A 115,343-nucleotide genomic window follows, 5' to 3' on the forward strand; every position below is an offset into this window, starting at 1 on the left:
TACCTACGTTCGTTACTCAGAGCAGCTGTTACGTGCAAACCAATACGGTGCGCGCTATAACATCGGCTTCCGCTACTCGTTCTAGCATTTTGTTGTCAAAAAAGCCGCTCAACAGCGGCTTTTTTTTTCGCAATTATGCTAGTTTGTCTATATAGCATTTTAGGTAGCCTTGAACATGCAACAGAATGAAGTAAAAAAAGTCGTCATTTTAGGTGGGGGTACTGCGGGTTGGTTATCTGCAGGCTTAATTGCTGCCCAACCCCACTTAACTCACAACGCACACATTACACTAATTGAATCGCCAGATATTGCCACTATAGGTGTTGGTGAAGGTACTTGGCCAACCATGCGACAAACCTTAAAAACCATCGGCATTAGCGAAAGTGAATTTATTCAACGCTGTGATGCGTCTTTTAAACAGGGTTCACGCTTTGATAGCTGGTGCGACGATGAAGGCGACGCACATTATTATCACCCATTCAGCTTACCGGTGGCTTATCAGCAATTAAATATTGCACCTTACTGGTTTGCCAACAAAGATGCCGTGAGTTTTAGTCACGCAGTGGCAAGCCAAACCTACTTGTGCGATCACCATAAAGCGCCGAAAAACCACTTACATAGCGCCTATCAAGGTGAAGCAAACTATGGCTATCATTTAGATGCTGGTAAGTTTGCCATACTGCTGCAACAGCACTGCACTACAAAACTAAAAGTTGAGCATATCGTCAGCCATGTTGAAAGCATCAATAGTGATGAGGATGGCTATATTAGTTCATTACAAACACACGATCATGGCGCTATCACGGGTGATATATTTATTGATTGCTCTGGCACCCACGCAAAGCTGTTACATCAGCATTACGGTATCGAACTAATCGAGCAACAAGATGTGCTATTTAACGACCGAGCAGTTGCCGTTCAGGTACCTTATTTAAACCCGCAACAAGAGATTCTTTCTTATACCAAAGCCACTGCTCAAGATGCGGGTTGGATTTGGGATATTGGCCTACAAAGCCGCCGTGGTCTTGGTATGGTGTACTCAAGCCGCTTTGCCAGTAGCGAAGATGCGAAACATGCACTTAGCCAATACATTGCAAAAACCCAGCCTGGCACAGAACAAAGTGAATTGACATTTCGTGAAATCAGTTTTAACCCCGGCTATAGACGCCGTTTTTGGTATAAAAACTGTTTAGCTATTGGTATGTCTGCAGGCTTTATTGAACCACTTGAAGCCTCAGCGTTAGTCATGGTGGAACTTGGTCTTAATAATTTACTTGCCAATTTCCCCACTCATCGTGCTGCAATGCCGACACTGGCAAAGCGTTTTGATGAGCAATGCCATTATCGCTGGCAACGTATCATTGAGTTTTTAAAGCTGCATTATGTGCTGTCAAAGCGCACTAGCCCCTATTGGCAAGCTCATAAAGAGGCAAACTCAATCCCTGTGCAGCTGCAAGAAAACTTAGCTCTTTGGCAATATCAAAGCCCGTGGCTAAACGACTTTGACCGCACTCAAGAGGTCTTCTCTGCGGCCAGTTACCAGTATGTACTTTATGGTATGAAACAACTACCACAATTCCCTGTACTTGCAATGCCAACGGCTATTATTGAGCACTTTAGTGCTAACCAACAACAAGCCAAACGCGGATTACAACAACTACCAACTAACCGCGAGCTGTTAAATCATATTCAGCAATTTGGCATACAACCTATTTAATCTCAGCATTAGGAGGCCCAATGGCCAATCATGTATTACTTGATAACATCAGCCATAAAGACCTAAAAGTCATCACCACACGCGGTGCTAACTGGGGCGATAATATTAGCTGCGCTACCGTATTTCCAAGTGAATTTGCTAAAGTCCAAGCAAATCAACCTATCGTATTTCGTAAGCACCCTCAAACAGGTCAATTCGAAGCCTTAGCTTTATTTGGTTTTGAAAATGGCGAGAACTTACTGCTTAACGAACAAGGTGAATTACAGCTGAGTTACTTACCACTGAGTATGCAGCGCCAGCCATTTTTAATTGGTCAACAAACTCAGTATAACAATGGCATTCCTGAGCAATCACTGGTGGTACATATTGATTTAGATAGCCCACGCATAAGCACACGCGATGGCGAAGCAATTTTTCTTGAACATGGTGGTAATAGCGATTATTTAAACCATATTGCTCAAGTACTTAACGCGTTACATCAAGAACATCAAACAATTAACCACTTTTTTGAGCGTTTGCTTAGCGTTAATTTACTCGAATCTTTCAGTATTGAATATGCGGATAAAAATGGCGAAAAAGTCACAGTGAACGGCTTTTATACCATTAACCAACAGGTACTACACGATTTAACCGCTGAGCAACTTAAGCAGTTACAACAGCAAGGTGACTTGCAGGCTATTTATATGGTGTTGGCATCAATGGAAAAAATCCCTCATTTGCTTAATAGAAAATGGGCTCAGCAGTAATGTTTGCGGCTGCGCCAATAAAAGAATGCCAGGCTTCAAGCATTCCTGATCTTAAACCTTTTTTAGCTGAGCTTACTGAACCACTGGTAATAAGAGATCTCTGTGCTGATTGGCCCCAAGTGATTGCAGCTAAACAAGGCTCTAAAAGCGCTTTAGACTATCTTTTAGGTCTTGCCAATAATGCTCCGGTGCGAAGCTTTAGTAGCGAGGCAATTCATCATGGTCGGTATTTTTATAACGCTGATTTATCGGGGCTTAATTTTTCACAGCACGCCGATAGTCTTCAGGCTGTATTGCAAAAACTAGCATTAAAACTGTCGCAAACCGATAATGATTCGTTGTATATGGGTTCCACTGCAGTAGAGTATTGCGCTCCGGGCTTTAGCCTTGAGAACCCATTAATAGTGACCGATTATAATTGCCTTACAAGCCTCTGGGTGGGGAATCATAGCCAGATTGCGGCTCACTATGACAATGCCGATAACCTAGCTTGTGTTGCAGCTGGTGAACGCACTTTTACTCTAATGCCAACCGATCAGGTCAATAACCTTTACGTTGGCCCGCTGGAGTTTACACCTGCTGGACAAGCAATTAGCTTAGTTGATTTTAGTAACCCAGATTTGAGCCGTTTTCCACGTTTTAAAGAGGCTCTTTCAAAGGCTCAATCAGCTACCCTTACCCCTGGCGATGCTATCTATATACCTGCTCTATGGTGGCATCAGGTTAGCGCGACCAGTCCATTTAATGTATTAGTAAACTATTGGTGGCGACAAGCCCCAGAGTATTTGGCAAACCCATTTGATGCCATGCTGCACAGTATGTTGGCGATTAAAGACTTACCAAACGAGCACAAGCAGAAATGGCAGCAACTATTTAATCATTATGTCTTTGCTGATGATGTGGATTTAGCAAGCCATGTAGCTGAGCCTGTACAAGGGATATTAGCAGATATCGACGAAATAACAGCGAGAAGATTAAGACAGCTATTACTACAAAAGCTCAACCGATAGAATGAACCAAAAGCCAGCTGATACAACGAGTTCGGCGATGTATCTGCAGGCTTTTGGCTCATAATTTACTTACCCTTTATTTGTACTGCAGATGGCTGTGTAGTTGCACAACCAATGCCTGTTTCAATATTTTTACTACATTGAAAAACACGTACATAATCGACCAGCATTTGCTTAGGGTAACCCGCAAAATCAACGCCTTTGTCATTCACATTTGCAGGCCAGTTTCCGCCTACAGCAAAGTTAAGGAGTAAGTGAAAACGCTGATCAAATGGAGCAAACCCCTTATTTTCTATAAACGAGCCGTCTTGTTGTTGTGATGTTGAATACCAATGGTCGTGGTGAAATGTCGCATAATGAACATCATCAACATACCAACGAATTTCATCTTGTTGCCATTCAAGGGCATAAACATGAAAATTATCAGCCGGGTTATCTACTTCGCTGAAACGATAAGGCGTACCACTGTAGACATTTTCTGGCGCAGGACCACCGTAATGCAAAGTGCCGTGTACGCGTGTCTCAAGGCTACCTGCTGGCGCTGTTTTGTCATCAGTAAGGGTCTTTAGATTCACCGCTTCCATGATGTCTATTTCGCCTGAAGATGCCCAGCGGCCATAATGCCAATCAGTAGGTAACATCCAAATCGCAGGCCACGCCCCTTGTCCTGCAGGCAATTTAGCGCGAATTTCAAAACGGCCATATCGCCAATCAGCTAAGTTTTTAGTACGTAAACGTGCAGAAGTAAAAGGCTGTGTTGCCACCTTTTCTCGCTCAGCATCGCTGCTTACTTCATCGCGATTATGTAAAGGCCCAGTGTATTGCTCTTGCCGAGCAACAATATGCAATAAGCCATTTTTGACAAAACTGTTTTCACTTCGTGCGGTGTAGCATTGCTGCTCATCATTACCGCCACCTCGACAATTGACTTCATGTTGCCACTTAGCCAAATCAAGAGTATTTTGTGAAAATTCATCTTGCCAAACTAACTGCCATCCATCACCTAAGCTAGCTTTGACAGGCTCAGCAGTTTGCTGACAGGCGCTAAATACACCTGTTAGCAAAATAACGACATATGGTTTTACTGACATGAGACTGAAGAGTCCTGCGTGTGTGAGCTACTTAATGATAATTTAGCAATTGATACTTGCCATGCACCTTCAGTAGCTAACTGCCACGGTGAGAACACTTGCCCAAGCTGCACACCTTGTTCAGCAAAGCAGCTCAAATCAACGGTTAGCGTCTGCCAATCACTTGTACCTTTAACTTGTTTGCTAATATCAAATTGACCGTCACAGTTTTCACCACACTGCATACCTAGCATTAACGGCGCATCAGCAGCTTGATCTACTTTAATTTGCATTTCTAACTGACCAGCTTTTTCAACGTATGAGCGCAGATCCGACGGGAACGCCGCCATTAAACGAACAGCAGCTGCTTCCTTACCATTAAAGCTGATTGCGCGCGCATCTTCTTGCACGTCTTTATCAAAGGTTTTTACGCTAACAGCATTTAATGCTGCACGGCTGCTGGTCATAGCTTGCAGCTCAGAACCACTTTGCAACTGTAGTGACCATGGTGCTTTTACGGCACGTTCAAATAATACTAAGTCTTCTAATTTAGCAGAAACTTGTGATTTTTCGCTCAGGTCATCCGCTAATGTATTTTTATCTTGATAAGTTAAACCAAAGCCATAAGGCAGTAGTGGCGCATAATCTTTATCACCACGATTTTGGTTACCTACAGGATTATTTGGCCATGAAAAAGATAACTTACCTTTAAAGTCATGATTGATAGAGCCATCTTGCTTTTTAAAGATAACATCGCTAATCGCATCACCTTCGCTACCAGGTAACCAAGTTGCAACAAACGCATCACTAGCATTAAGCTCAGCATTCACCCACATTGGGCGACCACTAATAAATAGTGACACCACAGGAATACCCGCATCTTTTAACTTTTTAAGAAGTGCTAAATCAGTTTTATTACCGCGTTGATATTCAAGGTTATCTAAATCACCATTGCCTTCTGCATACGGCTGCTCACCAAATACTACAATCGCAACATCAGGCTTAGTCTCAAAGGCACCATTTTCATCGTATTGAACTTGCCCACCGGCTTGCTCAACGGTTGCTTTAATGCCATCAAAAATAGAGCTACCACCCGGGAAGTCACTATTTTCATTGCCTGTGCCTTGCCATGTAATCGTCCAGCCACCAGACTGCATGCCAATGTTATCAGCACCCTGACCTGCAACTAATACATTTGTATTTGGTGATAGAGGTAATAACGCTTGCTTATTTTTCAAAAGCACCAATGATTCACGTACCGCTTGTTTTGCAATTGCACGATGCTCAGCACTGCCAATAATCTCTGTTTTACCAGAAAGCGGACGCTTAGCTGGGCTTGGTTTATCAAACAAACCAGCGCGCATTTTTACACGTAAGATACGCGTTACCGCATCATCAATTCGGCTTTGCGCAATTTCACCACTTTTCACTTGCTTGATGAGATTTTCGTATAGTGGTTTCCATGCATCTGTCGGAACCATATACACATCAAGGCCCGCATTTGCGGCTTGTGCACAATTGCCATTAGTACACCCCGGAATTTGACCGTGGCCGTTCCAGTCACCGACAACAAAACCGTCAAAGCCCATTTTGCCTTTTAACACGTCGGTAAGTAGATATTTGCTGCCGTGAATTTTTTCACCATTCCAGCTGTTAAATGACGCCATCACGGTTTGTGCACCCGCACCTAAGCCACCAACATAACCTTGCGCATGAATATCAAATAACTCTTGCTCTGATGCTGTGTTATTACCTTGGTCATCACCACCTTCTGTACCGCCATCGCCTAAAAAGTGTTTAACAGTGCTAATTACGCGCTTATCAGATAAGAAATCGTTATCAACCGCGCCTTGCAAACCTCTAACGATAGCTGCTGAGTAAGATTTAACAATTTCAGGGTCTTCAGAGTAGCCCTCGTAAGTTCGACCCCAGCGGTCATCACGCACAACAGCCACAGTTGGCGCGAACACCCAGTCGATACCAGTTACCATCACTTCTTGCGCTGTAGCAGCTGCAATTTTTTCGATTAGCTCAGGGTTATTTGTCGCACCCAAGCCAATGTTATGTGGGAATAATGTCGCACCAATAACGTTGTTATGACCATGTACTGCATCGGTGCCCCACATGGTAGGTATAGAGCTACCATCGAGCGAGTCATCTATAGAGGCTTGATACATTTTCTCAGCAAGGTCAATCCAGTCAGCGGCGCTGGCATGTTTGTCATTATTAGGGAATGCTCCACCACCATTAAGATAAGAACCAAAGCCATATTTACGCATATCTTCAACGGTAATATCGCGAATTTCTGGCTGGATCATTTGAGCAATTTTTTGCTCTAGGGTCATATTTGTGAGTATTTTCGCAATTTTTGCTTCCATCTCTGGATTTGCTGCAATACCTGTTTCGATGTTTGGCCAAATTTCTTGCTCAGCGTTCACGTTTGTAACCTTGTCTTGCCCACTACAACCTAGCATGCTGACGCTTGCCATCATTAACGAACAGAGAGTGAATGTTTTTTTCAATTTCATTTTTTTCACCTATGATGATTGCTGAGTCTGAGTCGATACTTTTGAGCCAACCAGCGCAAAGTAAGTAATGTATAAGTAACATGCAATTGGTAAAAATAGCGCCATTTGCACACCAATAGAATCCGCTAAAATACCTTGTAATAGAGGAATAATTGCACCACCCACAATCGCTAAACATAAAATGCCTGAGCCTTTAGAGGTGTATTTACCAAGACCATGTAGCGCTAGGCTGAAAATCGTTGGGAACATAATCGAATTACATAGACCCACGAGTAAAATTGCCCACATAGCAAGGCTTCCCTCACCCGTCATGGCAATCACAACAAGCATTACGGCAAGTAAGCCATGACATGCTAATACCTTACCTGCATTAAATTTTTGCATTACAGCCGCACCAATAAAGCGACCAACCATGGCTCCTGCGAAATAATAACTAATATAATGAGCGGCCTCTTTTTCTGCTAAACCCGCAATATTATCAAGGGTCAAAAAGCCCACTAAGAAGCTACCAATTGCCACTTCTGCGCCCACATACACAAAGATACCTACGGCGCCTAAAATTAAATGGCGATAACGCCAAACACTGCCTAAATCAACAAAGTCTTCTAAATCTTGATGAGCCGCTTCACTGTCACTTTCTTTACCTAGTTTTGGTAGCTTTAAAAATGCGAAGATAACGGCAAGTATTAATAAGCTTAACGACAACATTAAATAAGGTAGCTTCACTTCTTCTGCCGTGGCTTGGCTAATTTCAGATAGAATCAACCAACCACCAAAAATTGGCGCAACCGTCGTTCCTAATGAGTTAAATGCTTGTGTCATAGTCAAACGTGAAGAGGCTGTCTTTTGCGGACCAAGTACGCTTACGTAAGGATTTGCAGATACTTGTAAAATAGTGATACCTGATGCCAGTACAAACAAGGCCAGTAAAAATAGCTCATAAACATGGGCAACAGCGGCAGGGTAAAATAGTGCACAACCAACGGATGCAACCACCAAACCCACAACAATACCAAGCTGATAGCCAATTCGACTGACCAACTTACCTGCCGGAATTGACATCACAAAATACGCACCAAAGAAGCAAAATTGGATGAGCATAGCCTGCGTATAGTTAAGTGAAAACATACCTTTTAAGTAAGGGATTAATATGTCATTTAGACAAGTTATAAATCCCCACATAAAAAATAATGTGGTCAATGATGCCAGTGCGAAGTGTTGCTTTGGCATATCTGCTTGGCTTGAAGCAGCCGAAACAGGAGTTGATACATGAGCCATAATTTTCTTCTCTAGTTAATTATATTTATCAGTTTGTTACAGCAAAATTTGGTACTTAATCACTAACAACAAATAGCGAAATATGTTGCAACATTAAATGTAAGCGCTTACATTTATAACATATTAATCATATTTAGCAATTTATTTGCAGAAAAATTGTAAGCGCTTACAGCCGAGTCTAAACTCTAATCAGCTAAGTCTTACACTAACCCGAAGGACGCGTATCAACTGTGCATAAATCAATTTCACTGTTACCTGATTCACCTTTACTCAAACCCGAGTTCACTTTCGGTGTTGCAACGGCCTCATTTCAGATTGAAGGTGCACGCGAGCAACGCCTCGATTGTATCTGGGATACATTTTGTGAAAAGCCTGGAACCATCGCAGACCAAAGTCATGGTAATGTAGCTTGTGACCATGTTGCTCGTTGGCAGCAAGATGTCGAGATGATTGTAGACTTGAGCGTAGATGCTTACCGCTTATCTATTTCGTGGCCTAGAGTCATGCTTCAAGATGGCTCGGTAAACGAGCAGGGAATGGCGTTTTATGTTCAGTTATTAACAGCTTTAAAAGCACGTAATATTAAAACCTATGTTACTTTATATCACTGGGATTTACCCCAATACCTTGAAGATAATGGTGGCTGGTTAAATCGTGAAACGGCCTATAAATTCAAAGAATATGCCGAACTTGTGACTCGCCATTTGGGTCACCTGGTTGATTCATTTGCAACCTTGAACGAGCCTTTTTGCAGTGCCTATTTGGGTTATGAGGTGGGTGTACATGCACCTGGTATTAAATCACAACAGGCGGGTCGTCAAGCAGCTCATCACTTATTGCTTGCTCATGGCCTTGCCATGCAAGTATTACGTAAAAACTGCCCAGAAACAGAAGCGGGTATCGTATTAAACTTCAGCCCGACCTACCCTTTAACAGCCGATGATATAAAAGCCGCAGAACTTGCTGATCAGTACCATAATCAATGGTATATCAAAGCTGTTTTAGAAGGCGCTTACCCATCTTTATTTAATGATTTAGCTGATGAAGTTAAGCCCACTATTGTTGCTGGCGATATGGCGATAATTAGCCAAGCCGTCGACTTTATTGGCGTTAACTACTATACCCGCATACACTACAAAAATACCGCTGATGGCTGGTTTGAAGAAGCAAGCCTTGCGGGTGTACGTGTTACAGATATGGGCTGGGAAGTTTACCCACAAGGTTTAACTGAGCTTTTGGTATCACTGCATCAGCAATATGATTTGCCAAAAATGTATATCACTGAGAATGGCGCAGCCATGGCCGACACGTTAGAAAACGGTGAAGTGAACGACATTGAACGTGTAGATTATTATCATACCCACTTAAATGCGGTTTGTGATGCAATTCGCCAAGGCGTCGATATTCAAGGCTACTTTGCGTGGAGCTTAATGGACAACTTTGAATGGGCGTATGGCTACGAAAAGCGCTTTGGATTAGTTTATATTGATTATCAAAACCAACAACGCATTTTAAAAGAAAGCGCAAAACAATATCGCACACTACTTAAACAGCGATAAAAATAACAACAATCGAGAACACACATGCTGACTAAAAGAGAAAAAATAGCCTACGGATTAGGCGACACAGCAAGTAATATCATCTTTCAAACGGTGATGTTATTTTTAACTTTTTTCTATACTGATATCTTTGGTATTTCACCCGCTATTGTTGGCACCTTGTTTTTAGTGGTGAGAGTCGTTGATGCAATTACTGACCCATTGATGGGGGCTTTAACTGATTCAACCCGTACTAAGTGGGGAAGTTATCGTCCCTACTTACTCTGGCTTGCCCTACCATTCGGGGTGATCAGTATGATCACCTTCACCACGCCAAACCTACCTGAGTCAGGTAAAGTCATATACGCTTTTGTTACTTACACTTTACTGATGCTGGTTTATACCGCTATTAATATTCCTTACTCAGCGTTAGGGGGAGTATTAAGTGGCGACCCTAAAGAGCGAGTATCTATTCAGTCTTATCGATTTGTATTTGGCATGCTCGGCGGCTTAATTGTCAGCGCCTGTACTTTGCCTTTAGTCAACTGGCTTGGAAAAGGTGACAACGCCACAGGCTATCAACTCACTATGGCCTTGATGAGTGGCTTAGGCGTCATTCTATTTTTAATTTGTTTTCGCTTTACCAAAGAACGCGTTGCGGCTCATAACAGCTCATCATTAAGCTGGAAAAACCGCATGAGCACGCTTTGGCAAAATGGCCCGTTTAAGGTGTTGTGCTTTGCTGCATTTATGCTGTTAACCAGTATGGTATTACGTACAACCCTTGCCATTTACTATGTAAAATATGTACTTGGTGAAGCCGAGCTAGTCACTTATTTTGTTACCATCGGTATGATAGGTAACATTCTTGGTTGTGCTTGTGCGAACCCACTGAGTAAACGAGTTGATAAGAAAACCGCCTATATTCGTTTGCAATATATCTCTGCAGCAATTAGTTGCGTGGCATTTTGGTTGCCTGGCGAGCAGCTGATACTTGCCTTTGTGGTGTACTTTTTATGGTGTTTTTTCACGCAAATGGCGACCCCTTTATTGTGGGCAAAAATGGCTGACACCATAGATTATGGGCAATGGAAAACTGGTGAAAGACTGACAGGCCTTGTTTACGCGAGCGTAGTATTTTTTATTAAGCTTGGTCTTGCCCTTGGTGGTGCAATTGCAGGTTGGTTACTCGCATTTTATGGCTATGAAGCAAATACCGAACTGAGTGAGCAGACACTTTCGGGTATCTTAATTTCATTTACCCTTTACCCTGCAATAGGTAGTATGCTTGTCGCTTTTATCATGAAAAGGTATATTCTTGATAATCAAACAGTTGAGCAGATCAGTGCCGACTTATCGTTAAAGCAGCATCCATAACTTTGTTTAGTAAGGAATAACATGGCCACCATTTATGAGGTGTCGAAACTTGCAGGTGTTTCCCTTGCAACCGTTTCAAGAGTAATGAACAACAATGCAAATGTCAGTGATGCCACCCGTAAAAAGGTCACTGCTGCAATGGATAAACTTGGCTATAGACCTAATTCAATTGCTCAGTCATTGGCATCAAATTGCTCTAACAGTGTTGGCTTATTGGTCTCTGAATTACAAGGTCCATTCTACGGGCCTATGATGAGTGGCATTGAAGATACCTTTCGTAATCAAGGCAAACACCTGATTATTGCTGCAGGTCACAGTGATGAAGAACGCGAAAAACAAGGCATTGAATTTCTGATTAGTCGTAATTGCGATGGTCTTATTTTGCATGTTGAAGCAGTTAGCGACGAGTATCTTATTAAACTCAGTAAAGGTCGAACTCCCTTTGTATTGATCAACCGCTATATCAGTGAACTCAGTGACCGCTGTATTCTGCTTAACAATATCAAAGGTGGTTATTTAGCTGCTAAACATGTTTTAGAGCATGGTCATAAAAAAATTGCCTACATCAGCGGGCCTCTTTGGAAACAAGATGCCAAAGACCGCCTAGAAGGACATAAGCAAGCACTACATGAGTTTAACCTTGAGTTTGATGAAAACTTATTATTCCAAGGTGATTTTATGGAAGAGAGCGGCTATGAAGGATTAAAAGCCCTTCATCAACAAACGCATCCTTTCACTGCTTTGATATGTGCCAATGATGAAATGGCGGTTGGTGCCATGGCAAGTGCTAGAGATTTAGGTTTAACTTTACCTAAGCAATTATCGATTATGGGTTATGATAACGTGTTTTTCACCCGCCATGTTTACCCACAATTGACCACGGTTAACTACCCAATAGATGAAATGGGTCGTATGGCAGCGGACTGGGTGTTAAATCATGTTTATCAAAAACAAACCCCACCGCTACAAACATTATTTGAACCTGAGCTAGTAGTTAGGCATTCAATTAGCTGTCAATAAGCTCTGATAACAAGCCAAGATTAATCGGCTTTAAGAGGACTTGCTCAATCTCAAGAGGTTCGATTTTTTTAGGCTCTGGCTCTGCGCCACTAACAATAACTAACTTTAAGTTAGGGTGGCGCTGTTTAATTTCGCTTGCTAAATCAAGGCCTTCACCATCTGGCAAGTGCATGTCGAGTAAGACTTTATCAAAGTTTTGATCGTCTTTGAGTGTCGCAAGACACGCAACACAGTTTGGTGCTATTACCGTTTCAACACCTAAACTTTCAAGCAATAACTGAGTGATTTGCGCCGCATCACTGTCATCTTCCACCAATAAATAGCGAGTGCTCTGTATGGTCATTTCAGGGCTGTCATCTTGCTCAACCACAGGTTCAGTTTTACCTTCGCAAATATAATGATTTAGCACTTGGTAAAGCAACCCAGCATCAACAGGTTTTGCAATCATATCGTTAAAGCCAAGCGCACTTAATTCTGTTTTCACCCCTTTCATAGTGGCGGCGGTGAGGGCAATAATGGGCCCTTGATAACCCATTTTGCGAAGCTCAATAGTGGCTTCTTTGCCACCCATAACGGGCATATGCAAATCAATAAATACTATATCAAAAGGCTTACCTGCTTGCTCTGCATTAGCTACTTTTTCAATCGCTTGTTTACCGTTTTCTGCATATTCTACTTCTGCGCCAGTACTGGTGATCATATGACCAACCAGATTGCGTAAATCTTTTAGGTCGTCTACCACTAATACCCGCCCACTTGTTTTAAGCGTGGTTAGTTTTTGCTGAAAATCTGGGTTTGAATCAAAGCGAAGTACTTGGCGTTCAATATCTCGAATGTTGCCAGGGTAAATAGAAAGAGTAAACTCTGAGCCCACGCCTTGGGTTGACTCTAGTTCAATACTGCCTTGCATACGGCTCAGTAGTTCTGAACAAATTGCAAGGCCAAGCCCTGCTCCCCCCACATCTCGGGATTCAACATCAGCAATTTGTTCAAATGGCTTAAATATCAATGCTTGTTTTTCTGCTGGAATACCTAAGCCTGTATCTTTAATGCTAAAAAACAGCATTTCACGCTCCTGGACCCAAGCAGTCCAAGCGCGAACGGTAATTTCACCTTGGTTAGTAAACTTAATAGCATTATTAATGATGTTAATTAGAATTTGGCGCAGCCGAGTAGCATCGGTATTGATCACTAGAGGTAGTGCCTGTTGTGACTCAAATTTAAGAGTTAAGCCTTTATCAAGCGCTGAGACACGCATTAGGGTATAAACATCAGTCATTAAACTATCTAAATTGACATCACTGCAGTTTAGTTCAAGTTTATCAGCAGCTATTTTTGATAGGTCGAGGACATCATTAAGTAAGCTCAATAAGTGCTTACCATTTCTATAAATTACGCTCAACTCATTTTGGGCATGTAGATTTTTATCGCTGTGCATGAGTAACTCAGTGTAACCCAAGATGGATGACAATGGTGTACGTAACTCATGACTTAAATGTGCCAAGAAGCGGTCTTTAGAGCGGTTTTCTGCTTCGGCTTTTAAGCGCTCTACACGTTCATCTTCAACATCTCGGCGAGCTAAAGCATAACGAATAGCACGGGCAAAGCGGCTAGAGTTCATCTCACTCTTGACAAGATAATCAACCGCACCAGCATCAAGCGCTGCAGAATCGAGAGCTTCATCAGATTGCCCTGTCAGCATAATAATCGGACCGCGAAAACCGTTATCAACGGCCCGTTTCAGCACTTCTAAGCCATCAGAGGCGCCTAAGCGATAATCTAACAAACAAATATCATGCTTGTTTTCGCTAAGCACACTAATGGCTTGTTCTGGGCAGCTTAACCACTCAACATCGAATGTATGGGAACCTAATTGTTCTAGGTAGTCGCAGGTGAGAATATAGTCATCTTCATCGTCTTCTACTAAGAGTAATCGGGTTACCTTATCTAACATTCTGGCTCCTTATGCCAATTAGCTTAATTAAGTATTGTCGCTAATCGGAATTAATCGTTTCGTGATGTTGGCAGCTCTACAAACTCTACCCAGTATTTTCCTAGTGTTTGCATCAATTCGACTAAACCTTCAAAAGTAACCGGTTTCGTGATGTATGATGCAGCGCCTAAGTCATAGCCTCTAACCATATCTTCTTCTTGTTTTGATGTGGTTAAAATAACAACCGGAATGCCCTTCAAGTTAGGGTTCGCTTTGATTGCTTGGAGCGCTTCTCGACCGTCCATGCGCGGCATATTTAAATCAAGTAAAATCAAGCCCGGACGTGGCGATTTTTCTTTTTCACTAAATTTGCCTTTACGCTCAAGATATTCAAGCAGCTCTACACCATCTTCAACAAAAAATAGCTCGTTCAATACACGGCTTTCGGCCAATGCATCTTGGGTTAATAAACGATCATCTTCGTCGTCGTCAGCCATTAAAATAGTAATTGGTTTAACTTTATTAAGTGGCATTACGCCTCTCCTTGTAGTGTGAAAAGCGATGTTTCCACAGGTAATTTAATTGTAAAGCTTGCACCTTCATTAACGCGACTATTCGCCGTGATTTCTCCACCATGGCGTTCAACGATTCGGCGACAAACTGATAGGCCTATGCCTGTGCCCTTATATTGAGAGCGACCATGCAAACGCTGGAATGGTACAAATATTTTTTCTAGGTACTCTTCAGAAAAGCCAATTCCGTTGTCTGAAATAGTAATTATTTCCCACTCTACCTCTGCGTTATGAACTTGACTAAACTCTTTGGTTCGCTGGTAACTAATGTTGATTACAGGCGGCACATTTTCACGCCTAAACTTCACTGCATTAGACAGAATGTTTAAGAACAATTGCAGCATTTGGCTTGGATCAGCTTGAATGTGCGGTAACGTATCGAGATTAACAGTGGTTTCAGATTCATTAACCGCGATTTCAAGATCATCAAGTACTTCTGCAACAACCTCATTTAAGTCAGTATCAGTAAAGTCTTTGCCCCGAGTCGTTACTCGTGAAAATTCAAGCAAGTCATTGATTAAGTTAGACATTCGCTGAGCTGCGTTTTTCATGCGATTAATATAATCAATGCCTTTTTCACCAAGATCATCTTTAAACATTTTTTCAAGGCGGTCACTAAAAGCTTGAATCTTTCGCAGTGGCTCTTGTAAGTCATGACTTGCAACAAAAGCAAATTCTTCAAGCTCTCGATTTGAGCGGCTTAATTCATCTGAATAGATGGTCAGCTCTTGGGTGCGCTCTGCTACTTTTGCCGCAAGGTTCTCATTTTGATTTTCAAGTTCAGCTCGGTACTTGGCTTGGTTACGCAAATTGATACGTGTTAACAAGAACATACCAATAATTAATAAAGTGCTAGTAACAGCTGTAATTGCAAATGTTAACTTAGCATCGTCTTTTATTTGCGAGAGTTTAGTGAACTGATCTATCTTGAAATTAAGCTCACGCATTTGAATTTCATCAACTGCTAGGCGAATTTCTTTATATAAGTCGCGACCTTGGTTAGTTAATAACAAACTACGAGCCTTAACGTCTTTATTGGCTAAAGCCAGATCGGTCGTTTTAGTCATTACCGCAATTTTGTCATTTACTAAGTAAAGAAAACGAGCAATGCGATCTGCCTGACCCGGTATTTCTGAATGCAAACTTTTCACAAGCATTATCTGTGCTTGCATCGAGGCAATTGCATCATTGTAAGGCATTAAGTAATCTTCACGATCAGTGAGTAAATAACCACGTTGACCCGATTCAGCTTGCACCAAAGATAAGTGTAATCGCTCAATTGCTGTATTGAGCGAGTTCGTGTTATCTAGGCTGTTTTGTGTTTCAGTGAGCGAGCGAATACTATCAATAGCTAAAAAAGCGTTAGCCACCACGATACAGAGCACCACGGCAATAAAGCCAGCCCAATTGATCGCTATTTTTCCTTTTTGTTTGTGCATTTACTTCCTAATCTATGAGTGCTTAGTCAGCCCCGTGAGTGTCACTTATTTCTTGTAAGTGCTCACTACACTGCTGGCAATTAGCTATTATTTTATTTAATGCCTCAAGTGCTTTTTGCTTTGGCATATCATTTTCTAATACGAGCTTAACTAACTCTGCATTCATTGAAATACGGTTTAGCGGCGCACGAGCGTCGTGCACCATTTTTCGTAAAGACTCGTTATTATTCATAGCCATCCTTTGTTATTTATATTCGCCAATGCCTCCATAAGCATTTAAACGGTTATAAAGAGTTTTAGTACTGATCCCCAGCATTTGTGCTGCAATCGTCTTATTACCTTGTACTTTATCTAAAGTAGCGTGGATCAACTCTTTTTCAACTTCTTCAATAGTTTGCCCTGCAACAACTTGATTTGCTTGGCTCTCTTTATTCACTTTAGAGAACGGAGACTCTAATGATTCAGGCAAGGTAATAGCTGTGCCTTTAGGGTCACTCATAATAAAAGCCCGATGAATAGCGTGGCGAAGCTCACGCACGTTACCAGGCCAATCATGCCCTTCTAGCTCTTTGATTTGCGCTGCTTGCCATTTAAAGTCGGTGCCGTTTTCTTCATTGAGTTGCTCTAAAAAGGCATTGGCGAGCAGTGGAATATCTTCTTTTCGCTCACGTAGCGGTGGAATATCAATGGGGAATACCGCTAAACGAAAATAAATATCTTCACGAATAACATTGTTTTGCGCAAGGTCGGTTAAGGTGCGGTTGGTAGCAGAAATAACACGGCAATTCACTGCTTGCTCTTTGGTGCCACCCACTCGGGTTACTTTTTTGCTTTCAAGAACGCGTAGTAAGTTTGGTTGCATATCAATCGGCATTTCGGTGACTTCATCTAAAAACAAAGTACCACCAGCAGCTTGTTCAAATACACCCTCTTTGCGCGCAATAGCCCCTGTAAACGCGCCCTTTTCATGACCGAACAATTCGCTACCAATCAGCTCTTTTGAAAATGCACCACAGTTGGTTGCCACTAACGGACCATCACACTCAGTCGCATTATGAATTGCCTGCGCCACCACTTCTTTACCTGCACCACTTTCACCCATCAACATCACATTGGCAGAAGTGGCTGCAACACGCTCAATCATAGTATAAAGCTTCTGCATCACCTCAGATTCACCAATCAGGGTGCCAAAATGACGTTTTATTGCTGGTGTTGCTTTTTTCTTAGGGGCTGATTTTTTCGGGTTGAGTACACGCTCGATATCTTCGCGTTGTAAAGGTTTAACAAGATGCCCTACATTAGGTTCACACATCTCTGCTAGCTTACCTTTTACTGAAGGGTGCCCTGAAATTAATGTGACTCGAGGAGATTGACCTATTGCTTTTAAATGCTCAAGTAAATGAAGGCCGCTGCCATCTGGCAACATGAAGTCTAAAAAGACATGATCAAACGTGTTGTTTTCAAACCATTGCTCAGCTTCTGCCAAATTTGCTGCGGTATTTATATTATGCCCAAGAAACTCCACTATATGACAAACTACATCGCTAAATTCACTGTCATCATCGACCAAAAGTACGTTCAACATATTCATTTCCTAAGCTTTTTTCATCATTCTACGCAAATTTTTTTCGAAAAGAAAACCAAATACGCTAGATACCTAAATAGTTCTTAATTCCAGTTATATTACCTTATTAGTTTCAATTTGGGGTAAGTATAATGAATTAAATGCGAAAAAAAGGTTATTATGGCGCATTCAATATTAAGCTGAGCTGTACTTGCGTTAATTTAAAGTTGTAATCCCATGAAGCTATTAAGAAAAGTAATTCACCCAAGTTTAAGTAATGACTATGGCACGATATTTATTCGTAACACTGCGCGCGCTATCGTATTAAAGGGTGAACAAATACTACTTTTATATACCGCCCGTTATGATGACTACAGCCTACCAGGTGGTGGAGTTGATGAAGGCGAAAGCATTGAGCAAGGGCTTCACCGAGAATTACATGAAGAAACAGGCGCACAACACATCCAAGTAAACCGACCACTGGGGTTATACGAAGAAATCAGGCCTTGGTACAAAGACGACTTCGACTGTGTTCATATCAAGTCTTATTGCTACTTCTGTGAAATAAGCGATGAATTTGCAGACCCAAAAATGGAACATTACGAAGTGCAAAATGGCATGCACCCTAAATGGGTAAATATTTTTGATGCCATAGCACATAATGAAACCACTATGGCAATGAGTGATAAACAGGGCTTATCAATTCAGCGCGAGACCTTTTTATTAAAGCGAATTGCTGACTCGCTTTAGTTTTATTTAAATGGAAAGCATGCTGTAACACTTTGAATATGCATCTATTGACATGTTTTCATCGCTTTTGGAGCGATATAAAAACGCCAAAGTCCTAGTAAATTACTCAATAAAAACACTGCTTCCATTACCACTGCTACTGGCGAGAAAATCAGAACATTATGTGTTAACCAACATAGTGTACCTAAGAGCATAAAAAGCCTTAGTAACAAATCTTTACTCTGAAACGAAGCATAAGTCTGAATTAAGGTCGCTGTTAGGGCAATAAAACTCACCCAAGTGTGCCAAGTAAATAGCACTGCGCTTATGCTCAAAAGCATAAATGCAATCATCACCCAAGTTTTGCGCGCAAAAATAAAGTAACCATAACGTAGTGCTGCGATCAGCATTAAACATGCTGCACTTAAGTTATCGAGCAGCATAAAGTGCACAGATGTGAGTAAAACAGAGCTAAACAAACAAGCTAAAATTGCTTGTCTTTGTTTAAACTGAAATGAAGCCAAATCGAGTAATGTGGCAATGGCCACTAAGCATTGAGATAAAATAAACATAACGACTCCTGAAAAATCAGCAGTGTAATGTTCACTGTTTTGCTGCGCCTTAACTTAAGTTAAGACGCCGCCTAATTCGTGATAAAGAAATAGCTGAGATCCCTAAATACATAGCAACTTCGTTTAAACTCAGTTGTTCAAGCCAGTGCGGTTTTTGATCCCGTAAATATTGATAACGCTGCTCTGGCGTATTCAGTAATAAAAATGCTTCTTTTGCTTCTTTAAATAGTAGCTGCTGACTAATCAGGTTATGTTTGATTGCTTGCCAGTCGGCTCTCTCGAGTAAAACTAAAGGCACCTTAATAAGCTCAGCATCACGTATTACTTTAAGTTGGTAAAGCGCAGGGGTTTTAGTTAACCAATTACCATAAAGCAGTGCAAATTCATCTTGAAAGTAAAACTCTTTACACTTTTGCACGCCTTGTGATGATACATGTAATGCGCCAAGCACCCCAGACACAATTAAGTAACCAGCATCTTGTCCGTCGCCTTGTTGTAATAAAACATCACCTTTAGCGCAACGTTTTATAGAGCATTGCCCAGCAAGCTTGTTACGAAATTCACTGGCAAGCTGATGATAACTATCACCTAGCGGAAGTAACTGGGGATCAGTCAAGATTGCCAACCTTGCATTAATAACGCAGTAATTTGCTCTGCGTTAATACCTTCTCGAACAATAAAGCGCTCACCACACCAAAGCGGTGAAAAACCACTATTGCCTTTGGCTTCGGCTTTTGAGCGTAATGCGGTCATCGCAATCGACGCATAAGGAAAAGGCGGTGCCTGCTCTGGCATTGCACCTAACTCTTGCATGACTCGGTTGCGAACTCCTCGTGCTGGGCGACCTGAAAATAAGGTCGTCAATTCTGTAGAATCTGGCTCGGCCGTTTTTAATACTTCACGATGTAAAGCACTTGTCGTAGCTTCTTCACAAAGTAAGTAAGCACTGCCTACCTGCACTGCAATCACGCCCAAGGCTTGGTACTGTGCTACATCTTCAGAAGTACAGATCCCCCCTGCTGCAATAACGGGTATATCAAGCTCTACACACTCTCGTACTAATTGCAAAGTAGTGGGTTGCAACGATAAATCCATCGATAAAAAATGCCCACGGTGGCCGCCTGCTTCAATCCCTTGTGCAATAATCGCATCGGCCCCATTTGCTTGTAACCAGCGCGCTTCATCTAACGTTGTGGCTGATGAAAGAACAGTCCCGCCCCACGCTTTGATCTGAGAAACAATATCCCTACTTGGCAGACCAAAATGAAAGCTGACAACAGCGGGCTTATAGGGCGCGATAATATCTATCACTTGTTGATTAATTGGCTGACGAGAAGCATTACGGGTTAATTGTGAGGCATCTACATTTAACTCTTCAAAATAAGGTGCTAGCACCCCATGCCAAGCAGTTTGCTGAGCCAATGTATAGTCAGGTGTCTGATGACAAAAGAAATTAAGATTATATGGCTTATCAGTATTCAGGCTTATGTAATCAAGTTCTGACTTAAGCTGCTCTGTCGAAAGCATAGCACAAGGCAACGATCCAAGCCCCCCGGCTTCACAAACAGCCACAGTCAGCTTAGCATTTTGCACACCCGCCATCGGTGCTTGAATAATTGCAAGTTCAGTATTTAACACAGAATTTGTCATTACGTATTCCTTGTAAGTTTTGCAGCCTGTTGCAGTATTTACATAAAAAGAGAGCGAAGCAAACACAAGATAAAAATAAAGTTATTACAAAACAAAAACATAGAAAAATAAAAAACAGGTATTAGCTTTGCAGACTCTCTCCTACAATTTTGTAAGGAGATAATGATGACTGATACTGTTACTACAATCAATCCAGCCAATGAGCAAACTTTAAATACTTATAATCTACTGTCACTTCAACAAGCACAAAGTGAGGTTGAACAATGCCATCAAGCTTTTTTAAAGTGGCGCACAACATCACATGAACACCGTGCAAAATTACTTAATCAACTAGCAGAAGTGATTGAGTCTAATCAGCAAGAAATAGCACAACTGATGACAGATGAAATGGGCAAGTTATATCAACAAGGTCTTCAAGAAGTTGAGCTGTGTGCTGCAATTTGTCGCTACACCGCAGAACAAGGGCCTCAAGTGCTTGCTGATGAAAAGCGAGATATGCAGGACGGTCATGCAATTATTAGTTACCAACCAATTGGTGTGATTTTAGGTATCCAACCTTGGAACTTTCCGCTTTATCAGGTTATTCGATATGCTTGCGCTAATATCATGGCGGGTAATACCACGGTGCTAAAACACGCTGGTAATGTATTTGGCATGGCCGAAAAGATTGAGCAAATGTTTTCACAAGCAGGCTTTGATGATTATTGCTTTAAAAACTTACTGATTGACGGCAAAACTGCAAGCGAGCTAATTGCGCACTCAGCTATTCGTGGGGTGACATTTACTGGCAGCGATGAAACTGGCAAAAAAGTTGCTGAGCAAGCTGGCAAACAAGTGAAAAAAACCGTCCTAGAACTTGGCAGTAATGATGCTTATATCGTACTTGATGATGCCGATTTAAATACTGCCATTAGCGCATGTACACAAGGTCGTTTGATCAACAATGGGCAAACCTGTGTAGCAGCAAAACGTTTTATTGTTGTTGATGCGTTATATGATGATTTTAAAGCCTTAATTAAAGAACAATTTGAGCAAGTTGTGCTTGGCGATCCAAATGATGAAAAGACAACGCTCGGTCCAATGGCTCGCAAAGATCTGCGTGATAAACTGCATCAACAAGTTACAGACTCAGTCAATGCTGGAGCTAATATTATCACCGGTGGCAAGGTTGCTGAGCACACCGGCTTTTACTACACCGCTACCCTTCTTGAGAATGTTAAACCAGGAATGCCTGCTTACGATGATGAATTATTTGGCCCTGTCGCATCACTTATCAGAGCAAAAGATAATGCTGAGGCAATGCAAATCGCTAATGACTCTCGCTATGGCCTTGGCGGCGGTATTTTCTCAAAAGACGAACAGGCAGCCATTGAGCTTGCAAAGCAGCACTTTGATACTGGTATGGTCAATATTAACGGCTATGGTCTTGCGCAACCAAACTTGCCATTTGGGGGGGTAAAAGACAGTGGTTATGGCCGTGAACACGGCGGATTTGGGTTACGAGAATTCGTTAATATTAAAACCATTATGGTCAACGATTAAAATAAAAAGGGCTCATATGAGCCCTTTTTTACACCACTTCACTTAATTAAGAGATCAATTTTAAGGTAATAGAAGCTCGTTGATAGCAGGCAAAAATTTAGTTATTTAGTTTTTCTAAGTCAGAAATTTTTCATGTAGGTAACGATAGGGTTAATCACTCAAAGTGATTAAGTATTATTGCGGGTTGGTATTACACCTAATATTTATTACTCTTTAAACATTGGCACTTGCTGCTTAGACGCAGCAGGCATTTTCAACTCATCAATCGCTTCCTCTTTGTCTATTTGTTCTAGCTGTTTTTGATTAGCTGAGTCTGGGTTATAAACAAGCTCTGTAAGTAGGGCAAAATGGTCAGAGCCATATTTTTCCAAACGCTCTATTCGCTTGACACTGAACTCATTACTATGAAAAAGATGATCAAGTGGCCAACGCATAAAAAAGTAACTTGCATGAAAGGTGTTAAAAAACCCGCGCCCTTTACGTGGGTCCAATAGACCGCTGATACGCATAAACAAACGTGTGCTGCGTGACCAAGCAACATCATTTAAATCACCAGCAACGATACAAGGTCGCAGTCTGTTTTTAAGTGCTTTCGCTAAGATTATCAACTCAGTATCACGGGGTCGCGAGCTGTCCTCCTCTGTGGGGCTAGGGGGAGCAGGGTGAATAAAGTGCCCTTGTACTTCTACGCCATCGGCATCTTCAAACAAAATATGAATTGAGGGGATATCGCTTTCTATAAGCTCACTGACTTGCTGGCGTTTAATTTTGAACTTGCTGTACAAGTGCATGCCATAACGATTATCTTTTGGGCAGTAAACACGATATGGGTACTCTTGTTCTAAACAGCTCAGTTTATTCTGCCAAGTTTGATCAGACTCTAGAGTAATGAGTAAATCAGGTTGGTGCGTTTTTACTATACCAATGAGTTTGTCATATTCGGTGTTCGACATCAGGACATTTGCCGACATAATACGAATACTGTGCTTATCGCTTTTATTGCTTGAGGCAACTTCTTTGTTAGCCAGTTTTGTGTAGGGGTAAATCCATCCGACTTGCAAAATCAGCACAATGATACTTGCAACTGCGCAACCAATAAAAAGCCATGAATCAGTGGTGCTAATTAAATAACCTGCCGCAATTAAACTCGCACAAGCAAGGTAAACCACTTGCAAGCGTACAAAATCACAACTGCGAATTAGATAATGTTGGGAGTATGAAAATGGCAAGATTGAGACCACTAGCAGCATGGCCAATAGTGAACTCAATCCATAAGTCATGATCGATGCAAACAAAATTAGCGGCTCAAAATAGAAATAATTTCTCGGGTGTCTTCCACTAAACGCACGACAGTACCGTCGACTTGAATTGAAATTAGACCATCTCTATCTCGTGATTTAATCACTTTACCGCGGCGGTAAATATCACGATCTAGGATATCGCCTTTACGTAATTTTTTTTGCCAACCAGGTGGTAAATCACCACCATTATCAAGTTTTTTTTCAAGGCCCGGCGGGAGACTTTTACCTTTATCCTTATCCTTGTCTTTTGCAAGTGCGCCAGCCGTCACTAGGCTTAAACCTATCACTGCAACAGTTAACAATGCTTTCATGCGAGTGTTCCTTCTATTAGTTTCAGTTAAGCGTAGCAAGTTTTTCTGAACTGGATATGAAACAAGCAAAAAAAAAGCCGCTAAGCGGCTTTCGACAGGATTAACGATGGCGAGTGACAATTGATAAAATCTCTCGCGTATCGTGTACTAGATGAATCAGGCGATCGTCGATTTCGATGGCAATAATGCCATTTCGGTCACGACGTTTAATTACTCGACCATGGCGATATATATCACGGTCAAGAATATCACCATGATGATAACGCTTATACCAACCTGGTGGTAAGCCACCACCATGCCCTACTTTTTTGTATAAACCGGGTGGCAAATCACGATAGCTGTAGCGGTCATATCGATCATAGTAGCGATCATGTTTGTCATGATGATAATGCTTGTGGTGTTTCTTATGTTTATGGTGCTTTTTATGCTTTTTACGTTCGTGTTTTTGTTCGTATCTATCATGGTCACGATCATGTTTCGCGTTTGCTTCCATAGGTATCAAACTTAAACCTAAAACGGCAACTGAGATAGTAATTAATTTATTCATAATAGAGACCCTTAACGTTTGCTCTTGGTAAAAAGCCTAACGTTTTAGCCTGAATCATAGATGAAGGGTTACAATTTAAAAACGTAACTATTTACATATCAACACATTAGAAAGCCAATCTTTACATTTCTTTAAACTTCTTTGGCACTATTTATGAAAAACTGGGTCTGAGTTACAGCTCCGTTTGCATCGTTTGTCGTTATATTTACCAACGCAAACAAACGCTTCCTCACTACATAATAAGGATAATTTATGAATGCACTAAAATGGTGTTTGATATTTAGTATTGCTGCACTTACGGGTTGTAGTGCCATGATGAGTCAATATGGCAATCAAAAAACGCAATCAAGTTCTTTGGTTGAGTACCTTTATCCAGATCAGCAAGATAGAGCTGCCCATCAAGCGACCATCCCAACCTTGAACTTACCTGCCACTGTAGGGATTGCCTTTATCCCTAACAAGTACAATGGTGGCTTGCATCATAGTGACGAAGTGACACTGCTAAACAAAGTTAAAAAGCAGTTTATGCAATATGACTACATAGACCGCATTGAAGTGATCCCAAGCACTTATTTAAAAGGCGGCGAAGGGTTTACCGCATTAGAGCAAGTATCTCGTTTATATGATGTGGATATTATGGCGCTTGTTTCGTACGACCAGGTGTCGCAAAGCTTAGAAAATAACGCTGCATTTTTATATCTAACTATTGTTGGTTTATATGTGATTCCGGGCAATGAAAACTCAGTACAAACCTTTGTAGATACCGCCGTATTTGATGTAAAAAGCCGAAAAATGCTGTTTCGCGCTCCAGGTATTCATAAAGCAGAGCAACGCAGCACAGCTATTGGCATAGATGAAATGGCAAAAGAGCAGTCGCTGGCAAGCTTTAATGGTGCCGTTGATGACATGATCACAAATCTCGATGCTGAATTGGCGCAATTTAAAACCCGCGTAAAAGAAGAAAAAGTAGCCAATGTCACGCACAGAAATGGTACTGGCGGCAGTAGCTTGTTTTGGTTAGTTGCAGTACTGGCAGGTTTTGCAGTGCATCGCCGAAGCTCATAACAGACAAAGTTATTAATCGCGAAAGCTTTTACCCATCCTAAAAAGCAGTTACCCTTTGGTTTTTGTTGTACCTAACCAAAGGGTTTTCATGAAGTTGTCGATACTCTCAGTGCTTGTGAGCACCTCATTATTTAATCAACAAGCCTTTGCTAATAATGAACTAGAACATATTACAACTACGGCCTCGCGTAGCGAAGTGTTGTCAGATCCATTGCCTGTTGTGGTCAGCAGTATTTCACAAAAGCAACTGGCGCTTATCGCTCCAACTCACATTGAACAAGCCCTTAAACAGGTTGCTGGTGCTAATCTTCAACACGGTAACGGCCAAGAGTATTTACCCGCTTTACGTTCGCCTGTACTTTCTGGTGCAGGAGCCTGCGGCGGCTTACTTACCGCTGAAGATGGTATTCCACTTCGCGCAGCTGGTTTTTGCAACATCAATGAATTATTCGAAGCCCACACTGAAATGGCAGAACGCATCGAAGTACTGAAAGGCCCTGGCTCTGCTCTTTACGGTTCAAACGCAGTACATGGTGTAGTCAACGTGATCACCCCAGATACAACCTATGACCACAACCAACTTGGTTTTGATTACGGATCGTTTGGCTACACCCGCTACAAACTGGGCACTGGCCGTGATTTTGGCCAGCAAGGTTTAGGCATTAATGCCACGATCACCCGAGATACGGGTTACCGTGATGACGAAAGTGTTGACCAAGAAAAGCTATCACTGCGTCACCGTTTTGATGGCGAAAAACTAAGTGTAAGTACAGGCCTAACCTACACTCACTTAGATCAACAAACTGCAGGCTACATAGAAGGCTTTGAAAGTTATAAAGACGAGCAAATAGCACAGTCTAATTTTGATCCAGATGCGTTTCGTAAAGCGCGTTCTTTACGTATTTGGTCAAAACTAAATTGGACACAAGATGAGGCTAACAACTTTACCCTAACGCCTTATATCCGCGACCAAAACATGACCTTCTTTAAGCATTTTTTACCGGGTACTCCCCTTGAAGAAAATGCTCAGCAAGGTGTTGGCCTTCAATCAAGCTGGCAGCATAAGTTAACTGGTGCAAGCCTCTTAACAGTTGGCTTTGATGGTGAGCTGACAGATGCTGATTTTTTACAATATCAGGATAGCCCGACTCAAGGCTCAGCGTTTTTAGTCGCCACCGTGCCTCAAGGTAAACATTACGATTATCAAGTAACTAGCACCCTATTAGCACCATTTGTTAACCTTGATTGGCAGCTTGATGACTTACTCATCAGTCTTGGTGGTCGATACGAGCGTATGCGCTATGACTACACTAACCATATGTTGGCTGGTCGTACAAAAGAAGATGGCACAGCATGCGCAATGGGCGGGTGCCGTTATTCTCGACCAGAAAGTAGCGTAAATAGCTTTACGAACTTCTCGCCAAAGCTTGGTTTAAGCTATCAATATGCTGATAACCAGTTTATCTACGCCAATGCTTCAGAAGGGTATCGAGCACCGCAAGCGGCAGAGCTTTATCAATTACAACGCGAACAAAATGTTGCAGATCTTAACTCTGAAATAGCTAAAAACCTCGAGCTTGGTTTAAAAGGTCAACAAGCACAACTGCATTATGTATTTAGCATTTATGCAATGAATAAAAAGAACACCATTTTCCGCGACAGTGATTTTTATTATGTCAACGACGGCCAAACCCAGCATCGTGGTGTTGAGCTTGAATTAGCCTATGCCATTACACCAAGCTTATCGATGCAAATAGCCGCAAGTCATGCCAAACACACATATAGTTATAATCAGTTACTCGGTGGGGTTAATATCAATGGCAATCTCATTGATACTGCACCACGTAACATTGCAAACTTACAGCTACTTTGGCAAGCAAACGATATAACACGTGTTGGACTTGAGCTGCATACCACCAGCAGCTACTTTACTGATCCTGAAAACCAGCATAGTTACGAAGGCCACTCATTAGTTAACTTAAGAGCAGCATGGCAGCTAACACCTAACTTTACCCTTACTGCACGAATAAACAATTTAACCGATGAGCACTATGCTGAGCGCGCAGACTACACCACATTTAGTGGCGACCGCTACTTTCCGGGTAGACCGCGCAACGCCATGATATCAGCAAGCTATCAGTTTTAAGTAACCGTTTTATTTGGTGAGCTATCTCATAGTTCACCCACGCTGTTTAGTGTTTTGGTATGATAAAAGTACCTATAGCTATCTTTCCAAACAGCGTGTCATCTTCTCAAAACGTAATTCGTAACCTTCTATTAGTACTGGGCATTTTTCTAATTGCAGCCAGTTTACGTGCTCCTATCACTGGGATCGCACCTGTACTTGAACAAATCATTGAACAATTTCAGTTAAGTGCATCACAAGCCGGTATGTTGACTACTTTACCTTTAATCGCGTTTGCTATTGCCTCCCCCATGGCGGCGAGCCTTGCTAAAAAGTGCGGTCTTGAAGTATCGCTGTTCATTGCCCTTGTGCTTATAGGCGTAGGAGTCGTATCTCGCGTTATTGACTCAGCCACAGTGTTATTTATTGGCACTGCAGTGATTGGCGTCGGTATCGCGATTGGTAATGTGTTATTGCCAAGCCTGATAAAACGGGACTTTCCCCATAAAGTGGCTGTTATGACGTCTAGTTATGTTTTGGCAATGGGGATATTTGGCGGAAGCTATTCAGCAATAATCATTCCGCTGGCAGAATATAAAGAACTTGGCTGGCAATTAGCCCTCGCCAGTTATGCCCTATTAGTTGTACTGGCTACTGTTGTGTGGTTACCACAACTTAAGCAACATACCATGCCAAAAAAATCATCTGTGCCAAGTAGTACACAAAGCAAAATTTGGCACTCAGCACTTGCTTGGCAAATCACTTCACTGCTCGGCTTTAACTCATTTTTCACTTATATCATGCTAGGTTGGCTGCCCAGCATTTTAATAGAGGTTGGTCATAGTGCGCAGCATGCTGGTGCTTTACAAGGCGCCTTTCAAGTTGCCTCCGCCCTGCCAGGGATTGTGCTTATTCCGCTACTTGCCAAATTAAAAGATCAACGTATTTTAACTTTAAGCCTTGCGTTACTTGGGGCGCTTTGTTCACTTGGGTTATTAGTTGCACCTAGTTTCGCGATGTTTTGGTCAATCACTCTAGGTTTTTGTTCAGGCGCATGTTTTATTCTAGGTTTATCATTCGTAAGCCTGCGAACTCAAGACTCAATGCAAGCCGCAGCTTTGTCGGGCATGGCACAATGTATCGGATATTTATTGGCTGCAACCGGCCCTATTATTGCGGGTGCCTTACATAGTTATTTTAATAATTGGGAAGGAGCACTTTGGCTGTGTATTGCATCAAGTCTACTGTGTGCTTTGTTTGGTTATTTAAGTGGCCGAAATCTAACTATCGGCCAACAACAAAAAGGGGCAGCTAATTAGGTGCGGTTTCAAAGATACTCATATCACTTAGTTTATCGAGCCAAGGCTTATGTGAACGATACCAAATATGCGCTTTAGGGATAAGCTCATCAGCTTGCTCTACAGCTCCAATACGTAAGCCATAAATACGCTCACCTGCACCTACAGAAGTCGCGTACAAGGCTGTACCACAGTTACCACAAAAGCCTTGCGCACGCTGATTACCACTTTCGGCTATTTTTATATATTCTTTTGGCTCAGCACCTGTAAAGGTAACCCCATCTGGCACAGACACCACAACAGTGCGAAAAGGCGCACCCGAGATAATTTGGCAATCTGTACAGTGGCAGTTAATCACTTTATTTTCATCAACTTCTGCATTGTAAGTTACCTCACCACAATGACAACGACCTGTTACCTTCATATTAAATTCCTTGTTGAGATGACTGCTCTTTTACTGGGTAGTGATTGGCATGTTTTAAGCTTTGTAAGTCATTAAAACGTACCCCATGCTGGGCCATAATAGGATGTATTTTTTTGCTGATCAATTGCCTAATGTAAAAGGGCTGATTCGGTACAAAATGGTGGATTGTGTGTGTGCGACCAAAATCAAAACAAAATAATTGAAACGGTAAAAACCAGCGACTGGTGATCACATGCGTTTGCTCTAGCAAATTATTTACACCACCATAATAATGCATTGAAGATGTCACCAAGTTAAGAGACGTTGAGCGAATGATATTAGGCACGATAAGTACCACCATTAAGAATTCAGCCCCAGTAAGTAACTCTACTCCCCAAGCGGGTAATGTAAATGGCTGCACAAATTGCAGAGCATAGTAAGCAATTACCCCATAAAGAGTCGCAAAATACGCTGTTGCAACAGGAAAGCCTGCATTAAAAACTCGTAAAAACTTAAAGCCACTAATTTCTTTATTAAATCGCTTGGTATTAATTAATAAACCTAGCAAGCCATCAGTGATAACCAACACCCTCAAAAATGGTGATTTTATGCCATTGCCCACTAAGCGCTCCTCTAAATCTTGAGAGGTGCCGGATACTTTATGGTGATGTAAGTGAATTTTTCTGCGATACCAAGGGTTAACCGTATTTGGCCGCATTAACCACACGGTTAGCATCATCAGGTTATGTGTAAAAGGACGATTACTAAAATACTGCTTATGGATCAGATCATGTTCAAGTTCATGCGATATCGAGGTAATAAAAGCAGCCAAAATGATACACAGCCATGCAGGAATAATAGCTAAATAATAGAGTGTCGCAACGCCGAATAGTGAACATAACGACACGAGTAGAATAGCCATAGCAATTGTATTTTGCTGATTAAGTATAGGATAAAGCGATCTTAGCGACTGCTCTTCAGCCTTAATAGCTGAAACTATCGTCTTTATATTTTGTTTCGCAGTTGATTTTGACATAGTAAGCTTTTACTAGCAGGTTGATATCAAAATCATACCGTAATTACCTACTGCGCTCGAGGAAATTGCGTTAAAAATGGCAGTATATCGCTTGCTGGCAATGGCTTTGAAAAGTAATAGCCTTGGATATAGTCACAGCCAGCTTCTGTTAGTACAGCCAATTGTTCGCGTTCTTCAACCCCTTCAGCAACAACTTTAATACCCAGAACACGACTCATTTGAATAATTGATTTGACCAGCGCTTCGTCACCTGAATCAACATGTACTTCGTCTATAAAAGACTTATCTAGCTTAAGTACATCGACAGGAAAACGGCGTAAGTAGCTAAGAGACGAATAACCCGTACCAAAATCATCTAATGAAATTAAACACCCTGCTTGCTTCAACTGCCTTAACACATCTAGATGATTGGTGTTTTCTGGAGCTAAAACACTTTCGGTTAATTCAAATGAAATTTGGGATGGTTTAACCCCTTGGCTTTTAATAACCTCAAGCCATGTATTACGCTCAGGGTTATACTCAGTAAACTCAAATAAAGAACGGTTTACGTTAAAAACAACGTTTTCATAACCTTTTGCTTCTAACTCTTTTACTTGCTGACAAGTTTTAGTCAACACGAGTTCACCGAGTGGAATAATCACCCGAGACTCTTCAGCCAAAGGAATAAACTCAGCAGGTGATAGCCATTGGCCTTGATTATTCCAGCGTACTAAACTTTCGAATTTAGCAACTGTGTTATTTTCAATATCGATAATAGGTTGAAAATACACTTCAATATCATTGTTTTTCACAGCTTGGGTAAGCTGTTCTACTAACAAATTGTGTTTTTTGACCTTGTTATCCATCTCTTTACAGAAAAACAGGTACTCATCACCTGTTTGCTTGGCATTTAAGGTGGCAAGTTCAGCTTGGCGTATTAAACGACGGGCAACCTTTTCAATTTTATAATTTGAAGTAGCCGTTTCAGTTTGCTCAAATTGACTCATTCCCAGCGTAACTGAAACCTGCTGACTAATTCCACCAATCGAAAAAGGTTCAACAAGTAACGCGGTAATTTGTTTGCAAACATGCTCAAGTTCACTAACGTGCTGATAAGTTTGTAAGATGGCAAAGCTATCACCATCAATACGCGAAAAAGCACACTCTTTAAAACTGCCATTAAGCCGTTTTGACAGCTCGCATAGTACCTTATCGCCAAACGTTAAGCCGTAGACTGTGTTGATGTCTTGAAACTTATCAACATCGAAGTAGATCACTGCTAAGTTAGTATTCGCATCATCTTGGTAAGACAAAGACGATATTAGCTTGCATAAATACTCTTTAAAGTAAAAACGATTGGTTAAACCGGTGAGTTGGTCATGGTTTGCGTGAAAATAGATTTTCTGTTCAGCTTCTTTTTTCTCGGTGATATCCAAAATAAACGCAACATAGCAATCTTCACCATTATTTTGCATTTTGGTAATAGATAAAAATTGCGTATACAGCTTACCTTGTTTGGTTTTATTCGTTATTTCACCAGACCACTTACCCTCTGTATTAATTTGATGCCACATCGCTTTGTAAAAATGTGGATCATACTTGTTTGAGCTTAAAATTTTTGGGTTTTGCCCCAATACTTCACTCAGCGAGTAACCGGTCATTTCAGTAAATGCCGTATTTGCATAAGTAATATGTACATTATGGTCGCAAATAAAAATCGCTTCGTGGCTTTGCTCGATAAGTTGATTTGCAAAATCAAGTTTAGCAATAAAGCGGTCTTTTTCGATTTCTCGCTGAATAAGACCTGTAAATAACGAGAAGAAAGACTCTATTTGCATCGCATCGTTTATTTCATGCTGAAATAGTGCGACAAGAATAGTATCTGTTTTGCCAGATATACTTTGTAAAGGCACACCCACATAGGCTTCTATGCCCATATCAACAAGTAACTGATCGTTAGGGAATAGCTGCTGAACTCCAGAGCTGTAACTTGAGATACTACCACACCTTACATCGTTGCATGGCGTACAGCGGATATCGTAGTTGATGTTTTCTACAATTTCGTCATGCTCAGCCAAAGCGATGGTTGTCGCATGCAAAGTCGACTCATCAACTTGAGCTAAAAAAACATGAGAAGCACCAAGCACTTCCGATAAAGACAGGCATATTGCATTATAAAAGTTTTCACTTTTTAAATTTGAAATACTTTCAACTATACGCTTTAAGTCGTATGTACCCACGCTAAGTTACCTTACCCGATATTGTGCACTAAGTGATTGACCTCACTTATAGTTTAGAAAACAAATTGTATTATAAGACGCATGCAAACACCATCGTACTCTAGTCTTAAACGGTTACTTTCCAAGCAAATAAGCACACATTTTTCATGGTTATTTGTAGATCAAACATAGTTTGAACTTGGTCGGTTATAAATAGAACAAAAGTTGCTTTAATAGTGGTGGAGTTGGTACTTAAATTTGAGTTATAAGCTCTGGGTTCTAGGTACTAGGCGATAGGCGATAGGCGATAGGCGATCACTCGGCTGATAGCTGATAGCTGATAGCTGATAGCTGATAGCTTTCAGGCATAAAAAAACCCTAACCAATTGGCTAGGGTTAAAAAGTGGTACCAGTAGGCGGACTTGAACCGCCACGCCCGAAGGCAACGGATTTTGAATCCGTCATGTCTACCAATTCCATCATACTGGCTTCATTTTTCTTTAACCTTCTAAACACGAGAAGATAAAGAAAAACCACTTTAGAGCAAAAGCTTTTTAAACTGCTTTTGTCTCTATGCCAAGCATTATACAAAGAATAGGTAAGGCAGCAAGCGTTTTATGCGGTGCCACTACTCAACCGCACAATAATTAAACAAGTTGTTAACTTTAGAGTTTTGGCATCATTCGTGAAACAATAGCCTGACAATCGATGTCATGACTAAGACAGCCGTACTGGCTAAAACTCACTTCATTTAGACGACTCTTCACAAACGCGTCTGCAATAAGTGGCTCGCCAAATTGTAATAGCGTTGATGCTTGCCAAAGTAGCGCAAGCCTTTCAATTATGCGTCGAGCATGCATTTCGAGATTCTCGGCATCAGTGAGCATTCGTTGTAGTTCATCTAACTTTGTCGCGTAGTCGAGGCTCAAACTGCGTGCCTTTTCAAGCTCATTCATAAGCACCTTCAGAGATTCAGGCTCACGATTAAATACACGCAAAAGATCAAGGCACTGTACATTACCAGAACCTTCCCAAATTGAGTTAACAGGTGCTTCTTTATAAAGTCGACTGATAATGTTGTCTTGCACATAACCCACGCCACCAATACATTCCATAGCCTCATAGGTCTGCTGCACCGCACGCTTACAGATCCAGTATTTACCTATTGCAGTGGCACTGCGTACTAATGCAACTTCATTGCTATTACCTTGATTATCAAGAGCATGTGCAATGCGCATGGAAATAGCAAGTGCAGCTTCAGCCTCGATAGCTAAATCTGCCAGTACATTAAGCATTAGTGGCTGCTGGTGCAGGTTTTTACCAAATACACTTCGCCCTGAAGTGTGCCATATCGCTTCTTTCACAGCTTGCAACATCAACGAACTTGAACCAAGCATACAATCATAACGAGTCAAAGCGACCATTTGAATAATAGTTGCAATGCCTCGCCCTGGCTCTCCTAGCAACCAGCCATGCGCGCCTCTGAACTCTATTTCAGAGCTCGCATTCGATTGATTACCTAACTTATTTTTTAAACGCTGAATATACATGGCATTTTTCTCACCAGTTTCGAGCCAACGCGGCACTAAGAAGCAGGATAATTGGTTTTCATCAGTGTTAGCGAGTACTAAAAATGCGTCACTCATGGGCGCTGAGCAAAACCATTTGTGCCCAGTTAAAGCATATAATTGCCCTGCGCCACTTTCATTAATAGCTGCGGCTTTAGTGGTATTGGCTCGAACATCAGAGCCGCCTTGTTTTTCGGTCATCGCCATACCTATAGTGACACCCTTTTTTTCAGACCAAGGCTTATTATCAGGGTCGTAATGATTTGCCATTATTTTCGGTAGCCACATAGCTGCGATATTTTCTTGGCTGGCAATAGCTGGCACACTGGCAAAAGTCATGGTTAATGGACAGCCGGAGCCCGGATCTGCATGATTGTGCAGCACTGCCATCACAGCTCTTACAACATGACTCCCGGCTTTTTGTTGCTGCCAAGGCAATGCGCAGTGACCTTGCTCTATGGCATGCTGCATCAGCTCATGATAGCTTGGATGATAGTCAACTTGGTCTATGCGTTCGCCAAACCGACTGTGAGTCGTTAATTCTGGTAAGTGTTTGTTTGCTAAAAAACCAGCTTGCAGTAATACGCCACCCACTTGCTCCCCAAACGCAGCTAAATGCACAGTTCCCCACTGCCCTGCAAAACGGTTTTGCCAATACTGTAATACGGTATCAGCCTCGTAGGCATTGTAGTTTTCAAGTGGTTTGGGTTGATTAAATACCTGATGGGTTTCGCTTTGAGAAACGGCCATAATTGTGTGCTCATTTTTTATTATTTTCTCAACTATAGCAGGTCAGACCTGTTTGTCGACTTGCTAAACGGCCGTTAAGTATTTCTTGTTTGCGAAGGACTTTGCTAAACTACTGCGCAATTTAATTGGATGAGATTGTTTATGTCAGCTGAGTTTCCACGTGCCGGTTTCTGGCGCCGCTTTGCCTCTTTAATCTACGATACCTTGGTTATCATTGCCTTTGCGATGCTGACTACCGTACTGTATTTATTAGCTGTTCAAGGGCTAATTTCTTTAGACTTACTAAGCATTGGTGACGCTGAGGATGTATCTGCTTTCATTCAAAACTCGCCATTACTGTATGGCATTCGAAGTGCATTATTGGTAATAGTGAGTATTAGTTTCTTTAGCTACTTTTGGGCTAAGAGTGGCCAAACAATTGGTATGCGGGCATGGCGTTTAAAGGTGCAAACCCTCGATGGTCAATTAATTAGCTGGCAACAAGGTGCACTTAGAGCCATTACTGCGCTATTAGGTTTAGGTAATTTAGTGGTGTTGGTCGATTTTAAAAATAAGCGCGCATTGCAAGATTACATCGCAAAAACTGAAGTGATCACCCTCACCAAAGAAGAAAATAAACGTATTTATCGCTCACTTGATTAAGTGATTAAGCAACACATCAAGTACAAAAAAAGCGTGGCAACAAACCACGCTTTTTTTGTGCATTTTAAACGAGCATTACACTCGTTTATTCAATAGATAAGTAGCAAACCCTATAAACAGTAAGCTTGGTAACACAGCACCAACCACAGCTGGAATTTGATAAACCATCACCACAGGACCAAAAATTTCATTGGTTAAGTGGAAAGTAATACCTGTTATTACACCCATGATGATACGTGCACCCATGGTTACTGTGCGAAGCGGGCCGAATATAAACGATAAGGCAACTAACAACATAACGGCTATAGATACCGGTTGCATAACCTTACGCCATAAAGCTAACTCATAAGTGCTGGTGTCTTGCTCATTTTGCTGCAAATAACCTAAATATGACCAAAGCCCAGTAAACGAAAGCGCCTCGGGCTTCACTGATACAACTCCTAACTTTTCAGCGGTCAGCTGCGAGTCGTAAAACTCTTCCTTGTGCTGTTCAGTACTGATCTGCTCAGGTGTGATCACCACCTTATTCACATCACGAAGTAACCAACCATCTTTACGATTTAATGCCTCTTCAGCCTTTGTGATCTGAGTAAGTTGCAACGACTTATCAAAGTGATACATATGCACGCCACGTAACGTACCTTGCTGGTCGACATCTTCGATATTAATAAAATTGCTGCCATCTTTTGCCCACACACCTTGCTTGGCATTAAAAACATCACCACCATAAATTGCTTGATTGCGTATTTCTTTTGCCTTGAGCTGTGCTTCAGGGGCGCCCCATTCACCAAGCGCCATCATACAAATCGCCATAAACATAGCGGTTTTCATAACTGAAGTAATAATTTGCAGACGTGACATACCCGCGGCTTGCATTACCACCAACTCACTGTTGGATGCTAAAGCGCCAAGACCGGTCAATCCGCCAATCAGTGCAGCCATAGGAAAGAAAATAACCAAATCACCCGGCATGCTGTATATGGTGTAGATCAGCGCGGTTGCAATATCATAGCTACCACGACCAACCGATTTTAACTGCTCAATAAACTTAATCAGGGTACTAATACCCACCAGTACCATTAAAGCAAAACCGGTTGTTTGAATAATGCTGCGGCCTAAATACCAGTCGAGAGTTTTCATCATATGCTTAGCTCCCGCTTAGTCACAATTGACCTTAACCATGCGCCGAGCGGACGACCTTTAATAATCAAGAAACCACCAATAAACAAAGCTGATAAATGAATCCACCACAAGCCAATTGAAGGTGGGATTTTGCCATCTTCAACTGCAAATTTAGCGGCATTCAGTAAAATGAAATACCCTAAATACAAGCTGATTGCGGGCACCAATTTAGCGAATTTACCTTGGCGCGGATTCACCACACTTAGCGGTACTGCTAATAAGGTTAATAATGGAATTGAAAGCGGGATAGCTAAACGCCACTGCCACTGTGCAATGGCTTCAGAGGTTTTCATTTTGAATAAATCAAGCGTTGAAATAGCTTCTAACTTACGGCGCTGATGTTCAATTTCTTGATCTTGAATTTGCACACTGTAACCATCGAACTCTGTTAAGTTTAACGCAGCAGACTCGCCATCTGTTTCGTAGCGCTTACCATCGTTAAGAACAAGTTGCTGTTCACCGTTTTCTTGCTCAATCACCACACCACGTTCTGCATACACCAAACGTGCTAAGTCACCTTTTTCACGATCGGGTAGCTGAGCAACAAATACTTTGTGTAGCTCTTTTCCGCTATTTTCGATGTTGTGAATAAAAACAACCGCTTTTTCGTTTCCAGTTTGCTGAAAACGCCCTGCACGAAGTGCCGATAAGCCAGCATCCGCTTTTGCTTGCTCTTTTAATTGATATTCTTGTTCACTGGCCCATGGCGCAACATAAAGTGTCAGCGCCCCAGCTAAAACAGCCATCGCAGTACTTGAGATAAGTGTGACACGAACCACATACCACTCACTAACACCGCAGGCTTTGAAAACAGTCATTTCGCTGTCAGCATAAATGCGACTGTACGCCAAAATAATACCCAAGAAGATACTCAAAGGCAGTATAAGAGAAGCTAATTGAGGAAGTTTTAGTGCAATCATCGAAAGCACAAGTTTAGCTGGAAGACCCCCTTCAGAGGCGTCTCCTAAGATAACGACAAACTTTTGAGACACAAAAATAGTCATCAAAGTTAAAAATACGGCGACCTGCGACTTGAAGACTTCAGTGGTCAAATAACGAAAAATTAGCAATGCTCGCCCCTGTTAAACATCGAGTTTCACTGGAATAGTAAGGAATTTTGAGTAAACTAGTTATTTTACTCACTTTATTATATGCCATCAAAGTTAAATATCATACCTAGCAAGAACATATAATCTTGCATAAATGGTGCAGATGGCGTCTATTATGTGATATTGATATTCACATTAAGATAAAGTTCAAAAACACATAAATAGAGTCATAGTTTATGTACTAAGATTAGTGCTATTAAACTAAAAAATGTAAGAAAGGACTCGAAAAAGAATTTCTTACCCTTATAAACTAAGGTTATACGACTCAATATCAGGAGTAACAATGGAATTTAGCGTAAAAAGTGGTAGTCCAGAAAAGCAACGTAGCGCATGTATTGTAGTAGGCGTTTATGAGCCACGTCGTTTATCCCCCATTGGTGAACAATTAGATAAAATCAGTGACGGTTATATCTCAAATTTGCTACGCCGCGGTGACCTTGAAGGTAAACCAGGCCAAGTATTGCTATTACATCATGTACCAAATGTACTGAGTGAGCGTGTGTTGTTAGTCGGTTGTGGTAAAGAGCGTGAGCTTGATGACAAACAATATAAACAAATCATCTCAAAAACGATTAACACGCTAAACGAAACCGGTTCAATGGAAGCAGTATGCTTTTTAACAGAGCAACACGTTAAAAGCCGCGACACCTACTGGAAAGTGCGCCAAGCAGTTGAAACAACTCAAGACTGCTTATACACCTTCAACCAACTGAAAAGCAAAAAGAGCGATCCGCGTCGCCCACTTCGTAAAATTGTTTTCAACGTGCCAACACGCCGCGAGTTAACAATTGGCGAAAGCGCCATTGAGCATGGCTTAGCAATCGCTGCAGGTAGCAAATTATGTAAAGACGTTGCCAACATGCCACCAAATATCTGTAACCCTGCGTATTTAGGAGAACAAGCACAAGAGCTTGCTAATAACTTCGATAATGTAAGCGTTGATATTATTGGTGAAGAAAAAATGGCTGAGCTTGGCATGAATTCATACTTAGCGGTAGGTCGTGGTAGTGCTAATGAATCAGTTATGTCAGTAATCAACTATCAAGGTGGCGACAAAGACCAATCACCTATCGTATTAGTAGGTAAAGGCTTAACCTTTGACTCAGGCGGTATTTCAATCAAGCCTGGCGAAGCCATGGACGAAATGAAATACGATATGGGTGGTGCAGCGGGTGTTATTGGTACTATGCGCGCATTGGTACAAATGCAGTTACCTATCAACGTTGTCGGTGTTTTAGCCGGTTGTGAAAACATGCCAGGGTCAAATGCTTATCGCCCTGGTGATATTTTAACAACGATGTCAGGTCAAACAGTTGAAGTGTTAAACACTGATGCTGAAGGTCGTTTAGTGCTGTGTGATGCCCTAACTTATGTTGAGCGTTTCGAACCAGATACTGTTGTCGACGTAGCAACACTTACGGGTGCGTGTATTATTGCTCTGGGTTCACATGCAACGGGCTTACTATCTAACCATAACCCACTTGCCCATGACCTACTTAAAGCGTCTGAGCAAAGTGGCGACCGCGCATGGCAGCTTCCGCTATGGGATGACTATCAAGAGCAACTTGAAAGCCCATTCGCTGATTTTACCAACTTAGGTGGTCGTGCTGCAGGTACGATTACAGCAGCATGCTTCTTATCTAAATTCACCAAAAAATACAACTGGGCGCATTTAGATATCGCAGGTACAGCATGGCGCAGCGGCGGTAAAAACAAAGGTGCAACTGGTCGTCCGGTTCCTATGTTAACCCAGTATTTGTTAAACCGTGCGGGCATAAGTGAAGCAAGTCACGATTAAGCCTTGTCGAAAGCTTAAAACTAACCCTAAATAAGGCGCCAAATGGCGCCTTATTAATTGAAGCAATTCGCGTTCTATGTCAAAATCCCTGCTTTGATCTGTGTATCTGTGGGGACGAAAGTCACTATGAATATGAACGCACAATTTTACGTTCTAAAACAAGATGATAGTGTCCACCAAACGGCAGACGCTGTTTTCGATCTTGCAGCCAAAATTGCTGCAGATCAGTATCGTCTAGGTCATCGCGTATTTATTTACGCCGATAACACCGACACGGCCCACACAATCGACGACATTATTTGGTCATTTGAACCAGATAGTTTCGTACCTCACAACTTACAAGGTGAAGGCCCTAAAGGTGGCGCTCCGGTTGAGATTGGTATGACTCCACCTGTCGGCAACAGAAAAATATTAATCAACTTAGCTGAACACCTACCGGATTTTATCCGTCGTTTTCAGCAGGTTTATGATTTCGTACCCGTTGAGCCAAATGCTAAACAAGCCGCCCGTGAGCGGTTTAAAAAGCTTCGCCAACTGGGCGCCCATATTGCAACGCAAGAAATTGACATTTAAGCATTTATTTAAGGTTCTGTGTAATGGATAAAACCTATAATCCGCAAGATATTGAACAGTCTTTATACCAAGGCTGGGAAGAAAATGGCTACTTTAAACCGTCTGGCCAAGGTGACGCATACTCAATTATGATCCCGCCACCAAACGTCACGGGTAGCTTACACATGGGCCACGCGTTCCAAGATACCATCATGGATACGCTAACGCGCTTAAAGCGTATGCAAGGCAACAACACATTATGGCAAGTAGGTACTGACCACGCGGGTATCGCAACACAAATGCTTGTTGAGCGTAAACTTGCTGCTGAAGAAGGTAAAACACGTCACGACTTAGGCCGTGATGCATTTATCGATAAAATCTGGGAATGGAAAAACCACTCTGGCGGCACGATCACTAAACAATTACGTCGTTTAGGCGCTTCTGTAGATTGGGACCGTGAGCGTTTCACTATGGATGAAGGCCTTTCTGAAGCCGTAAAGGAAGTATTTGTACGTCTTCACAAAGAAGATTTAATTTACCGTGGTAAGCGCCTAGTTAACTGGGATCCTAAACTACACACAGCGATTTCTGATCTTGAAGTTGAAAACAAAGACAAACAAGGTCACATGTGGAACCTACGTTACCCACTTGCTGATGGCGTAAAAACCAAAGATGGTAAAGACTACATCATTGTTGCGACAACACGTCCTGAAACAATGTTAGGTGATTCAGGTGTTGCTGTTAACCCTGATGATGAGCGTTACCAAGACCTAATCGGAAAAGAAATTTTACTGCCTATCGTAAACCGTCGTATTCCAATTGTTGCCGATGAGCATGCAGACATGGAAAAAGGCACAGGTTGTGTGAAAATCACGCCTGCCCACGACTTTAACGATAACGAAGTGGGTAAACGTCACCAACTACCAATGATCAACATCTTCAATAAAGATGCTGCTGTATTAAGCGAAGGCGAAAGCTACACATTCGACGGTAAAGAGCTTGAGTTAGATGCGCCAATTCCAGAGCGTTTACACGGCCTTGACCGCTTTGATGCTCGCAAAGCAATCGTTGCTGAATTTGAAGAACTTGGCCTACTAGAAAAAATCGAAGATCACAGCCTAACGGTACCTTACGGTGACCGTTCTGGCGTAGTAATTGAGCCACTTCTTACAGACCAATGGTATGTTCGCGTAGCACCTCTAGCAGAGCCTGCGAAAGAAGCAGTTAAAAATGGCGATATTAAATTTGTACCTCAACAATACGAGAACATGTACTTTTCGTGGATGAACGACGTACAAGATTGGTGTATTTCACGTCAGCTTTGGTGGGGTCACCGCATTCCTGCTTGGTACGACAACGAAGGTAACGTATACGTTGGTCGTGACGAAGCTGAAGTACGCCGCGATAACAACCTTGCTGATGATGTTGCACTTAAACAAGACGAAGACGTTTTAGATACTTGGTTCTCATCTGCGCTTTGGACTTTCTCAACGCAAGGCTGGCCGGCAAACACTGATGATTTAAAAACTTTCCACCCGTCTGACGTATTGGTAACAGGTTTCGACATCATCTTCTTCTGGGTTGCTCGTATGATCATGATGACCATGCACTTCATCAAAGATGAAGACGGCAAGCCACAAGTACCATTTAAAACCGTTTACGTAACTGGCCTTATCCGTGATGAAAACGGCGATAAGATGTCTAAGTCGAAAGGTAACGTACTTGATCCTATCGATATGATTGACGGTATCGACCTTGAAAGCCTGGTTGAAAAGCGCACTGGTAACATGATGCAGCCACAACTAGCGAAGAAGATTGAGAAAAATACCCGTAAAACATTCGAAAATGGTATTGAAGCACACGGTACAGACGCACTGCGTTTCACCCTTGCGGCAATGGCTTCAACGGGTCGTGATATCAACTGGGATATGAATCGTCTTGAAGGTTACCGTAACTTCTGTAACAAACTATGGAACGCGAGCCGTTACGTATTAATGAATACAGAAGAGCAAGACTGTGGCTTCGCTACAGATGCTGAAAAACAGTACTCACTAGCTGATCGTTGGATTTTAGGCCAATTTGAAGCAACTGTTAAAACCTATACTGAGCATCTAGAAAACTACCGTTTTGATCTAGCAGCAAACACCATTTATGAGTTCACGTGGAACCAATTCTGTGACTGGTACCTAGAGCTTACTAAACCAGTATTGTTTAAAGGTAACGAAGCACAACAACGTGGTACTCGTCATACCTTAATCACAGTATTAGAAAGCCTACTACGCTTGATGCACCCGTTAATGCCTTACATCACTGAAACGATTTGGCAACGTGTTGCGCCACTTGCAGGTATCGAAACTGCCAACACTAGCATCATGGTTCAAGGTTTCCCTCTTTACAATGAAGCAAATGTTGATAGCCAAGCGATGGCTGACCTAGAGTGGGTTAAGCAATTCATTCTTGCTATTCGTAACATCCGTGGTGAAATGGATATCAGCCCAAGTAAGCCTCTATCTGTATTGCTTGCTAACGCGTCTGATGAAGACAAGCGCCGCTTAACGGAAAACGAAGCATTCTTAGCTTCTCTTGCTAAGCTTGAGGAGTTCACGCTACTTGATAACAAAGACGATGCACCAGCGTGTGCAACTTCGTATGTTGGCAACCTTGAGATCATGATCCCAATGGCTGGCTTAATCGATGTTGAAGCTGAACTTGCTCGTATCGCGAAGCAGCTTGAAAAAGCAGAAAAAGGCTTAGCACAAGTTCAAAACAAGTTAGCTAACGAGAAGTTCGTAAATAACGCACCAGAAGCAGTGCTTGCTAAAGAGCATGCTAAACTGGCTGAATTTACAGATGCGAAAGACAAACTATTAGCGCAAAAAGCGAAAATCGAAAGTCTATAACTTACAAGTAATTAAGCGTGATATAAAATCACGCTTACAAAAAAGCCGCGCTATGACATTGTTATAGCGCGGCTTTTTAATGCTCTGTAGCAGCGACTTTACGTCGCGTCACAATTAAAATTTGTAGTTGTACTGAGCACCAACTAGTACTGCGTGACCTTTTGATTCATATTCCCATGAAACATCTTGGCCTAAAGAAGCCGCTAAGCTGTCTTTTTCTGAGAAGTTCTGTGTTTTACCACGAAGGATACTTACACCTAAATCAACATTTGAGTTTTCACTAAATGCGTAGTTACCACCAAATGAGAACCAAAAACGATCTGTATCAGGGATAGAGATTGAAAGGTGTGATTGGTCTGCTGGCGACTCATCGTAGGCAATACCTGCACGAAGTAAAAGTGCATCGCTGTATTGGTAGTCAGTACCAATAGAGTAACGCATTGAATCAGAGAAGTTCTCTGCTTTAGAGAATACTGGCGTTTCTTGGCTTGGTGTATAAGCTTCTAACTTTTGGAAGCTGTCCCAACCAGTCCATAAGATGCTGTAATGTACACCAAGCTTCTTATCAATTTGGTGTGAACCTGAGAACTCAGCAATTGCTGGTAAAGTTAATTTTAACTCACCAGGTACTACAGTACCCGCTAAGCCGCCAACAGCTGCTGGAAGTTGGTTTGAGTACTCACCTTCAAAGTCGATATCAGTTTCGCTACGGTAGTTAAAACCAAAACGACTGTTTTCGTCTAACTGATACATTGCACCAATATTCCAACCAAAGCCGTAGTCGTCACCTTCAAGGTGAGCGATTTGCGTGCTAGCTGGTAAACCAAACGGGTTAGTACCTGCATTACGAACAACTTTAGCATCTGCATAAACATAGTTTAAGCCAAGGCCTAGACTGAACTGTTCATTAATTTTGTATGAAGCGCTTGCATTCATGTTAATTGTAACGATTTCAGTTTCACCTGCGATAGAACCCGCTGCGTAATCGTCTTTAAATTCAGTTGAAAGACCGAAGTTTGAAAAAGCACCAAAGCCTAAAGACACTTTGTCGTTTAAAGGCATAGTGAAGTATCCTGCAGGTATAAATGCAGATGGAGCGATACTATCATCATCGATAGAGCTTTTATCTAAGCCGTACGCAGCACTTTCACCTTTTAAGCTTACATCTGGAATTACCGCAATACCTGCAACTGAAATTTGCTTGTCTTTGAATAAAGACATAAGTGCAGGGTTACGAGCAACAACAGACGCGTCATCAGCAACAGCTGCTTCACCAGCATATGCACGACCTAAACCTGATACGTTTTGCTCAGCTAATTGGAAAGCTGCAGCAAAGCTGTCAGCAGAAACAACAGCAAGTGATGCTGCAATAAGTGTTTTAGTGAACTTCATAAATCTGTGTCCTCTTGCAAACTTGTGCGAAAGCTAATCCAACAACGAGGGCAACCTATTAGTTAAGCATAAAAGATTAGCGCTGTATGTTGGTATTAGATGTTTTATTCTAATAATTACAAACTTTCGAACATTACCTTAATTAAGATCAAAAAACTGTAATTTTTCGTTAGAATTAGGTAAAAAACCGACATTTTAACAACAAGATAACAACTTATTAAAACTCATCAGAGGTCTGATTACAAAAACACCAAGTGATAGTAGTTATCATTTGCATTGACATCTATTTCACGTCCTATTAGACTAAAAATAAAGGTTTTTCTGTAGAGCTTGAGTATGGAAATCGCATTGATTATTGCAGCACTGATGTTATGCGGTGTCAGCGTTCATTATTTTTGTAAAGCAAACTATTGCGCTTGTACTAAAGCAGGTGATTGCGATAACCCAGTTAATCACTATTGGCTAGGTGCTATGCTGAGTGCTGTTTTATCGCTTCTATTCTGTTGCGTGGCCTTACATGTGGAAAAGGGCTCTTTGCTTTGGTTGGTATTAATGACAAGTTGTTTTAGTGGTGCATTTATATCAGCAAAACGCAGCGCCAAAAAACGCTGTATTAAGTCTAAACAAGCAGATGCTCTTTTAACAAACGAGCCAAATTAAGCTGATAATCTAATGGTTTGATGCTAGCCATAATTTTTAGTTCTTTTTCTACGCTTAGATCGACATCTTTAGCTGTAATATGGTGCTTGTGCTTAGCATTATAGAAAACCTTTATCTTTGGCTTAATAGGATTTTCGTGGTTACCTTCCATAACTAGCGCTAAGCGCTCATTGTTTAACTTAACGATTGTGCCAACTGGATGCACACCCAAGCATTTAATAAAACGTTGTACTAATTCAGAATCAAACAATTGTTTATTAGCAAGTAAATAACGCAGAGCTGAGATTGGCTCTTCACCCATTTGATGAGGTCTATCTGCAGTCATCGCATCATAAACATCAACAATGGCCATCATTCGTGCTGCGCGACTAAGCTTTTCAGCAGCAATACCACGTGGGTAACCTGTACCATCTAAACGCTCATGGTGATTTACTATCATATCGAGCATTAATGGTGTAATGCCCTTTTCACCTTTTACTAAGCCAAGGCTCTGTGCCACATGCTTTTTAACAACTTGCATTTCATTGTCATTCAAAGCGCTTGGTTTAGATAGTACACCTTGTGGCATTTTCGCTTGACCGATATCGTGCATCAATGCACCCATTGCCAGCTCTTTAATTGTCTTTTCTTTGTAGCCTAAATACTTGGCAAACACACTCACCAAAATCGCGGTGTTGATCATGTGCCGCCAGTTATAAATATGCTTATCTTTGAGGCGAGTTAAAATAGTTAATGCATTGTGATTACGAAATACCGAGCTGACTATATCAACGGCGATATCATCAAGCACCGATACATTCATTTTCAAACCCGATGTAATATCAGAGTAGAAACTTTGCAGTTTTCGGCTATGTTGTTCGTAATGCACGCTGGCTTTTAGAAACTCTTGTTGAACCGTGATCCCTTGCGGTGATCCATTAGCTGCAGGCTTTTGTTCAACTTTTGGTTTAGCTGGTTCAGGTTTTGGTTGGTATTTTTTAGGCAGTGCAACATCGCTTTGTGTAAAGTCGATGAGTAGCTCTTCAACCCCCTCAGAGATCAGGCGTTGAATAATTGTTTTATCACGCACTAAACCACGTGTTTTGATCTTAATACTATTTACATGCTCTTGTTGCTTACTGACACTGTCAACAAACATCCCTGGTACAAGTTCGGCAATGGGTAAGGTAATAAGCATATGTGAGCTTAGCGCATAAAAATATCGAGTTTTTTATTATCGCTAATTGATTACAAATGTCTATAGATTGGCTAGCGAATACGAAATAGGTATGAGTTAGAAAGGAGGAAGTTAGAAAGTTTCTAGGGGAAAGTTAGAAAGTAGCAACTCGCTAACTTTATCCCTGAAAGCTGACAGCTCTCTAGCTGTTTATTCCTGAAAGTAAGTACCCCAGCCGTCGTATTCAACACCTGTTTGCTGAGCAAGTGCTTCTAGCTTATCGACATCTTCCATAATAGCTTCTACGTCAAGCTCACACTCAACAACCACGTCAAAGCTCCATACTTTCTCGCCGTCTTCTAGCTCAAGTTCAGCTGGCTCTTCAACATCGTAGCCTAGTTTAAAAGCGGCTAAAGCTGCTTGCTCTAACTTTTCAAAATTTTCGCTAACAAAGTGGTGTTCCACTTCATAAAGTACTTCAGGATCTGAGCCATCTTCAAGTAATGAAGTAACGATGTCTTCAGTAATTTCGCGCCAATTTTCCATTATTTGTTTCTCACTTGAGCATCTAATTCAGTTATTTTAGCAGCCATAATCTGATGAACATGTGAAGCATGGTCACGAGCAGATACGTCTTTATCAAGATAAATCGGCGCTAACATTTCGAGGTAAATTGTACCATTATCCCAGCGATTTAGCTTAATAGTTTTGTGCGTTGTACTCATACAAACTGGCACAACGGGCACATCAGCACTCATTGCTGTGTGAAATGCCCCTGTTTTAAAAGGTAATAAACCACGACCATAGCTTCGTGTGCCCTCAGGAAACATCCAAACAGATAGACCTTTTTGTTTTATTTTCTCAGCTGATTTAGAAATTGTGCCTGCGGCTTTTGAACGATTTGCACGGTCAATCAATATGTTACCCGATAACCAATACAGCTGACCAAAAAACGGGATCCATTTAAGGCTTTTTTTACCAAGGCTTACGCAGTTTTCTGGCACCATAGCCGGTAAAGTGAATAGGTCATAGTTATTTTGATGATTTGCCACATACACAGCAGGGCCTATATTTTTTGGATCATCGTGGTATTTAAGCTCAAGTTTTACACCTAAAATTTTAGCTACCTTGCAAAACCAACCTGAAATAATATGTACATTATTGGTATGAAATGGCTTAACAATACATAAGAGCAAACCAAACACACAGCTTAAAATTATAAATAAAGCCATGAAAATGATGCGAAAAAAAGCTAACAAACGAATTCTCCTCGTACTAAACAGCGCGCATTATAACGTGAAAAGTGCCATAGCCATAGCTTTAAGCGCACATGTGTAAGCCTAAGCAATATATCATCATTTCACTACAAATAATGAGCATAAAAACGACAAACAAACGTGAGAGGCCTCTTTGTATTTACAGATTTTTCTCAAAAAAAATTATGAAGCCTCTTAAAGAGTAATGGCTTTTAAAATGCTAACTTTTTCATACCCCTACCCTATTTATAAACTACAAAAAACGGTAAGTGCTAATGAAAAAAACTCCTATAGTCATAGCGTTACTTGGCTCATTTGCTTTGTGTCACTCCTTTAATGCATCGGCCTTACAGACCAATACATTTAATCAAAACGAGTTTCATAGTGACACAACAGGAAACTTCCCAGCCACGGTCCTTTTTGCACAAAACTCAATTACGCCATCACAAAATGGGGTTGAAGACGACATTCAACCTCACTTGGTAGCCGAACGAAGAACGATGATCATGTTTAAGCCACATGATAAATTGAATAATGATGCAAAAATTATATTAAGCGTACTTGATCACAATAATAGCCTGCTTTACCAAACATATATGCGCTCGCCAGAAAACTTCACTAAACCTTTTGGGTTTGAAGATAGTGACAATCCAATTAGTTATAGTGAAGACACATTTTCAACTATAATCCCCGCATCTGTTGTTAAACCAAATATGCGCCTCTCTTTCCAGTTTGAAGAGAAACAAGGAGAGCTGAAGAACGTTACTGTAGGTGGAAGCTCAAACTTAATCATTAACACAATAGATATTGGTTTACTTACGCCTTATCGTGACAAATTCACATTTCAAAATGATCCAGACTTACATCGACAGTATTTCCAACAAGTCCCGCTCAGTAAATTAACAGTTAATAAGTTCGAGCCGATTCACCTTACTGAAGTAATGTTGCCAAATGGTAACTTACTTACCGACTCAGATCCGAGTAAAGGAGGGGTTTATAGCGGTGATATGCGTCATCAAATCGCAAAAAACTTATTTTCCCACGGTATTAATAACGCTAACTATGGAATTAACGCTTCAGGAATGTCTGGTCCCACTTCACATCCATTCAGTAGTGCACAATTAACCGCTCATAATGCTATCGGTAAATATAGTAATGGTATTTTTGTTCATGGTTTATCCGGAGGGGCTGGAATGGTCACCTTGCGCCGCTCTGAAGGAAATGAGTTTAGCCATGAACTTGGCCATAATTATGGTATGGGACACTACCCTGGTGGTGTAGATGGTGTGTTGCATCGTCCTGCGGATGAACGTAACTCAACTTGGGGTTGGGATGCGGATTTAGATAAATTTATACCTAACTTTTCATCTATAGTAACTTACAAAGACCGTTGCTATAAGGAAACGTGTATTGCGTCTTTTAATGGTCACCAATATGGTAAAGGATCAATGTCTGGTGGTGGACCAATGTATTACGAATTCAATAAATATACGTTACACACTCCATATGAGCTAAATCATATTCAGCGTTTTTTTGAAAGCAAAGCTAATTTTTCTCCAAGTTCAATGACAGGTTTCACAAAATGGAATCCTGTTAGTAAAAAAATGGAACCGTGGAGTAATATTGTAGTAGATACAAATACGAAGAGTAATTTGCAAAGAACACCTTACAAGCAAGATGTTGCCATTACGACTCTGATTGGCTTTTATGATCCCAACAAGCATCTTTCAAGCTTTATCTATCCTGCGCTTCATGGCTCATCTGGTGCGGTGTATAAAGATAACTTTGCAAAGTCTAGCTGCCAATTAATTGTGGTCACTGAAAAAGCAGGTACAAAAACTTTTAATTTGCCTGAGAATCGATTAAATACAGATAAAATGAATAAGTTTCATATCAATATCGAACAGTCTGCCAATCCTGTTTTTGCTTCGATTCACTGTGGTTCAAATATCTTAGCAGCTAAAAATTTAAAACCCGCAAAACAAAATTTAGCAACCTCGATAGTCAGTACATTCGACAAGCCAAAAGCCTGTATTGTTAATATCGAAACAAATGAGGAGTTTTGTCTTGAGGATGGGCAAAAAGTAAGTTCTTTACCTGCATTTGTGCACAAGAAGCCAATTTATGTGAGAGCACCACAAGGTTTGCAAGTCATGTTATCTGATTACACTAATTTGTCTTATAACCGTATAGCTACGTTCAATGGAACTGTTGAACATGAAAAACTTAAAAAAGTACTTGCTAAAAATGGCCATTACCTTGACTTTTCTAAGCCAAGATCAATGCGCGTTTTTAGTTCAAAAGAAGCCTTAGGTTGTATTGTGAGCTTAATAGATCAAAGTGAGTACTGCCTCAGTGCAAATGAACGCTCTGGTTACAAACTACCTTCTTTTATTTATAAACACCCAGTTTATATAAAAGCAGCCCCCGGTGTAGCCGTTGTATTATCAGATTGGCCGAACCTCTCTTATCGACGAACAGCTCAATTTACCGGGCATACAAGTCATCAGGAATTAATGGAAGTAAAAGCTGATAATGGTCATTATCTTAACTTTTCTAAGCCGGCATCAATGAAAGTTATAGCGAATTGATGCAAAAAATAAGGCCCTTTCGGGCCTTATTTTTATTCTGTTACTTCTGAAGTTGGCTCTTCATTATCATCAACTTGTGTAAATTCAATAACAGCTTCATCTACCCGTTGTAGACCACGCGGTAACTTGTTACCTCGCCTACCCCGTTCGCCATGGTAATGCTCAAGATCACTTGGTTTAAGTGTCAGTTTTCGCTTTCCTGCATGTAAGGTTACACTACTGCCTTCTGGTACAACCGCGAGCACTTTTACGAACTCTTCACGAGCTTGTACTTTCGCACTAGGAATAGAAATAATCTTATTTCCTTTACCCTTACTAAGCTTAGGTAGATCGCGCAGTGGGAATAACAACATTCGGCCTTCGTTAGAAATAGCCATACAGTAATCTGTCGCTACATCAGTAACTCTAATTGGCGCGAGTAATTCACCGCCTTTAGGTACGCTAACCAGCGCTTTACCGTTTTTGTTCTTACTCACAAGATCTTTAAAGTCGCTAATAAAGCCGTAACCCGCATCTGAAGCCATTAACAACACTTGGTTATCTTCTGCCATCACCACATGCTCAAAGTTAGCGCCAGAACTTAAATTAAAACGCCCAGTCATAGGCTCACCTTGGCTTCGTGCTGAAGGTAAGCTATGCGCATCAGTCGCAAAAGCACGACCACTTGAGTCAAGGAACACTGCTGGCTGATTACTCTTACCTCGCGCAGAGGCTTTATAGCTGTCGCCTGATTTATAACTTAGTCCTTCAACATCTAAATCATGACCTTTACCGACACGAGCCCAGCCTTTTTCAGATAATACAACGGTGACTGACTCTGAAGGGATAAGATCTTTTTCACTAAGAGCTTTAGCTTCGACACGCTCAACGACTGGCGAGCGACGTTCATCACCGTACATTTCAGCCGCTTCTTGGATTTCTTTTTTCATCAAGGTCGACATACGACGCTCTGAACCAAGAGTTTGCTCTAACTTGTCACGCTCAAGCGCAAGCTCATCTTGCTCACCTTTTATCTTGAACTCTTCAAGTTTTGCTAAATGACGTAGTTTTAACTCTAAAATCGCTTCCGCTTGAATATCAGTTAAACCAAAACGCTTCATTAAAACAGGCTTTGGTTTATCTTCAGTACGGATAATTTCGATGACTTCATCAATGTTTAAAAAAGCCGTTAATAAACCTTCTAAAATATGTAAGCGTGCGAGTACTTTATCTAAACGGTGTTGTAAGCGACGGCGAACTGTTTCGCGGCGGAACGTTAACCACTCTGTTAAGATACTACGTAAATCTTTAACTTGCGGACGACCATCAAGGCCAAGCATGTTTAGGTTTACACGGTAGTTTTTTTCTAAATCTGTGGTTGCAAATAAGTGAGCCATTAATGGCTCAGCTTTAATGCGGTTTGAGCGTGGAACAATTACAATACGGGTTGGATTTTCGTGATCAGATTCGTCACGTAAATCCGCAACCATCGGCAGCTTTTTAGCATTCATTTGAGCTGCTATTTGCTCGAGCACTTTTGCACCTGAACACTGGTGAGGCAGCGCAGTGATCACAATGTCGCCTTGCTCTTCAGTGTAAATTGCACGCATCTTGATAGAGCCACGTCCAGTTTGATAAATCTTACGAATATCGTCTTTCGGTGTGATGATCTCAGCTTCTGTTGGGTAGTCAGGCGCATGCACTAACTCAAGCAACTCTTCGATTTCAGTCTTTGGCTTATCAAGTAATAAACAACAAGCACTGGCAACTTCACGAACATTATGTGGAGGTATATCAGTTGCCATACCCACCGCAATACCGGTTACACCATTAAGTAAGATATGCGGTAAACGCGCAGGCAATACCATTGGCTCATCGAGTGTGCCGTCAAAGTTTGCGGTCCAATCTACGGTGCCTTGACCAAGCTCTTTTAGTAGAACTTCTGAGAACTTAGATAAACGCGCTTCGGTGTAACGCATTGCAGCAAATGACTTAGGATCATCCGCAGCACCCCAGTTACCTTGACCATCCACCAGCGGGTAGCGATAAGAAAACGGCTGTGCCATTAACACCATCGCTTCGTAACAAGCACTATCACCATGCGGGTGGTATTTACCTAGTACATCACCCACGGTACGCGCTGATTTTTTATATTTTGCTTGCGCCGATAACCCCAGTTCGCTCATTGCATAAATGATACGACGCTGTACAGGTTTTAGACCGTCACCTACGTGAGGTAAAGCACGGTCCATAATGACGTACATTGAGTAGTTTAAGTAGGCGTCTTCAGTAAAGCGCCCCATTGTTTGTTGTTCTACGCCTTGCATCAGCAAGGTATCTGTATCACTCATTAACGCTTACCTATTTTTTCTTAGCACTAACACGATAAATCGCGTTAGCAAAGTCGTCTGAGATCAATAAGCTGCCATCTGCAAGCTCTGCAAATGCAACTGGGCGACCAAATGTTTCTTCGTTTTGCATAAAGCCTGTGATGAACGGGGTGTACTTAGTAATACGACCTTGCTCAACATTCGCTAGCATCACTCTATAGCCTGATTTTTTACTGCGGTTCCAAGAGCCATGCTCAGCAACAAACAGCTGTTCTTTGTATTTCGCAGGGAACTGCTTGCCGTTATAAAAATGAATACCCAGTGGTGCAACATGAGCACCTAATGCAAGAGCTGGTGATTTGTAGTCGGCAATACTTTTACCTTTACCAAACTCAGGATCTAAAATTGCACCTGCGTGAACATAAGGGAAACCATAATGGGCGCCCTCTTCACCTTCACCAACACGGTTAATTTCACAAGGTGGCATATCATCACCCATCATGTCACGGCCATTGTCACTGAACCAAAATGCATTAGTTGTAGGGTGATAATCAAAACCAACTGAGTTACGAACTCCTTTGGCGATTGTTTTAATTTCTTTTGTATCCACATCTAACGAAAAGATACGACCGTACTTGTCGTCTTCAGCACAAATGTTACATGGCACACCCACAGGCACAATTAGCTCACCCGTTGGCGCAAAACTAATGAACTTCCAACCATGGTGACGATCAGTCGGAAACTTGTCGTAAACCACATCGAATTTTGGATCTTTTAGGTTTTTATCGATGTCTTTAAAGCGAATGATGCGTGACACTTCCGCCACATATAAGTCACCGTCTTTGATTGCTAAACCTGATGGCATTTCAAGACCTGTGGCAATAACCATTTTTCTATCAGCCACACCATCACTGTTGTGATCAATCAGAGCATAAACATTTCCTGCTTTACGGGAACCTGCGTAAACAATGCCTCTTTTTGAAACCGCTATTTGACGCGCATTTTCAACATCATCAGCAAACAGACTAATAGAAAAACCATCAGTAACTGTTAACTTATCAAGAATATCTTTTGCCATTACAGGCGCTGATAACAAGCTCAGCGATAATATTGAGGTCAATATTTTTTTCATTTTTGTCTTGCCCTTTAATTCTTTGCTAGAAACTAGATTGCCACACACTTTATTAAACTTCAGCGCGGTTACCGTGATCTTCTAACCACTGACGGCGGTCTGACGAACGTTTCTTCGCAAGTAACATATCCATCATTTCCATAGTTTGCTCTTCTTCGTCCAAGGTTAATTGCACTAAACGACGTGTATTAGGATCCATGGTCGTTTCGCGTAATTGTAACGGATTCATTTCACCTAACCCTTTGAAGCGTTGAACATTGACTTTACCGCGTTTTTTCTCGGCTTCAATGCGCGCTAAAATACCGTTCTTTTCATCTTCATCAAGGGCGTAATAAACCTCTTTACCAATGTCGATACGAAATAGCGGAGGCATAGCTACGTAAACGTGGCCTTGTTTTATTAGCGATGGAAAGTGACGAACAAACAGCGCACAAAGCAAGGTGGCAATGTGTAATCCATCCGAGTCAGCATCGGCCAAAATACAAATTTTGTTATAACGCAGACCAGATAAATCACTTGAGTCAGGGTCGATACCAAGGGCCACAGAAATATCATGCACCTCTTGTGATGCTAAAATTTGCCCTGACTCAACTTCCCACGTATTTAATATTTTACCACGCAGCGGCATAATTGCTTGGAATTCACGGTCGCGCGCTTGTTTTGCTGAACCACCTGCAGAGTCACCCTCTACTAAAAACAGTTCAGTGCGGTCATTATCTTGAGCGCTACAATCAGTTAATTTACCGGGTAATGCAGGGCCTGAGGTAATGCGCTTACGCACGACTTTTTTAGCAGCACGTAAACGGCGCTGTGCATTTGAGATACATAGCTCAGCTAATAATTCAGCGGTTTCAGTATGTTCGTTTAACCATAAACTGAATGAGTCTTTCACCACACCCGAGACAAACGCAGCACATGAGCGAGATGATAACTTCTCTTTCGTTTGGCCTGCAAACTGCGGGTCTTGCATTTTAACCGACAATACGTAGCTACAACGCTCCCAGATATCATCTGGGGTAAGCTTTACGCCTCGTGGTAATAAGTTTCTGAATTCACAGAATTCACGCATCGCTTCAAGCAAGCCTTGACGCAAGCCATTGACATGCGTACCGCCTTGAGCGGTAGGAATTAAGTTAACATAACTCTCAGCGATCGATTCACCACCTTCTGGTAGCCACACAACAGCCCAGTCAGCGCCTTCTGTTGAGCTTGAAAACTCACCAATAAAAGGTTCTTTTGGTAATACTTCAAAGCCTTTAACTGCTTCAACTAGATAGTCTTTTAAGCCCGTTTCGTAATACCACTCTTGGCTTTCTTTAGTTTGCTTGTTGGTAAACTTAATGCGCAGGCCTGGGCATAATACCGCTTTGGCTTTTAATAAATGATTAAGCTTAGTAAGAGAGAAGTTAGCTGAGTCAAAATAGCTGGCATCTGGCCAAAAACGCACGGTTGTACCTGTGTTACGTTTGCCCACAGTGCCAATCACGTTTAAGTCTTCAACTTTATCGCCGTTTTCAAAGGCCATGCGAAATTGCTGTGCATCACGACGGACGGTAACTTCAACACGAGTCGATAGCGCATTCACAACCGAAATACCTACACCGTGTAAACCACCTGAAAACTGATAGTTTTTATTAGAGAACTTACCACCAGCGTGCAGCTTGGTAAAAATAAGTTCCACACCCGGAATACCCTCTTCTGGGTGTATATCAATTGGCATACCACGGCCATCATCGATAACCTCAAGCGAGTTATCTTCATGAAGGATGACATCTATTTTTGTTGCATGACCTGCCATTGCTTCATCGACACTGTTATCGATAACCTCTTGACCTAAGTGGTTAGGACGAACCGTATCGGTATACATACCTGGGCGGCGTTTTACGGGCTCTAACCCGTTTAAGACTTCAATTGCTTCGGCGTTATAATTTTGCTGACTCATAGTTTTTATATCTTTTATGCGCTTAGCTATGTTTTACGTGATTTTAAGAAAATCTACAATACTTGCAAAGGTTTGTTCGAAGCCGATAAAACTATGATCGCCTCCAAATTCAACGTGTTGCTTACACTGAGAATAATATTTAACCGCCTGCTGAAAAGGCAGTACTTCATCGCCCGTTTGCTGTAACAAATAAATCAATGAAGGGGTGTCTAATTGCGGCAAATATAAACTGCGCAATGCATCCATGTGACGAGTACCAAGTTCATAGTGACTATCTTGATACGGGTTATAATTTTCCCCTAAATAGTTATCGAGTAACTCAAATGGGCGAACCGCAGGATTAATTACCACCGCGGGTATCGAATAACGTTGCGACAAATAGGTCGCATAAAAACCGCCTAATGAACTACCTAGTAATACAGTATCATCATTTAACAGTTGTTCTAATTGTAAAATTGCATGTAACGGCTCATGAGTTAGTCGCGGCACCTGATAATCTACATCGAATTGCGCCATATGCTTACCAAAACGAACTGCTTTATAAGATTGCTCAGAGCTATTAAAACCGTGTATATAAATTACTCGTTTAGCCATACTACATCCGTGCTTAACAGTAAATTTTGTTGCCCATCAATGTTTAAGTTGATGAGTCGAAATGCAGGGCCTAAGTCCTCTTGCTGCCATGCCATGGTGTGCTTAGTAAATTGTATCGAACTGGCTGGTGTCGCAAACACGCTGAGATCACGGTAGTTTTGAGTGTACTCATGATGAACATGGCCATGGAACACGCCAATACACTGCTGACTGTTGACACAGGTATTTAAAAACTGCGGACCATTTTCTAACATATGCTTATCTAAGTAAGCCTGAATAGGTAGCGGATTATGATGACAAAACACTACGCTCGGGACTTGTCCTATCGCCTCGCTTAATTCATTTAAATGTGTTTGTGTTACCCAGCCTGCAGGGGTCGAACCTTTTGAGTTTACCAAAAGTAGTTGCCCACCTAAAAAGGTAATACGTTTACTACTTAGAATTTGTGAACTTGTAAGCGCTTCATATTCAAAAAGTTCATCATGATTACCCGGCAGCCAAAATACCGGACAATTGAGCGCTGCGTCTGCTATTAACTTAGCAAAAAGCTGATAAGACTCACTGCTGTGATCTTGTGTTAAATCACCACCAAACACCACACAATCCGCATTTTGCTCAGCAATAGCCTGTAAACAACGCGCAAAATATGCTGCCGTATTCACGCTAAAGTATTCACCACTAGTATCTTTTGATAGATGGCAGTCAGTGATATGAGCGACTTTTAGCGCTGTTTTATCAAAATGGTAGGCATTACTAAACCAAGCCATTGTTTACATCCCAATTTAAAACTGCTCGGCCATTTTCAACACAAGCAATCAGCCAGTCATACAAAAAGGCATTAAGCTGATATTTTTCATCTTTTTGATGCATGTTCGGGTTTGGATAAGCGTAAGAAGGCTTAATACGCTGATGAAAATCATGATGCACAATTTCGGCTACTTTCGCATCATGGTACATACGCACAGTTAAATACAAAGGCTTAACTGAGGCTAAATTACCCGCCTCTTGGCTAATAGAAATATCTGTGGTGTATTTTGCTGTATCGTCAACTTTAACAGCAAAGGTACTATGGCCTAATTGCACCTTTCGCTCCTGACCTACACGACGCTCATGTGGTAATAGTTTAAGCGCACGCACATAGTTATGCTCACACAAAGTTAAATACTTAGGTAAGCTTTGAATATAACGCTGCTGGGCACTGACATACGACAAAATAATCCCCTATGAGTTTTTCCAATCAGACAGTATACGTTGCTTATTCAGTGCTAACCACTGTAATGAGATAACTGTGGCAGCATTGTCTATTTCACCTTGCTCTAAACGTAACATAGCCTCATCGTATGACATTACATGAGTTTTGATATCTTCATCTTCATTATCTAAACCAAAAATTCCACCTTGATACCCAGCTAAGTCAGTGCGTGCTAAATATAAATACAAACGCTCAGTTGTACCACCTGGGCTTGAAAGGTAAGACATCATAAATTCTAGCTCATTAAGCTCAATGCCCGCTTCTTCAAATGCTTCTCGCTTAGCAACATCTTCGTAATCAGTACTGCCATCAGCCATGCCTGCAATACACTCAAGCAACCAAGGTGACTGCTTGGATGCTAACGCACCTATTCGGATTTGCTCGATTAATAAAACTTGGTCGGTCGTAGGGTCATAAGGAAGTACTGCAACAGCATGACCACGTTCTAATATTTCGCGTTTAACTTCTACCGATTTACCACCAGCAAACAATGCATGATGAAAGCGATAAGTATTAATTTTAAAGAAACCATCATAAACACGCTCAATCGGCTTTAACTCTATGTCATCATGGTTAAATTGTGAGATTGCTGATATTTTCATTCACTATTTCCTTTACGTTTTAAGTAAATGTTACGGCCAATTATATTCTGTTACACTTGGACATGCAGATTTACGTAATTTTTTTTTGGTTATTCATTAAAAAAGAGTACCATGGTGACAGTACAAAATTGTCTAAGGACTGAACGAACAATGAAAAAAACACTACTCGCTGCGCTGATCGGGTTTTCAAGCGCACTGACTGCAACAGCTAGTTATGCTGAAGACTTACTGCAAGTATACGAGATTGCTACGGCAAACGATCCTACCGTACTTAAAGCAAAAGCCCAAGCAGATGCGCAAGCCTATGAGAGCGATCGCGCGTTAAGTGCACTATTACCACAAATTGGTTTAAGCCTTGGTTACCAATCAACCAAATCAGATCTTTATGACGGTAATGATGCAACGGGTTATACCGGTTATGACTATGATCCTGATGAGTTTAGCCGTAGTATCAGCTTAAACCAAACACTGTTTGATTTAGGCGCATGGAATTCACTTGGTATTGCAGATAAACAAGCACTACAAGCAAATGCTCAGTACGACTTTGCTCGCCAAGATTTAATCGTTCGTGTTGCTGAGGGTTACTTCAACGTACTAAGTGCAATCGATAACCTTGAGTTCGTACAAGCAGAAAAGCGCGCTATCGAGCGCCAATTGCAACAAACAAAAGAACGTTATGCGGTTGGTTTAACAGCGATTACTGATGTTCACGAAGCACAAGCTCAGTACGATAACTCTGTTGCGCAAGAAATTGTTGCTAAGAATAGTGTTGAAACAGCTCGTGAGCAGCTTCGCGAAATCACAGGTAAATACCACGCTAAATTAGATATGTTGAATACCGAAACGTTTTCAACGGTTGCACCTAAAAAACAGTCAACTGACTACATCGAAATTGCAAAAGACAACAACTTAAATCTGCAAGTTTCAAAAGTCACGGTTGATATTGCTAAAGATCAAATCGATTTAGCAAAAGCGGGGCATTATCCGAAGCTAACATTAAATGCTTCATATGGTGACAGCCTAACTGACTTAAACAGTAACTCACATAAGCCACGTGAAGATAGTGCTAAAATTGGCGTAAACTTTAGCCTGCCTATCTACTCAGGTGGTGCAACTACCGCTGCAACTGAGCAAGCTCGTGCTTACTATGTCGCGGCAAGTGAAGACTTAGAAGCAAGCTTACGTGCAGTAACCCGCTCAGTTATCACATCATACAACCAAGTGGTATCTGACATCGCAACTTATAAAGCTCTACAACAAGCTGTTGTTTCTGCTGAAAGTGCGCTTAAAGCAACTGAAGCAGGCTTTGAAGTTGGTACACGTACTATCGTAGACGTACTGATCAGCACGCAAAACCTTTATAATGCAAAAAGTAATTTAGCAAACGTTCGTTACCGCTATGTTGTTTCAACACTTCGTTTGAAGCAAGCTGCTGGTACACTAACAAGCGAAGACCTTGCGGCAATTAACCAAGGTTTAAAAGAAATCTAGTAATTTCTTCTAATGAGTCCTTATTTAAAAGCCAGCCTCGTGCTGGCTTTTTTGTATTTTTAAAGACATACAGTTAAACTAGCTTTTTTATTTTCAGAGATTTTTTTGTGGTTAGTTCATCTCCTTTTAAGGCGTCTTTTTTAGGCCCTCGTTACTGGTTAACTTGGGTTGGCGTGTTCTTTTTATATCTTATCTCTTGGTTACCACATAAATTACAACTAGCGCTTGGAAAACTACTTGGTCGTTTAGTACACCGTTTTATGAAGCGCCGCCGTCATATTGCTGAAGTGAATATTCGTTTATGTTTTCCTGATATGCCAGAACATGAACAACGTGAATTAGTACTTAAAAATATGGAAAATACCGGTATTGCAATGATGGAAACCGGCATGGCTTGGTGGTGGCCCCAGTGGCGTATCAATAAAGTGTTTGGTTCAGTTAAAGGTCTTGAGCACTTTGAAAAGGCTCAGCAAGCAGGTAAAGGTGTTCTGTTACTTGTGCCACACTTTTTACACTTAGAAATGGCGAGCCGTATTATGGGTGTAAAACACCAAGGTATTGGCTTTTATCGCCCACACAATAACCCTTTGATGGAATATTTCACGACTAACGGTCGTCTTCGTTCAAACGAATACTTAATTGGCAAAAAAGATGTCAAAGGCTTATTAAAAGCACTTAAAAATAAAAAAGTTTGCTACTACTTGCCAGATCAAGATTACGGCCGTAAACGCTGTGAATTTGCCCCCTTTTATGCGGTAAAAGAAGCTGCAACAACAACGGGGACGCTGCTATTTTCAAGTAGCCGCAACTGCGAAACGGTGAGTTTAACTAGTCGTCGTGATGAAAATGGTCGCTACCACCTAGAAGTGTTACCTGCTCTTGAAAACTTCCCAAGTGGTGATGATCTTGTTGATGTTACTCATGTAAATCAACGTATGGAGCAAGCCATCGATTTAGCGCCAGAACAGTACATGTGGCTACATCGCCGCTTTAAAACCCGTCCAGACAAGAATGCCCCTTCTTATTACAAGTAGAGTGACATTTTGCTGTTTGTATGGTTTTATAAAGCTAATCAACAACAAGAGTATTAGAAATGTGGTTCTGGGTTAAGCATTTATCACTAGCATTTATTTTAATTGCTGCTGCTATTTACTTTTTATTCGGTAGTGGTCCAGTAATGGACATGAAAGATACTAAGAATGCTGCGGCACAAGGCTTATCGCGCTTTTATGCAGCACTACGTAACCAAGTAAATGACAAAAATAACGAACGAGATAAGTACGTTCTTAAATTGCCTACGCCAGAAACCAGCCTTGATGTAGCACTTTTTGAACGTGAAAAAGTAGTCGATCCTTCATCGCCAAACTGGACTGGAGAGATTCAACCACGTCGTTTTGAAAGTGGTAATACTCTAAAAGATGTACTCGCGGATTATGCCCGCCACGAAGATATTGTGCTGTACTGGTATTTAAGTAAAGACTATGTGGTAAAAGACCATTTTCGCGTTGATAGTAATTTTGTCTCAACACTTTACCAAGTTGGCCGCGCCATCAACGATGATTTCGAAAATGAGGTTTACACTTACTTCTGCTTTAAGCAAAGAGCAGCGGTAATAACCGAGCTGCCCTCAGCTTATGTGCGCGAAAACTGCCGTCGCTTAAAAAGCTAAAACACCTGCTGCCACGCCTGACTTACTAAGTCGATGTGCTGAGTTAACTCAGCACGTGGCGCACAACGCCCTTGCTGATTCAAACTCATCACATGATAGCGTGAACGATACGCAATATACGCAGCGATTAACTCTTGCTGCATTTGTTCACTGATACAATCCAAACGAGCTGCATCAGCTAAAATACGCACATTATCAGACCAAGTAGTTAGCTCAGGGTGCTGCATAGCATTATTCAACACCAAGTACTGAGTGATAAACTCAATATCTGTAATACCGCCCCTATCTTGTTTTAAGTCAAATAGCTCATCATTCCCTTTAGCAAGGTGAGCGCGCATTTTTTCACGCATCTCAACGACATCTGTTTTCAGCTTTTCATTATCGCGGGCTTGGCATAAAACGTCTTTGCGAATTTGTGCAAAACGCTCGCTCAATGAGGTTTGCCCATAAATCATTCGTGAGCGGACTAGTGCTTGATGCTCCCAAGTCCATGCTTGAGTTTGTTGATAGTGATAAAAGCTTTCTAGATTAATAGCCAGTAACCCAGACGCTCCTTCAGGCCTTAAGCGAGTATCAAGCTCATACAAAATGCCAGAAGCGGTGCGAGTATTGAATAAGTGCATTAAGCGCTGCGCCAGCTTTAAGTAGAACTGCCTAGAATCAATCGACTTATCACCATCAGTGTAACTGCTACCATCGTGGTTATGCACAAACACAAGATCAAGATCTGAATCGTAACCGACTTCAAAACCGCCCGTTTTGCCATACGCTATCACTGCAAAGCCTTTTTCTTGCTCTGAAGTATTCGCTGGCTGACCAAAGCGCTCAACACAGGCATGCCATGCTATATTTACAGCTTGCTCTACAATAGCCTCAGCAAGCGCTGTAAGGTGATCACTTACTTTCATTACACTAAGAACACCTGTTGCATCTGCTGCGGCAATACGTAATTGATGTGTTTGTTTAAACTGACGAAGTGCTTCCATTTGCAATTCTAAGTCACCATGCTCAATGCGTAAGAAATACTGTCTAATTTCATTTTTGTAAGCAGACAGAGGCGTCGGTTTATAGAGCACCTGAGGATCGATCAGCTCATCAAGTAAAATTGGGTAGCGAGAAATATGCTCACCTATCCATTTACTATGACAACAAAGTGAAACCAGCTGATTTAACGCACCGGGATTTTCGTATAACAGCTCCAAGTAGGCGGTTCGTGAAATGATCTTATTCAGTACTTGGCAAATCATGGTAAAGGCATCACAGCTCGCTTTAGTTACAGTGAGTTGTTTAAGTAAAAGCGGCATTAATTTATCGAGGATATCACGACCTCGACTGCCAATTTTCGCCTTAGTTAATCGCGCTTTAAAATCTTCAAGCGCCGGTTGCCAATCAAGGTTCGGCTCACACATCAGGCTAACATCAGTCATTTCCCAAGCGCTAATATACTCACTTTCACAAGGATCCGCCGTTTCACTTTCAAAGCCAATCACTTGTTCGAATTCACTATGTACTTGGGACATGGTCTGCTCAATGCTAATTAAACACTGATTAAAATCTTCTTTGTTGAGCAAATAACATAAACGTTGTTGGTTTAGCTCGTCATCAGGCAAGGTTTGCGTTTGTTTATCATCGAAAATCTGTAGGTACTGCTCAATTTGACGTAAATCTAAATAGTTCTGTGTTAATAACTCAGCTTCTTTATTCGACATAACTTGGTTGTTTACGAGCTCTTTTAAAGCAACCAATAATGACTGAGTTTGTAAATTAGCTTCACGCCCTCCTCGCACCATTTGCAGAGCTTGCACTATAAACTCCACTTCTCGAATGCCGCCTGCACCCAATTTAATATTGTTTGTAAGGCGCTTTCGGCGTACCTCTTGAGCAATCATTTGCTTCATTTTACGTAACGATTCAATCACCGAGAAATCAATATAGCGACGATAAACGAACGGGCGAAGCAATTCATAAAACTCGTCCCAATAACGATTTTCTGAGCCAATTAAACGCCCTTTTAGCATGGCATAACGTTCCCACTCACGCCCTTGCTCTTGGTAATAGTCTTCCATTGCATTAAAACTCATCACCAAAGGCCCACTTTCACCAAATGGGCGCAGACGCATATCGACCCGAAATACTTGGCCATTTACCGTAGTTTGGTTAAGCGCCATAATTAGTTTTTGCGCCACTTTAGTATAAAACACCTGGGCTTCAATGGAGCGGCGACCACCTTGTGTTGCAACATCGCGTGGATAAGAGAAAATTAAATCAATGTCAGATGAGTAGTTAAGTTCTCCTCCGCCAAGTTTCCCCATGCCTAAAACTAACATTGGCATTGCATTACCGTCATCATCAAGCGCCATGCCGCTGACTTTAGCTACTTGTGCAAATGCCCATTGATTAGCACTATCGATAAGCTGGTTCGCAAGCGCTGAGATATAAGCAATACTGTCAGCAATTGGGTTAGCACAACACAAATCAAGAAAAGCCACTTTCAACCAGTACTTTTCGCGATATAAGCGCAGCTTTGCCATCGCTGCATTGTCGTCAAGTTCGCTAATTTCAGCACTGTTTAACGGAGCTTCAATCTTACGGTTAGTGAGTTCATTATCATCTAGTAACCAATCTTTTAGGTCTGGTTGAGACTGTAAGCAATTCCACGCAAAGTCACTTAAAGACAATAAGTTAATAATTTTCTCTTGCTCCGCTTGCCCTTTATACAGGCTCTCGAAGCGGGTTTGGCCTAACTGATGTAGTGACTCGGTAAGCGCGTGTAAATTACTCATTAAATACTCTCTTTTAACTTGCCAATAACCGTACTAGAATGATTATCAAAGAATTATTTAGCAGGGACCTGCATGTCATATTTATCACTATCTAACACTAGTTTAGTCGCGATTGCTATTAGTTTCGCTGTAATTTGCGTCACTATAGTACTGCTACGTATTCTAACGCAAATCAAAGCAAAACAAGCGCTTAAAGAAGAGCTTGCACAGCATGATAACTTTGCTATGGGGATCAGCTTTGCCAGTGAGATCATGGTTGTTATTGCTACCATTGCCTATATATTTGATGAAATTAGCTTAAGTGCAGCGCAGTCTAACCCGCTCAAGGTCCTATTACTTATTGTGCTGTTATTTAGCTTTATCAAAATAGGTCACTTAATTCACCGTAAATGGATTTTGCATCGCTTTAACGAAGAAGCGGCCATATTAAAACAAAATGTCTGTGCTGCTTTAGTCGACTCAGGCATGTTAATCGCAAACTGTATTATTGCTCTTGGTCTATATAACTGGTGCCATACCCAAGGCTATAGCAGCTTGCTGATCGCCACTGTAAGCTTTTTTGTGCTGCAAGGTATGTTTGCCCTTGATAGTAAAATCCGAGAGTATCGCTTTGCCAAAGCCAACCAAGGTGCATCGCTACAAAGTAATTTTAATCTTGAAAATACTTCTATTGGTATTCGCTATGCGGGTAAGTCTATTGGCCTAGCACTTGCGGGTTATGCTGGTCTTGCCAGTGCATCCTTTATTAGTGGTAAGATGGTAGAAAATTTATTCACTCTAGTATCTCATTGCGGTGCAATGTGGGTATTGTTGTATATTTTGAGCTATATTATTAAATATATATCTTTACCCAATATCGACACATCGTTAGAAGTAGACCACCAAGATAACATTGGCATAGCCTGTATTGAGTTTGCCGTTTTCGGTGCAATAGGCTATTTACTAATAAGTATGTTTTCAATTTGATACGGAAGTTCTTGAATCGTGAGGCGTTATGCCATTTAAAGTTAATAATTATTTATTAGTTGATATCGATAATGAGTTTAGTCGTGCATTTGCTCAGCACTATTTTGCAAATGCCGAAAACTCAACCCTTGTGGTGGCTGGAGCTAATAGCCGTAGCATGGTAAAGCTCATGTTCGATCAACTCGTTAAAGATTATTGCTACTGTGATTTTAGTAATGAGATTAGTGTTTCAGAATTAGCTAGCTATTTACATGAACATCACAACATACAAGGTGTATTGATAAACCAAACTGACTACCAACTGGCAGACGACGCACAAAAGTTTATCTATAACTCATTGCACAAAATACGTTACTTAGTGCAGCAAGAAGGACAAGGCTTTGGCTTTACTCCCTGCCCTGATGCAGCTCACATTAATCACTTATCTTGCCAATCTGAAATAGCCGAAACAACTGCCCACGCCTTAACTGCCAAAGATGAGTTTAAATAACAAATAAATAATTGCACCTAAACCGCTGTATACTTACCATATTGCTAAAATTATTGATAAGTGACAGCCATGCGAGTTCCACATATTTACCAACCCTCAGCGATTTCTTTAAACACACCATTAGCACTTGATGATGATGCAGCAGGTCACATTGGCCGTGTATTACGTATGCAAGTCGGTGATAAGGTCTCGATTTTTAATGGTGAAGGAGGTGAATACCTCAGTGAGATTATTGAAGTCAGCAAAAAAAATGTGGTGGTCGAGCCACAAGAATTTATTGATCATAATGTTGAATCGCCTTTAAAAATTCACTTGGGCCAAGGTATTTCTCGTGGCGATAAAATGGATTTCACTATTCAAAAATCTGTAGAGTTAGGTATCACAGAAATCACTCCTATTTTTAGTCAACGTTGTGGTGTAAAACTCAGTGGCGATAGACTGCAGAAAAAACACCAACAATGGCAAAAAATTGCAATTGCTGCAGCAGAACAATCTGGCCGCAATTATGTACCTGTTGTACATCCTCCTATCGATATAAAAGAATGGTTAGAGCAAGCAAGTGAAGCAATAAAACTCACCTTACATCCACGTGCTGAGCACAGCATTAAAACTATTCATGTGCCTAGCGAGGGCGTGCGTTTTTTAGTGGGTCCTGAAGGTGGTTTTACCGATGAAGAAATCGATATAGCTAAACAACAAAATTTTGTTGATATTCGTTTAGGCCCTCGTGTTTTGCGGACAGAAACAGCGGCCCTGACCGTGTTAAGCGCACTGCAATTACAGTTTGGCGATTTAGCGAATTGAAAACCGTAAAAACACCCATATATCAAAGTAACAAAACACAGTATGGCATACGATTCTAAGGCAAAATAATGGCAATTAAGTTAGGCATAATCTCTGATCCAATAAGTGGCTTTAATATTAAAAAAGACACTGGCTTTGCAATGATGATGGAAGCACAAAAGCGCGGTTACGAAATTTACTACATGGAAATGGATGACCTGTCTCTGCGTCAAGGTCAAGGCTATGCAACTGCAGCCAAAGCCCGTGTTTTTGATGATGTAAATCACTGGTACGAGTTAGAAGAAAAAGCCACTATTGCTTTAGCTGATTTAGACGTAATTTTAATGCGTAAAGATCCACCTTTTGATACTGAGTATATCTACGCAACCTATATTTTAGAGCGTGCCGAGCAAGCCGGTACTCTTATTATCAACAAGCCTCAAAGCTTACGTGATGCCAACGAAAAGCTATTTACAGCTTGGTTTAGCGAACATACCCCTGATACGTTGGTAACTCGAAGCCAAGCAGACATTCGTGCATTTTTAGCTGAGCATAAAGATATTATCTTAAAGCCGCTTGATGGCATGGGAGGGGCATCTATCTTTCGTGTTAAAGAGGATGATGCGAATATAGGTGTGATCTGCGAAACATTAACCGAGCATGGTAACCGTTTTGCAATGGCACAAAATTATATTCCTGAAATCAAACAAGGCGACAAACGCGTACTTGTAGTTGATGGTGAAGTGATGCCATATTGCTTAGCGCGTATTCCACAAAATGGCGAAACGCGCGGTAACTTAGCAGCGGGTGGTCGTGGCGAAGCACGCCCTATTAGCGACTCAGACCGCAAAATTGCTGAAGCAGTTGCGCCAACATTGAAAGAAAAAGGCCTTATTTTTGTTGGTCTAGATATCATTGGCGACCGCTTAACTGAAATCAATGTCACTGCGCCAACGTGTGTAAAAGAGATTGAAGCTGCTTATGATATTTCAATCACTGGTCACTTATTTGATGCCATTGAAAGAAAACTGAGCCATACTTAATTTAAACAACAAAAGGGGCGACCTATGCAGTCATTAGAGAATCATTTCTTAATCGCGATGCCGAGCATGCAAGACCCTTTTTTTAAGCGTGCTGTCACTTATATTTGTGAGCACAATCAAGATGGTGCAATGGGCTTGGTGATTAACCAGCCTATCAACATCACTGTGGGCGAGCTACTCGATAAAATCGAAATTGATAACGACAAAAGCAAACAAGCTGCAGGCTTAGCTGTGTATGCTGGCGGACCTGTAAAAACCGATCGCGGGTTTGTTTTACATTCGCCAAAGCCTGGTTATGCAGCGAGTCAAAAGCTCAGCAGTGACATTATGATCACGACCTCAAAAGATGTGTTAGCAAGCTTAACCACAAGTGAGGCACCTGATCAATTTATTATCACTCTTGGCTATGCTGGCTGGGATCAAGGCCAATTAGAACAAGAGCTGTTAGAAAACTCCTGGTTAATTATCAAAGCTGATCCTGAAATCATCTTTAATACTCCAGTCGAAAAACGCTGGGAAAAAGCGGTTTCTATGCTCGGTTTTGATGTCGGGCAATTAAGCTCTGAAGCAGGCCACGCTTAACATTTAAAATTTTAAGACTATGACAAAACGAACTTTTAAGCCGGTGGGTGAACGCACCGTAATGGGTTTTGACTTTGGAACCAAAAGCATTGGTATAGCTATAGGTCAAGAACTCACAGGAACAGCATCAAGCTTACAAGCAGTAAAAGCGAAAGATGGTATTCCTGATTGGCAGCTCATTAAAAAGCAAGTGGACGAATGGCAACCTGATTTAATGGTGGTTGGTTTACCGCTTAATATGGATGGTACGAATCAAGAGGTGACCTTTAAAGCGAAGAAGTTCTCTAATCGCTTACACAACCACTTTGCTATTCCGGTTGAAACTCATGACGAACGACTAACAACTGCAGATGCCAAAGCCCGTTTATTCGAACAAGGTGGCTATCGAAACCTTGGTAAAGGCAATGTTGATAACATGTCTGCAGTGATCATCTTAGAAAGCTTCTTTGAACAATTTTACGGCGACTAGCGCTCTTCGTTAATCACAATATAGTCTTTTAAATCTGGAATAAAGCCTGCCTCTCGGTAGGCTTTTTCAATTGCACCTGATTGACGAAGTTGTGCAAGCCCTTTTTGAATTGCAGCAAAGGCTTCTTTGCCATCGGGATGACTCTTCGAAATGATAAAGTGGCGGCTATCTTTAAGCTGAAGTAAAAGGTTAGGCACAGCAACCAATTCAATATTCTCTAAGGAATAACGATTATTGAGGCTGGGCATCAGGGGCATCATCATAAAATCAACCCACTGCATCGATACAGTGCGGACTTGTCCTAGCCACTCGTCTTCTCTAAGTAATTCTTTCAGTGGCAGAGCCGATAACGTTTGCCAATCGGTTTGCCAGCGTGGCGTTGACACCGCAGTTAATTGCTTAAAGTCAGTAAGCTGTTTTATTTGCAGCGCTTTTTTATTGTTCGGTGAGGTAAAAATGCCCGCAAAATACTCACCATTTCGAATCACAGGCTCTGATATGTACACCGACTCTGCAAGCGACTTTGCATCAACAGACCATACACTATCAAAGCTGAGTAAAAGCTGGCCATCTTCTAACAGCTTGGTATTACGGTAATTAGCATTTCCTTTGTGGTAGCGAAATGGCTTAGTGTAGCCGCCTATATTCAATGCTTGTTGAGCTATGATCATATCGACTACATCGCGACGAATGTAAGCACCACTGAAGTCTTTAACTTCAATAGGCTTACGACCATTCAAAAAGCGACTGTAATCGTCATAAACATCATCGCGAATAAAAATAACCACACCTTTATTGTCATTACCGTATACATGAAACGTACTCACTAATAATAATAACCAGCTGATTAAACTTACTCGCAATCCCATTTATGTGTCACTCTTTCCATCAAGACCATCGATAGTCACGCCTTGTAAAAAGCCTGCGCCACTTTGCTCATTGTTTTGTAGCTTAATCATTAAGCGTAGGTCATTTGGCGAATCAGCATGATGCAACGCATCGGCGTAGTTAATGCGACGCTGCTTATAAAGCTCAAACAATGCTTGATCAAAGGTCTGCATACCCATTTCTTTCGATTTCGCCATGGTTTCTTTGATAGAACCAACATCACCTTTTTTAATAAGCTCTGCCACCATAGGTGAATTTAGCAAAATTTCGATAGCAGCTACACGTCCTTCGCCATCGGCAGTTGGAACCAACTGCTGAGCAACAATAGCGCGAAGGTTAAGTGCTAAGTCGTATTTTAACTTATCGTGCTTTTCTTTAGGTACTAAGTGCATAATACGGTCGATTGCTTGGTTAGCATTATTCGCATGCAGTGTTGCCACACACAAGTGACCTGTTTCTGCAAAGCTTAATGCATACTCCATGGTTTCTTGTGAGCGTATTTCACCAATTAAGATTACATCAGGCGCTTGACGCAACGAGCTTTTTAGCGCTGATTCGAAGCTTTCTGTATCTAAACCTACTTCACGTTGAGTAATGATACTTTTACGATGCTCATGAACAAATTCAATAGGATCTTCAATCGTTAAAATATGACCTCGCTGGTTACGGTTACGATAACCTAGAAGTGCGGCGAGTGAAGTCGATTTACCCGTACCTGTCCCCCCCACAAACAGAACTAAACCACGTTTAGCCATAATCACATCGGTTAAGGTTGACGGCAACCCTAGCTCATTGACATCAGGTATCTGAGTCACGATACGACGAATAACCATGCCAGCTCTGTCACGCTGCCAAAAAGCAGAAACACGGAAACGCCCCTCATCAGTTGCAATCGCAAAGTTACACTCTTTAGTATCATGAAATTCTTTACGCTGCTTATCGCTCATGGCTGACTCAACCAAATCGAGTGAAGCTTCATCAGAAAGCTTTTCGTCGGTAAGATGTACTAGCTCACCGTTTATTTTTGCACTGACAGGCAGTTGGCTAGAAACAAACAAGTCAGACGCTTTTTTGTCGATCATAACTTGTAAAAAATGATTTAAAGGTAAAGACATTTTAAATAACTCCGTTAACCACCAAACTGGGTTTTATCCTGTGCTTTAGCACGCGCATCATTGGTTGTAATAATACCGAAGTTAACTAAGCTTGCTAAACATTGATCCATGGTCTGCATTCCATGGGACGCACCGGTTTGAATTGATGAATACATTTGCGCGATTTTATCTTCTCGGATTAGGTTTCGGATAGCAGGAATACCTATCATGATTTCATGGGCTGCTACTCGGCCACCGCCCACTTTTTTAAGTAAGGTTTGTGATATTACGGCACGTAGTGATTCAGACAACATTGAACGCACCATGTCTTTTTCTTCACCAGGGAATACGTCAATGATACGGTTGATAGTTTTTGGTGCAGAAGTAGTATGCAAGGTACCAAACACCAAGTGACCTGTTTCTGCCGCGGTCATCGCTAAGCGAATTGTTTCAAGGTCACGAAGCTCACCCACCAAGATTACATCCGGATCTTCACGTAATGCGCTTCTAAGTGCATTAGAGAAGCTATGCGTGTCACGGTGAACTTCGCGTTGGTTAATGAGACTCAGCTTATTCTCGTGCACGAATTCGATAGGATCTTCGATAGTTAAAATATGGTGATGCTTATGTTGATTAATATAATCAACCATCGCCGCTAAGGTAGTTGATTTACCAGAACCAGTCGGGCCTGTAACCAACACTAAACCACGCGGATTATCGGAAATGGTTTTAAAAATATCAGGCGCACCTAAGTCATCAAGCGTTAAAACATCACTTGGGATAGTACGAAACACCGCCGCTGGGCCACGGTTTGAGTTAAATGCGTTTACACGAAAACGCGCAAGGTTTGGTACTTCAAAAGAAAAATCCACTTCGAGATTTTGTTCGTAGTCCTTACGCTGATTATCGTTCATAATATCGTATACCAGACTATTTACATCTTTTTGTTCTAATGCTGGAATATTAATACGACGCACATCACCATCAACACGTATCATAGGTGATACGCCTGATGACAAGTGTAAATCCGAGGCTTTGTGTTGCACACTAAAGGCCAATAATTCGGTAATATCCATTTATGACTCCACAACCAACTGATAATTATATGGTTACAATAGCAGAACGACTTACATCCGCCTACGCAAGAATTGCTCAAGCTGCAAAAAATAATCGCCGCGATGAGCAATCAATCAACCTATTGGCTGTTTCAAAAACAAAACCTGCCGACGATATTATTGCTGCCTATGAGCATGGCCAACGCCAGTTCGGCGAATCTTATGTCCAAGAAGCGGTAACAAAAGTCACAGCATTGGCTGATTATAAAGACATTATTTGGCACTTTATTGGCCCTATTCAATCAAATAAAAGTGCTCAAGTAGCCTCTCATTTTGATTGGGTGCAAAGTGTTGACCGCACAAAAATTGCAAAACGTCTTAATGAGCAACGGCCAGCCGATAAAGCGCCACTCAATGTATTAATACAAGTCAATATTAGTTTAGAAGAGGCTAAGTCAGGCTGCCACCCAGACGAGCTAATGGCATTGGCCGAATTTATCAGTCAATGCCCTAATTTATGCCTGCGAGGTTTGATGGCTATTCCTGCCAAAACCGATGATGCCCAGCTACAATTACAATATTTTGAGCAATTAAGCGCTTGCTTTGATAAACTAAAGGCCCAATATCCCCAAGTAGACACCTTGTCGATGGGTATGAGTAACGATGTTGAAGCAGCGATAGCTGCGGGTTCAACCATGGTACGCATTGGCACGGATATATTTGGCCAACGAAATTAAAAGGTGATAACAGACATATGTCAGACAAAAAAATCGCATTTATAGGCACGGGTAACATGAGCTACGCCATCATTGGCGGCATGGTAAAGAACGGTTTTGCAGCTAAAAACATCATTGCAACCAATCGCAACCAAGAAAAATTAGCTAAGGTTGCTGCTGATTTCGGGGTGCAAACTACCGCGGATAACAACGCGGCACTTCGCGATGCTGATGTAATTGTCTTATCTGTTAAACCACAAATGATGGGCGATCTTTGCCAATCATTCCAAGACTCTGGCGTTGATTTTAGCGACAAGCTATTTATTTCAGTGGCAGCGGGCCTTAGCGTAAACCGTTTACGTGAAATGCTAGGTCAAGACGTGAAAATGGTGCGTTGTATGCCTAATACACCATCATTACTCGGTCGTGGTGTTTCAGGTCTATATGGCGCAGGCGAAACCGCTGAAGAGCACAAGTTTGTACAACAAGTTTTTGAGTGTACAGGCATTGTTGTTTGGGTTGAGCAAGAGTCACAAATCAACGACATCATCGCTGTTACAGGTTCATCACCTGCTTACTTCTTCTTATTTATGGAAGCTATCGAAGAAAAAGCTAAAGCACTTGGTTTTAGTGATGAAGATGCGCGCCGTTTAGTACAACAAACTGCACTAGGCGCAGCCGAAATGGCACTTTCGCAACCAGACATCAGTATTGCTCAGCTACGTGCAAATGTAACCTCTAAAGGGGGTACCACTCACGAAGCGGTTGAGCATCTAAAATCACAAGGTTTAGTAGATACTGTTGCAGATGCAATGGATGCCTGTATAGCCCGCGCTGAAGCGATGGAAAAAGAACTTTAAGCTTACTTTTAAGGTAAAATTATGCAAGCCATGCACTTTTTAGTTGGGATTATTTTTGATCTCTTTTTAATGGTGGTCCTTTTACGCTTTTGGTTACAAGCGGCAAAAGCTGACTTTTACAATCCTATGAGCCAGTTTGTGGTGAAAGCCACTTCGTTCGCAGTAAACCCGCTTCGTAAAATTATTCCAGGAGTGGGTGGCTTTGATATTGCTTCGTTAGTGCTTGCTTATTTAGTTGCAGTAGCGAAACTCAGTGTTATTTTTCTGATGTTTTATAATGCTTGGGCGCCAGGTCCGGTATTTATTCAGGCTTTAATAACTGTCGTTAAAGAAGGTTTAAACTTACTATTTTGGGTTTTAATTATTCGTGCTTTACTAAGCTGGGTAAGCCAGGGTTACAACCCAATTGAAGCTGTATTCCACCAGCTAACTGAACCTATGTTACGCCCTATTCGTAAGGTTATTCCACCACTAGGTGGTTTAGACTTATCAATCTTAGTGTTGATTATTGGTCTACAGTTTTTACAGTTTCTATTGTTGGATTTAATTGGCTAAACGTTTAGCGTGACGCAGTAAGGGGCCGAAAGGCCTCTTTTGTTAAGTGAGATATACCATGAAGCAATTTATTTATTTTTCTTTAATTGTATTAAGTTTATTTACAAGCTATGCCAAAGCGGATGAACAGGCAGGCGCTCAGTACAAGGTACTTGGCCCTTGGGAAGTTCACTACATTGCATTTCCATCGACCTTTATCCAGCCTAATATCGCCAAAAACTACGATTTAGAGCGTAGCCCTAGCAAAGGGATTATTAATATTTCGGTATTAAAAAACAGCGATAAAACAGCACAGACTGCAACTTTAACAGGCACAGCACGTAATTTGCTTGGCAATAAAAAGCCGCTTAAATTTAAAGAAGTTGTTGAAGGCGATGCAATTTATTACCTAGCTCAAATCGATTATAGCAACGAAGAAATCTACCGTTTTGATATCGAAATAAATCAAAATGGCAAAGTACAAACGCTGAAGTTTCAGCAAAAATTTTACGTAGATTAATAGACCTATGAATAACACCTTGGTTTTAGCCACGGGTAACCCTGGCAAAGTAAAAGAGTTGGCAAGTATGCTCAGCCCTCTTAATATTAACGTGGTTCCACAAAGCGATTTTCAAGTACCAGACGTGCCTGAAACAGGCACCACATTTGTTGAAAACGCCATTATTAAAGCGCGCCATGCTGCAAAGATCACTGGCATGCCTGCTATTGCTGATGACTCAGGTCTTGAAGTTGACGGCCTAAATGGTGCACCGGGTGTATACTCTGCACGCTTTGCCGGAGCGGGTGCAAGCGATCAAGATAATATCGACAAGCTATTAAAAGAGCTTGCTGATAACCCAGTTCGCAGTGCGCGTTTTTGGTGTGTTTTGGTATTAATGCGCCACGCCGACGACCCTACACCACTTATTTGTAGTGCCAGTTGGGAAGGCGAAATCACCCATAGCCAAGATGGTCAGGGTGGATTTGGTTATGATCCTGTTTTTTACGTACCGTCTGAGCAATGCACTAGCGCTCAGTTAACTAAGGAGCAAAAAAATGCCCTTAGCCATCGCGGCCAAGCTTTAAAACAACTACTTGCGCAATTGCAGCAAAAAGGCGGCCTGTGAGTTTACCGCCTTTAAGTTTATATGTGCACGTGCCTTGGTGCGTGCAAAAGTGCCCATACTGTGACTTTAATAGCCATGGCCAAAAAGGCACAATCCCCGAAAAAGAATATGTTCAGCATCTAATTGATGATCTCAAGGCCGACTTGCACTTAGTGCAAGGGCGTAAAATCCACAGCATATTTATTGGTGGCGGTACCCCAAGCTTATTAACGGGTGACGCTTATACCCGCTTACTAGGTGAAGTCGACAGATTAATTGGCCTAAGTGATGACTGTGAAGTTACCCTAGAGGCTAATCCCGGTACCGTCGAAACAGGTCGCTTTAAAGAGTATGTTGCCGCTGGCATCAATCGTATTTCGATTGGCGTACAAAGCATGCAAAATGACAAGCTAAAAGCCCTTGGCCGTATTCATGGTGCTGACGAAGCAAGCTATGCAGCTAAACAGGCACACCAAGCGGGGTTAAATAGCTTTAACCTTGATTTAATGCATGGCTTACCCGGACAATCTCTTGAAGATGCCTTAAGCGACCTTGAAAAAATCATCGCGCTTAATCCTCCACACATATCTTGGTATCAACTAACGATTGAGCCGAATACTCAATTTGCTTCTAAGCCACCGACCTTACCGCATGACGACACTCTGTGGGATATTCAAGAACAAGGTCAAGCATTGCTGGCAGCTGCAGGTTATGAGCAATACGAGATCTCAGGCTACGCGAAGCCCGGCTACCAATGCCGTCATAACTTGAATTATTGGCGATTTGGCGATTATCTCGGTATCGGCTGCGGTGCACATGGTAAAATTACCGATGAAAATAAAGTCATCACCCGTACGGTGAAAGTAAAACACCCACGAGGTTATATGGATCTTGCCAAACCGTATTTATACGAACAATGGCAAGTAGCAGAAGACGACTTAGCTTTTGAATTCTTTATGAATCGTTTTCGTTTAGTCGAACCCTGCCCCAAAGCTGATTTACCTTTGCTTACAAGTTTGTCACTGCCAAGTCAGGAACAAGCCTTGACTGATGCAATTGCAAAAGGCTTACTAATTGATGATAAAGATAACTGGCAGGTAAGCCAAAAAGGCCACCGCTTTTTAAATGACCTGCTAGAATTATTCGTTTAAGAATTATAATTAAATTTCTAACAACTACAAAGGAACGATAATGCGTAAACTGACCTTCATCGCTGCGGCGGTAAGTGTTGCATTACTTGGCGGCTGCCAACAAATGCAAGAGCAACCGAAGCCTGCACCAAGTGTACAAAGCCAACCTGTACAAAGTGAAATCGATAAAGCAAATGCTTTCTTCGAAGATACTTTTAACCGTGATGTAATGAAAAGCCCTATCTATCAAACATACATGGGCATCAAAAAAGATTACGACAAATGGGACGATGGCAGTGAAGAGCGCGTTTTAGAAGACTTTGAACAAACTAAAGCTGATCTAGTTGCGCTTAAGGCAATTAACCGTGACCTATTAGATGACGCGACGAAAGTAAGCTACGACCTTAAAAAGCAAGATTTAGAAAACGAAATTGCTGATTTCAAATGGCGTCATTACAACTACCCAGTGAACCAAATGTTTGGTGTTCACTCGATGATCCCAGCGTTTTTAATCAACCAACATCAAATTGCTGATGTGTCAGATGCTAAAGCGTATATCTCACGTTTAAATGGTGTTACAACGGTTATTGATCAACTAATCAAAGACCTTGAAGTACGTGCAGATAAAGGCATTATCGCCCCTAAGTTTGTTTTCCCACACGTAATTGATTCAAGCAATAATATCTTACGCGGCGCACCATTCCATGATGGTGAAGACTCAACGTTACTTGCTGACTTTAAACGTAAAGTAAACGCATTAGAGATTGCCGACAGCGAAAAATCAGCACTTATCAGCGATGCAGAAAAAGCCTTAAAAGCAGCAGTAAAACCTTCTTACACTAAACTAATTAACTTCTTAGCTCAGTTAGAAAAGCGCGCTGATGACCGTGATGGTGCTTGGAAATTCCCTGACGGCGAAGCGTTCTACAACAACGCGCTAGCACGTACCACAACAACTGATTTAACAGCGAAAGAAATTCACACAATCGGTTTAGCTGAAGTCGCGCGTATTCACGACGAAATGCGTGAGATTAAGGACAAAGTAGGCTTTAAAGGTGACCTTAAAGCATTCATGCAATTCATGAAAACTGATAAGCAGTTCTACTACCCGAATACCGCTGAAGGTAAACAACGTTACCTTGATGAGGCAACAGCGCTTATCGATAACATGAAGTCTCGTCTAGACGAGCTATTCATAGTTAAGCCAAAAGCAGACCTTAAGGTTAAAGCTGTTGAAGCATTCCGCGAAAAAGCAGCAGGTAAAGCGTTCTACCAACAACCTGCACCAGATGGTTCACGCCCAGGTATTTATTACGCAAACCTTTACGATATGGAAGCAATGCCAACATACCAAATGGAAGCACTTGCATACCACGAAGGTATTCCAGGTCACCACATGCAAATTGCTATCGCGCAAGAGCTTGAAGGTGTGCCTAAGTTCCGTAAGTTTGGGGGCTACACAGCCTATGTTGAAGGTTGGGGTTTATACTCTGAGCTAGTACCAAAAGAAATGGGCTTATACGAAGACCCATATTCAGATTTTGGTCGTCTTGCGATGGAATTATGGCGTGCATGTCGCCTAGTAGTAGATACAGGTATCCATGCTATGAAGTGGACTCGTCAAGAAGGTATCGACTACTACGTAAATAACACACCAAATGCGACGTCTGATGGCGTTAAAATGGTTGAGCGTCACATTGTAATGCCTTCACAAGCAACGGCATACAAAGTGGGCATGCTGAAAATTTTAGAGCTTCGTGAAGCGGCTAAAGAAAAACTAGGCGATAAATTCGATATTCGTGAATTCCACGACGTAGTACTTAAAAATGGTGCAGTACCATTAAACGTACTTGAGAAGTTTGTTGACCAATGGGTTGCTAAGAAACAGGCAGCTTAAACAATAAAGACTTGAAAAAGGCCGCTCAGCGGCCTTTTTTATTTATTTAAACAAGTAGTTGAGCTATAAATGTATAAATAATAAAAAGCGAGTATTTCCATGCAAAGCGCGATTGAGCAATTGAACAGCCGACTACAACATCATCAGTTAAAAGAACTCATTGCCGATTACCAAAGTTTATCGGGGGTTTTGCAAGCGGCACAATTACAACATATCTATCAATTAGCTTGCAGTAGTGAAGTTAAATATTTGTTTTTACAAAATGTTGCAGCGCATTTACTCGAAGCAAGCCCGCTACCAAGTGAAGCTGTGGGCTTGATTGATGATATCGATAAATTGAGTTTTTTCACTCCTGGCCTTAAGTTTCAAAATGCCTTTTGCGTAACAGACAACCAAGGGAATACCCTACTACATCATTTATTTACTCAGTGTCAGCCCGATAAACTGCCCTTTAATTATTTGCGCTCGTTAATGTTATTTGAAAGCAACGAGAGCCTAGGAAGTGCGTTAAAAACATTAAATAAGCAGCAGCTCACCCCTATTGGTTGCTTTATAGCGCAAAACACGACAACCCAAATGCTAGCAAAACATGAGTTTTCAGCATTATTAGCCATGATGGAAGTAGACCAAAGCCATAGCCCAACTGCTGTCAGTGCCTTGATAAATACTCTCAAGCATTTTTACAGTGCCAATAAACCAACGAGTACTGATAGCAAAGTTCTACTGTGTGCGGCCTATTTGCAGGTGCCAACGGCGCAGTTATTAAACGCGCTCAATCAATAACTCCATGAATAAGGATGTTGTTAAAGCGTTTTTATCGCTCAGCAGCTTTACAGCCCTTAACCACGGTAGCCGTATTGTACTTACCTTGTGCCTTGCAAGGTTATTAAGTACTGATGAGTTTGGCACGTTCGCGGCATTACTCGCACTTTGTGAAATTCTTTTATTACCCGCGAGCATGGGTTTTGCATCGTCTTTAATGCGTATTAGCTATCCGCTCTTCAAGGCTCAGCAACATGAGTTATTACGCGGCTTAAAACATGTTTATTTAGCTGCATCTTGTTTATTCGGGGTGATTTTTGTCGCTGCTGTGGTGATTAGCTTTCAGGCTATTTCACCACACCAAAGCGCCCAAGAGCATGTGGTTTATTTACTATTACTGGTGCCAATTGGCGCCATTATGCAAAGCCAATCTGCTTTTTTAGTGGCTTTAAACAAACCCCAAATTGGCCTGATAACGCAACAGTGTATTTTTGAATTGCTAACGGCTGGGTTTTGCTTTTTAGTCTATCTAATACGTGGTGACTTATCTTTAGTCGAGATTTGTATCCTGTTGTTTTGTAGCATCTTATGTGTAGTCATTTATCAATATTGGTTAATCAAAAAAATGATCGTCGCAAGCACTGCCCGCTACCAAACCAAGCAATGGTGTAAAGACTCATTGATCATGCTCGCCAGTGGCGCAGGAACCGTGTTGGTAGCAAAACTCGATGTCTTACTGGTGCATCACTGGTTTGGTGCACAAGGCGTGAGTATCTTCTTTCCTGCGGTAGTGATTGCTGGCTTACTGACTATTTTAGGCAATGCTGCCAACCAATATTTAAAACCCATTTTAATGGCTGATGAGACGACCGAGCAGCAACTTAGCGAGTTAATGAAAGTGGTATGGCGTTTTAACTTTGCCGCTATTTTTCTACTCGCCCTGCTCGCAAAGCCACTACTCACTCTCTATGGCGAAAGCCAATTGCAAGAAGGGTTTTCGATTTTAATGCTGCTGTTACTCGGGCAGCTGTTATTACCAGCAAGAATTTTAGCCAGTAGCATGATCAAGTTAAAAGGGAACCCGCTTATCAACTTGTACGTATTACTTGGCGCAACCAGTGTCACGGTTTTAATGGCAGTACTTTTAAAAGATCAGTTTGGCTTATTGGGGGTGGCTGTGGCGTTTAGTGGCGGCTTTATCCTTGGAGCGCTTTGCCGAATGGTGATTGTATGCACACGCATGCGGCTGCCTTTATCTGTGGTATTTGGTTTAATCAGATAGATAATATTCAACACTGGTAACAACACGCACTTTTTTCAGCTGAGGTGTGTTTGAATCTCTATCTGTTATTGAAAACTGCCCCTGACGCGCTGTTTTAATTTTACCTAATTTAGACTGTGAATCTTTGGCAAATTTCATTGCTACTTCGCGGGCTTTTTCGGTTGCTTCTTGAATCATATTTGGCTTAATTTCATTTAAGCCATTAAATAAATATTGAATACGCGTTTCGTAATTGTCTTGTACTATCGCGATGCCTTGCTTTGCTAATTGGCTTACTGCGCCTAAGGCATGTTGCACTTTTTCGATGTCATTTGAATAAACAATGACATTATTACGGGCAATATAACGAAACTGCTGATTCTCGCCGCCATATTCACGGGCTTGCTTATCAATAATGGATTGACTACCAAGACTTATTTCTTCATCACTAAAACCATGTAACTTTAAAAAAGCCACAACCGCATCGCTTTTCTCTTCAACTCGACCAACTAATTTTTCAAGATTATTGTCGGCATCTGAAAACTGTAATGGCCAAATAACGGTGTCAGCTGGCACTTCCATTTCAGCTAAACCTTTAACGTGGACAGTGCGCTCCATACCCTTTACATCAAGGGCCGCACTTTTCAAAATAAAACCTAATCCAAGTAAACCAACCGCTAATGCACACGCTGCAATAACGATATTAAATGGTTGCGTCTTATTCATGCTTTTCTCCTTGATGTAGGTCACTGTTTTTGACTCGAAAAGTAGTTATAAACAGGTTATCTTATGAGTATAACTTTTAATACTTTAGAAGCGTGTCGGTTCTAGTTTGGGTGTATTAAACTTAACAGACCCTGAAGTTTTAACAAACAGCGCAAGCGAAGGAAACAGCATGAGCGTTAAACGTATTAGCCATTTTTTTAATCCTAAATCGGTCGCGGTCATTGGCGCCTCAAATTCCCCTAATCGAGCGGGTTTTGTGGTGATGCGCAATTTGCTACAAGGGGGCTTTAAAGGCCCGATCATGCCGGTTAGTTTAAATCACAGCGCTGTACACGGGGTATTAGCCTATCCAAGCATTGCTGCACTGCCAAAAGTACCCGACCTTGCCGTTATTTGTACTAACAAAAATACCTTAATCAACATCATTAATGAACTTGGTGAGCTTGGCTGTAAACATGCGGTGGTGATTGCTGCGGGTTTAAATGTAGAACAAAAACAAGCATTAAAAGAGGCTGCAACTCAAGCAAATGTGTCTTTACTAGGACCTAACTGCTTAGGCTTACTCATTCCTCATATCGGCTTAAATGCCAGTTTTTCACATACGATTGCCAGTCCAGGAAAACTCGCCTTTGTATCCCAATCAGCTGCCGTTTGTTCAACAATCCTTGATTGGGCCAAAAATAAAGAGATTGGCTTTTCATATTTTGTGTCTGTCGGTGACTGCCTTGATATCGACTTTGATGAGTTACTCGACTTTTTAGGCCGAGATGCAAAAACCAAAGCTATCTTGTTGTATATCGATAATATTGAAGATATTCGTAGCTTTATTTCCGCAGCTAGAGCCGCTGCGTTTAGTAAACCCGTCATTGCCATTAAAACCGGTAAAACCAGTGCGGGCGCTCTTGCTGCAGAGATCCATACTGGTGGCAAGCAAAGCTCAGATGCAGTCTATGATGCGCTATTCCAGCGAGCAGGTATGCTAAGGGTAAACGACTTACGTGAGCTTTTTGCTGCTACACAAACACTGGCAATGCACCCAAAATTACTAAAAGTCGAACAACTGACTATCTTAACAAATGGTGGCGGCCCAGGTGTCATGGCAGTGGATACGCTATTACAGAGCTCAGGAAAACTAGCTGAGCTTAGCGACGAGACCAGAGCGGCGCTTAATAAAGTGATCCCGCAATCAGAGATGACCTCGAATCCGGTGGATATTTTTGGTGACTCAGCACCAAGGCGCTATCAACAAGCCTTAGAAATTTTGCTGCAAGCCAAAGAAGTCAAAAACCTGCTGATCATTCATACCCCTTCTGCGCTTGCACCGAGTGAAGACTATGCTGAGATTATTGTCGAAACCTTAGAAAAAATCCCGAAGATGGCTCGCCCTTATGTTATGACAAACTTTATGGGTGAAGATGCTGCGTATGCCGCACGTAAAGTCTGCGCTAATAATGCCATTCCAACTTACCGTACACCTGAAGGTGCGGTTGGTGCGTTTATGCACTTGGTAAGTTATCGCCGTAACCAAAAGCATTTAACGCAAACGCCAGAATCAAACACCGATGATGCAAAAATAAATAAAGACGCAGCACGCACAGTCGTAAATGAGTTTTTAGCCGAAGAGCAAAGCTATTTATCAACCCATGAAGCAAGCCAAATACTCACTCATTATGGTATTGATTGTATTCAAACTGAAGTTGCTTACACACCAACCGAAGCCAAAGAACAAGCCATAGAGCTGGGCTTTCCGGTAGCGTTAAAACTAATTAGCCCAAGTATTCCCTCTAAATCAGAAGTCGGTGGTGTTGTCCTTAACTTAAATGATGCGCAAGAAGTTGAGCAAACAGCTTTTGCCATGCTGCTACGAATCAAAAACACCTACCCTGATGCCCATATTGAAGGCTTTTCATTGCAAAAGATGGCGCCACGAGCAGGTGCTAATGAGCTGCGTATCGCTATTAAAACAGAGCCTAACTTTGGCCCAGTAATTTTACTGGGCGAAGCAGGCACCGGACTTGAATTCGCTCAAGCTGCAGTGGCACTACCACCACTGAATATGAACTTGGCAAAATACCTGATTGCTGCAGCGCACGATAAAGGCGTACTTAAAGATCGCGTACTACCAGAAAAAGTCGATAAGTATCGCTTATGCGCCTTGCTAACACGTATCTCGCAGCTTGTAATCGATCAACCTGATATCACCAGTGTCGAACTAAATCCTATTTTAGCCAGCAATGGACAATTTTTAGTACTTGATGCGACAATTGGCCTGAGCCGTTATAAAGCAAAAGCAAATCGTAAACGTTTGTGTATTCGCCCCTACCCTATTGAACTGGTTAAAGAAGTTACTCTTAAAAATAACACTCAAGCACAATTAAGACCTATAAAACCTGAAGATGAACAAGCACATTTAGAGTTTGATCAGTCACTGAGTAAAGAAGACAGATATAAGCGCTTTTTTGGTGAGTTACCGCAATTTAATCATGATCAGCTGGCAAAAATGACGCAAATTGATTATGACCGAGAAATGGCATTTATTGTCAGTCAAGAGCAAAACGGCTCAGCCTGCACACTAGGGGTTTCTCGGGTGTTGATGGATCCTGACAAGCTAGATGCAGAGTTTGCAATTGTGGTGCGCTCTGACTGCCAAGGTTTAGGGCTCGGTACAATACTAATGAATGCCGCGATTGAGCATTGTAAAAACCAAGGCATTAAACAAATTGCCGGGATCACCCTGCCGGAAAACACTGGCATGATTGAGCTGGCACGAAAACTAGGGTTTAAGATCACCCGCGATTTTGAAGAAGGCAGCATTAATATGGTGCTAAAACTAAACTAATAAATGGATCATTATTTTGCAGCGGTTAAGAAATTACACAGCGCGCGTTTTTGAAGGCAACGGCAAGTATCGGCGTATTGGTCGTACACTTGACGTGTTCTTAATGTCACTGATCATGATCAATGTAGTGGCGATTGTTTTAGAGTCGGTCGGCCCTTTAGCAAAACAATATCATCACGAATTTTTAATGATTGAGCTGATTTCTGTCGGTATTTTCACCTTAGAGTATGTACTTAGACTTTGGTGTTGTGTAGATAAAAGCGCACATAAAGAAAGCCCGTTAACAAACTCAAAAATTCGTATTAAGTATTTCTTTTCGCCTATGGCGCTGATTGATCTCATTGCCATTTTACCCACCATTTTAATGGTGTTTGTGAGTGTTGATTTACGTTTCTTACGAGTACTTAGGTTGATGCGGATCTTTAAGCTCACTCGTTATTCACGCGCCATGCAACTACTTTTAAACTCATTTAAAGAAGAAAGCAGTTCCTTGCTTGCGGCATTTTTTATAATGGCTGTGGTGCTGATCATCGCTTCATGTGGTATTTATTTAATTGAACATGATGTTCAGCCCGATAAATTTGGCTCTATCCCTGCAGCAATGTGGTGGGCAATGGTCACACTAACAACCGTTGGTTATGGCGATGTCGTGCCTGTGACCCCCCTTGGTCGCTTATTTGGTGGCGCTATTACACTCGTTAGTATGGGCATGGTGGCAATTCCAACCGGTTTGTTAGCTTCGAGTTTTTCTGAGCAGCTACGAAAACGTAGACAAGTTTTTACCGATGCGGTACACGAAGCTATTGAAGATGGCCATCTTTCACCCGTTGAAGAGGAACACTTAGAAAACTTGCGTTATAAACTAGGGTTAAGTCAGCAAGAGGCGAACAAAGCGATTCATAACGAACTGAAAAACCGTAATCGTAGCCTTTATTGCCGCCATTGCGGAAAGCGCCAAGATTAACTAAAAGGGTAAAGCGTTTAGCTTTACCCTAAAAACTCATCGCTCCACTGTGTATCTAAAAGCGCTTTCACTTCGTCTCCCGCCACAGGTTTGCTGAACAAATAACCTTGGAAATACTCACACCCTAAAGAACGTAAGAATTGTAACTGGGTGCGATTTTCAACTCCTTCAGCTACACACTCTTTACCTAAACTTTTTGCAAGGGTAAGTGTTGAGTTAATGATAGCCTCATCGCCTTTATCAACTCCGATGTCATTAACAAAGCTCTTGTCTATTTTCAGTACATCGACCGGGAAACGTTTTAAATAGGTCAGTGAGGCATAGCCCGTACCAAAGTCATCCATATAAATACGACAACCTAGCGCTTTGAGCTTTTCCATACTTTGCTGCGCTTTATCCGAATCATGCATCATAACTGATTCGGTGATTTCAAAAACTAATGCACTCGCAGGTACATTAATTGCGCTTATTGATTGATGTATTTTTTCAACCAGATTTTCGCTTTCAAAATCAAGGGCGGAGAGATTAATTGAAATATATAAATCAGGATGCGTAGTACGCCACTGGCGCAATTCAATCAATGCTCTTGATAGAGTTTGCAACATAATTTTGGTAATAAGCCCTGAACTTTCTGCGGCATTAGCAAAGTCTTCAGGTTTATATTCATCATTACTCGGCCAACGTAGAAGCACTTCAAGCCCTGCAACTTGGCAAGTTTCTGCGCTTACTATTGGCTGATAAAAATTACAAAACTCGTGCTCTTGGTAAGCTTTACTTAACTGAGATTCTAAATGCAAAGTGCGCTGCACTTGTAAATTCATTTCTTGCTTATAGAACTGATAACATCCTTCAACATGACTTTTCGCGTGATAAAGTGCCACATTAGCTGCTTTTAGTAACGCTTTTGTGTCTTTTGCATCATCTGGGTAAACAGCAACACCGACGCTAAGGTTTACTTTTACCGCTTGTTGGCTCAGTTCAATATGTGTATCAACACAATCCATTACTTTAGCGCATAGTAATAGTAATTCATCCAGCTGTTTAAAATCTTCAGCAAGGATCACAAACTCATCACCATCGAAACGTGCCACACTATCTTGCGGGCGAAGTACATGCTTTAAGCGCTTAGCAACTCGCTTGATTAGTTCATCTGATTCTTCGCGCCCAAGTGAATCATTAAAATGCTTAAAGCGCTTAATATTAACGTTTAATAACGCCACTTTTGTTTGATGATAATCAGCCTGTTCAATAGCGTGGACCACCCGATCATTAAACAAGGTTTTATTAGGTAGGCCGGTTAAAGCATCATAATTAGCGAGTAAATGTAGCTCACTTTCAGCCAGCTTTTGCGCGCTAATATCAGTAACAATAATCACATAGCTATCAAGTTGGCGGTTATTACCTGCTACTGCACTTATTTTTATCAATACTTGGCGCTTTTCACCGCTCGCAACTGAAACTACATCTTCTGCAGAGAAGTGCTCACCAGATTTAAGCTTTTGCATAATGCGCAAGTAATGAATTCGTGTAGGAATTGGCATCCCTAAGGTTAACGAGCGACTAGAACGCGGCTCAGCCGGAAAACCAAATGCATCTTGAAAGGATTTATTGGTAGCTCGAATACGTAAGTTTTTATCTAAGATAAATACCCAGTCTCGTGTTTGTTCGAATGCCGCACCAAACAAGCGAGCATTTTCCTCAAATACTAACTCACGAGTCATATTCGTATAAGTGCCAGCTACTTTTTCAGGAGCATTGCCTTGCCATTCAACCACTTTGCCAAAGTCTTTATACCAACGCCAATTACCATCGGCATGACGCAGCCTGTAAGTACAATTGAAATAACCTTTTTGAGTCGATAAAAACTCTAACCACTCTAAACGGAAGGTTTGTTTATCATGTGGGTGAATCTTTGCTAAATAATCATCTAAGTTTACGCTATCGGTCTCATAGCCGAGCTCATTTTTAAGACGTGGTTGATAAATAATTGGGCTTTGCGATGACCAATCCCATACACCTGAATGACTACCTTCAAGAGCGAGCTTTAATCGCGCTTCACTCTCTTTACTTTCTTTATGAGCTGCTAGCAATATTTGTTGCATTCGATTACGTCTAAATATCCAAGCAGCTACAAATAGTGCAACCAGAATCACATATAAAATAATGAAGTGTGGTGCGCGCCAAAGTGGGTATTTTACTTCGATATTCAAAATAGCGGGCGGCGTTAAATCTCCCGTTAATGGATCTTTAGCCCAAACTTTAAGATGGTATTTTCCTGCGCTGAGTTTAGGGAATAACACACGGTTGTTATTTCGTGTGTACGTTTTTTGGCCATCCCCAAGCTGATATTCATAAATAATACGCTCTTGATAATTGAATGCCATTGCCGAAAACGCAACTTCTAATCCTATATCATCATGCTCAAGGACAACACTGTCGATTGGCTGTTTTAACTCAGCGGGTAAATCACGAGACATCAAATCAAGATTAGTGATATTAACGTGATCAATTAAAGCTTGCTGATAGTGGTTATCCATTGGATAAAAGTAAGTAAATCCTTTTAACGTACCATAGACAATTTGCCCTGATTCAAGTTTAGTAAATGCACCACTATTAAACTCGGTTGAGAATAACCCCTCTGAGCCAGTAAACTGTTGAAAGTGCAGATTATTTGGATTTAGTCGCCATAATCCTTTGTGGCTACTCATCCATATCATGCCCGCTTCATCAAGTACCATATCGTAAAGCAATGTACCTAACTTATTCTTTTCTAAATCAATTGTGTAAATATGTTCATAAGTATCGGCATCTAAACCAATCAAACCAAAATTCGATAATGATAACCACAGTACATTGTTGTTATCTATGATGTATGACATCACATTCACAGCCACATTTTCGTGTTGCTCTGGGACTGTATAAATCGTGGTTAGTTCGTATGTGTTAGGATCTACTTGATAGAGAATACCTGCATTATAAAATAGAGGTGCCTCTGGGTTTGATGATAATGCAGGCAAAAAACCGTAAGCTAAGAACGGCTCAAACTCATCAAATTTACCGCCTAACCGGGTGACTTTTTGGCTATCAATATTATAAACAAACATGCCGTAATCAGGATGAACATAGTAAAGGTCACCCGATGGCATCAACAATATGCCATGAACCCAATCATTAATTAAAACCTGTTTCTCTGGATCTGCCGCTTTTACTGGTGTTGCCTGCCCTGTTTTCGGATCAAAACTTAAAACGCCTCGATTGGTATGTAACCATAGCTTATCTTTATAGGGCATTACTTGGTAGATACTAAACTCAGTTGTAATAAGATCGACTTGATAATCCTTTAAGAAAACCTCGCTTTCGTAAGTTTCTAAATCAACCGCTGTTAAACCATTATGCGTAGCAAGCCAAAGGCGATTTTGAAACTCTGTAATACTCCAAATTGAATGATGAGATAATCCATCACCCTTTAATGTATTGGCTGTAACATTGATAAAGTTGTAGTTATCATAAGATTGGTAAAAGGCACCGTCATTTTTGGTTGCTAGCCACATCCCACCAGAACGGTCTTTCACTATATCAATAATGCTGGTATCAGCTAGAGTATAGCCACTTTCTTTTAAGCGCATATTCTTAACTAACTCGCCAGTTTCTAGGTTATATTCAAATAAGCCCTTATCAGTGCCTAAGGTAACTGAGTTAGCCTCTGGAATAATCTTCCAAATATTCAAATCACTGATCAGTGATTTATTTTTAAAGGCGATGTCAGGAGTATCAAACATGGCTTGCAAATTACTAATATCTACCTGATATAGTCCTCTCACAGCCCCAACTAACAAAGTATTGTTGTTTATCACCGAGAATGACTTCACATAGTTTTGGTAGATGTGGCTTGGCTCATTTTGCAAATGTTCTAACTTACGGACCTTGCCAGATGCAAGTTCATAAACATAAGCGCCATTGCTAGTGCCCATAAAGATAAAACCTTGATACGCGTAAAGTTCACGTATAACACTGCTTTTTACCCGCTCAGGAATTTCAAAAATAGAGGTGATTTTTTTCGTTTCTAAGTCTAGCTTGGCAAAATCCCAACCACGCCCTAGCCATAGTGTTTTGTCATCAACAGCCACCATGCTAAACACTGACTCAATAAAAATTTGCTCTTCAGTGGTCGGTTTAGCAATAAACTGCTGATAAGTGTCGGAGGTGGGATCATAACGGAATAAACCCGCTTGCAGGGAAGCTATCCAGATATAACCTTGCGGGTCTTGGTAAATACGGTCAATGATTGAGTCTTCAAGTTCACCATTAGGGCCTTTGATATGCACAACCTGATAACCATCGTAACGATTGAGGCCCCCTTCAGTCGATAACCATAAGTATCCACTATTATCGATGAGCATGGTGTTAACATAACTTTGTGATAAGCCTTCACTTGTTGATAAACGTTTTACCTGGGAAAAGGCTGAATGGCTAAACAAGCCACAAGTCAAAATAAAAAATAACGCTATACTGGAGAAGAACTTAGTCATTGACGTTCCAAATTGCTAACTTGGCACTGTGTCACGCGTAAAGTGCATCGCAACTACTTTTCGATGCGCATATACCTCAAACAACGATTGCAAAGAATTGGGTAATGTTAATGCATAGTTAAACCCATTTTGTAGATAAAGATCAATCAGATTTTGGTACACGAAGGTAAAAACGGTTCCTTTTTGTGCATCAGTTACAGTAGTAAGCAATTGTGAGGCTATCTTTTGACCCCGCCACATTTCATCAACATAAAGAGTAGACAAAAACAATTGTCCTGATTGGTCTTGAACCCGGCAGGCAGCAATTATTTCTAACTCTTTGTAAACAACCCACACCTGATCCGCTTTGGTCGCTCGACCACGGGCATTGTTTTTGTCATAAAATTTATTTACTAAGGGCGTTTTAATCGGCTCAAGTAAACAAAATCTGAAGTCTGCCATGTTAGCTCATTAGCGAAAGGTAATGCTCAAATTGCTGCTTAAGAAAAGCTTGCTCAGAGATAGGGCGATTGTTTATTGCAGTATAGACGCCCTCACGCGTGTTTTTTCCGCGCTTTATTTGATAGGCCCAAAAAGACGCTTCGTAATCCAATTGAATTTGATATTTTTGCTCTCGCGGCAATTTACATAAATTGAAACTCATACTTTCTCAGCAATAAATTTTTTGATTTAACAAGTATAACAAAATTAGACCGCTTTAATCGCTTTTATTAGGCTAAAAAGACCACGACAAACTTGATTTTGGAGGCACATATAAGTAGATTAACGAGCAATTTATGTACGCAAGGAATGCACGTTGTCGAAGTATCTTAATTACGGATTTGCCTTATTTTTGCTGCTTTTTTGCTTCTTAAGTAACGCCAGCACAAACTTACTGATTTTTAATCGTCCTGCCGATACACCACAAGCTCGCTATGTTATTGATTTAATGAAAATGGCTTATAAGGAAATAGGTTATGAGGTCCATATTATCGATTTCAATCATCAAAATGCTTTAGTGGCCGCTAACCAAGGTGTGCTCGATGGACAGTTAGGTCGCATTGCTGATGTTAAGGATAATTATCCTAATTTATTGAAAGTCGATTATCCGCTTTTTGATTTTAATTTAGTGCTGCTGAAAAATTGCCAGCAATGTCAATACGAAGAGCTCAAGTCTTTAGCAATTCAATCAAGCTACCCAGCTGCACAGAGTTATATCGAACGTCACCCATTTAATGGTGATGTTATCAAAGTCAGAAATGTCACTGCTCAGCTTAATTTACTAACACAAAAACGTGTTGAAGGGACAATATTGCTAGACTTTTTACTGTCAACTAAGCACCCAAACTTTAATCAAACAGCCTTTCATAAACAAGTGTTAATGCCAATGCAGAGCTATCACTTTGTTCACAAACGCCATAAAGCAATAATTCCACAACTGACCAGGGTGCTCAAAAAGCTTGATGAAAACGGTACGGTGCACTTTCTAAAATCAAAATACCACCTCACTGAATTTTAAAAATCAAAACCACCTTGCTCAGGGTTTGTTTGCTGCTGTTGTGCTTGCTGTTTTTTCTGAAGGTAACGTTTGTAACGCTGTTGGCATAAGCTAATCACTTTACGCTTTTCCGCGTTAGTAAACTTATTCCAATAAAAACGCTCATCCCGACTGCGATAGCAGCCTTTACAATAGCCTCGGTTATTAACTTGGCATATCCCTTTGCAAGGACTTGGAATTTCAAATATTTCAATTTGTTGCATCACAAATGCCGGTTAATAAAGAATATTAAAAGTATAGCCTGAAAATTAACCATAAAAAAAGCCACTTTAAAAAGTGGCCTCTTAAACTAACTGTATCGCTTACTCAGACTCGCTTGTAGCAAGTTCTGCTTTACGATGAAATGGTTTTGCATACATCGCTAATACAAGAGGTTTTAACTCTTCTGGCACTTTCGCCATGCGCTCATTAAAGGCAGCGGCATCTTCTTCATCAATTATAGCTTGCGTGCAACCACCCGCTATATAGTTACCTGGGTGTAAGAAAAACGAATCAACTATTTGCTGATCAATCGTTTTTGCAAGCTCCTCAGGCGATTCACAGCCCGACTCAATTGGCTCGCCAAACGCTAAATGTACATGTCCTTTGGCTGTACTAAAGCCTTCAACAATACTGGCAATGTCTTCACCCTGCTGTTTAACATACTGACCATGTTGCTGTTTATGATAAAGCTCTTTCGCTTTAGCAATCGCACATGGCTCGTATTGATAAGAGATAGACACAGGTACAATTTTTAGTTCGCGTACGTACTCAGCAAATTCTTTCTTCTGCTTACGACCTTGTAACTGCAACATTTTAAGTAAGGCTGGATCTGTTTGATCAAAACCGTCTTTTGCTCGGCCTTCTTTTTGCGCTATCCAAATTGAGTGGCCTTCAGCGAGTGAGTCATAGATATAAGCAGACAGCTGCGACAGCGCTTTTAGCATCTCTTTGGGTGCTTTCGCTGAACGCTTCACAATAAAGCTCTTATTTAAACGCATTAACTCAGTGATATAAGGGATTTGCAGTAAATTATCACCAATTGCGATGCGCACTGTCGGCATATTGTGCTTAAACAAGCCCCAATTCACCAGCGCAGGATCAAGCACGATATCGCGGTGATTAGAGATAAATAAGTAGGCTTGTTTTGGATCTAGTTTATCTATGCCAGAAAACGTCACTTCTGAAGTCGTACGGGTAATTAATTTATTTAAATAATCAGCCACTTCATGCTGAACTTGCTCAACCGATGAGGTGTTACCCCATTTTTTACGCAGTTGGCTGCGTACCAATGGACGAGTAAGAAATGGGAAGTTCGATAAAAAGCGCGGTAGGTTATACTTAGCGATTACATCTACAAAGGCATTATCAGCAATCAAACGCGCTACTGAATCAGCTACTTCATCATCATTGTAAGGTCTTATGTCGGCGTATTTATCCACACTTTCACTCATTAAAAACTACTTAAGTTAAAAAACGGCACGCGATGCGTGCCGTTAAAAATAATTGGCGGATTATAACTCAGACAATTTTAAATGCGAACCGAGACGCGATAGTTAACCAACTTAAATCCCAATCAATGTAAAAAAAATATTTTTATAACAAATAATTAAGTAATGCTCTTACCAGTTTGAGACGACTTTTTAAATACCATTTTGAGGACCAATCTAAGCATTAAAATCGCCAATACAATACCCGCTGCAAGACTTAACCAATGAGGTAAAACTTCATGCTCTTCGCCCATCATAGGCGCAACCACAAAACCATACTGCGCCACTAAATAATCGGTTAAAAAGCCAAATGCTAGCGCCGTTCCAATTACCCCTAATAGGTAGGCAAATACTGCTCGCTTGCCAAGCTCTTTTCCAACCACACCAAGCGTTGCAATATTAGTTGCTGGCCCAGCTAACATAAACACGAGCACCGCACCGGGGGACACACCACTGAGTAATAAGCCTGCCGCAATAGGTGTCGATGCAGTCGCACAGATGTACATAGGAATACTGATTAAAATGACCACCAGCATCGCAAGGATGCCATTACCCCACTGGCTTAAATAAGATTCTGGTACATAAGTTTGTACTAGAGCAGCAAAGAATAAACCGATCATTAACCAGATCATGGTGTCTTCAAGCAGCTTGTTACAACTAAAACTCACCGCGCGTTTCAGTTTGCTAAAACGACTTTCAACGGTTTTAGTTGAGTGCTCACTGCTACAACAGCTTTTCTGCGAAGGTGCTTCTTTTTCTGTTGAGCAACTGTGTTGCTGACCCTGTGTTGGTTGCAGTTCCTTGCTACTACAACAACTTGTTTTTTTAACAGGCTCAGGTTCTTTAAGCGTTTGCTTATTACAACAACTTTGCGCGGGCTTAACAGGTGCCTCTTTGCTGCAACAGCTTGATGCGGTCATAGGCTCTGGTTGTTTACTGCTACAACAAGAGTCTGTTTTAGTGCTTTCTTTATTTGGTATTGTGCTTTGCTGTTGATGAAGTTCACTGTCTTTACCTACTAAAACACCTGCCACAATCGCACTGCATACGGCTGCAATAGGGCGAATCACCGCCATAAATGGACCTAATAACACATAAGATACGGAGACCGAATCGACCCCAGTTTCAGGAGTTGATACCAAAAATGCTGTGGTGGCACTTTTTGACGCCCCCGCTCTTCTTAAACCAATTGCCGCAGGGATTACGCCACATGAACACAGTGGCATTGGGGCACCAATAAAGGCCGCTTTCACTGTGGTCCATAAGCCTTCTTTGCCTAAATGGCGATTAAGAAAGTTGGCAGGCAAATACACATTTAAAAGACCTGCGATGAATAAGCCTAGCATTAACCAAGGTGCTGAGAGTAAAAACAGGTGCCAAAAATTAATGAGTAAGTCCATCGATATCCTCCAGCGTCGTTAGTATCGAACAGTTTTCAGCAGGTTCTTCACCGCCACAACATTTATCTGCCAATAATGAAAGTGAGTCATAAAAGCGAGTAAGCTCTGCAATTCTTTGTGCAACGAGATCACGTTTTTGTAACGTCATCTCTTTAACTTCATGGCAAGAGTGCTGATCTTTATGAAATTTAATCTGAAGTAGCTCTTTAATCTCAGCCAAACTAAAGCCAACATTCTTTGCTCTGAGAATAAAAGCCATTTGCTTATAATCATCCTCAGAGTAAAAACGATATCCTACGTCTGAACGCGAACTTGGCGTTAACAAACCATGCTTTTCGTAGTACCTTAGCGTATCTGTTGAGACACCCAACTGACGGGCAAACTCACCTATTTTCATCACCGTCTCCATTGTGAAGCGTTTATTTATTATGCTCACTATAAACCTTGGAGTACACCCCAAGGTCAAGCAATAAATTAAAAAAGGAAAGCACATGAATATTACTGTCCTTGATGCAGCGACATTAGCCAACACTTCGTTAGATGCCTTAGCGCAATTAGGTAAATTAACCTGTTATGACTTAACCAACCAAGAACAAGTTGTTGAGCGCAGCCAAGATGCAGATGTAGTTATCAGTAATAAAGTGGTGATTGATCAGCACGCCATGGCTAAGCTGACTAATTTAAAACTCATTTGCGTTGCAGCCACAGGTACTAACAACATTGACTTAGAGGCGGCTAAGAAGCATAACATTGCAGTGACAAATGTAGCGGGCTATTCAACACCAAGTGTGGTGCAACATACCTTTACTCTAATCACTAATTTATTGGGTAATACTCACAGATACATTAATGATTGTCAGCAAGGCTTATGGCAAAAAAGCCCGATGTTTTGTCGCCTAGATTACAGCTTTAATGAAATTGCCAGCAAAACATTGGCAATTGTTGGTTATGGGTCACTGGGTAAAGCCGTTGCCGACGTAGCACGAGTCTTTGGTGCCAAAGTCATCATCAGTGAGCGTAAAGGCCAAGCACCTCGTGAAGGTCGCGTCAGTTTTAATGACGCCCTAAAAACAGCGGATATTATTAGTGTTCACTGCCCGCTAACTGATGAAACTCGCAACCAAATAGCCGCGGAAGAGTTAAGAATGATGAAACCGTCAGCCATCATTATTAATACCGCCCGTGGTGGTATCATCAATGAAGCTGATTTAGCAGATGCATTGGCTAATAATATCATTGCTGGAGCTGGTGTTGATGTACTCAGCAAAGAACCCGCAGAGCAATCAAACCCGCTAGCACTCTACAAAGGGTCAAACCTATTGCTCACGCCTCACATCGCATGGGCAAGCCAAGAGTCTATTGTTCGCTTAGTTAACGAAATAGCTTTAAATATTCAGGCATTTAATCAGGGCGAGATGCGTAACAGGTTGGTCTAAAAGGCAATATATTAGTCAATAGAGCTAAGTAGTTAGTGATTTTTTACTTAGCCCCATTGCGCAAAATAACATTAACCCAATGATTTTATTAGAAATAAAATTTTTGGCAAGCAGTTTGCTATCAAGGTTTAACTATAAAACAATTTCTTAGGGATAAAAAACATGAAAAAAGCACTTCTAATTGCCGCTCTAACTGCACCATTTTTAACTGGCTGTGTCATCGCTGTTTCTGACGGTGAAGCCGACACTCATTGGGCTGGTAGTTCTTCTAGCTGGGAAAAACAGCATAAAAGTAACCGTGAAGTGATTTCTAATCTCGCATTAGATACAAGCTACCAAACCGTATTAAACAAACTGAATACACCTAACTTTACCGAGTTGTTAAAGCAAGGTGATGATGTTTATCAGGTATTATTCTATGTAACACATAGCATTCATTCTGATGGCAAGATGACTAAAGACGAGTGTACGCCACTCGTATTTAAAAATGATAAGTTAATTGGTGTGGGTGATACAATTTATAAATCGCTAAGTAACGGCTAATTAGCAAGCTAAAGTTAAGAGTAGGCTTTGCCTACTCTGATTCAGTTACAGCGATCATTCTCGATACAATTTGATCTCGCCCGGCATCTTTAGCCTGATAAAGACCTAAATCAGCCTCTTCTAGCAAGGTTTGTTCTGCATAAACCTGACCATTTTCTGTGGTCGCAATACCAATACTAATTGTGACATGGTCGGCATTTAGCGACGCTTTGTGTAGAATGTTTAACTCATTCACTGCATTTCGTAGTTTATTTGCAAACGAGATAGCCTCATTGGCAAAGGTATTTGGAAGTACCGCAGCAAACTCTTCACCACCATAACGAGCAACAAAGTCACTGCCTCGCTCACACGCCCCAACTAAGGCATGAGCAATTTTTTTTAAGCAGTCATCACCTGCACGATGGCCATAGCAATCGTTGTAACGTTTAAAATGATCGACATCCATTAATAACACTGATAATGGAGTTTGATCTCGACGACACCGGCGCCACTCTCGCGCTAAGTTTTCATCCAAATAACGTCTATTTGGGATCTCAGTTAAGCCATCAATTGAGGCGAGCATTTCGAGTAAGTCATTTTTTTGTTTGATCAGCAGCTGATTGCGTACACGGGCACGAACGATAGCAGCACTAAATGGTTTCGTGATGTAATCCATCGCGCCTAATTCAAGGCCCTTAGCTTCGTCATCATGGCTGGTATTTGCAGAAATGAATATAACAGGCAACATACTGGTGGCAGCGTTTTCTTTTAACTTAGTTAGCACTTCATAACCGTCAATGCCTGGCATCACAATATCCAAGATCAATAAATCAACAGTCTGCGTTTTTAAAAACGTCAGTGCTTTTTCGCCACTCTCTACACAAAAAACATCATAGTCTTGCTGTAATGTTTTCTCTAATACCAAGCGATTTAACGGATCGTCATCAACAATCAGTACCTTGGCTCTTTTCAACATCAGTAGATCCTTGTTCAATGATAAATGCAATGACCTGTTTTATTTGCCATTGCAATTCATCATTTAATTGCTCGGGCAATTCGCCATCTGCTTTAAGCCTAGCTTCACATTGTTGTGCGCACGCTGACAATCGCTTAAAACCAAGATTGCCAGCTGATCCTTTAACATTATGAACTACACGAACCAACTCATTGGTAGTTTTTAATGTAGAGATTTGTAATAGCTGCTCAGCTGCCATAGTCGCAAACTTCGACAACATAGTTAATACTAACTTAGTATTATTTGCAAACTGAGACATTATAAAAGCTTGATCAAAAAAGACTTCTTTTGGCCTATCCAACTCACTCATTGCTAAAAATAATTTACTGGCAACAATAGGTTTAGTGAGATGCTTATTCATACCGGCCGAAATAGAATGCTCAATATCTTCGCTTTCACTGTGTGCAGTGAGTGCATAAATAGGCATTTGCTCTTTAGTGAAAGACTGACGAATAATACGCGTTGCCTGACAACCATCCATTTCTGGCATCTGAATATCCATAAAAATGAGATCAGGTCTGAGGCTTTTTGCCAGCTCAATGCCTTTTTCACCACTGTGTGCACACACAACAGTGACATCAATTTGCTCTAAAATGCTTTTAATAATGCTTAAATTTAGTGGATTATCATCCACAGCAAGTACTAAAAGTCCAGATAGATCAGTACTAGAAGGCAATGAAACCAGCTCTTTTTTCACAGGCTCTACGGCTTTATCGAGCTGCAAGCAAAAGCAAAATTCACTGCCTTTGCCTTTTTCACTTTCAAGCTTAATTTCGCCTCCCATCAATGCAACTTCGTATTTAACAATCGCTAAACCTAAACCAACCCCCTGATGAGAGCGCGTTAATGATTCATCGCCTTGGGTAAATGCATCAAATAAGCGGCTTTGATCGGCCTTACTAATACCAATACCGGTGTCTTTGACTGTAAAACAAATAAGTTGCTGCTCAGCAGATTCCTCCACCAGCATTAAGTTTAATGTCACTGTACCTTGCTCGGTGAATTTTACTGCGTTAGTGAGTAGGTTAGCTAATACTTGCTGCAAGCAAATTTGATCACCAACCAAGTTATCACTAATACTTTGGTCACATTTGACTTTAAACTCGATATTTTTATTCGCACATAAGGGAGCTGTGATCCCCTGACAGTAATCGATTAAATCAGGCACACTAAAAGGGGCTTTATTAATTTGCACTTGCGAGCTTTCCGCGCGGGCAAAATCTAGCATACGATTTAATAAGGTAAGCAAGCTATTGGCTGCAGATTTTGCTTGCTCGGCATGGTTACGCTGCGGCTGTGTTAACCCTTGCAGTGCAATCACATCAATTAAGCCTAGTACAGCATTAAGTGGTGTGCGTATTTCATGGCTTAGGTTAGCTATAAAACGGCTTTTAGCTAATGTTGCTCGCTCAGCATCATCTTTTGCTTGCACTAAATCCGTCACATCCTGTACATGAACAACATAGTAATCCGGTGTTTGCTCAGCATTCCAAACTAATGACACGCTAATTTGTAACCACCGTTGTTGCTCTTGCTGCTCAAGACTAAAGTGATAAACTTTTTTCTTCTCATGCAGTAACTCTGTCAAGGTATCCTTTAGCGTCTGATAAGATGGCTCTGCAAATAAGTCTATTAATTTGAGGTCATTAGCGTTTTCAATTGCAAAGATTCTACGTGCTGCTTTATTTGCTTGCAGCACCTGATCTTCAAGCGAAACCAACAGCACTCCATTAGCAGCATATTCCATAGCACTGCGTAATTTAGCTTCAGAGCTTTGTAATGCATTAAGCGCATTATGCTGCTCGGTAATATCACGACCAATCGCCATAGTGCCAAGAAATTGCTGATGCTCGTTGTAAAATGGCACAATGCTAAACAGATAACTACTATCTTCTGTGGTCAATCTTTTTTGATAAGCTTGGCGGTCTTTAAGCACTTGCTTTTCAAGCTCGTTTAATTCGCCTTTATCATCACTAATATCACATAATTGCTGGCCCACTAACTTCTCTTGTGGCAAGCCAATATAACGCTCATACGCCTTATTACAGCCTAAAAACGAGCCATCGATATTCTTAAAGTAAATAAGATCCGGCACGTTATTTAGCATAGTATTTAATAACGCTAAGTGACGCTCTTTCGCATCAATACTACGGCGCAATTGTTTTGACTTTACCTGTACTTGGGAATCAAGCGCTTTATTTGCCTCTTGTAAAGATTGAACGAGCTCCTCATTACGACTAAACACCTTTTTCACACGGCTGAACCAAGGCTGCCAATCAACAGGAATCCGATAATGAACTAACGCTTGTTTGCCTTCATCATGCTGCTCAAGGTAATTCATTAAGTGCGTCATCGGTTTTACAAAAATGCGCTGACTCAACCAAAAAACAGCGCTGAACATCATCACTAAAAAAACACTCAAAAATGCGAACTCTAAAAAGATGTCATAGCCAACTGGTTCACTAAGAGCTTGCTGTGATTCATAGAAACGAGTGTAAATAGGTAAGTTGGTAGCTTCTTGTACTAAATGACTATCGTTATTTTTGCGCATATCTACCGCGACATGCGGCCAATGTTCGCTGGCACTAATGGTCGTATTAAGCGTTGCCTTTGAGCTGGCAATAACTTGGTTATCTTGATTGATAAAAATATACTCACCATAGTTAGGCGCTATTTTTTTTAACCAATTAGAAATTGCTTCAAGATCATAAATCAACACAATGTAATCGCGACTATTAGCAGCTCTTTGCTTGCCAATTGCAAAATAGGCATGACCATTAATGGTCAACACTGAGCTAGAGGCAAGATTGTTGCTATTTATTAATAAAGGTCGAAATTTATTATCTAACAAACTGGTCAGAAATTCACTTTTTGTTATGCTACGGCGCTTGATGTAAACAAAACCTTGCTCATTAACATAAGCCACGGCTTCTAAAGATTGAATAAGTGACAGAGTGGTATTAAACGAGGGGCCGAGGGCAATAACTCGTCGCCATTGATTAATTGCATAAGCCGTTGAGGCAAACTTTCCTTGCCCGACTATCTCCCCCACTCCATCGCCCACACTTTGATAGTAATAGTGATCATATTGATTCACATTACGTGTCCAACTAGGATCAAAATCATAAGAAAGTGGCTGTTCATAAAGCTTGAACATGGTGTCTATGAGGCCATCCGCGGCATTCATCGCATGGGAAAGCTGAGCAGTAATATTATTAAATCCGTTTTGCCTGCTTTCTATCACTCGCTCAAGTTTTAAGTTATACAGGTGTAAACACAAAAAAAACGCCACCAGCAGCGGCACAATAAGTGCCACTGCCAAAGAGCGATAATAATGCTTTAATGGTAAAAAATTCACTGGCTTATATGTACCTTACCTCGTTACAGCTAGGTTAACGAGGCATAAGTATACTGGCAAGCTATAAATTTTCTTCAGCAAAGCTGGCTAACCTGCTACGTACTACACCATTTAAGTTAACAGTAGCACTGCCCTCAAAATCTTTAAAACGTTCAACAATATAAGTTAAGCCAGAGGTCACTGGGGTCAAGTAGTTACTATCGATTTGAGCAAGGTTACCTGAGCAAATTAGCTTAGTGCCTTCGCCACAGCGAGTGATAATAGTTTTCAACTGCGACGCAGTTAAGTTTTGACTCTCATCCAAAATAACAACGGCATTTTGAATGCTGCGACCACGCATAAAGTTTACTGATTTAAACTGTACGTTGGCTTTTTCCATAATGTAATTGCGACTCGAAATTGGGTTTTCATCGCCTTTATGTAGTACCTCTAAGGTATCGGTGATCGCAGCCAACCAAGGCGCCATTTTCTCTTCTTCCGTGCCTGGTAAAAAGCCGATTGATTCAGCAATTTCAGGAGTATTACGGGTAACAATAACTTTATCGTAAATGCCTTTTTCTATAATCATTTCAAGGGCGCTGGCAAGCGCGAGTAAGGTTTTACCACAACCAGCGGGGCCGGTTAAGATCACTAGTTCAATACTTGGGTCAAGCAGTGCATCAAGTGCCATTCCTTGATACACATTCTTTGGTTTAACGCCCCAAGCAGTATGACTCATCAAACGTTCAACACTGATATCTTTTAAAGTAATTTGTTTATCATCGTAGCTTGTTACTCGAGCCGCAAAGTGGTCGCTTTCATCTAAAATATATTCATTACAGAACACATCGCTAATCGTGCTTTTTGCCACATGATGATAGGTATCTCGGCCTTGTTGTTCTGTTTCGCACTCACCAACATGTTGCCAAAAGTCGCCTTCAATTTTTTTATAGCCACTAGTAAGCAACGCTATGTCATCAATTAATTGGTCAGTTCTGTAATCTTCAACAAATTTAAGCCCGGCCCCTTTCGCTTTGAGGCGCATATTGATGTCTTTAGTTACAAGCACCACTTTGCTGTCGCTATGTTGCTTTTGTAAATGCACAGCACAATTGATAATTCGGTGGTCATTTTCGTTGCCTGGTAAACCTGAAATACTGTCTGCAAATAAATGGTCATTAACGATAATTAAGCGGCCACGAGAATCTGTTTTAGCCTTTTTGTTACTAGGGAGCGCGACACCCTGCAACATTTGCTCTGGCGAAGCGTCCTTTAGCACTTCATCTAAACCACGAATAGCAACACGGGCGTCACGGCTAACGTCATGTTTTCTATCTTTAATGTGGTCGAGCTCTTCTAATACTGTCATGGGGATAACAACATCGTGTTCTTGGAAAGATAAATAAGCGAGGGGTTCGTGGAGTAACACATTGGTATCAAGCACATACATTTTACTATCAAGGTTCGAAGCTTTTTCCATAGCACTTTCCTTACGTTTTATGATTTTTATGCTATACCCAATAAACTAAACAAGCGGCGGATGAAGCTATGGTTTATTCGTCAGGTATATACTCAGTTTAGTCTATTTACGACAAAAGTCCTTTTTATGACAAACAAATATATAATTATTTAACCGGTTAGAATACATACAATTTTTACCTTTAATAATGACTTAAAAAGGTTGACTAAATTTAATTGTGTGCGGCGAGTTTACTGCCTTGAAGTAGCATGGCGTTACAGGTAACATAGCCGCCTTTTTTCTTCATAGACGAGACATACATGAATTTTTCCTTAGGTCAGCGTTGGATCAGTGATACTGAGTCAGATTTAGGATTAGGCACCGTAGTTGCCCTTGAAGGCCGCCAGGTCAGCATTTTATTTCCAGCCAGTGGAGAAAACAGAGTTTATTCTTTAACAGAAGCACCTGTTACTCGTGTCGCATTTAATCCAGGTGATGTTATTCGCAGCGTTGAAGAGTGGGAATTAGAAGTTGAGTCAGTTGAAGAGCAAGGCGAGTTACTATGCTATCATGGCACACGCGTTGATAACGGTGAAAAAGCACAGTTAAAAGAAACTTTTTTAGATCACTTTATCAAATTCAATAAACCACAAGACCGTTTATTTGCAGGCCAAGTGGACCGCTTTGACCGCTACACTCTACGTTACCAAACTTGGCAGCATCAGTTTGAGCGCCAACAATCACCTTTAAAAGGTTTAATTGGTCAGCGAGCAAACCTTATTCCGCATCAGCTTTATATCGCACAAGAAGTCGGTAAACGTTTTGCGCCACGCGTATTACTTTCTGATGAAGTGGGTTTAGGTAAAACCATTGAAGCTGGTATGATTTTACATCAACAAATCATCAGTGGCCGCGCTAGTCGCGTACTGATTGTTGTGCCTGAAAACCTTCAACATCAGTGGTTAGTAGAAATGCTACGCCGCTTTAACTTACATTTTTCTATTTTTGATGAAGAGCGTTGCGATGAAGCCTTTGCTGACTCACCAAACGTATTTGAAACAGAACAGTTAGTACTTACTAGCCTTGAATTTTTAAGTAAGAAAAAACGCTGGTTTGAGCAAGCAACTCTGGCTGATTGGGATTTACTGGTTGTTGATGAAGCACACCATTTAAGTATCAATAATGGTAAACCAAGCACTGAATACCAACGTATAGCGGAGTTAAGCCAAGACATTCCAGGCCTTATCTTATTAACTGCAACGCCAGATCAACTAGGCCATCGCAGCCACTTCGCACGCCTGCAATTACTCGACCCAGATCGTTTCTACGACTACGATGCGTTTGTTGAAGAAGAAAGTAACTACAAAGAGGTTGCCGAAGCAGCCAACCAATTACTCGGTGAAAAAGGCCTTGATGATGCGTCTCGTGCAACATTAAAAGAGCTATTAAAAGAAACCGATATCACTGATCTTTTAGCCGAAGCAGAGAAAGGTGATGAAACGGCGCGCAACGAAATTTTATCAATGTTGTTAGACCGCCATGGTACGGGTCGCATTTTATTTAGAAATAGCCGTAGCGGTATTGATGGGTACCCAAGCCGTAAGCTTCATGCATACCCTATGGCAATGCCTAAACAATATAAAACGGCGATGTCGGTACTGGGTAACATGGGCGGCATTCAAAATGCTGAGCTAACAGCCCTTCGAGCTTTATTTCCTGAAAAGATCTTCCAAGAGTTTGAAGGTGAAAATGCTAGCTGGGGCGCATTTGACCCACGTGTTGATTGGTTAATCGAAACGTTAAAAACCCTTAAACACGAAAAAGTACTGCTTATCTGTGCTAAAGCCGAAACCGCACTTAGCCTAGAACAGATTCTACGTGAGCGTGAAGCGATTAAAGCCTCTGTTTTCCACGAAGGTATGTCGATTGTTGAACGTGACCGTGCAGCCGCTTACTTTGCCGACGAGTACGACAGCGCACAAATTCTACTTTGCTCTGAAATTGGCTCTGAAGGTCGTAACTTCCAATTCTCGCATCACTTAGTATTGTTTGATTTACCGCTCAACCCTGACTTACTTGAGCAACGCATTGGTCGTCTTGACCGTATTGGTCAAACTCAAGACGTAAACATTCATGTGCCGTATTTTGAAAACACCGCACAGGAAGTGTTATTACGTTGGTACAACGAAGGCTTAGATGCGTTTGAAACGACATCGACAACAGGGCAAATGCTGTATAAAGAGTATGGCGAAGAACTACTTGAGTTTATTGGTGCACACAATTGCGATGAAGAAGAGCTAGACCCACTGCTAGAACAAGTTGCAGGTCAAAATGCCAAGCTTCGTAAGCAAATGGAAAGTGGTCGTGACCGCTTACTAGAGCTGCATTCAAGTGGCCAAGGCCGAGCCGAAAGTCTTGTTGCTGATATCGAAGAATTAGACGATCAATTCACGCTACCAAGTTATATGATCAATGTGTTCGACACCTTTGGTGTAAGCCAAGAAGATAAAGGTGAAAATACCATTATCTTAAAACCAACTGAGCACATGCTAAATCCATCTTTCCCATGTTTAAAAGATGATGGCATCACAGTAACGTTTGATCGCAGCACCTCGCTTTCGCAAGAAGACGCCCATTTCATCAGCTGGGACCACCCAATGGTGCAAGGCAGCTTAGACATGATTTGTGATGATGACTTTGGTACTGCCTCTGTGGCGTTACTGAAAAACAAAAAGCTACCTGCTGGTACCTTCTTTGTAGAGCTCATTTTCATTGCTGAGGCGATGGCGCCTAAAGCACTTCAGGTTGGCCGCTTCTTGCCACCAACGCCTATCCGTATCTTATTAGATAAGGGCAGTAACAATCTGGCTGATAATGTTGCTTTTGATGCTTTCAATCAGCAGTTGTCTGCGGTTGGTCGCCAAACTGCAAGTAAATTAGCCAGCGCGCTACAAAGTGCCATTCACCCAATGATCACCAGCGCACAAGGCATGGCACAAACCAAGCTAGAAGCACTGCGTGCTGAATCACTAGAGAAAATGCAAACTGCACTGGGTGAAGAGCAAGCTCGTTTAACGGCACTTAAACAGATCAACCCGAATATTCGTGATGAAGAGCTTAGCTTCTTTGATAAACAGCGTAGCGAACTCACGACTTACATCGAAAAAGCCCAAGTTAAACTGGATGCAATTCGTTTAATTGTCGTTTCACACTAACGTTAAATAGCTAAACTCAAAACTACAAACGCGATGTGCTTTCACATCGCGTTTTTTTATACAAAAAACACCACAAGGGTAATAATTACGGCCACTGCCGCTAGCTTACAAAATAACTTAGCTAAGCTTTTATTTCTTTGTATTAAATCGTCTTTGTAAGCTTGCTTCAAATATACTGCTTGTAGGTCTGAAAAGCCTTTACAATGCGGACACTCTGGCTCACGGTCATTTACTTCTAAGCCACAACGTGTACAAGGCTTACAGCGAATTAAACCAAGGCGAAACATTCATTTGTCCTTTTCTTTAAACTCCGTAGCTTAATTTACTGTATCTTAGCTACTACTCAAAAACCAGCACTGGCATTGTGTATGCGCTCATACTCCTTTAAAATAGCGCCCTTGCATATCATCGAGGCTGGCTGTGTTACTCAATTATAATCCCCCAATGACACCTTATTTAAGTATTGTTTATCAAGATGATGACTTACTTATTGTGAATAAACCAAGTGGTTTACTTACTGTGCCGGGAAAAGACCCAAAACACGCTGACTGCCTTATTGCTCGCATTAATCGCGTTTTTCCAACGGCGAAAATTGTTCACCGCCTTGATATGGCTACCTCTGGCATTATTTGTTTAGCTATGCACAAAGAAGCGCATCGTAATTTAAGCATTCAGTTTCAAGATAGAAAAACCGCGAAACGCTACATTGCTCGTGTATTTGGTAAGCTTGAGCAAGAAACTGGATCGGTAGATTTACCACTTATTTGTGATTGGCCGAACCGACCAAAGCAAATGGTTGATCACGACAATGGCAAACCGTCATTAACCCATTTTAAAGTGCTTGAATATGAAGGTAATGCAACTCGTGTTGAGCTGACCCCAATTACAGGGCGTTCTCACCAACTGCGTGTGCATATGCTGTCATTGGGTCACCCTATTTTAGGCGATAAGTTGTATGCTCACCCCGAGGCATTCGCCATGGCTCCTCGCTTACAACTGCATGCCGAAATGCTAACCTTAGCTCACCCAGCCAGCGGTGAAACACTGATTTTTGAAGCTGCTCCTGAGTTTTAAGACAATTCGCTAAATATTTAATAAACACTGCCGATAACCTAGTTAATCACTGATTTAATTAATGACTCAGGTAATATCGGCATGAATTTAAAACCCTCACATCGCTTAGTTTACGCAGCCTGTTTTGCGTTGATTAGCAGCGTGAATGCAGCCGACTTTATCAAACCGACGCCTTGGTCAAGCTTGGTCACAAATGATATTCAACGTTTTTTACCAACTGATGAAGTGCGTCCCCTGCTTGCTGGTGAAGATGAGTTTATCAGCTTATATCGTCAATCGATGGCTGCAAGTCAACGTGGAATTGTGCTCATTATTCCCGATTGGCAGCACTTACCAACAAACAATGCTGGCATTAACTTTTTACGTAAACAGTTAAATGAAATTGGCTATGCAACTCTTGCCATGACTATGCCAGACATTGATTGGCACCCTGCTGACATGGCAATGCCTGAGCCATCTGAGAGCTCTGAAGACGCTGAAGAGTCAACTACGCAAAGCGATGAACAAACTGCTCCTGCCACGCCAGCCCAAGCACAACAAGCGCCTCATTTTGTTACAGGTGCACCCAATATTAGTGAAGCTGTGCTTGATGATTACAAGTTAAAGTTAATAGCCAGGTTCAATGCCTTGTATAACAGTGCAATGGATGAGGGCGGCAACATAATTGTTGTGGCTCAAGGTGCCAGTGCAGGGCTATTAATTGAGCACTATGCTAGCTTTCCAAATAACGAACTAAACGCCTTTATTAGCTTAGGGAGTTATTTACCCAACAGTATTCGTAACCAGCATCTCAATGCTACGCTATCGACCATCAGCCCACCGTTATTAGATATTTTCTATAGTGAGGGTAACCCTGACACGCTGCAAAGCGTAAAAGACAGGAAACGCTGGGTAAGAAAACACGCAAAATATGACTATCGACAAAGAGAGTTATTTGGTGTGCCTTCAGAGCCTGAGCAGCACGAGAGGCTGCTCAAAGAAGTGGATGGCTTCCTACGCCGCCTTTTTTAAATACTCATAGGCTGCTTGAATATCTTGGCTTTTCTTTACTGCCACTTCCATCATATGTTTTGGTAAACCTTGCGATACCAGCTTATCGGGGTGATGCTGAGCCATGAGTTTGCGATAGGCTACTTTAATATCTCGCGCAGAAGCATCATTGTTTAAGCCTAAAAGAGCCAAAGCTTGCGCGCGATTCATACCATTATTGGGTGGCACACTGTGCCCTCTTTGTTCACTATGACTGCTGCGATTTTGCTGGCTTTGTTGACGTTGCTGCTCATAAAAGCGCTGTTGTTGCTGGCGAAACGCAAATTCGGCTTGGTAGCGCTTTAATAAAAATCCGAACTGAGTGCGCGAAATACCAAGCTGCTTACTCACCTCTTGCAAGAGCTGCTTTTCTTGCTCTGCAAGGTGGCCATCAGAAAAGGCCATTTGAATTTGTATTTCGAGGAATAATTGCAATAAATCATGACGTCGGGCAAAGCGCTCCTTAAAGTCATGAACGGTTTCTTTTAATGAAAAGTCCGTTTCTTTACCGCTACGAAAGGCATCTTGAGCTTCACGGCGCTCATCGCCCGATAGGCCCATTTCGTCCATAAACAAACTTGCAGCACGAATATGCGTTTCACTAACGCGACCATTCGATTTGGCAATATGCCCCATCACTGCAAAACAGCTAGAAAAGAAAAGTGCTTGGCGTTCGTTAATGTCATCGCCTTTAAACAAACCAGAAAAACCACCTGCTTTATCAAAGTCTTGTTTTAAACTGCGATCGAACATATGGCCTAGGTATAAACCTAGTAAGGCACCAATAAACTTGCCAAACATAAAGCCAAAACAAAAACCGAGTACTTTTCCCCACATAATTTGGCAAACCTCTGTTGTTATTACAAAGTGAAACGCTGATTTATTTCATCGAGTCTGGCAGGCGTGCCAATGTCATCCCACTGACCTAAATAAAGCTCAGTAGAAACTTGATGCTCTGTGAGTTTTTCTCTCAAAATGGGCCCAAGTGGACGAATACCTGCGCTGAGACCTTCAAAAAAATCAACATGATAGCGGCTTATACCCGAAAAAGTATACTTTTGACTATCTGGGCTTAGATGACTTAGAGCAAAATCACCATCAGGATTATGAGCAGGATTTTCAACAAGGACAATATGCGCCTCCCCTGCTTGCAGATGAAGCTGCATCAACGAAGTAACATCGTAATCAGTAAACACATCACCATTGATGACAATAAATTGCTCACCCAATAACGGCAATGCTTGAATAATACCACCGGCGGTTTCAAGACCCCCAGCCTGCTCTTGGCTGTAAGTGATCGATACACCAAACTGCGAACCATCAGCAAAATACTCTGTTATTTTGTCACCTTGCCAAGCAAGGTTAATGACAATATCGGTAATGCCTGCTTGGCGTAAGTTATTAATATGATACTCTAATAATGGCTTGCCGTTAATCTTTAGCATCGGCTTTGGCATCGTTTCTGTTAGCGGCATCATGCGCTTACCGCGCCCTGCCGCTAGGATCATTGCTTTCATTTCATCTCTTTTGTTAAACGCTGCTTAGTCAGTGGGATAATAGTCTGCTCTATCCACTGGCCAAGGGCTGTTAACTCTGGGTATTCTTTACTGACATTACTGATGTATGTAAGGGTTGGCAGTACATTACTCAAATAGCCAGACTTACCGTCACGCAATTTCAAACGGCAAAATATACCTGCCGCTTTTAAATGACGCTGCACGCCAGTTAAATCAAACCAACGTTTAAACATCGTAAATGAGATGTCTTGCAAAAGCTTTTGCTCGCAAAATTCGTCATAAGCGTAATGTAAAAGGTAATCGAGCTCTTGCTCTGGCAACTTAAAATAGCAATCTCTTAATAACGAAACAAGGTCATAACACACTGGCCCTTGTACGGCATCTTGATAATCAATGATCGCCCATTGCTGTCCTGTGCGCATAATATTACGGCTATGGAAGTCTCGGTGCACCGTCACAATTGGTTGTTCAAGCGCATTGTTAACTAATAGCTCACAAGCTTCTTGCCACATTTGCAGTTCGGCATCACAGAACTTCTCACCAATAAAGTTATCAACTAACCAATCTCTAAAAATGCTCAGTTCAAACTGTAAAAACTCGCCATCAAATACTTTCATATATTGGGCAGGTGGGATTTGCGCCCATTGTGCACTTAACTTTATTAAATGTTTGTAGTGTAAAGTGCGGTCTTCGTCGCCCAGTAAATCGGCCAAATGAGTATTGCCTAAATCACTCAATAAGAAGAAACCTTGCTTTTCATCTGCTTGAAGAATTTTTGGTAATTTAAAGCCATGTTGAGAAAACACTTTATTGAGTTCTATATAAGGCGTGTTATCTAATTTATTGGGGTCTGAGTCCATGACGATATAGCTCTGTTCACTTGTATTTACGCGGAAATAACGGCGAAAGCTCGCATCCCCAGTGATGGCGGCTAATTGATATTCATCCTCTTTAAAATGAGGATTTAAAAACTGCTGTAAACTTTTATAACGATTCATTTAGTAAGATATCTATTTTTCACTAAGTCAATTACTGTATTTGCCATTGTTTTCCTTTATTATGTCTAGCTTATATCCAACCAAAGAGTATTAAGGTCATTAAATGAGCAAAACCTGGGGCATAATGATGCTAAGCGTACTTAGCGCACCATCGTTCGCCGAAACTGAACTGACACACAATCTTTGTGGCACTTCAATGCAAACCAGAGCTTGGCAACCGCTCCCTGGCCTTGAACTTAATATGATCGATATCAAATCAGATGATATTGAACTATTGGGTACCCAAAGCGCAGAATTTACCGGTAATGTAGATATTAACACCCTAACGATGAATTTGTCCGCACAAAGTGCACTGATTGACAAACAACGTGGGTTACTTAATGCAACCGGCCCTATCGTTTATCGCGATAAAGTAAGCCAAATTAATAGTTCTGGGCTCAATGCGGATTTAAATAATTCTGAATTAAGCTTGCTTGGTGCTGATTATAAGCTCACCGACCAACTTGGTCATGGTGGCGCAGAAAAACTAACAGTAAACGAGTCTGGCTTAAACCTGATGAACGCAAGCTTTACTACCTGCCCGGGCGAAACACCGGTGTGGGCAATTGAAGCTGACGAAATTGATCTATCCAGTGAAGATGGTTGGGGCGAAACCCACAATACCGTATTACGGGTATTTGATACGCCGGTTCTTTATATTCCCTATTTTACGTTTCCATTAGATGACCGCCGTAAATCAGGCTTATTAACACCTAACTTCTCAAGTTCAGGCCGCTACGGTATTGAAACCATCACACCGTATTACTGGAATATTGCACCTAATTACGACGCCACCATTACGCCTCGCTATATGTCAAAGCGCGGTTTACAGATTATTGGTGAATTTCGTTATTTAACGGAGCAAAACAACGGTCTTATTGCTGTTGAATACTTAGATAAAGATGATGAAGAACCAAATGTTGACTCGCGTTATCTATTCCATTGGCAGCAGCAAAGCTACTTTGGTGAAAACTGGCGCGGTAATATAGATATTACTAACGTTAGTGATGATAACTACTTAACTGATTTAAATTCTGGTTATGCGACTCGCACAGATACTCAGTTATACCGCACAGGTTCACTAACTCACTTAGGTGACACTTGGCGTACCAATATCAAGTTGCAAAGTTTTGAAGTACTTGGTGATCACCGCGAGTCATACGCGGCACTGCCACAAATTAGCTTTTCGCAAACTGATGCGTATGATTTTTATGGCGTTGATTTAACCCTTGATGGTGAGCTTAGCTATTTCACTAATGATAACGCAGTCATTGATGAAGCAAGTCGTGTTCATATCGAACCGAAAGCAAGCTTTGGTTACCAAGAATATGCATGGTCATTTTTATCTGAATTCAGTTTACTGCATACAGAATATAACCAGCATGGTGATTTAACAGGAACCGACTACGACGAAAAGGTCACGCGTACTCTGCCAAAAGTGCGTTTATACAGCCAATTAAATTTTGAACGTGATACTGGGTTTTTCTTTAAAGATGGTATTCAAACACTTGAACCACAAATTCAGTATTTGTACACCCCTAATAAAGACCAATCAAACATTGGCCTTTACGATACAACAAAATTACAAGACGACTTTTTTGGTTTATTTAGAGACCGTCGATTCTCAAGCATCGACCGTATTGCCACTGCGAACCAATTTACGTTAGGTGCGACAACCCGCTTATTTAGCAATGAAAACGAAGAAGTATTTAACTTTAGTGCCGGACAAATCTTTTATTTAAGTAATGACGCAAAACCTACAACACAAGGCATTAATGTTGATACTAACTACAATGCCTTGTTCGCAGCGCAAACCATGTTACATTGGCACCGTCGCTGGTATTTATCAGGTGGGATTCAGTACGACACTGACGGCAAAGATATTATTCAATCAAATATCACCTTAGATTATAAAGGTGACGATAAACAGCTCGTGCAATTGAACCATCGCTATGCAAATGATGTCTCAGGCAATACAATCGAGCAAATTGGTTTATTTACAAGCATTCCGCTATCGCAAGATTGGCAGTTTGTTGGTAGCTACCACCGCGATTTAGAAAGCGGTCGTAGTATTGAAGTTTTCAGCGGTCTTCAGTATGAATCCTGCTGTTGGGCGTTTCAAATCACAGGCCGTCGTCAAATCGAAACAGATTTGAACCAGGCGATTGGTCAAGAACAAGCAACTTTTGATACCAGTATTGGCTTCAATATCGTATTAAAAGGGCTTGGAAGTAAAAGCCGTTATGATGCACAAAAATTATTACAACAAGGTATTTTTGGCTATCGTAGACCGTATTTTCTTAATAACTAGTACCGCAGTACTATTAGCAAGAGTATTAGAAAAAGTATGAATTTAAAAAAATTATTAGCATCTGCATTATTAACAGTTGGCCTATGCCAAAGCGTTTTCGCAACACCTGTCGAAATTGACAAAGTCGTTGGTGTTGTTAACCAAGGTGTTATTCTACAAAGTGAAGTCGACACCATTATCAACCGTGTAAAAACTCAAGCAGCAGAGCAAGGTCAAGAGTTACCGTCTGATGACACGCTTCGAATTCAAGCTATTGAGCGTTTAGTAAACCAAACTCTGATGATGCAACTTGCTGAGCGAATGGGTTTAGAGATCTCTGACTCTCAGTTAGACCAAACACTTGAAAACATGGCTCGTGAGCAAGGCGGTACAATTGCGGATTTACGCCGTACTATCGAAGCAGCAGGTGAAAGCTATACAGCTTACCGTGAAGAAATTCGTAAAGAAATCACCACGCAACAAGTCATGCGTGCGAACGTTGACCGTCGTATTTATATCAGCCCGCAAGAAATCGATAATCTTCTAAAAATCATGGAAACCCAAGGCAAAAGTGCCGAAGAATACGATATCGGTCACATCTTGATTGATATTCCTAGTGATGCGTCAGCAGATGAAATCGCGAGTGCTAAAACTCGAGCAGAAAAGGTTATCGAGTTTTTAAAAGAAGGCAAAGAGTTTAAGCGTATCGCTATTTCATCTTCAAGTGGCTCAAAAGCACTTGAAGGTGGTCAGCTAGGTTGGATGGGTATCAACGAAATGCCATCGCTGTTTGCTGAAGCGGTAAAAGGCCATAAAAAAGACGATATCGTTGGCCCTCTACGTTCAGGTGCAGGTTTCCACATTATCAAAGTGCAAGATGTTCGTGGCCGCCAAGTAGTTGAAACGACTGAAGTTCGTTCACGCCATATTCTAATTAAACCATCAATAATTTTAAGTGAAGAAAAAGCCCGTGACATGCTAAAAGGCTTTGCTAAAGATCTACGTGAAGGCAAAGCAGATTTTGGCGAACTTGCTAAAGAATACTCTGAAGATCCAGGTTCAGCATTGAAAGGTGGTGAATATGATTGGACTGATCCAAGTACTTATGTACCAGAATTCAAAAATACTTTGCTTTCTCTAGATAAAAATGAAATCAGTGAGCCATTCAGAACTCAATTCGGTTGGCACATTGTACAGCTTCTTGACAAGCGTGTAGCAGATAAAACTGAACAAGCTAAGCGCAACCGCGCACATCAGCTACTGTTTAATCGTAAATTTAAAGAAGAAAGTTTCAACTGGCAGCAAGAAATGCGTGAGCAAGCGCACGTTGATATTTTCCCAACAGAATAAAAATTATGACCATTAGAATCGCAATTACCCCAGGTGAGCCAGCCGGTATTGGCCCTGATTTACTTATCAAGTTAGCGCAGCACCAGTGGGATGCCCAACTGGTGGTGATTGCTGATGGTGCGCTTTTAAAACAGCGCGCCAAATTACTTGGCTTAGATATCAACTTAATTGAGTTTGATGATAGCAAAGCGCCAAGCCTTGCACCTGCTGGCAGTGTTTACTTACATCAAGTGGATTTAGGCACTGACGTTGAAGTCGGCGTACTTAATGACGCTAACGGTCAATACGTGTTGGATACGCTACGTATCGCCAGCGAAAAAAACATGGATGGTACATTTGCAGCTGTTGTCACAGGACCTGTCCATAAAGGAATTATCAACAAAGCGGGTATCTCGTTTAGTGGTCATACTGAGTATTTCGCACAGCAATCAAATACTGCCGATGTAGTTATGTTGCTAGCAACAGAAGGCTTACGCGTGGCACTCGTAACAACACATATACCACTTGCTTATGTGTCTCGTGCGATTACTGTTGAACGTTTAAGTAAAGTGGCTACGATTTTAAACCATGACTTACAAACTAAGTTTGGTATTGAAAAGCCGCGTATATTAGTGTGTGGACTCAACCCGCATGCGGGTGAAGATGGCCATTTAGGCACTGAAGAAATTGACACCATAACGCCAACTTTAGAACATCTGAATAACCAAGGTATGAACTTAATTGGCCCATTGCCAGCTGACACCCTGTTTCAAGATAAATATCTATCACAAGCAGATGCTGTGCTTGCAATGTATCACGATCAGGGATTACCTGTGCTAAAATACAAAGGTTTCGGCAATTCGGTCAACATTACCCTTGGCCTGCCATTTATTCGCACCTCAGTAGACCATGGTACGGCACTAGATTTAGCTGGCACTGGTACTGCTGATGTAGGTAGTTTTGAATTAGCGATCCGCGAAGCAATTAAGCTCGCCCATGAAAAAGCACAGAATCAATGACAGATAAAGTACATTTAGGACACCGCGCTCGTAAGCGTTTTGGTCAAAACTTTTTAAACGATGACATGATCATCGACAAAATCGTCACGGCTATTGATCCTAAACCTGAAGACAATTTAGTAGAAATCGGCCCAGGCCTTGGTGCAATCACTGAGCCTGTAGCTGAATTAAGTGGCCATCTAACTGTTGTTGAGCTAGATAAAGACTTAGCAGAACGTTTAACGAGCCACCCATTTTTAGGGCCTAAATTAACAGTGCATCAAGGCGATGCAATGAAGTTCGATTTCAGCTCTCTGATCAAGTCTGACGAAAAGTTAAAGATTTTTGGTAACTTACCTTACAACGTTTCGACCCCGCTGCTATTCCATTTATTTGAGTTCGCAGATAATGTTGAGCACATGCACTTTATGCTGCAAAAAGAAGTTGTCAAACGTATGGTTGCAGGCCCTGGCAGTAAAGCCTTTGGTCGTTTAAGTGTGATGACACAGTATTACTGCCACGCAATGCCAGTGATTGATGTGCCACCTGAATGCTTTAAGCCTGCACCTAAGGTAGATTCAGCGGTTATCCGCTTGATCCCTAAAAAGCCAGAACAACGTTCAGCTAAAAGTACTAAGTTATTAAACACCGTTTGTTTAGAAGCTTTTAACCAACGTCGTAAGACACTGCGTAATAGCTTATCTAACTTACTTACAGCTGAAGAACTAACAGGTATAGGTATTGATATCACTCTTCGTGCAGAAAGCCTATCTTTACAACAATTTATTGATATAGCTAATTGGATTTATGACAACAAGCAGTAATTTAGGTTCTCCAATTAAGGTTTCGGTTGAAACCTTCTATGTAGAAGGTCAATCAGAGCCTGAACAAGATAAATACGTTTTTGCTTACTCAATCACCATTAAAAACCACAGCTTATGTAGCGCTAAGCTTTTAAGTCGTTATTGGTTAATTACCGATGCCAATGGTAAAGAAGTTGAGGTACAAGGCGAAGGTGTTGTTGGTGAAACACCCACTATTGCTCCTGGCGAAAGCTATAAATACACCAGTGGTGCTGTACTTGATACCCCGGTTGGCACAATGCAAGGTCACTACACCATGCGTAACGAGTTTGGTACTGAGTTTGAAGCGCCAATCGACGTTTTTCGTTTAGCCTGTCCAAACATTTTGCACTAGGTAACAATGGCTGATTACGCAATTGGTGACTTACAAGGCTGTTACTGTGAATTTGATACGTTACTCAAACGTGTCAACTTCAACCCAAGCCAAGATCACCTTTACTTAGTTGGCGATATTGTCGCTCGAGGCCCTGACTCACTCGCCTGCCTCGAGCGTCTTTATAAAATGCAAGGCAGTGTGACCATTACCCTCGGTAATCATGACTTACACCTTATTGCCTGTCATTATTTAAATAAACCAGCAAATCCTAAAGATAAGCTTGATGCTGTTTTTTCTAGTCCAAAACGCTCTGAATATATTCATTTTTTGCAACAACAGCCTTTAGCCTTGTGGCTTGAACGCTACGACATGCTAATAAGCCATGCCGGCTTAAACCCAAATTGGTCAATTAAAAAAGCATTAAAGCGCGCTCGCTTTGCAGAAAGTTGCTATCAAGGTAGTGATGCCAATCATTACTTTGCCAATATGTATGACTCCCATCCATTAGAATGGCAATCAACGATGAGTAATGAAGCCAAGTTTCGTTATATTGTTAATTACTTCACTCGTATGCGTTTTGTAAATTTGCTCGGTGAGCTAGATTTCAGCAATAAAACCAGCGTTAGTGAAGATAGCTCAATACTACCTTGGTTTGAGCATCCGAATATTTCTGAACTCAATCAACAGATCACATTTGGTCACTGGGCCGCTTTAGAAGGTAAAGTAAACGCCGAAAATATTCATGCCCTCGACACAGGCTGTGTATGGGGAGGCGCAATGACACTCATGGAACTCAGCAAAAAAGACTGTTTTGTCGAAAAATCCCACTCTTTTATCTAAATAAACTGAAAAATAGCTGAACATCTGTTAGATTTATATAAATTAAAGTTGATTTAATTTAAAGCTA

At 41.4% G+C, this 115,343-nt stretch carries 100 protein-coding genes and 1 tRNA gene (1 of these 101 only partly in view); 50 read left to right on the plus strand and 51 right to left on the minus strand.

Annotation, left to right across the window (positions count from 1 at the left end; genetic code table 11):
* The 4 genes from J3455_RS15220 to J3455_RS15235 form a co-directional block, all read left to right on the plus strand.
* Window positions 1-85, plus strand: partial view of a TonB-dependent receptor gene (locus J3455_RS15220; RefSeq protein WP_250661703.1) — the end only. The gene continues 2,864 nt to the left of window position 1, outside the view; the window shows 85 of its 2,949 coding nt (coding positions 2,865-2,949); its start codon lies beyond the left edge, outside the window; the stop codon is at window positions 83-85.
* Window positions 86-175: 90 nt separating this feature from the next.
* A complete protein-coding gene (locus J3455_RS15225; protein WP_286257250.1) occupies window positions 176-1,717 on the plus strand; it encodes a tryptophan halogenase family protein in 1,542 nt (513 codons plus the stop codon).
* A gap of 20 nt (window positions 1,718-1,737) precedes the next feature.
* Complete coding sequence (locus tag J3455_RS15230; RefSeq protein WP_178926635.1) at window positions 1,738-2,463, plus strand: SapC family protein; 726 nt, start codon at window positions 1,738-1,740, stop codon at window positions 2,461-2,463.
* Window positions 2,463-3,473 carry a cupin-like domain-containing protein gene (locus J3455_RS15235; RefSeq protein ID WP_349561999.1) on the plus strand — a complete coding sequence of 337 codons (1,011 nt, stop codon included), beginning with the start codon at window positions 2,463-2,465 and terminating at the stop codon, window positions 3,471-3,473. Before J3455_RS15230 ends, J3455_RS15235 begins: the two co-directional genes overlap by 1 nt.
* A gap of 65 nt (window positions 3,474-3,538) precedes the next feature.
* On the opposite strand, the gene J3455_RS15240 is transcribed toward J3455_RS15235, so the two are convergent.
* The 3 genes from J3455_RS15240 to J3455_RS15250 are packed head-to-tail and all read right to left on the minus strand — an operon-like array spanning window position 3,539 to window position 8,349.
* Window positions 3,539-4,564 (minus strand): glycoside hydrolase family 16 protein, encoded by a 1,026-nt coding sequence (locus J3455_RS15240; RefSeq protein ID WP_349562000.1) that lies wholly within the window; start codon window positions 4,562-4,564, stop codon window positions 3,539-3,541.
* A complete protein-coding gene (locus J3455_RS15245) occupies window positions 4,555-7,071 on the minus strand; it encodes a glycoside hydrolase family 3 protein (RefSeq protein WP_349562001.1) in 2,517 nt (838 codons plus the stop codon). Before J3455_RS15245 ends, J3455_RS15240 begins: the two co-directional genes overlap by 10 nt.
* A 9-nt stretch (window positions 7,072-7,080) precedes the next feature.
* Entirely contained in the window at window positions 7,081-8,349 is a 1,269-nt protein-coding gene (locus tag J3455_RS15250) for a sugar MFS transporter (protein WP_130049588.1), read from the minus strand.
* 230 nt (window positions 8,350-8,579) lie between these two features.
* On the opposite strand from J3455_RS15250, the gene J3455_RS15255 reads away from it, so the two are divergent.
* From J3455_RS15255 to J3455_RS15265, 3 genes are read left to right on the plus strand one after another with little or no spacing between them, the layout of a single operon-like run.
* On the plus strand, window positions 8,580-9,908 hold the full coding sequence (locus J3455_RS15255; protein WP_167658161.1) for a GH1 family beta-glucosidase: 1,329 nt from the start codon (window positions 8,580-8,582) through the stop codon (window positions 9,906-9,908).
* A gap of 24 nt (window positions 9,909-9,932) precedes the next feature.
* On the plus strand, window positions 9,933-11,264 hold the full coding sequence (locus J3455_RS15260) for a glycoside-pentoside-hexuronide (GPH):cation symporter (RefSeq protein ID WP_130049590.1): 1,332 nt from the start codon (window positions 9,933-9,935) through the stop codon (window positions 11,262-11,264).
* A gap of 21 nt (window positions 11,265-11,285) precedes the next feature.
* Window positions 11,286-12,284 carry a LacI family DNA-binding transcriptional regulator gene (locus J3455_RS15265; protein WP_130049591.1) on the plus strand — a complete coding sequence of 333 codons (999 nt, stop codon included), beginning with the start codon at window positions 11,286-11,288 and terminating at the stop codon, window positions 12,282-12,284.
* On the opposite strand, the gene J3455_RS15270 is transcribed toward J3455_RS15265, so the two are convergent.
* Genes J3455_RS15270 through J3455_RS15290 form a run of 5 tightly spaced genes read right to left on the minus strand, consistent with a single transcriptional unit; the run spans window position 12,271 to window position 17,813 of the window.
* On the minus strand, window positions 12,271-14,238 hold the full coding sequence (locus J3455_RS15270; RefSeq protein ID WP_297331044.1) for a response regulator: 1,968 nt from the start codon (window positions 14,236-14,238) through the stop codon (window positions 12,271-12,273). The two genes, J3455_RS15265 and J3455_RS15270, sit on opposite strands and share 14 nt — an antisense overlap.
* A 50-nt stretch (window positions 14,239-14,288) precedes the next feature.
* Window positions 14,289-14,750 (minus strand): response regulator, encoded by a 462-nt coding sequence (locus J3455_RS15275; RefSeq protein WP_130049593.1) that lies wholly within the window; start codon window positions 14,748-14,750, stop codon window positions 14,289-14,291.
* A complete protein-coding gene (locus J3455_RS15280; protein ID WP_167658164.1) occupies window positions 14,750-16,228 on the minus strand; it encodes a sensor histidine kinase in 1,479 nt (492 codons plus the stop codon). The genes J3455_RS15275 and J3455_RS15280 overlap by 1 nt, the downstream gene beginning before the upstream one ends.
* Window positions 16,229-16,250: 22 nt before the next feature.
* Window positions 16,251-16,466, minus strand: a complete 216-nt coding sequence (locus J3455_RS15285) for a histidine kinase (protein ID WP_130049595.1) — start codon at window positions 16,464-16,466, stop codon at window positions 16,251-16,253.
* Window positions 16,467-16,472: 6 nt separating this feature from the next.
* The gene (locus J3455_RS15290) at window positions 16,473-17,813 is read right to left on the minus strand and encodes a sigma-54-dependent transcriptional regulator (protein WP_130049596.1); all 1,341 of its coding nucleotides are present in this window, start codon (window positions 17,811-17,813) and stop codon (window positions 16,473-16,475) included.
* A 216-nt stretch (window positions 17,814-18,029) separates the two neighbouring features.
* Here J3455_RS15290 and J3455_RS15295 point away from each other — a divergent pair, with 216 nt between their 5' ends.
* The gene (locus tag J3455_RS15295) at window positions 18,030-18,542 is read left to right on the plus strand and encodes an NUDIX hydrolase (RefSeq protein ID WP_349562002.1); all 513 of its coding nucleotides are present in this window, start codon (window positions 18,030-18,032) and stop codon (window positions 18,540-18,542) included.
* Between the two features lie 44 nt (window positions 18,543-18,586).
* Here the strand turns inward: J3455_RS15295 and J3455_RS15300 are convergent, their stop codons facing one another.
* The 3 genes from J3455_RS15300 to J3455_RS15310 are packed head-to-tail and all read right to left on the minus strand — an operon-like array spanning window position 18,587 to window position 20,743.
* Window positions 18,587-19,093: a YgjV family protein gene (locus J3455_RS15300; RefSeq protein WP_167658166.1), complete on the minus strand. Its 507-nt coding sequence runs from the start codon at window positions 19,091-19,093 to the stop codon at window positions 18,587-18,589.
* Window positions 19,094-19,142: 49 nt separating this feature from the next.
* Window positions 19,143-19,709, minus strand: coding sequence for a Crp/Fnr family transcriptional regulator (locus tag J3455_RS15305; RefSeq protein WP_349562003.1), 567 nt, complete (start codon window positions 19,707-19,709; stop codon window positions 19,143-19,145).
* Window positions 19,706-20,743, minus strand: coding sequence for an NAD(P)H-dependent flavin oxidoreductase (locus J3455_RS15310; protein WP_349562004.1), 1,038 nt, complete (start codon window positions 20,741-20,743; stop codon window positions 19,706-19,708). The genes J3455_RS15305 and J3455_RS15310 overlap by 4 nt, the downstream gene beginning before the upstream one ends.
* Before the next feature lie 165 nt (window positions 20,744-20,908).
* Between J3455_RS15310 and J3455_RS15315 the strand changes: the two genes are divergently transcribed.
* On the plus strand, window positions 20,909-22,285 hold the full coding sequence (locus J3455_RS15315; RefSeq protein ID WP_349562005.1) for an NAD-dependent succinate-semialdehyde dehydrogenase: 1,377 nt from the start codon (window positions 20,909-20,911) through the stop codon (window positions 22,283-22,285).
* 206 nt (window positions 22,286-22,491) lie between these two features.
* Here the strand turns inward: J3455_RS15315 and J3455_RS15320 are convergent, their stop codons facing one another.
* The 3 genes from J3455_RS15320 to J3455_RS15330 all read right to left on the minus strand — a co-directional run bounded on the left by J3455_RS15320 (window position 22,492) and on the right by J3455_RS15330 (window position 24,444).
* Window positions 22,492-23,565 (minus strand): endonuclease/exonuclease/phosphatase family protein, encoded by a 1,074-nt coding sequence (locus tag J3455_RS15320; RefSeq protein WP_349562006.1) that lies wholly within the window; start codon window positions 23,563-23,565, stop codon window positions 22,492-22,494.
* A 17-nt stretch (window positions 23,566-23,582) separates the two neighbouring features.
* The gene (locus J3455_RS15325) at window positions 23,583-23,897 is read right to left on the minus strand and encodes a hypothetical protein (protein ID WP_167658170.1); all 315 of its coding nucleotides are present in this window, start codon (window positions 23,895-23,897) and stop codon (window positions 23,583-23,585) included.
* A gap of 100 nt (window positions 23,898-23,997) precedes the next feature.
* Window positions 23,998-24,444 (minus strand): hypothetical protein, encoded by a 447-nt coding sequence (locus J3455_RS15330; RefSeq protein ID WP_239976873.1) that lies wholly within the window; start codon window positions 24,442-24,444, stop codon window positions 23,998-24,000.
* A gap of 252 nt (window positions 24,445-24,696) precedes the next feature.
* Here J3455_RS15330 and rhlP point away from each other — a divergent pair, with 252 nt between their 5' ends.
* From rhlP to J3455_RS15345, 3 genes are all read left to right on the plus strand, one after another.
* On the plus strand, window positions 24,697-25,509 hold the full coding sequence (gene rhlP, locus J3455_RS15335) for a rhombotarget lipoprotein (protein ID WP_349562007.1): 813 nt from the start codon (window positions 24,697-24,699) through the stop codon (window positions 25,507-25,509).
* Window positions 25,510-25,597: 88 nt separating this feature from the next.
* Complete coding sequence (locus tag J3455_RS15340; RefSeq protein ID WP_294091150.1) at window positions 25,598-27,655, plus strand: TonB-dependent receptor; 2,058 nt, start codon at window positions 25,598-25,600, stop codon at window positions 27,653-27,655.
* Between the two features lie 59 nt (window positions 27,656-27,714).
* Window positions 27,715-28,953: an MFS transporter gene (locus tag J3455_RS15345; protein WP_349562008.1), complete on the plus strand. Its 1,239-nt coding sequence runs from the start codon at window positions 27,715-27,717 to the stop codon at window positions 28,951-28,953.
* Here J3455_RS15345 and J3455_RS15350 read toward each other — a convergent pair.
* The 5 genes from J3455_RS15350 to J3455_RS15370 all read right to left on the minus strand — a co-directional run bounded on the left by J3455_RS15350 (window position 28,946) and on the right by J3455_RS15370 (window position 34,887).
* Window positions 28,946-29,356, minus strand: a complete 411-nt coding sequence (locus J3455_RS15350; protein ID WP_349562009.1) for a GFA family protein — start codon at window positions 29,354-29,356, stop codon at window positions 28,946-28,948. The two genes, J3455_RS15345 and J3455_RS15350, sit on opposite strands and share 8 nt — an antisense overlap.
* Before the next feature lies 1 nt (window position 29,357).
* Window positions 29,358-30,371, minus strand: a complete 1,014-nt coding sequence (locus J3455_RS15355; protein ID WP_256854990.1) for a fatty acid desaturase — start codon at window positions 30,369-30,371, stop codon at window positions 29,358-29,360.
* 47 nt (window positions 30,372-30,418) lie between these two features.
* On the minus strand, window positions 30,419-32,590 hold the full coding sequence (locus J3455_RS15360; RefSeq protein WP_349562010.1) for a putative bifunctional diguanylate cyclase/phosphodiesterase: 2,172 nt from the start codon (window positions 32,588-32,590) through the stop codon (window positions 30,419-30,421).
* Window positions 32,591-32,973: 383 nt separating this feature from the next.
* Window positions 32,974-33,058, minus strand: a tRNA-Leu gene (locus tag J3455_RS15365).
* A gap of 176 nt (window positions 33,059-33,234) precedes the next feature.
* Window positions 33,235-34,887 (minus strand): acyl-CoA dehydrogenase family protein, encoded by a 1,653-nt coding sequence (locus J3455_RS15370; protein ID WP_349562011.1) that lies wholly within the window; start codon window positions 34,885-34,887, stop codon window positions 33,235-33,237.
* 141 nt (window positions 34,888-35,028) lie between these two features.
* On the opposite strand from J3455_RS15370, the gene J3455_RS15375 reads away from it, so the two are divergent.
* A complete protein-coding gene (locus tag J3455_RS15375) occupies window positions 35,029-35,529 on the plus strand; it encodes an RDD family protein (RefSeq protein ID WP_130049612.1) in 501 nt (166 codons plus the stop codon).
* A 75-nt stretch (window positions 35,530-35,604) separates the two neighbouring features.
* Here J3455_RS15375 and lptG read toward each other — a convergent pair whose 3' ends face one another.
* Both lptG and lptF read right to left on the minus strand, forming a co-directional pair.
* Window positions 35,605-36,672, minus strand: a complete 1,068-nt coding sequence (lptG, locus tag J3455_RS15380) for an LPS export ABC transporter permease LptG (RefSeq protein ID WP_130049613.1) — start codon at window positions 36,670-36,672, stop codon at window positions 35,605-35,607.
* Window positions 36,669-37,781: an LPS export ABC transporter permease LptF gene (gene lptF, locus J3455_RS15385; protein ID WP_130049614.1), complete on the minus strand. Its 1,113-nt coding sequence runs from the start codon at window positions 37,779-37,781 to the stop codon at window positions 36,669-36,671. The genes lptG and lptF overlap by 4 nt, the downstream gene beginning before the upstream one ends.
* A 322-nt stretch (window positions 37,782-38,103) precedes the next feature.
* On the opposite strand from lptF, the gene pepA reads away from it, so the two are divergent.
* From pepA to J3455_RS15400, 3 genes are all read left to right on the plus strand, one after another.
* Complete coding sequence (pepA, locus tag J3455_RS15390; RefSeq protein ID WP_130049615.1) at window positions 38,104-39,618, plus strand: leucyl aminopeptidase; 1,515 nt, start codon at window positions 38,104-38,106, stop codon at window positions 39,616-39,618.
* Window positions 39,619-39,744: 126 nt separating this feature from the next.
* Window positions 39,745-40,191: a DNA polymerase III subunit chi gene (locus tag J3455_RS15395; RefSeq protein ID WP_130049616.1), complete on the plus strand. Its 447-nt coding sequence runs from the start codon at window positions 39,745-39,747 to the stop codon at window positions 40,189-40,191.
* Between the two features lie 23 nt (window positions 40,192-40,214).
* Window positions 40,215-43,070, plus strand: a complete 2,856-nt coding sequence (locus J3455_RS15400; RefSeq protein WP_130049617.1) for a valine--tRNA ligase — start codon at window positions 40,215-40,217, stop codon at window positions 43,068-43,070.
* Between the two features lie 114 nt (window positions 43,071-43,184).
* On the opposite strand, the gene J3455_RS15405 is transcribed toward J3455_RS15400, so the two are convergent.
* Window positions 43,185-44,462 carry an outer membrane protein transport protein gene (locus J3455_RS15405; RefSeq protein ID WP_130049618.1) on the minus strand — a complete coding sequence of 426 codons (1,278 nt, stop codon included), beginning with the start codon at window positions 44,460-44,462 and terminating at the stop codon, window positions 43,185-43,187.
* Window positions 44,463-44,798: 336 nt separating this feature from the next.
* On the opposite strand from J3455_RS15405, the gene J3455_RS15410 reads away from it, so the two are divergent.
* On the plus strand, window positions 44,799-45,122 hold the full coding sequence (locus tag J3455_RS15410; protein ID WP_130049619.1) for a hypothetical protein: 324 nt from the start codon (window positions 44,799-44,801) through the stop codon (window positions 45,120-45,122).
* Here the strand turns inward: J3455_RS15410 and J3455_RS15415 are convergent.
* From J3455_RS15415 to J3455_RS15425, 3 genes are all read right to left on the minus strand, one after another.
* On the minus strand, window positions 45,082-46,299 hold the full coding sequence (locus J3455_RS15415) for a cyclic di-GMP phosphodiesterase (RefSeq protein WP_167658181.1): 1,218 nt from the start codon (window positions 46,297-46,299) through the stop codon (window positions 45,082-45,084). The genes J3455_RS15410 and J3455_RS15415 overlap by 41 nt on opposite strands.
* A gap of 189 nt (window positions 46,300-46,488) precedes the next feature.
* A complete protein-coding gene (rraB, locus tag J3455_RS15420) occupies window positions 46,489-46,824 on the minus strand; it encodes a ribonuclease E inhibitor RraB (protein ID WP_167658182.1) in 336 nt (111 codons plus the stop codon).
* Entirely contained in the window at window positions 46,824-47,510 is a 687-nt protein-coding gene (locus J3455_RS15425) for a 1-acylglycerol-3-phosphate O-acyltransferase (RefSeq protein WP_130052197.1), read from the minus strand. Before J3455_RS15425 ends, rraB begins: the two co-directional genes overlap by 1 nt.
* A gap of 299 nt (window positions 47,511-47,809) precedes the next feature.
* On the opposite strand from J3455_RS15425, the gene J3455_RS15430 reads away from it, so the two are divergent.
* The gene (locus tag J3455_RS15430; RefSeq protein WP_349562012.1) at window positions 47,810-50,125 is read left to right on the plus strand and encodes a M66 family metalloprotease; all 2,316 of its coding nucleotides are present in this window, start codon (window positions 47,810-47,812) and stop codon (window positions 50,123-50,125) included.
* A gap of 32 nt (window positions 50,126-50,157) precedes the next feature.
* On the opposite strand, the gene parC is transcribed toward J3455_RS15430, so the two are convergent.
* From parC to J3455_RS15465, 7 genes are read right to left on the minus strand one after another with little or no spacing between them, the layout of a single operon-like run.
* Window positions 50,158-52,455, minus strand: coding sequence for a DNA topoisomerase IV subunit A (parC, locus tag J3455_RS15435; RefSeq protein ID WP_349562013.1), 2,298 nt, complete (start codon window positions 52,453-52,455; stop codon window positions 50,158-50,160).
* Window positions 52,456-52,465: 10 nt separating this feature from the next.
* Complete coding sequence (locus tag J3455_RS15440) at window positions 52,466-53,566, minus strand: PQQ-dependent sugar dehydrogenase (RefSeq protein ID WP_130049624.1); 1,101 nt, start codon at window positions 53,564-53,566, stop codon at window positions 52,466-52,468.
* 52 nt (window positions 53,567-53,618) lie between these two features.
* Window positions 53,619-55,508, minus strand: coding sequence for a DNA topoisomerase IV subunit B (gene parE / locus J3455_RS15445; protein WP_130049625.1), 1,890 nt, complete (start codon window positions 55,506-55,508; stop codon window positions 53,619-53,621).
* A gap of 33 nt (window positions 55,509-55,541) precedes the next feature.
* Entirely contained in the window at window positions 55,542-56,102 is a 561-nt protein-coding gene (locus J3455_RS15450; protein ID WP_130049626.1) for a YqiA/YcfP family alpha/beta fold hydrolase, read from the minus strand.
* Window positions 56,087-56,869 carry a metallophosphoesterase gene (locus tag J3455_RS15455; RefSeq protein ID WP_239976850.1) on the minus strand — a complete coding sequence of 261 codons (783 nt, stop codon included), beginning with the start codon at window positions 56,867-56,869 and terminating at the stop codon, window positions 56,087-56,089. Before J3455_RS15455 ends, J3455_RS15450 begins: the two co-directional genes overlap by 16 nt.
* The gene (locus J3455_RS15460; RefSeq protein WP_130049628.1) at window positions 56,856-57,314 is read right to left on the minus strand and encodes a DUF1249 domain-containing protein; all 459 of its coding nucleotides are present in this window, start codon (window positions 57,312-57,314) and stop codon (window positions 56,856-56,858) included. Before J3455_RS15460 ends, J3455_RS15455 begins: the two co-directional genes overlap by 14 nt.
* Window positions 57,315-57,323: 9 nt before the next feature.
* A complete protein-coding gene (locus tag J3455_RS15465; RefSeq protein WP_130049629.1) occupies window positions 57,324-57,956 on the minus strand; it encodes an NUDIX domain-containing protein in 633 nt (210 codons plus the stop codon).
* Window positions 57,957-58,106: 150 nt separating this feature from the next.
* Between J3455_RS15465 and tolC the strand changes: the two genes are divergently transcribed.
* The 3 genes from tolC to J3455_RS15480 all read left to right on the plus strand — a co-directional run bounded on the left by tolC (window position 58,107) and on the right by J3455_RS15480 (window position 61,116).
* The gene (tolC, locus tag J3455_RS15470; protein WP_130049630.1) at window positions 58,107-59,447 is read left to right on the plus strand and encodes an outer membrane channel protein TolC; all 1,341 of its coding nucleotides are present in this window, start codon (window positions 58,107-58,109) and stop codon (window positions 59,445-59,447) included.
* 107 nt (window positions 59,448-59,554) lie between these two features.
* The gene (lpxL, locus tag J3455_RS15475) at window positions 59,555-60,481 is read left to right on the plus strand and encodes an LpxL/LpxP family Kdo(2)-lipid IV(A) lauroyl/palmitoleoyl acyltransferase (RefSeq protein WP_130049631.1); all 927 of its coding nucleotides are present in this window, start codon (window positions 59,555-59,557) and stop codon (window positions 60,479-60,481) included.
* A gap of 59 nt (window positions 60,482-60,540) precedes the next feature.
* Window positions 60,541-61,116: a TcpQ domain-containing protein gene (locus J3455_RS15480; RefSeq protein ID WP_130049632.1), complete on the plus strand. Its 576-nt coding sequence runs from the start codon at window positions 60,541-60,543 to the stop codon at window positions 61,114-61,116.
* Here the strand turns inward: J3455_RS15480 and glnE are convergent.
* Complete coding sequence (gene glnE / locus J3455_RS15485; RefSeq protein ID WP_349562014.1) at window positions 61,113-63,899, minus strand: bifunctional [glutamate--ammonia ligase]-adenylyl-L-tyrosine phosphorylase/[glutamate--ammonia-ligase] adenylyltransferase; 2,787 nt, start codon at window positions 63,897-63,899, stop codon at window positions 61,113-61,115. The genes J3455_RS15480 and glnE overlap by 4 nt on opposite strands.
* A gap of 72 nt (window positions 63,900-63,971) precedes the next feature.
* On the opposite strand from glnE, the gene J3455_RS15490 reads away from it, so the two are divergent.
* The 6 genes from J3455_RS15490 to ruvX all read left to right on the plus strand — a co-directional run bounded on the left by J3455_RS15490 (window position 63,972) and on the right by ruvX (window position 68,232).
* Entirely contained in the window at window positions 63,972-64,865 is an 894-nt protein-coding gene (locus J3455_RS15490) for a DUF350 domain-containing protein (protein WP_130049634.1), read from the plus strand.
* A 28-nt stretch (window positions 64,866-64,893) separates the two neighbouring features.
* On the plus strand, window positions 64,894-65,355 hold the full coding sequence (locus J3455_RS15495) for a hypothetical protein (protein WP_130049635.1): 462 nt from the start codon (window positions 64,894-64,896) through the stop codon (window positions 65,353-65,355).
* Window positions 65,356-65,424: 69 nt separating this feature from the next.
* The gene (rsmE, locus tag J3455_RS15500; RefSeq protein ID WP_178926615.1) at window positions 65,425-66,159 is read left to right on the plus strand and encodes a 16S rRNA (uracil(1498)-N(3))-methyltransferase; all 735 of its coding nucleotides are present in this window, start codon (window positions 65,425-65,427) and stop codon (window positions 66,157-66,159) included.
* A gap of 68 nt (window positions 66,160-66,227) precedes the next feature.
* A complete protein-coding gene (gshB, locus tag J3455_RS15505; protein ID WP_250661691.1) occupies window positions 66,228-67,181 on the plus strand; it encodes a glutathione synthase in 954 nt (317 codons plus the stop codon).
* A 24-nt stretch (window positions 67,182-67,205) separates the two neighbouring features.
* Window positions 67,206-67,763 carry a YqgE/AlgH family protein gene (locus tag J3455_RS15510; RefSeq protein WP_130049638.1) on the plus strand — a complete coding sequence of 186 codons (558 nt, stop codon included), beginning with the start codon at window positions 67,206-67,208 and terminating at the stop codon, window positions 67,761-67,763.
* 19 nt (window positions 67,764-67,782) lie between these two features.
* Window positions 67,783-68,232, plus strand: coding sequence for a Holliday junction resolvase RuvX (gene ruvX, locus J3455_RS15515; protein ID WP_167658189.1), 450 nt, complete (start codon window positions 67,783-67,785; stop codon window positions 68,230-68,232).
* On the opposite strand, the gene J3455_RS15520 is transcribed toward ruvX, so the two are convergent.
* Genes J3455_RS15520 through J3455_RS15530 form a run of 3 tightly spaced genes read right to left on the minus strand, consistent with a single transcriptional unit; the run spans window position 68,229 to window position 71,290 of the window.
* Window positions 68,229-69,101: a hypothetical protein gene (locus J3455_RS15520; protein ID WP_167658190.1), complete on the minus strand. Its 873-nt coding sequence runs from the start codon at window positions 69,099-69,101 to the stop codon at window positions 68,229-68,231. The two genes, ruvX and J3455_RS15520, sit on opposite strands and share 4 nt — an antisense overlap.
* The gene (locus tag J3455_RS15525; RefSeq protein ID WP_130049641.1) at window positions 69,102-70,235 is read right to left on the minus strand and encodes a PilT/PilU family type 4a pilus ATPase; all 1,134 of its coding nucleotides are present in this window, start codon (window positions 70,233-70,235) and stop codon (window positions 69,102-69,104) included. It lies immediately after the preceding gene.
* Between the two features lie 14 nt (window positions 70,236-70,249).
* Complete coding sequence (locus J3455_RS15530) at window positions 70,250-71,290, minus strand: type IV pilus twitching motility protein PilT (RefSeq protein WP_349562015.1); 1,041 nt, start codon at window positions 71,288-71,290, stop codon at window positions 70,250-70,252.
* Between the two features lie 2 nt (window positions 71,291-71,292).
* Between J3455_RS15530 and J3455_RS15535 the strand changes: the two genes are divergently transcribed.
* From J3455_RS15535 to J3455_RS15575, 9 genes are all read left to right on the plus strand, one after another.
* Window positions 71,293-72,006, plus strand: a complete 714-nt coding sequence (locus tag J3455_RS15535) for a YggS family pyridoxal phosphate-dependent enzyme (protein ID WP_130049643.1) — start codon at window positions 71,293-71,295, stop codon at window positions 72,004-72,006.
* Window positions 72,007-72,023: 17 nt separating this feature from the next.
* Window positions 72,024-72,845 carry a pyrroline-5-carboxylate reductase gene (gene proC, locus J3455_RS15540; RefSeq protein WP_239978012.1) on the plus strand — a complete coding sequence of 274 codons (822 nt, stop codon included), beginning with the start codon at window positions 72,024-72,026 and terminating at the stop codon, window positions 72,843-72,845.
* 21 nt (window positions 72,846-72,866) lie between these two features.
* Entirely contained in the window at window positions 72,867-73,400 is a 534-nt protein-coding gene (locus J3455_RS15545) for a YggT family protein (protein WP_130049645.1), read from the plus strand.
* Window positions 73,401-73,458: 58 nt separating this feature from the next.
* Window positions 73,459-73,899: a DUF4426 domain-containing protein gene (locus J3455_RS15550; protein ID WP_167658193.1), complete on the plus strand. Its 441-nt coding sequence runs from the start codon at window positions 73,459-73,461 to the stop codon at window positions 73,897-73,899.
* Window positions 73,900-73,906: 7 nt separating this feature from the next.
* On the plus strand, window positions 73,907-74,506 hold the full coding sequence (locus tag J3455_RS15555; protein WP_058586594.1) for an XTP/dITP diphosphatase: 600 nt from the start codon (window positions 73,907-73,909) through the stop codon (window positions 74,504-74,506).
* Window positions 74,503-75,636 (plus strand): radical SAM family heme chaperone HemW, encoded by a 1,134-nt coding sequence (hemW, locus tag J3455_RS15560; RefSeq protein ID WP_130049647.1) that lies wholly within the window; start codon window positions 74,503-74,505, stop codon window positions 75,634-75,636. The genes J3455_RS15555 and hemW overlap by 4 nt, the downstream gene beginning before the upstream one ends.
* A gap of 40 nt (window positions 75,637-75,676) precedes the next feature.
* The gene (locus tag J3455_RS15565) at window positions 75,677-77,512 is read left to right on the plus strand and encodes a DUF885 domain-containing protein (RefSeq protein WP_130049648.1); all 1,836 of its coding nucleotides are present in this window, start codon (window positions 75,677-75,679) and stop codon (window positions 77,510-77,512) included.
* A gap of 99 nt (window positions 77,513-77,611) precedes the next feature.
* A complete protein-coding gene (locus tag J3455_RS15570; protein ID WP_178926611.1) occupies window positions 77,612-78,295 on the plus strand; it encodes a hypothetical protein in 684 nt (227 codons plus the stop codon).
* 4 nt (window positions 78,296-78,299) lie between these two features.
* Entirely contained in the window at window positions 78,300-79,556 is a 1,257-nt protein-coding gene (locus J3455_RS15575; protein WP_349562016.1) for a lipopolysaccharide biosynthesis protein, read from the plus strand.
* On the opposite strand, the gene J3455_RS15580 is transcribed toward J3455_RS15575, so the two are convergent.
* Window positions 79,545-80,261: an SIMPL domain-containing protein gene (locus J3455_RS15580; RefSeq protein ID WP_286257170.1), complete on the minus strand. Its 717-nt coding sequence runs from the start codon at window positions 80,259-80,261 to the stop codon at window positions 79,545-79,547. The genes J3455_RS15575 and J3455_RS15580 overlap by 12 nt on opposite strands.
* Before the next feature lie 169 nt (window positions 80,262-80,430).
* On the opposite strand from J3455_RS15580, the gene J3455_RS15585 reads away from it, so the two are divergent.
* Window positions 80,431-83,100, plus strand: coding sequence for a bifunctional acetate--CoA ligase family protein/GNAT family N-acetyltransferase (locus J3455_RS15585; protein WP_349562017.1), 2,670 nt, complete (start codon window positions 80,431-80,433; stop codon window positions 83,098-83,100).
* A gap of 16 nt (window positions 83,101-83,116) precedes the next feature.
* Entirely contained in the window at window positions 83,117-84,064 is a 948-nt protein-coding gene (locus tag J3455_RS15590) for an ion transporter (protein ID WP_306173845.1), read from the plus strand.
* A 23-nt stretch (window positions 84,065-84,087) separates the two neighbouring features.
* Here the strand turns inward: J3455_RS15590 and J3455_RS15595 are convergent, their stop codons facing one another.
* From J3455_RS15595 to J3455_RS15605, 3 genes are read right to left on the minus strand one after another with little or no spacing between them, the layout of a single operon-like run.
* Window positions 84,088-88,593 carry an EAL domain-containing protein gene (locus J3455_RS15595; protein ID WP_250661686.1) on the minus strand — a complete coding sequence of 1,502 codons (4,506 nt, stop codon included), beginning with the start codon at window positions 88,591-88,593 and terminating at the stop codon, window positions 84,088-84,090.
* Between the two features lie 15 nt (window positions 88,594-88,608).
* Window positions 88,609-89,034, minus strand: a complete 426-nt coding sequence (locus tag J3455_RS15600; protein WP_250661685.1) for a GNAT family N-acetyltransferase — start codon at window positions 89,032-89,034, stop codon at window positions 88,609-88,611.
* A 1-nt stretch (window position 89,035) separates the two neighbouring features.
* Entirely contained in the window at window positions 89,036-89,236 is a 201-nt protein-coding gene (locus J3455_RS15605) for a DUF3283 family protein (protein WP_130049656.1), read from the minus strand.
* Window positions 89,237-89,389: 153 nt separating this feature from the next.
* Between J3455_RS15605 and J3455_RS15610 the strand changes: the two genes are divergently transcribed.
* Window positions 89,390-90,091, plus strand: coding sequence for a transporter substrate-binding domain-containing protein (locus tag J3455_RS15610; protein WP_349562018.1), 702 nt, complete (start codon window positions 89,390-89,392; stop codon window positions 90,089-90,091).
* On the opposite strand, the gene J3455_RS15615 is transcribed toward J3455_RS15610, so the two are convergent.
* The 4 genes from J3455_RS15615 to zntR all read right to left on the minus strand — a co-directional run bounded on the left by J3455_RS15615 (window position 90,088) and on the right by zntR (window position 93,396).
* Window positions 90,088-90,333, minus strand: a complete 246-nt coding sequence (locus J3455_RS15615; protein WP_178926609.1) for a DUF1289 domain-containing protein — start codon at window positions 90,331-90,333, stop codon at window positions 90,088-90,090. The two genes, J3455_RS15610 and J3455_RS15615, sit on opposite strands and share 4 nt — an antisense overlap.
* 99 nt (window positions 90,334-90,432) lie before the next feature.
* A complete protein-coding gene (locus J3455_RS15620) occupies window positions 90,433-91,563 on the minus strand; it encodes a 1-acyl-sn-glycerol-3-phosphate acyltransferase (protein WP_167658200.1) in 1,131 nt (376 codons plus the stop codon).
* Window positions 91,564-91,718: 155 nt separating this feature from the next.
* A complete protein-coding gene (locus tag J3455_RS15625; protein ID WP_349562019.1) occupies window positions 91,719-92,999 on the minus strand; it encodes an SO_0444 family Cu/Zn efflux transporter in 1,281 nt (426 codons plus the stop codon).
* On the minus strand, window positions 92,983-93,396 hold the full coding sequence (gene zntR, locus J3455_RS15630) for a Zn(2+)-responsive transcriptional regulator (protein ID WP_130052199.1): 414 nt from the start codon (window positions 93,394-93,396) through the stop codon (window positions 92,983-92,985). The genes J3455_RS15625 and zntR overlap by 17 nt, the downstream gene beginning before the upstream one ends.
* A 94-nt stretch (window positions 93,397-93,490) precedes the next feature.
* On the opposite strand from zntR, the gene J3455_RS15635 reads away from it, so the two are divergent.
* A complete protein-coding gene (locus tag J3455_RS15635) occupies window positions 93,491-94,435 on the plus strand; it encodes a D-2-hydroxyacid dehydrogenase (protein ID WP_130049660.1) in 945 nt (314 codons plus the stop codon).
* Between the two features lie 162 nt (window positions 94,436-94,597).
* The gene (locus tag J3455_RS15640) at window positions 94,598-94,978 is read left to right on the plus strand and encodes a DUF3192 domain-containing protein (protein ID WP_130049661.1); all 381 of its coding nucleotides are present in this window, start codon (window positions 94,598-94,600) and stop codon (window positions 94,976-94,978) included.
* Window positions 94,979-95,009: 31 nt separating this feature from the next.
* Here J3455_RS15640 and J3455_RS15645 read toward each other — a convergent pair whose 3' ends face one another.
* The 3 genes from J3455_RS15645 to J3455_RS15655 all read right to left on the minus strand — a co-directional run bounded on the left by J3455_RS15645 (window position 95,010) and on the right by J3455_RS15655 (window position 100,789).
* Window positions 95,010-95,933 (minus strand): GGDEF domain-containing response regulator, encoded by a 924-nt coding sequence (locus tag J3455_RS15645; RefSeq protein ID WP_239977956.1) that lies wholly within the window; start codon window positions 95,931-95,933, stop codon window positions 95,010-95,012.
* Window positions 95,902-99,330, minus strand: a complete 3,429-nt coding sequence (locus tag J3455_RS15650) for a response regulator (RefSeq protein WP_349562020.1) — start codon at window positions 99,328-99,330, stop codon at window positions 95,902-95,904. The genes J3455_RS15645 and J3455_RS15650 overlap by 32 nt, the downstream gene beginning before the upstream one ends.
* A 61-nt stretch (window positions 99,331-99,391) precedes the next feature.
* The gene (locus tag J3455_RS15655; protein WP_167658205.1) at window positions 99,392-100,789 is read right to left on the minus strand and encodes a PhoH family protein; all 1,398 of its coding nucleotides are present in this window, start codon (window positions 100,787-100,789) and stop codon (window positions 99,392-99,394) included.
* A gap of 299 nt (window positions 100,790-101,088) precedes the next feature.
* Between J3455_RS15655 and rapA the strand changes: the two genes are divergently transcribed.
* The gene (gene rapA, locus J3455_RS15660) at window positions 101,089-103,983 is read left to right on the plus strand and encodes an RNA polymerase-associated protein RapA (protein ID WP_178926602.1); all 2,895 of its coding nucleotides are present in this window, start codon (window positions 101,089-101,091) and stop codon (window positions 103,981-103,983) included.
* Window positions 103,984-104,039: 56 nt separating this feature from the next.
* Here the strand turns inward: rapA and J3455_RS15665 are convergent, their stop codons facing one another.
* Entirely contained in the window at window positions 104,040-104,270 is a 231-nt protein-coding gene (locus tag J3455_RS15665) for a hypothetical protein (RefSeq protein ID WP_349562021.1), read from the minus strand.
* Between the two features lie 133 nt (window positions 104,271-104,403).
* On the opposite strand from J3455_RS15665, the gene rluA reads away from it, so the two are divergent.
* Window positions 104,404-105,057: a bifunctional tRNA pseudouridine(32) synthase/23S rRNA pseudouridine(746) synthase RluA gene (gene rluA, locus J3455_RS15670; protein ID WP_130049676.1), complete on the plus strand. Its 654-nt coding sequence runs from the start codon at window positions 104,404-104,406 to the stop codon at window positions 105,055-105,057.
* An 81-nt stretch (window positions 105,058-105,138) separates the two neighbouring features.
* A complete protein-coding gene (locus J3455_RS15675) occupies window positions 105,139-106,068 on the plus strand; it encodes a DUF3530 family protein (RefSeq protein WP_349562022.1) in 930 nt (309 codons plus the stop codon).
* Here the strand turns inward: J3455_RS15675 and djlA are convergent.
* The 3 genes from djlA to J3455_RS15690 are packed head-to-tail and all read right to left on the minus strand — an operon-like array spanning window position 106,051 to window position 108,601.
* Window positions 106,051-106,923 carry a co-chaperone DjlA gene (gene djlA / locus J3455_RS15680; protein WP_167658207.1) on the minus strand — a complete coding sequence of 291 codons (873 nt, stop codon included), beginning with the start codon at window positions 106,921-106,923 and terminating at the stop codon, window positions 106,051-106,053. The two genes, J3455_RS15675 and djlA, sit on opposite strands and share 18 nt — an antisense overlap.
* A gap of 23 nt (window positions 106,924-106,946) precedes the next feature.
* A complete protein-coding gene (gene murU, locus J3455_RS15685; protein ID WP_349562023.1) occupies window positions 106,947-107,603 on the minus strand; it encodes an N-acetylmuramate alpha-1-phosphate uridylyltransferase MurU in 657 nt (218 codons plus the stop codon).
* Window positions 107,600-108,601 (minus strand): aminoglycoside phosphotransferase family protein, encoded by a 1,002-nt coding sequence (locus tag J3455_RS15690; protein WP_349562024.1) that lies wholly within the window; start codon window positions 108,599-108,601, stop codon window positions 107,600-107,602. Before J3455_RS15690 ends, murU begins: the two co-directional genes overlap by 4 nt.
* 103 nt (window positions 108,602-108,704) lie before the next feature.
* On the opposite strand from J3455_RS15690, the gene lptD reads away from it, so the two are divergent.
* The 6 genes from lptD to J3455_RS15720 are packed head-to-tail and all read left to right on the plus strand — an operon-like array spanning window position 108,705 to window position 115,276.
* Window positions 108,705-110,951 carry an LPS assembly protein LptD gene (gene lptD, locus J3455_RS15695; protein ID WP_250661674.1) on the plus strand — a complete coding sequence of 749 codons (2,247 nt, stop codon included), beginning with the start codon at window positions 108,705-108,707 and terminating at the stop codon, window positions 110,949-110,951.
* Between the two features lie 36 nt (window positions 110,952-110,987).
* Window positions 110,988-112,280 (plus strand): peptidylprolyl isomerase SurA, encoded by a 1,293-nt coding sequence (gene surA, locus J3455_RS15700; RefSeq protein ID WP_130049682.1) that lies wholly within the window; start codon window positions 110,988-110,990, stop codon window positions 112,278-112,280.
* Window positions 112,281-112,285: 5 nt separating this feature from the next.
* On the plus strand, window positions 112,286-113,278 hold the full coding sequence (gene pdxA, locus J3455_RS15705) for a 4-hydroxythreonine-4-phosphate dehydrogenase PdxA (RefSeq protein ID WP_130049683.1): 993 nt from the start codon (window positions 112,286-112,288) through the stop codon (window positions 113,276-113,278).
* A complete protein-coding gene (rsmA, locus tag J3455_RS15710; RefSeq protein WP_130049684.1) occupies window positions 113,275-114,081 on the plus strand; it encodes a 16S rRNA (adenine(1518)-N(6)/adenine(1519)-N(6))-dimethyltransferase RsmA in 807 nt (268 codons plus the stop codon). The genes pdxA and rsmA overlap by 4 nt, the downstream gene beginning before the upstream one ends.
* Window positions 114,065-114,454: a Co2+/Mg2+ efflux facilitator ApaG/CorD gene (gene apaG / locus J3455_RS15715; protein WP_130049685.1), complete on the plus strand. Its 390-nt coding sequence runs from the start codon at window positions 114,065-114,067 to the stop codon at window positions 114,452-114,454. The genes rsmA and apaG overlap by 17 nt, the downstream gene beginning before the upstream one ends.
* 6 nt (window positions 114,455-114,460) lie before the next feature.
* Window positions 114,461-115,276 (plus strand): symmetrical bis(5'-nucleosyl)-tetraphosphatase, encoded by an 816-nt coding sequence (locus J3455_RS15720; RefSeq protein ID WP_130049686.1) that lies wholly within the window; start codon window positions 114,461-114,463, stop codon window positions 115,274-115,276.
* Window positions 115,277-115,343: the final 67 nt, after the last annotated feature.

The organism is Pseudoalteromonas sp. NFXS39 (genome assembly GCF_040148775.1).
Taxonomy (GTDB): Bacteria; Pseudomonadota; Gammaproteobacteria; order Enterobacterales; family Alteromonadaceae; genus Pseudoalteromonas; species Pseudoalteromonas apostichopi.

Bases quoted from the DNA above. Each gene is read 5' to 3' on its own strand.
- J3455_RS15225 (WP_286257250.1), top strand. From the start codon at position 176: ATGCAACAGAATGAAGTAAAAAAAGTCGTCATTTTAGGTGGGGGTACT.
- J3455_RS15230 (WP_178926635.1), top strand. From the start codon at position 1,738: ATGGCCAATCATGTATTACTTGATAACATCAGCCATAAAGACCTAAAA.
- J3455_RS15235 (WP_349561999.1), top strand. From the start codon at position 2,463: ATGTTTGCGGCTGCGCCAATAAAAGAATGCCAGGCTTCAAGCATTCCT.
- J3455_RS15240 (WP_349562000.1), bottom strand. From the start codon at position 4,564: ATGTCAGTAAAACCATATGTCGTTATTTTGCTAACAGGTGTATTTAGC.
- J3455_RS15245 (WP_349562001.1), bottom strand. From the start codon at position 7,071: ATGAAATTGAAAAAAACATTCACTCTCTGTTCGTTAATGATGGCAAGC.
- J3455_RS15250 (WP_130049588.1), bottom strand. From the start codon at position 8,349: ATGGCTCATGTATCAACTCCTGTTTCGGCTGCTTCAAGCCAAGCAGAT.
- J3455_RS15260 (WP_130049590.1), top strand. From the start codon at position 9,933: ATGCTGACTAAAAGAGAAAAAATAGCCTACGGATTAGGCGACACAGCA.
- J3455_RS15265 (WP_130049591.1), top strand. From the start codon at position 11,286: ATGGCCACCATTTATGAGGTGTCGAAACTTGCAGGTGTTTCCCTTGCA.
- J3455_RS15270 (WP_297331044.1), bottom strand. From the start codon at position 14,238: ATGTTAGATAAGGTAACCCGATTACTCTTAGTAGAAGACGATGAAGAT.
- J3455_RS15275 (WP_130049593.1), bottom strand. From the start codon at position 14,750: ATGCCACTTAATAAAGTTAAACCAATTACTATTTTAATGGCTGACGAC.
- J3455_RS15280 (WP_167658164.1), bottom strand. From the start codon at position 16,228: ATGCACAAACAAAAAGGAAAAATAGCGATCAATTGGGCTGGCTTTATT.
- J3455_RS15285 (WP_130049595.1), bottom strand. From the start codon at position 16,466: ATGGCTATGAATAATAACGAGTCTTTACGAAAAATGGTGCACGACGCT.
- J3455_RS15290 (WP_130049596.1), bottom strand. From the start codon at position 17,813: ATGTTGAACGTACTTTTGGTCGATGATGACAGTGAATTTAGCGATGTA.
- J3455_RS15295 (WP_349562002.1), top strand. From the start codon at position 18,030: ATGAAGCTATTAAGAAAAGTAATTCACCCAAGTTTAAGTAATGACTAT.
- J3455_RS15300 (WP_167658166.1), bottom strand. From the start codon at position 19,093: ATGTTTATTTTATCTCAATGCTTAGTGGCCATTGCCACATTACTCGAT.
- J3455_RS15310 (WP_349562004.1), bottom strand. From the start codon at position 20,743: ATGACAAATTCTGTGTTAAATACTGAACTTGCAATTATTCAAGCACCG.
- J3455_RS15315 (WP_349562005.1), top strand. From the start codon at position 20,909: ATGACTGATACTGTTACTACAATCAATCCAGCCAATGAGCAAACTTTA.
- J3455_RS15320 (WP_349562006.1), bottom strand. From the start codon at position 23,565: ATGACTTATGGATTGAGTTCACTATTGGCCATGCTGCTAGTGGTCTCA.
- J3455_RS15325 (WP_167658170.1), bottom strand. From the start codon at position 23,897: ATGAAAGCATTGTTAACTGTTGCAGTGATAGGTTTAAGCCTAGTGACG.
- J3455_RS15330 (WP_239976873.1), bottom strand. From the start codon at position 24,444: ATGAATAAATTAATTACTATCTCAGTTGCCGTTTTAGGTTTAAGTTTG.
- rhlP (WP_349562007.1), top strand. From the start codon at position 24,697: ATGAATGCACTAAAATGGTGTTTGATATTTAGTATTGCTGCACTTACG.
- J3455_RS15340 (WP_294091150.1), top strand. From the start codon at position 25,598: ATGAAGTTGTCGATACTCTCAGTGCTTGTGAGCACCTCATTATTTAAT.
- J3455_RS15345 (WP_349562008.1), top strand. From the start codon at position 27,715: ATGATAAAAGTACCTATAGCTATCTTTCCAAACAGCGTGTCATCTTCT.
- J3455_RS15350 (WP_349562009.1), bottom strand. From the start codon at position 29,356: ATGAAGGTAACAGGTCGTTGTCATTGTGGTGAGGTAACTTACAATGCA.
- J3455_RS15355 (WP_256854990.1), bottom strand. From the start codon at position 30,371: ATGTCAAAATCAACTGCGAAACAAAATATAAAGACGATAGTTTCAGCT.
- J3455_RS15370 (WP_349562011.1), bottom strand. From the start codon at position 34,887: ATGGCCGTTTCTCAAAGCGAAACCCATCAGGTATTTAATCAACCCAAA.
- J3455_RS15375 (WP_130049612.1), top strand. From the start codon at position 35,029: ATGTCAGCTGAGTTTCCACGTGCCGGTTTCTGGCGCCGCTTTGCCTCT.
- lptG (WP_130049613.1), bottom strand. From the start codon at position 36,672: ATGATGAAAACTCTCGACTGGTATTTAGGCCGCAGCATTATTCAAACA.
- pepA (WP_130049615.1), top strand. From the start codon at position 38,104: ATGGAATTTAGCGTAAAAAGTGGTAGTCCAGAAAAGCAACGTAGCGCA.
- J3455_RS15395 (WP_130049616.1), top strand. From the start codon at position 39,745: ATGAATATGAACGCACAATTTTACGTTCTAAAACAAGATGATAGTGTC.
- J3455_RS15400 (WP_130049617.1), top strand. From the start codon at position 40,215: ATGGATAAAACCTATAATCCGCAAGATATTGAACAGTCTTTATACCAA.
- J3455_RS15405 (WP_130049618.1), bottom strand. From the start codon at position 44,462: ATGAAGTTCACTAAAACACTTATTGCAGCATCACTTGCTGTTGTTTCT.
- J3455_RS15410 (WP_130049619.1), top strand. From the start codon at position 44,799: ATGGAAATCGCATTGATTATTGCAGCACTGATGTTATGCGGTGTCAGC.
- J3455_RS15415 (WP_167658181.1), bottom strand. From the start codon at position 46,299: ATGCTTATTACCTTACCCATTGCCGAACTTGTACCAGGGATGTTTGTT.
- rraB (WP_167658182.1), bottom strand. From the start codon at position 46,824: ATGGAAAATTGGCGCGAAATTACTGAAGACATCGTTACTTCATTACTT.
- J3455_RS15425 (WP_130052197.1), bottom strand. From the start codon at position 47,510: ATGGCTTTATTTATAATTTTAAGCTGTGTGTTTGGTTTGCTCTTATGT.
- J3455_RS15430 (WP_349562012.1), top strand. From the start codon at position 47,810: ATGAAAAAAACTCCTATAGTCATAGCGTTACTTGGCTCATTTGCTTTG.
- parC (WP_349562013.1), bottom strand. From the start codon at position 52,455: ATGAGTGATACAGATACCTTGCTGATGCAAGGCGTAGAACAACAAACA.
- J3455_RS15440 (WP_130049624.1), bottom strand. From the start codon at position 53,566: ATGAAAAAAATATTGACCTCAATATTATCGCTGAGCTTGTTATCAGCG.
- parE (WP_130049625.1), bottom strand. From the start codon at position 55,508: ATGAGTCAGCAAAATTATAACGCCGAAGCAATTGAAGTCTTAAACGGG.
- J3455_RS15450 (WP_130049626.1), bottom strand. From the start codon at position 56,102: ATGGCTAAACGAGTAATTTATATACACGGTTTTAATAGCTCTGAGCAA.
- J3455_RS15455 (WP_239976850.1), bottom strand. From the start codon at position 56,869: ATGGCTTGGTTTAGTAATGCCTACCATTTTGATAAAACAGCGCTAAAA.
- J3455_RS15465 (WP_130049629.1), bottom strand. From the start codon at position 57,956: ATGAAAATATCAGCAATCTCACAATTTAACCATGATGACATAGAGTTA.
- tolC (WP_130049630.1), top strand. From the start codon at position 58,107: ATGAAAAAAACACTACTCGCTGCGCTGATCGGGTTTTCAAGCGCACTG.
- J3455_RS15480 (WP_130049632.1), top strand. From the start codon at position 60,541: ATGTGGTTCTGGGTTAAGCATTTATCACTAGCATTTATTTTAATTGCT.
- glnE (WP_349562014.1), bottom strand. From the start codon at position 63,899: ATGAGTAATTTACACGCGCTTACCGAGTCACTACATCAGTTAGGCCAA.
- J3455_RS15490 (WP_130049634.1), top strand. From the start codon at position 63,972: ATGTCATATTTATCACTATCTAACACTAGTTTAGTCGCGATTGCTATT.
- J3455_RS15495 (WP_130049635.1), top strand. From the start codon at position 64,894: ATGCCATTTAAAGTTAATAATTATTTATTAGTTGATATCGATAATGAG.
- rsmE (WP_178926615.1), top strand. From the start codon at position 65,425: ATGCGAGTTCCACATATTTACCAACCCTCAGCGATTTCTTTAAACACA.
- gshB (WP_250661691.1), top strand. From the start codon at position 66,228: ATGGCAATTAAGTTAGGCATAATCTCTGATCCAATAAGTGGCTTTAAT.
- J3455_RS15510 (WP_130049638.1), top strand. From the start codon at position 67,206: ATGCAGTCATTAGAGAATCATTTCTTAATCGCGATGCCGAGCATGCAA.
- ruvX (WP_167658189.1), top strand. From the start codon at position 67,783: ATGACAAAACGAACTTTTAAGCCGGTGGGTGAACGCACCGTAATGGGT.
- J3455_RS15520 (WP_167658190.1), bottom strand. From the start codon at position 69,101: ATGGGATTGCGAGTAAGTTTAATCAGCTGGTTATTATTATTAGTGAGT.
- J3455_RS15525 (WP_130049641.1), bottom strand. From the start codon at position 70,235: ATGTCTTTACCTTTAAATCATTTTTTACAAGTTATGATCGACAAAAAA.
- J3455_RS15530 (WP_349562015.1), bottom strand. From the start codon at position 71,290: ATGGATATTACCGAATTATTGGCCTTTAGTGTGCAACACAAAGCCTCG.
- J3455_RS15535 (WP_130049643.1), top strand. From the start codon at position 71,293: ATGACTCCACAACCAACTGATAATTATATGGTTACAATAGCAGAACGA.
- proC (WP_239978012.1), top strand. From the start codon at position 72,024: ATGTCAGACAAAAAAATCGCATTTATAGGCACGGGTAACATGAGCTAC.
- J3455_RS15545 (WP_130049645.1), top strand. From the start codon at position 72,867: ATGCAAGCCATGCACTTTTTAGTTGGGATTATTTTTGATCTCTTTTTA.
- J3455_RS15550 (WP_167658193.1), top strand. From the start codon at position 73,459: ATGAAGCAATTTATTTATTTTTCTTTAATTGTATTAAGTTTATTTACA.
- J3455_RS15555 (WP_058586594.1), top strand. From the start codon at position 73,907: ATGAATAACACCTTGGTTTTAGCCACGGGTAACCCTGGCAAAGTAAAA.
- J3455_RS15565 (WP_130049648.1), top strand. From the start codon at position 75,677: ATGCGTAAACTGACCTTCATCGCTGCGGCGGTAAGTGTTGCATTACTT.
- J3455_RS15570 (WP_178926611.1), top strand. From the start codon at position 77,612: ATGCAAAGCGCGATTGAGCAATTGAACAGCCGACTACAACATCATCAG.
- J3455_RS15575 (WP_349562016.1), top strand. From the start codon at position 78,300: ATGAATAAGGATGTTGTTAAAGCGTTTTTATCGCTCAGCAGCTTTACA.
- J3455_RS15580 (WP_286257170.1), bottom strand. From the start codon at position 80,261: ATGAATAAGACGCAACCATTTAATATCGTTATTGCAGCGTGTGCATTA.
- J3455_RS15585 (WP_349562017.1), top strand. From the start codon at position 80,431: ATGAGCGTTAAACGTATTAGCCATTTTTTTAATCCTAAATCGGTCGCG.
- J3455_RS15595 (WP_250661686.1), bottom strand. From the start codon at position 88,593: ATGACTAAGTTCTTCTCCAGTATAGCGTTATTTTTTATTTTGACTTGT.
- J3455_RS15600 (WP_250661685.1), bottom strand. From the start codon at position 89,034: ATGGCAGACTTCAGATTTTGTTTACTTGAGCCGATTAAAACGCCCTTA.
- J3455_RS15605 (WP_130049656.1), bottom strand. From the start codon at position 89,236: ATGAGTTTCAATTTATGTAAATTGCCGCGAGAGCAAAAATATCAAATT.
- J3455_RS15615 (WP_178926609.1), bottom strand. From the start codon at position 90,333: ATGCAACAAATTGAAATATTTGAAATTCCAAGTCCTTGCAAAGGGATA.
- J3455_RS15620 (WP_167658200.1), bottom strand. From the start codon at position 91,563: ATGAGTGAAAGTGTGGATAAATACGCCGACATAAGACCTTACAATGAT.
- J3455_RS15625 (WP_349562019.1), bottom strand. From the start codon at position 92,999: ATGGACTTACTCATTAATTTTTGGCACCTGTTTTTACTCTCAGCACCT.
- zntR (WP_130052199.1), bottom strand. From the start codon at position 93,396: ATGAAAATAGGTGAGTTTGCCCGTCAGTTGGGTGTCTCAACAGATACG.
- J3455_RS15635 (WP_130049660.1), top strand. From the start codon at position 93,491: ATGAATATTACTGTCCTTGATGCAGCGACATTAGCCAACACTTCGTTA.
- J3455_RS15640 (WP_130049661.1), top strand. From the start codon at position 94,598: ATGAAAAAAGCACTTCTAATTGCCGCTCTAACTGCACCATTTTTAACT.
- J3455_RS15645 (WP_239977956.1), bottom strand. From the start codon at position 95,933: ATGTTGAAAAGAGCCAAGGTACTGATTGTTGATGACGATCCGTTAAAT.
- J3455_RS15655 (WP_167658205.1), bottom strand. From the start codon at position 100,789: ATGGAAAAAGCTTCGAACCTTGATAGTAAAATGTATGTGCTTGATACC.
- rapA (WP_178926602.1), top strand. From the start codon at position 101,089: ATGAATTTTTCCTTAGGTCAGCGTTGGATCAGTGATACTGAGTCAGAT.
- J3455_RS15665 (WP_349562021.1), bottom strand. From the start codon at position 104,270: ATGTTTCGCCTTGGTTTAATTCGCTGTAAGCCTTGTACACGTTGTGGC.
- J3455_RS15675 (WP_349562022.1), top strand. From the start codon at position 105,139: ATGAATTTAAAACCCTCACATCGCTTAGTTTACGCAGCCTGTTTTGCG.
- djlA (WP_167658207.1), bottom strand. From the start codon at position 106,923: ATGTGGGGAAAAGTACTCGGTTTTTGTTTTGGCTTTATGTTTGGCAAG.
- murU (WP_349562023.1), bottom strand. From the start codon at position 107,603: ATGAAAGCAATGATCCTAGCGGCAGGGCGCGGTAAGCGCATGATGCCG.
- J3455_RS15690 (WP_349562024.1), bottom strand. From the start codon at position 108,601: ATGAATCGTTATAAAAGTTTACAGCAGTTTTTAAATCCTCATTTTAAA.
- lptD (WP_250661674.1), top strand. From the start codon at position 108,705: ATGAGCAAAACCTGGGGCATAATGATGCTAAGCGTACTTAGCGCACCA.
- surA (WP_130049682.1), top strand. From the start codon at position 110,988: ATGAATTTAAAAAAATTATTAGCATCTGCATTATTAACAGTTGGCCTA.
- pdxA (WP_130049683.1), top strand. From the start codon at position 112,286: ATGACCATTAGAATCGCAATTACCCCAGGTGAGCCAGCCGGTATTGGC.
- rsmA (WP_130049684.1), top strand. From the start codon at position 113,275: ATGACAGATAAAGTACATTTAGGACACCGCGCTCGTAAGCGTTTTGGT.
- apaG (WP_130049685.1), top strand. From the start codon at position 114,065: ATGACAACAAGCAGTAATTTAGGTTCTCCAATTAAGGTTTCGGTTGAA.
- J3455_RS15720 (WP_130049686.1), top strand. From the start codon at position 114,461: ATGGCTGATTACGCAATTGGTGACTTACAAGGCTGTTACTGTGAATTT.